The sequence below is a fragment of the Streptomyces sp. EDA2-14 genome (assembly GCF_054963755.1).
The window spans coordinates 169393-284735 of sequence record NZ_JBUEGE010000006.1; the positions used below are offsets into that span (position 1 = coordinate 169393).

A 115343-nucleotide genomic window follows, 5' to 3' on the forward strand; every position below is an offset into this window, starting at 1 on the left:
GGGCTTGGCGTCATCGTCCCGGTCCTGTCCCCGGATCCATCGCGCGTGCATGTGAGCGGCAGCTTCCGTGAGGCGCCAGGTCTGGTCGCACTGGCGCTGGGCGAGCGGATGGAGACCGCGGAGGCGCTGGTGCACGAATACGGTCACCAGAAGCTCAACGCCGTCCTGCCGCTCGACCCATTGCTCGCCGACGACTCCGGCGAGGCCGTCCATTACTCGCCTTGGCGGGACGACGCCAGGCCGCTGAGCGGACTGTTGCACGCCGTCTACAGCTTCGTGAGCGTCGCCGACTTCTACCGGGCGGTCCTGGACAGCCCGGACGCCGGCGGTCTGGACCCGCACAGCGTCGTGAACCGCGGCTACGGGATCGTCCGCCAGGTCCGTGACGGGCTGGGCGAACTGCGAGCCGCCCCCCTGACACCTTTGGGTGCCGCGTTCGTCGACGCGGTCACCGATCGGATCGAGGTATGCGACCGGGCCCTGCCCTTACCCCCGCCGGACGAACGCCGTCGCATCGACGCCGAGCGCGCCGCGCACCGCGCCCGCTGGGACGAACGTCACCCGGCTTCGGCCCCGGCACCCGCGCCGGCGCCTGTGGCCCGACCTGCCCGCAGCAATGCCGCCACCCTCGCCACCTTGGACGCCTTGGGCCTTCCTGACGACTGGGACCTCGGGGCGATCGTCCGCCGCTGGTATCCGGGGGACTCCCTGCTCGTGGCCATACGTCACCTGCATCAGCTACGCGCAGGGGCGGTCGTCGGCATGTTGCCGGACACCGTCCCCGGCGATGGCCTGGTCCCGGACCTCGCTGCGGCACATCTCGCCTACGTGTCCGAGGACTACAGCACCGCCGCCGTGCGCTACGCGGCCTGTGTCGGTCACGATCCGCAGAGTCCGTACTTCTGGCAGTGTTATGCGTTCGCGCTCCGCCATCTCGGCCGCCGGGACGAAGCGCTCTACATCCTCACGCACACCGAAACCCTCATGGCTCGGCGGTCCCCGCTCTCCGTCGACCAGGACGTGCGCACGACCACAAGCGCCCTGGCATGGGGCCTGCGCCTGCCGGACGAAACCGAGCCCGGCCCCGCCTCGATACGTCCGGTGAACCTGCCGGCGACGGAAGCGGTAGAACGAGAACTGCGGGCCAGCCGGTACTGGGATCTGGCGGAGGCCACGCGCGGTGGAGCCCAACTCCCCACGCTGATCGCCGTGGCGAACGGGCTGAAACCGGCGATGGATCTGTGGGTCCCGCGCGACGGCTGGCACGCCCTGCGCGCGCTCACCGAAACACTCGGTCTCCGCTACCACGTGGACGCCTGCTTCGACAGGTTCTCGCCCCAGGTCTCCCAGGTGCCCCCCGATCGCCTCACGACCACCCGGGCCGCGTTCGTGCCCGACCTGAGTCAAGGCGCCGAGGCCCATGTCTTTCTCGCCCGTGACCAGGCCGCTCTGGACCGGGTAGTCGGTTCCGGCTGGTATCCGCTGATCGTCGACGGCAAGGTCGTCGACAAACACTGGGCGGACCACGACACCTTCGGTGAGGCCCTCGGCTACCCCGCGTGCTGCCAGGACTTCTTTCGGCAGCGCAACAACTGGAACGACGACAACACCTACTACGCGGCACTACGCAATACCCAGGGCAAGCCGTCCCCCCTCAGCAACCCCTACCTCAGGCACACCCTGTACGGCCTAGTCCCGTACATACCCTGCTCCTACTCCTGCCCCGCCACCATGAAGTCCGCCGAACGCCTCCTCGGGGTCATCCGCAGCGAACTCCCTTACTACGCCGAAGCGATCGAACAGGTTCTTGCCAAGCCGCTGCTGTGCGTCTCCGAGCTTCGCATGTACGGCTTCGACGGAGAGAGCGTCCACCACGACGACGACACAGTCACCATCACCTACTCCGGTGCCGAGTCCCTCCATCCGATCGAGGACACCGATCCGCTGTGGACCCTGCTCCGCTCGGGCGATCGCTGCACCGTCGACGGGAACATCGTCCACGTCAGCCGTACGGATTCCTATATCGCGGGCTACGAGGCGCGGGGGGATCGGCACGGTCCGGAGTGCCCGTTCGTCATCTCCTTCGTTTAACGGCAGCGCTGGGCCCGTCCGCACGCAAGGAGCTGCCCAAGCGGGGGCGGGACGCCCGTTGCCGGTCGGCGTACCCGGCCTGCTCGCCGTCGGCGGACAGACGGTCACCGATCCCGACGTCCGCCAGGCCCTCGGCAGCGGCGGATCTGAACTCTCACCGACTACGGGCCAGAGCCGCAGGCAGCAGGCAGCAGGGAGAGTTGCACGATGGCCCACCCCTTGGTCAGGGAGGGGCCACCCCCATCCATCAGGCGTGCGCCCCGGGCAGACACCCGCGCACACCCACACCCCGATCGGCTACATCACCACAAAGGTCACTATCAGCCTTCTTGGCCGCATACTCCGGATCGCGGGAGACCTTCCAGGTCTTCAGCCGTTGGAAGGAGACGCCTTCTGCGGAACCCGACCTACGCCCACCCTCTGGCGATCTGTTGTGTCATCCATTCCCACTCGGCGCGCTCGAGGACGTGCTACCCGTCGACGTCGGCAATGCCTGAAACGCAGGCGACTCTGCGCCTGCCGAGAATGTCGCCCATGCAGATCAGGAGCGTCTTCGACGGTGCGGCAGGACGAGCACTCGTGCTGCTTCGTCTCGCGTACCTGACCATCACCAACACATTCGCCGCACTGCGGTTGCTGCCGATGAGCGACCGCACCAAGGACGCGGAGATCCTCGCCCTTCGCCACGAGATAGCCGTTCTCGAGCGGCAACTCGGTTCGGACCAGGTGAAACTCACTCCGCAAGACCGGGCGTTCCGCGCCGCCCTGCTGGCGCCACTGCCCCGTCAGTTCCTGCACCGGCTACGACTACTGGCCCAGCCCGACACCGTGCTGCGCCGGCACCGCGACCTGATGAAGCGGCGCATGCCCGCCCCTGCCGGACGAAGAAGCCCGGTCGACCGCCCACAATCCGCTCAATTCGCGCGCTGATTCTCCGACTGGTCCGGGAGAACCCATCCTGGGGCTACCGCAGGGTGCACGGCGAGCTCACCACCCCGGGCATCCAGATCGCCGCCTCCACCGTCTGGGAGATCCTCACCTCCCAGGGCATCGACCCCGCGCCCGACCGGGCCGCCACCACCCGGGCCGGCCTCCTGCGCTCCCAGGCCGACGCTCTCCTGGCCTGCGACTTCATCGAGACCGTCACCCTGACCGGCCAGCGCCAATTCATCCCTGGCCGTCATCGAGCACGCCACCCGCCGCATCCGCGTCCTCGGCACCACAGCCCACCCCACTGCGGCCTGGGTCACCCAGGCCGCCGGCATCCAACTGGTGCGCACCGGCATACGGATCCCGCGCATGAACGCCATCATCGAGCGCTGGGTCCAGACCTGCCGCCACGAACTCCTGGACCGCACCCTCCTCTGGAACGAGCGCCATCTACGCCACGCGCTCCACCAATTCGAACCACACTACAACGCCCACCGGCCCCACCCAGGGACAGATCAGACAGCACCCCTCCGCGCTGCCCCCGAACCACTCTCCAACGCACAGACCACCCAACTGAAAGTACGCCGGAGAGACCGCCTCGGCGGAACCCTCCGCGAGTACCAGCATGCCGCGTGAAGTGCACGGAGGATGGAGTTTTCGGAAGGCGCAGACCCGTTAACGATCAGTTCGAGCCAATTCCACCCAGCCGTCGACCAGTTCACTTTACTGACCTTTGACATTGCCTTGGGGCCCCTTTTACGCTCAATCGGGCGGTACGGATCTTGGTCGTCGTACCGCTGTCCCCACCACATTTGCGGAGGTCGACATGGAGAAGCTCGTCAAGAAGATGGCCCAGGACGCCAACTGGCAGGGCTGGGTCGCCGCCAACTCGGCGACCGCCGCCAAGGACGGCTGCATCAGCGCCGCCCCCAAGGCGGGCTGCATCAGTGCCGCCCCGAAGACCGGCTGCATCTCCTGAAGCAGAACGCACCCGGTCGCACGATCAAGGACTGCGGCTGAGCACCGACCCGGGCGACAGCGGCGGTCCAGGGCGGGCCGCGGCCGGACCGACAGGACCGGCCGCGGCCCGCCCCCTCCCCCACGCTCCCGATCCTTCGAGGACGACCATGGACGGCCAGCCGACTGCCGACGTCATAGAGCAGGTCAAGGACATACCGATCTACCGCGACTCCGTCGCGCGTGGCCACTTCCCCGTGCTGGAGAAGCCCGAGATCGCCCGCGGATTCCCGGACAATTGGATGACGCCGCGGCTGGAGGCCGCCCTCGCGGCCGGCGCGGCGGAGTACGTCCTGTCCACCGGCACCAACCATGCGCGGATGCAGCTCATCCGCCCCCCGTACTTCCTGCTCCGCTCCTACTACCGACTGTGGAGCGAGCACCCCGACATCGCGCACACCTGGCGGGACGGCTGCCGACGCGCCTCCCTCACCACCGTCCTGGCGACCGAACACGTGGCCCGTGTGAATGCGAAGAAGCGCGACGGCGGGCGGGACGCAAACGCCAGCGACAGCTCCAGCTCCAGCTCCAGCTCCAGCTCCAGCTCCAGCTCCAGCTCCAGCGGCGACGCAAGCACCCCGGGCGCCGAACCCTCTCTCGAGGAACGGCGGTTGGACGAGCGCACCGTCTATCTCAACCTGCGTCTCGACCCCGCCCTGTGGGAGCGTGCCGATGTCGAGCGCATGCTCGGCGAGCTGCGCGCGATCGCCGCCTCGCACCCCGAGGGCCGCTACCACCTGGACTGCTCCGGCTACCACCTGGCACACCTCGTGCGCCACGCCGAGGACACCGGACTGTGGGAGAACCCGGAGTCGTTCCCGCGCCCGGCGAGCATCATCACCGCGTACGAGTACACGCCGCGCAACGTACGCCACTTCCTGGAGAGCCGGTTCGACTGCCCGGTCGTCGACCTCTTCGGCAGCACCGAGCTCGGCTACCTCTTCTACAGCGACCGCACCGGTAGTTACCGCCCGTACCTGGAGGGGATGAGCGTCGAGCTCCTCCCCGTCGCCCCGGGCAGCACCCTCTACTCCCTCATCGTCACCAGCGTCCGCAACCCGCACATGCCGCTGGTCCGCTATCGCTCCGGCGACTGCGCCCGTACGCGGGACGGCTCGCCGGACCCCGAGAAGATCGTCTCGTTCTGCGGCCGGGAGAAGGAGCTCCTCGACGGGCCGGACGGGCCCGTCGCGGCGGGCGACCTGGACGAGCGGGTCGCCACCGCCGCACCCCGCGTCTTCGTGCACCAACTGCTGCTGCCGGAGGCCGAAACGGAGGGGCGCGGGTCACAGTCTGCCGTGCTCCGCTGCACCACCTTCGACGGCAAGCCGCTCGGCACGGAGGAGTCCGAAGCACTGGGGAGCTCCGTCTCCGCGCTGACCGGGCGCGCCTGCCGCGTCGAACACCGGGACCACATCCCCATCGGCGCCTCAGGCAAGTACGCCTGGCTGGCGAGGAGTTGATGGGAGCCGCCCCCAGAAGGAGCGAAGGCCGGGACACCCCGGGGCAGCACCGAGGGAAGCATCCGAGGGGAACGACGTGAACGACCAGAACCACATGGACAACCAGCAGGACCCGCACGCGGCGCACGAAGCGCCCACCACGACCGTCACCGACGAGGACCTGCGCGAACTGCTCGGCCACGGCCTGCACGGCGAGGTGGTCGCGTACTTCGTGAAGGAGACCGGCGAGGAACACGCCTACGTGGAGCGGCAGGTGACCGAGTGCCTCCGCTACCTCTACCTCGTGTCGAAGTACCGCGAGCGGCTCAGCGGCCTCTTCCTCCCCGTCGAGCAGGCCATCGACGAGATCTGGCACTACCTGATCCTGCAGACCCGCGAATACGTCGCCCTGTGCGAGGAGCGCCTGCCGGGCCGGTACTTCATCCACCACCGCAGCATCGCCTACGAGGACTACCAGGCCGAGCCGGGCCGCGAGCAGGCCGCCGAGGAGGCGCTGCGCTGGATCCCGCTGTACTGCCGGGAGTTCGGGCCCTTCGACGAGGGTGCGCTGCCGCACTGGACCATCGTGCGCTACCTGCACCAGCACATGGACATGCCGCTGGACGAGATCTCGGCGCTCGAACCGATGGAGCCGAACGCGCCCGCCGAGCCGATCGGCGCGGCGTGACCTCTGCGGCACGCCTCTCGCAGGCCGGACGACCGACGCCCGAACCCGAACACCCCGCACAGCGGCGTGTGTTGACCGTCCTCGTCCTCTGCCAGGCACTGAGCGGGGCGGGCCTCGCCGCCGGCATCACCGTCGGGGCGTTGCTCGCCGAGCAGATGCTGGGCTCCACGAGCCTTGCCGGGCTGCCCAGCGCACTGTTCACCGGGGGCGCCGCGCTCGGTTCGTTGGGCATCGGGCGGCTCTGCCAGCGGTGGGGCCGCCGCGCCGGGCTCGCCCTGGGGTACGGGACGGGCGCGGTCGGCAGCCTCGGCGTCGTGCTCGCCGCGGTCGCGGACAGCGTGCCGCTGCTGTTCGTCTCCCTGCTGGTGTACGGCTCGGGCACGGCCGCCAATCTTCTCGCCCGGTACGCCGGGGCCGACCTCGCCTCGCCCGCGCGGCGTGGCCGGGCAGTCAGCACCGTCCTGTTCGCGACGACGTTCGGGGCGGTCATCGGCCCCAACCTCGTCCATGTGACAGGCAATTGGGCACACGTCTGGGGCATACCGCGCCTCGCGGGCCCCTTCCTCCTCGCCACGGCCGCGTACGGTGCGGCCTCCCTGGCCCTGGCCGTCCTCCTGCGCCCGGACCCGCTGCTGCTCGCGCGCGAGCGAGCCGCCGAGGAGGAGGCGACGGCGGAGCCGGGGGCGGCCGCCGGGACCGCGGGACGTAAGGACACCCGCGGCCTGGCCACCGGCACCGCCGTCATGATCCTCACCCAGCTCGTGATGATCGCTGTCATGACGATGACGCCGGTCCACATGCAGGCCCACGGGCACGGCACCCAGGCAACGGGCCTGGTCATCGCCCTGCACGTGGGCGCCATGTATCTGCCGTCGCCGCTCACGGGGCTGCTTGTCGACCGCATCGGACGGCTGTGGCTGGCCGCGGCCTCCGGGACGACGCTGCTCGCGGCGGGGACGCTCGCCGCTCTGGCGCCGCCGCACTCCGTCGCCGCGCTCGCCACGGCCCTGGTTCTGCTGGGCCTCGGCTGGAACTTCGGCCTCGTCAGCGGCACCGCCCTCATCACGGACGCGCTCCCCGTGGCCACCCGGGCCCGCACCCAAGGCCTCGTCGACGTCGGCATCTCCCTCGCGGGCGCCACGGGCGGGGCAGCCTCAGGCGCGGTGGTGGCCGGCGCCGGCTTCCCCGCGCTGGGCCTCGCCGGCGGCCTCCTGGCCGTACTCCTCACCCCGCTGGCCCTGCTGCGGCTCCGCGCGGGGAGCCGCAGCGGCCAGGAAGACGCCGGAACGGACAGGCTTTCCACGTCCGCTGCGACAGAGGGCAGTTCGGGTACCGGTGCGGCGGCGGAGCCCTCAGGTCACTAGGCCTGCAGTCTCTGCACATTGGTGACGGCCAGGGGCTTGCAGGCAGTGCCGGCTGCGGGCCTGCGTCAGACCGCGGCCGCGAAGTCGGCCGGGTCGTTGGCGTATACGGAGTGGTCGGTCTCCAGCTCGACGAGGTGGGTACCGGGGCGGCGGGTGACCATCTACCCTGCCCGCTCCGCCTGCAGCCACGCCACGCTTGGCGCCACGCACCAGCAGCGCCGGGCAGGTGGAGCCGGTGTGGGATTCATAAAGTCATCGCTGCAGTTGGGATGGGGAGCAACACCAAGGCTGATGGTTGAGACGCTGCAGTGGTGATCGTCTCGATGTTGTACCGGTCACCCGCACGTTGCCATCCGTGCCGGGCGTTCCGCTGCGCCGCAGCACAGCCAAGGACGCCGAACTGCTGGTGCTGAAGCATGCGAATGCTGTGCTGCGCAGGCAACTTGAGGGCCCGGTCCGCTATGAGCCCGCGGACCGGGTCTGGTTCGCGAAACGGTGGGACTACTCTCACCGTCGTCGACGGTCCGGTCGCCCGCCGACGGCAGCGGCGCTCAAGAAGCTGGTGCTGCGCCTGGCGCAGGAGAACCCACGGTGGGGTCATCAACGGATCCAGGGACAACCGGCCCGGCTGAGGCATTCGATCGCGCCGTCCACGGTCTGGCAGATCCTGCACGCGGCCGACGTGGATCTGGCCCCACGTTGCGACGGTCCAAGTTGGCGGGAGTTCCTCACCGCCCAGGCCGATGGAGTCCTCGCGGCGGACTTCTTCCACATCGACACGATCACCGGAAAGCGGCTGCACGCGCCGGCGTTCCTGGAACATGACACCCGCAGGCTCCACATCACCGGCATCACCGCGCACCCCACCGCACAGTGGGCGACCCAGCAGGCCCGAAACCTCACCGCCGACCTCGGCACGCGCGTCGAGTCGCTCCGATTCCTCCGTCGTGACCGCGACAGCAAGTACACCGACGCCTTCGACGCCATCTTCGAGGCTGAAGGCATCGATGTGCAGTTCAGTGCACCGCGGGCGCCGCGCATGAACGCCCACTGCGAGCGCGTCATCGGCACGATACGACGAGAGGCGCTCGACCACGTTCTGGTGATGAACGCGGCCCACGCCCGACGCGTCCTCGCCGAATTCCAGAAGCACTACAACTCCCACCGGCCACACAGGTCGCGAGGCCAACAGCCACCTGAAACCCCACAAGCTCCGCCCGTCGTGCCCGTGGACAGGCCGTGCAAGCTCCTGCGCACACGTATCCTCAGCGGCGTCATCAACCAGTATCGGTACGCGGCTTGACCTGCGGCGATGACTTTTCGAGCCCCACAGGGGCCATCCGGGCCTGTCTCAACCGGGGTGTCAATACGTAGCACCCACGGTGAATGAACTGACCCGGTCGGGACTTGGTGCATGCAGCCGCCAGGTCCCGACCGGGACGTCCTGCCCCTTCTCCCGCGCAGCACGCCGGCGCCGACGACCTCGCCGGGCAGCTGCGGACTCTGCCCCCGCCCCTCGACGCCCAGGTGGCCGCCGTACGAGAGCTTGTCCGTGCCCCATGATGCAGGCGCGGACTACTGGGGCGGCGGCGTGGGCGGCTCCTCCCCGGCCAGCTCCGCGAAGTAGCGACGCAGGCATTCGCGGACCTGGGCGAAGTGGACGTCGACGTCGGCCTGTCGGACGAGCCGCGGGGGCTCGTCAGGCCCGAACCGCATCCAGCTCTCGACCGGGTCGAACGAGAGGCGGTTGAGGCCGGTCATGAGTTCCGGGAGACGATTCTGATCCGCGGTCTTCTCGGCCAACTCTTCTATTGCTCCCTCTACCAGGTATGCGTAGTAGGAGGGCTCCTGCGGAGCGATTGAGGCACTCGTCGCGTGGCCGTTGTCCCACTGAACGGGTGGAAGCTGGGCGTGGGGCAAGGCGGCCAGGAACCGGTGATAGGCCTGCTCCCTGCGCATGGGTCGCGCCCGCCCCTGATCCTGGCCTGTCTGCAGCTCGATCAGCGTGGCGACCTGTTCGGACAGCTGCCGCACGGCGTCCGCGAGTTCGTCGATCTGCAACTGGGCGTCCCGGGCTCCGCCCGACTGGGTCTGCCGGCTGCGGGCGTCGCTGGCTCGGTGCCAGGCATCCATCCAGGGTTTCGGGTCCTGGTCGCAGGCACGCACCACGGACTCCAGCGTGCTCTGCTGCGGAAACCGAGCGCTGCCTTTCGCCATGGAGCGGACGGTGTTCTCCGACACCCCCGCCAGCCCGCCCAGCTTCTCGGGCGACATGCGGGTCTGCTCCAGCAGCATCCGCAGTTGGGCCAATAGCTGCTCGCCGGTGGTTACGGCCGCTGGGTCCGCCACTCCATCTCCCTCAACATCCGCCAATCTTGCGCCGATCCTAGAAGCCCGCCCCACTGTGAGCAGGGGCTTTCTCCTGACCAGGCCAACCTCCCGCAGGACAGATCACTCTGCGCCTTTTGAGAGCCTGCGGTCGCTGAGCTGTGCGCACCGATCACATCTCCCTCCTAGGAGGCGCGCACTATGCTGCACAGCCTGTCTGTGGAAGTCGTTCATGGCCTGGTCGCCGAACTCCCCTCTGCCGTCCTGGTCGCACTCGGCACAACGCTCGCGCACCGGTTGCGAGCCCGGCGCGCCAAGGACCCGCTGCGTAAGGGGAAGACCACCGACGCGCAGTTCGAGGAGTAACGTCGGCTTCTTCTGAGTGCGGTGGCCGTACGACCGAAGTAGTCCCGCACGCCGCCTCGCGTCAGTTCAGTGAATCTGGCGTGGGTGCGGGTCCTTTGAAGTGCAGTTCGCGGGCAGGTGGGCGTCGGGTTACTCGTAGACCGTTGCCGCTGTGAGAGCTCGGGCGAAGTACGTCCAGTCGCCTTCGACTGGCAGTTCTTTGCCGAAGTTCCGGTACCAGTTCTCCGAGCCCTCAACCCACGCGGCCATGGCTTCCAGGAAACGGTCGAGCGTCGGGTTCTCCCACTCGTGACCTCGCTGTTGGAAGTCGCGGTGGAGATCGCGCAGAAAGACGACCAGATCATTCCGGTCGCGGAGTTCGTCGTCAGGTGACAGCAGCATGGCAGCACGGTATCCCCGCCAAGTGCCGGCGAGTCCTTGGGAACTCGTATGGCGGACCGGCCGTGACCCCGCGGGATGGTGCCAGCTCTGATCAGGCCGTGAGGGTGTATCGGTTCTGGTCGGGTACTGCGTAGAGACGCTGGTGCTCGTGGCGCGCATGTAAGTGCCAATAGTCCTCGAAGTCGCCGTTCGTGATCAGCGTGAGGAGTTGGAGGACGGCTTCGGCGCCGGTGATGTCTAGGCGGTCGGCGACCAGGTGCCGGCAGGCGCCCTCGACGGCACAGATGGCGATCGGGCAGCCAGCCGCGAAGGCGGTGTCGTAGCGGAGTTGGTCGAGGTGGCCGGTGAGGTAGCGGGTGCAGGTGGTGACGGCGTCGCGGCGGGCGGCGGGAAGCTGTTCGGCTGCGGCCTCGGCCGTCATCTCGCTGGCCGTGCGGTCGGCGTGTCCGGCGAGGATCGCGGTGAGTTTGTCCGCGGTCCAGATCTCGGCCTCGCGGGCGCCGGGCGGATGGAAGGCGTGCGCGGCCGTCCAGCAGTACTCCGCGACGTTGCCCCTGTCGAAAACTCACCCGTCCTGGTCGGAGCCGGTGTGCGGAATCTGAAGCACGGCAGTTGTGGCTGATGGCGCCGGGGCTCTCGCCCGACTGACGAAAGCCCCGGCATAGTGATCCACCATGCTGCTCCGACTGACCCACCTTGGTGTAGTGAACACGTTTGCGACGCTGCGCCTGCTGGTAGCGCACTGTCATGGCCGTAAGTCCCCTGAGAGGGGGACCAACTCCTCAGGATCTGAGCAGTGGCCAACCGGCACGCTTAAGAGCCCCAGGTGTATCCAGGAGACGCCATGATCGAGGCCAAGGGTTCGAGCGGACAGGGCAGGTTCGACGGTCGGAACATCACCATCTCGCGTAACGGTCTGATGGCGAAGCTGTCGGCTGGTTCCGCGTCGAAGACCGTGCCGGTCAATCAGGTCACGGCTGTCGAATACACCCGCCCGACCCGTGCGACCGTCGGCACGATCCGGTTCGTGCACGCAGGAATGGAAGCGGCTAAGGCTCCGGTGGGTCCCCAGAAACTTCTGGCAGGCGGCGGCGACGCCGACGGGGTCCCCTTCTCGCGTAAGCATGCCGAGCAGTTCGAACAGCTCAAGGCCGCCATCGAAGCAGCCATCTGACTGCCCCTACGCCGCCCCGTACTCGTGTGCGCACCGCCGCGCCAGTGAATGAGCGGCGAATCTCCGAGCACCAGGGCCTCGGCATCGTCCAGCCCTGCCCGGCGCAGGAACTCGATCAGGTCGTAGTCGTCGTGGGCCAGGCCGAGGATCGCGCGGCCGACCGTGACCACGCCCTGTTCTGCGCCCGTCGGCGCAGTTCTGCCTTTTCCGTTGGGGTGAGGCATTTTTCGGCCAACAACCTTGACGGGTGCAGCAGTCGGCGTCGCAGGGCGGTGCGGCCCGGGTGCTTCGCGAGCTGTTCGTAGGCCGCGGTCCACGCCTGCTGCGTCCGTACGAAGCCATCGGTGACGGTGTTCCGCCCGCCATCAGGGCATGAGTTCGATTTCATGGGCAAGCTCGACACGCTCCGAAAGTGGCCGAGAATCGTTCTCTTGGTGGGCATGCGGGCTGTTTTTTACCGCCCGAGCCTCCCCGGCGCCTGGGGCCCTACGCCCGCCGGCCGGCAGTGGGTGCCCGCTGCGGCATAGGAGGAGCTGCTCCGCGCATCGTGCAGTCGACCGTTGAGAGGGTCGACACGGCGCCTCACCTGCGCGCTCATGTAAGCGGAGGCAGCAACTCAGCCCACAACTCTCGGCATTCGCAGGTAAATCCATGTCCGAATAGAAGAGATCGGATTTGCTAACCGGCGATCTCGTGCTTCTCTGGCAACAGCGAAAAGCCCGCCGACGCGAACGGCCTGGACAGCTACGCATCGCGTCGACGGGCGACGACGACCACCCCGGAAAAGGTGATGCATCGTGTGCTCCGACAGTACCTCGCGGCAGGGGGAGAAGTGCGAGCCCAGGCCCCGATGGGGCTTGGCACTGGCCGCAGCTTCGGCAACGGCGAACATCTTGCGGCTTTTGCGTGACTATGTCGTCCATCACTGACGCGTATCGATTCCAGCCAATGGCTTGACGGGCCCTTACCGAGCTTCAGCGGCAGCACCCCACCAAGTAACGGGGTCGGCGCAGAGACGGCGCAGGTAGCACCTTCCTGGGAGCGCACCACACCCGCGAACCTCACCGAATCGCTCCCACCCGCGTTCAACGTCTCGATGCGGCCCGCAATGGCCACCACCGAAAAGCCGCATACCGCCCACCCAAAATCGGAACTGGGGTCAAAATTTCACATGGCCCCATAACCCGAATTCCGGTCAAGGGGCCGTCGCTCCCGACCCCACTCCTACTGGGAGCGGGTACGACCAGCGCGAAGAGCGCAAGCACATACCCGGAAAGCCACCAATAGGACAGGGAGCCGGGGGGCAACAAACCGGGCGCGGATGTGAACGCGAGCGCAAGGAATCGAGTATGTGCGCATCGGCCCGGGTGGGAGCAAACAGGCAAGGGGGCAGTGGGATCAACAGGTGAAGGGCCGTTCGAAAACGGCCCTTCACCTGTGACGTTCGATCGTTCGAACTTGTCGGGACGACAGGATTTGAACCTGCGCCCCCTTGCCCCCCCCAGTCAAGTGCGGGCGCTCCCAGGGGAGTTCTTGAACGCCCCATTGCGCCGTTGCGAGATACTCGTGGCGCCTGAGTGATAGTTCACGGAACCACGTGCCCGGCGTTCATAGTTCGACGCTTTCGACGGAGGTTGCTGGATAATTCCTACGGTACGCGCCTTTAACGAGCCGTCAATCCTCGTCTCACTCCGGAGGCGCCATGAACTGTCAACCGACACCGCCTCCGTTAGGCGCCGTTGCCCCACGCCAGGCGCTGTTGCCTGACGCTGCCAGCAGTAGAAGGCTCTTGAGTCCCGTCCGGCCTCCACTGGCTACACCGTCCACGCAAGCTTCGTGTCCGCCGCTGTCGCTCAACCCTGCAGCGGCCCCATTCCTGGTACGTCGGAACGACTCTCTTGGCGGAGCCCTCCACGAGTACCAACCTGTCGCTTGAGCTGCCCGGATGGAGTTTTCGGCAGACGCAGAGTTCGCCGCCGCCGTCCCCTGGGTCCCCGCCGTCAGCACCCCCGCCCGCCCAGGATGATTTTCCAGACGCGTGTTGCGACCTGCAGATTGAGCCGGGTGTCCACATCTGCCAGGTCGCGGTCGCTGATCTCACGAATGCGCTGCAATCGGTAGCGCAGGGTGCTGCGGTGGACCGTCAGCGCGGCGGCCGCATCGTCGTAGTTGCCTCCGCAGTCGAAGTAGCGCGAGAGCGTTTCCACCAACTCCGTATCGTGCCTTGCGTCGTAGTCGATCAGCTGGCCGAGCCACTCGCGCACGAAACCTTCGAGCTCCCGGAGATCGTTTCCGGGCCCCAGGATCCGGTACAGCCCGAGGTCGTCGAAGAACGTCGTCCCGCTGCACCGACGGGAGTTCTGTCGCACCTCCAAGGCCCGCAGTGCCTCCTGATAGCAGCGAGGAATGCCGTCCGGGGAGTCGCAGCGGGTGCTCACCCCGATCGCTCCGTTGGGTGTCCCCAGCTCGTGGGCCAGCGCCGCGTGCACGGCACGGTCGGGCCTTGCTTGGGTCAGCAGGACCACCCGGCCACCGCGACGGGTGATCAGCGGACGGGCCACCGTGGTGGCCGTGGCTTGCTCGACGGCACGTGTGAAGGAGTCGTCCTCGGCGTTGCCCAGCCAGTGCACCACGACCACGTAGTGGGTGCGTCGCAGGTCGTGGCCGACCGCATCGGCTCGGGCGTAGGCGCTCGTCTCGTCAGTACCTTCCAACAGGTCGTCGATCAGCTGGCGGCGCAGCCGCAGTTCGACCTCGGCGAGTTCGCGCAGATGCATGAGCTCGTGGGCGAGCGACTGCCGGGCGTGCTCCAAGGCGAACATGGTGTCCTCGTCGGCCGTCGCCCCGGGGTCCTCGAGGGCGAGTACGCCGAGGAGTTCGCCGCGCGGCCGGACCAGGGCGATCAGCCGGTCCTTGACCCGGACCGGGCCCGCCTCGCGCGTGACCTGACGCAGTTCCTCTTCCTGGTAGGTCGAGGACCGCACCGGATAGGGGTTGGGCTGATCGGGACCTGCCCAGGACCTCAGGTTGCCGAACCGGTCCTCGATGAGCGCCGACAACCCGGTGAGCTCGTACAGCGCTTGAGTGATGGCGTCCTCGCCGCCGCCCCGGGCAGTGACACGGGCGAGGGCCTCGTGCACAGTGTTCTGCCGGTGCAGCTGGGAGCGCAGTGCATCCAATTCCCTTAGTGCCGTGGCCCGTTCGGCGCGGAGTCGGCTCAGTTCCGCGGCGTTGCCGTGCTGTTCGGGGCGCGAGGCCGCCAGTGACATGGCCGCCGAGGTGAACTCCATGAGGGTCGAGAGCAGGAAATGCCCCCGCCCATCGGGCTCGGAGTGGGAGGAGACCACAATGTAGCCGAGCAGACCGTCGGCCCCGCGCAGGCCGAACGCCCAGGTCCAGGACCGCTCCGGAAGGGATACGGAGCCGTCGGCCTCGCCCAACTCTTCCATCCGTGCGGCGTCGACCGTTGGCGCTCCCGCGTCGTGACCGGGGACGCGGGACAGACCATCGCTCGTCGCGAGGTAGCCGGCCTCGGCACGGTAGGGGCCAAGGGCACTGACGTGCCGCATGGCCAACCGCACGATCTCACTTCGCTCCGCGCAGGTGAACAGGGTGTGGGACAGCGCCAGCAGTCCGTGTGGGTCCAGCGCCGCGGGCGGACGGAGAGCTTGCTGTCCGGTGCCCGCAGTGCTGCTCGGGTGGCGGGTCACTTCCTGGTCGGAGACGTCAGCGGCCAGCCTCCGCGACGGATGGAAGGCCATGGATCACTCCGTTCTCCTCCGGTCATCGGGGGGCGGCGATCGAGCGAGGCGGGGGATCCACGCCTGGGCGAGCGACGAGTACCCAGGGCAGGCGAGTTCACCCGATGTGTCCGAATTTGAGCCTTGTTCTCGTAGACCAACCGACTGCATCGATTTTCGACCTGCCGGGTGCAGGCGGAGCGCATTGCTCACTGCCACTCTGAGCTTGTCAAAGGTCGTCGGGCGCACCGGTGGCCGTGACAGGAAGGACTGGCTGATGAACGAGGAGGTCCGCAGGACCATTGCCTCGTACAGGGGTGTGCCGGGGCCGCGCCGCACGGCGCGGCGAGCGGCACCCTGATCGGTGGATCTTCGGACTGCCGAGCTGGCCGGCACCGGTCGTGTCGGGACTGCTCCTCGCTTCATACCGGCTGGTTCTTGAAGCCCTCGTCGGCGCTCTGCTCGGCCTACTGGTGCACGCGGCCCGGCGTGCATAGAAGAGCAGCCACCCCCGCAGAGCGATCCGTCATCACCTGAGTGCGTGCGGAAGACCGGGCGCCACTCCGAGGAGGAGCTGGGGCGCCCGTCGCGAAAAGGAGTTCCTCATGGCCAAGGCAGTAGGCATCGACCTGGGCACCACCAACTCGGTGATCGCCGTCTGGGAGGGCGGCGAGCCAACGGTCGTACCCAACAACGAGGGCAACCGCACGACACCGTCCGCGGTGGCCTTCACCGACACAGGTGAGCGCCTGGTGGGCCAGCTGGCGCGCCGCCAGGCCATTCTCAACCCCAAGGGCACCATCTACTCGGCCAAGCGGTTCATCGGCCGGCACTTCGACGAGATCTCCGAAGAGGCCAGGGCCGTCGCGTACGACGTGGTCGAGGGCGAGGGCGGGGAGGCCCGCTTCAAGGTGGGCGACAAGCTCTACGCACCCGAGGAGATCAGCGCGCAGGTGCTGCGCAAGCTCGCCGACGACGCCTCCAAGCAGCTGGGAGAGAAGGTCACGGAGGCGGTCATCACGGTGCCCGCCTACTTCAACGACGCCCAGCGCACCGCCACCAAGGACGCCGGACGGATCGCGGGCCTGGAAGTGCTCCGGATCATCAACGAGCCGACCGCGGCCGCCCTCGCCTACGGCATGGACAAGAAGGAGCACGAGACGGTGCTCGTCTTCGACCTGGGCGGCGGCACCTTCGACGTCAGCATCCTCGACGTCGGCGACGGCGTGGTGGAGGTACGGTCCACGGCGGGCGACAGCCATCTGGGCGGCGACGACTTCGACCGCCGCCTTGTCGACCATCTCGCCGACGGCTTCCAGAAGGACAACGGCATCGACCTGCGCCAGGACCCGCAGGCGCTGCAACGACTGTTCGAGGCGGCCGAGAAGGCCAAGACCGAACTCAGCTCGGTGACCCAGACGCAGGTCAGCCTGCCGTTCATCACGGCCGACGCCTCCGGGCCCAAGCATCTGACCACGACGATCATGCGGTCCACGTTCGAGCAGATCACCGGCGACCTGGTGGAGCGCTGTCTCGGACCGGTGCGGCAGGCCATGGGCGACGCCAAGGTCAGCGACAGCGACATCGACGAAGTCATCCTCGTCGGCGGCTCCACCCGCATCCCCGCCGTCCAGGCCCTGGTGCGCAGGCTGACCGGCGGCAAGGACCCCAACATGAGCGTCAACCCCGACGAGGTCGTGGCGATGGGCGCCGCGATCCAGGCCGGGGTCCTCAAGGGCGAGGTCAAGGACGTCCTGCTGCTCGATGTCACTCCGCTGTCGCTGGGCGTGGAGACACGGGGCGGCGTGATGACGAAGATCATCGAGCGGAACACCACCATCCCGGTGCGCCGCTCCGAGACCTTCTCCACCGCCGAGGACAACCAGCCCGCCGTCGACGTCGTCGTCCTGCAGGGCGAGCGTGAGAGGGCCGCCGACAACCGGGTCCTGGGCCGCTTCCAGCTCACCGACATCCGCCCCGCGCCGCGCGGAGAGCCGCAGATCGAGGTCATCTTCGACATCGACGCCAACGGCATCCTCAACGTCACCGCGCGGGACAAGGACACCGGCAAGGAGCAGGGCATCACCATCAGTGAGAGCTCCAACCTCGACCGCGGCAAGGTCGAGAGCATGGTCGAGGAGGCCGAACGCAACCGGGACCAGGACCAGGCCCTGCGCGAGGCGGTCGACGCCCGCAACGAACTGGACACCATCGCCTACCAGGTCGAAAAGCGCCTCGGTGAGCTCGGCGACGCGGCGCCCGCACACGAGAAGGCCCGCGCCGAGATGCTGATATCCGAGGCCCGCGACGCCGTGAAGAACGAGGCCGGGACCGACAAGGTCAGGCCGCTGACGTCCGAGCTCCAGCAGATCCTCGCGGGACTCGCGGCGCACCAGGCAGAAGCCGCCGCGGGCGGTCCGGCGGGCGGCGGCTCGTCGGACGGATCCGGTTCCGGTGGGGCCGCGCCGGGCAGCGCCGCAGGCGACGACGATGTGATCGACGCCGACTTCGACAAGGGTTGAGGTGCCGGCCATGCCCACCCCACCCCGGGGCCGAGAGCCCGACCCGCCGCCGGAAGGCGCCGTCCAGCCGCCGCGCGAGGAACTCACGCAGCCTGGATCGCCGACGGAGGAGACCGAGCCGGGGCCCGATGCCGCAACCGGCACCGCCGCCCCCGACGACGAGTACGCGGCCGCGCTGGACGAGTACGCGACCGCGCTGCGAGAGGCCGAGGACCGCTGGCGCCGCGCCCTGGCCGACCTCGACAACCTGCGCAAACGCCACGCCAAGGAGCTGGAGCGGGAGACCGCGGGCGAACGCGCCCGTACGGCCGCGGCCTTCCTGCCCGTCATCGACAACCTGGAACTTGCCCTGAGTCACGCGACCGCCGACCCCGGTGCGATCGTCGAAGGTGTTCAGGCCGTGCGTGACCAGGCCGTGAACGTCCTGGAGCGGCTGGGCTACCCGCGCCACGCGGAGCGGGGTGTGTCGTTCGACCCGGCCCGGCACGAGGTCGTCGGCGTGGTCCAGGATCCAGACGCCGAGCCGAACACCGTGGTCCAGGTGCTGCGACCCGGTTACGGCGAGGCCGAGCGGCAGCTGCGGCCTGCCGCCGTGACCGTCGCCAAGCGGGAGTGACCGGCCATGGCACGCGATTTCTACGAGGTGCTCGGCGTTCCGCGCACCGCCGACGGGGACGAGATCCAGCGGGCCTACCGCACCCTGGCCCGCAGGTACCACCCCGACGTCAACAAGGACCCCGAGGCAGAGGAGCGGTTCAAGGAGGTCAATGAGGCCTTCAGCGTCCTGTCCGATCCGAAGCAGCGAGCCAAGTACGACCGCTTCGGCGAGGACTTCCGGCAGATCCCGGACGACTGGGAGGAGCGCGTCGCCGCCGGCGCCGGAGCCGGAGCGGGCGGCGGATCCCGGTGGACCACCGGCGGCGGCCCCCGGGTCCGGTACTCCACGGCGGGCTTCGGCGGCGAGGAGGTCGACGTCGAAGATCTGTTCGGCTCGCTGTTCGGGGGCGCCGGGCGGATGCGCGTACCCGGCGCCGACCAGGAGGCGGAGCTGCCGCTCACCGTCGAGGAGGCCTACCGGGGCGGCCTCCGTACGGTCACCCTGGCCGGGCCGACCGGACAGCGGCGCTACCAGGTCGACGTGCCGCCCGGCACCATCGATGGGCAGCGCATCCGGCTGGCCGGGGAGGGCGGGCGCGGGAGCGGCGACGACGCTCCCGCCGGGGACCTGTTCCTGCGCGTGCGGATCCAGCCGCACCGTGAGTTCCGCCTCGACGGCCGGGACGTCCACGTGAAGCTTCCGGTCACGCCGTGGGAGGCGGCGCTCGGTGCGACCGTGCCGGTGCCCACGCCGAGCGGTGCCACGGCGAAGGTGACCGTGCCCGCCGGGTCCTCCAGCGGACGGCGTCTGCGGCTGCGCGGTGAGGGCATGCCAGGCCCGCACGGCGCGAACGGAGACCTGTACGCGGAGCTGCGGATCATGGTGCCGCCCAGGCTGAGCGACCGGGAGCGCGAGCTGCTGGAGGAACTTGCCGCCGTCTCCACGTTCGATCCCAGGAGGACCTGATGACCGACCGACCGGCCGAGGCCCGCCCGTCCCCCGCACGCACGACCGAGGTGAGCGTGCAGTACGCGATCGTGCCCGTCTCCAGGCTCTCCCTGGAGACCGTGGCCCGCCGATCAGGCCTCCATCCCGACCTGATCCGTCGGTTCGTCGCCCTCGGACTCGTGGACGCCGGCCAGGACGCCTCCGGGCATCTGGTGTTCGCCTCCACGGCCCCGGCCGCCCTGGCCCGTGTCCAGCGGCTGCGCGCCGGGCTGTGCCTCAACTACGCATCTATCGGTCTGGTGCTCGACCTGCTCGATCGCATCAGCTTGCTCGAAGCCGCACTACGGCGTGCAGGCATGAGGAGTGATCTACCGCCATGGACATGAACAAACTGACCCAGAAGTCCCAGGAAGCCCTGCAGGAGGCCCAGAGCGCCGCCGGCCGCCTGGGGCACACCGAGGTCGACGGCGAACATCTCCTGCTCGCCCTTCTCGACCAGCAGGAGGGCCTGATCCCGCGGCTGCTGCAGCAGGCGGGCGCAGAGCCCGAGAAGTTGCGCGCGGCCGTACGCGAGGACCTCTCCCGACGGCCCAAGGTGACCGGCCCGGGCGCGACGCCGGGTCAGGTCTACGTCACCCAGCGCCTGGCCCGGCTGCTCGATGCGGCCGAGCGGGAGGCCAAGCGCCTCAAGGACGAGTACGTGTCCGTGGAACACCTGCTGCTGGCGCTGGCCGAGGAGGGCTCGGCGACCACCGCGGGGCGGCTGCTGAAGGAGCACGGCGTGACCCGGGATTCCTTCCTCGGCGCGCTCACCCAGGTCCGCGGCAACCAGCGCGTCACCTCCGCCAACCCCGAAGTGGCGTACGAGGCGCTGGAGAAGTACGGCCGCGATCTCGTCGCCGAGGCCCGGGCCGGGCGGCTCGACCCCGTCATCGGCCGGGACGCCGAAATCCGCCGCGTCACCCAGATCCTCAGCCGCAAGTCCAAGAACAACCCCGTCCTCATCGGCGACCCCGGCGTCGGCAAGACCGCCATCGTCGAGGGACTCGCCCAGCGCGTCGTCCGCGGCGACGTGCCCGAAGGACTCCGCGACAAAACCGTGTTCGCCCTCGACATGGGTTCGCTGGTCGCCGGCGCCAAGTACCGCGGCGAGTTCGAGGAACGCCTCAAGGCCGTGCTGTCCGAGGTCAAGGCCGCCGAGGGACGCATCCTGCTCTTCGTCGACGAGTTGCACACGGTCGTCGGCGCGGGCGCCGCCGAGGGCGCCATGGACGCGGGCAACATGCTCAAGCCCATGCTGGCGCGCGGCGAACTGCACATGATCGGCGCGACCACCCTGGACGAGTACCGGCAGCACATCGAGAAGGACGCCGCTCTCGAACGCCGTTTCCAGCAGGTCCTGGTCGACGAGCCGAGTGTGGAGGACACCATCTCCATCCTGCGCGGACTGCGTGAACGCCTGGAGGTCTTCCACGGTGTGAAGATCCAGGACACCTCGCTGGTCGCGGCGGCGACGCTCTCCCACCGCTACATCACCGACCGGTTCCTGCCCGACAAGGCCATCGACCTCGTCGACGAGGCCTGTGCCCGGCTGCGTACCGAGATCGACTCCATGCCGGCCGAACTCGACGAGATCACCCGCCGGGTGACCCGCCTGGAGATCGAGGAGGCGGCCCTGTCCAAGGAGACCGACCCCACCAGCAAAACCCGCCTGGAGGGGCTGCGCAAGGAACTGGCCGACCTGCGCGGCGAGGCCGACGCCAAACACGCCCAGTGGGACGCCGAACGACAGGCGATCCGCCGCGTGCAGGAACTGCGCCAGGAACTGGAGCAGGTCCGCCACGAGGCGGAGGAGGCCGAACGCGCCTACGACCTCAACCGCGCCGCCGAACTCCGCTACGGCCGCGTCCAGGAACTGGAGCGCCGACTGGCGGCCGAGGAGGAGCAACTGGCCTCCAAGCAAGGGCAGAACCGGCTGCTGCGCGAGGTCGTCACCGAGGAGGAGATCGCCGAGATCGTCGCCGCCTGGACCGGCATCCCCGTCGCCCGCCTCCAGGAGGGCGAACGCGAGAAACTGCTGCGCCTCGACGAGATCCTCCGCGAGCGCGTCATCGGCCAGGACGAGGCCGTCAAGCTCGTCGCCGACGCCATCATCCGCGCCCGCTCCGGCATCCGCGACCCTCGCCGCCCCATCGGCTCGTTCATCTTCCTCGGCCCCACCGGCGTCGGGAAGACCGAACTGGCCAAGACCCTCGCCCGGGCCCTGTTCGACTCCGAGGAGAACATGGTCCGCCTCGACATGAGCGAGTACCAGGAACGGCACACCGTCAGCCGGCTCATGGGGGCGCCGCCCGGATACGTCGGTTACGAGGAGGGCGGCCAGCTCACCGAGGCCGTACGCCGCAAGCCGTACTCGGTCGTGCTGTTCGACGAGATCGAGAAGGCGCACACCGATGTCTTCAACACCCTGCTGCAGATCCTCGACGACGGCCGCATCACCGACGCCCAGGGCCGCACCGTCGACTTCCGCAACGCCGTGATCATCATGACGTCCAACATCGGCTCCGAACACCTCCTCGACGGCGTCACCGCCGACGGTGAGATCGTGCCGGACGCCCGGGCCCTGGTGATGGGTGAGCTGCGCGGGCACTTCCGCCCGGAGTTCCTCAACCGCGTCGACGACATCGTGCTGTTCAAGCCGCTCGGTGAGCGGCAGATCGAGCGAATCGTGGAGCTGCAGTTCGACGAACTGCGCCGCCGCCTCGCCGAACGCCGCATCACCATCGAACTCACCGACACTGCACGGGAGTTGATCGCCCACCAGGGCTACGACCCGGTGTACGGGGCGCGGCCGCTGCGGCGTTACATCTCCCACGAGGTCGAGACGCTGGTCGGGCGCGCCCTGCTGCGCGGCGACGTCCAGGACGGCGCGACGGTACGCGTCGACGCCGAGCACGGAGAACTGGTGGTCACCTACGACCAGCAGCACGACAACCGGGAGGCGAGGGCGGCGTGAGCACCACCCGGACGGCGACGGTGACCTGCCCCGACTGCGGGCATGTCAACCGGATCCCCGTGGCCGCCGAGGGACGACCCCGGTGCGGCCGATGCAAGCACCCCCTGCCCTGGCTCGTGGACGCGGGCGACGACGACTTCGCCGAGGTCGTCGAGCGGGCCACCGTACCCGTCGTCGTCGACCTCTGGGCCACGTGGTGCGGCCCCTGCCGCATGGTCAGCCCCGCCCTCGAACAGGTCGCCCGCGACCTCGCCGGACGGATCAAGCTCGCCAAGGTCGACGTCGACAAGAACCCACGGCTCAGCCGACGCTTCGAAGTGCAGGCCGTGCCGACCCTCCTCGTCCTGGACAAGGGCGAGACGATCGCCCGGCAGGCCGGCGCGGCACCCGCGGCCGCTCTGCGCTCGTGGGTCGAGCGGGCGATGGAGGACCGGCAGACCACCGCAGGAGAGTGAACACAACGACGAGGTGACCTGGGCCCCGGCCCATTCCCGGAAGGAGACCCCTCATGGCCACGCTTCCCGACCCCCACCTGGCGATGGTGCGCCCAGTGGCCCCGCGCACCCCCGAAGGCTGCGAGGAGTGCCTCAAGGGTGTTCCCCGTGGGTGCACCTGCGCCTCTGTCTGACCTGCGGGCACGTCGGCTGCTGCGACTCCTCTCCCCTCAAGCACGCCAGACGGCACGCGGCGACCATTCGGTCACCCCGTCGTGCAGTCCTTCGAGCCGGGAGAGGACTGGCGCTGGTGCTTCGTTCACGAGGCCCTGGTCTGATGAGCACGACGGAGCACGAGCACGATGCGGTCGATGAGACACCTGACCGGTACGGAGCGTTCCCGCGCCTCACGCCGGAGCAGCGCGAGTACCTGACCGCGTACGGCGAACGCCGCAGGACCGCCGAGGGCGAGGTGCTGTGCCGGGAGGGCCAGCCGATCCGCGAGTTCCTCGCGATCCTCAGCGGGACCGTCGAGATCCTCCACGACCACGGCGGGCCCGACGAGCGGACGGTGGCCGTGCACGGACCAGGCAGGTTCCTCGGTGAACTCGGGCTGCTTGAGGGACAGGCGGCGTTCGACACCGCCGTGATGCGCCAGGCGGGCGAGATCGTGGCCGTACCGGTGGAGCGGCAACGCACTCTGGTCGGCCGCGACCCTGTCCTCGGCGACCTGATCCTCCGCGCCTATCTGCACCGCCGATACCTACTCATCGGCCTGGGCGCCGGCTTCCGGATCCTGGGATCGTGCTACTCGCCGGACACGTTGCGGCTGCGGGAGTTCGCCGCACGCAACCGGTTGCCCCACCGCTGGGTGGATCTGGAGAAGGACAAGGAGGCCGAGGCACTGCTGCGCCGGTTCGCCATCCGTACTGGGGAGACACCGGTGGTCCTCTGGGAGGGCGACAAGGTGCTGCGCAATCCGAGCAACGCCGAACTCTGCGCCTGCCGAGAATGTCGTCCATACAGATCAGGAGCGTCTTCGACGGTGCGGCAGGATGAGCACTCGTGCTGCTTCGTCTCGCGTACCTGACCGCCACCAACATATTCGCCGCACTGCGGTTGCTGCCGATGAGCGACCGCGCCAAGGATGTGGAGATCCTCGCGCTTCGCCACGAGATCACCGTCCTCGAGCGGCAGCTCGGTTCTGACCGGGTGAAATTCACTCCGCAAGACCGGGCGTTCCTCGCCGCCCTGCTGGCGCCACTGCCCCGTCAGGTCCTGCACCGGCTACGACTACTGGTCCAGCCCGACACCGTGCTGCGCTGGCACCGCGACCTGATGAAGCGGCGCCACGCCCGAACGTGTCGACCAAAGAGACCGGGCCGACCGCCCACAGTCCGCTCAATTCGCGCGCTGATTCTCCGCCTGGTCCGGGAGAACCCAACCTGGGGCTACCGCAGGGTGCACGGTGAGCTCACCACCCTCGGCATCAAGATCGCCGCCTCCACCGTCTGGGAAATCCTCACGGCCGAGGGCATCGACCCCGCGCCCGACCGGGCCGCCACCACCTGGGCCGACTTCCTGCACTCCCAAGCCGAAGTACTCCTGGCCTGCGACTTCATCGAGACCATCAGCCTTACTGGCAAACGCCAGTACATCCTCGCGGTCATCGACCACATCACCCGGCGTGTCCGGATCCTCGGCACCACCGCTCATCCCACCGCGGCCTGGGCCACCCAGGCCGCTCGGAATCTGGTGATGGACCTGGCGGACGCCGAAGCCACCGTCGGCTATCTGATCCGGGACCGGGACGCAAAGTACCCAGCCCTCTTCGACGAGATCCTGAGCGCCACCGGCATCCAGGTCGTCCTCACCGGCATCCGGATCCCGCGCATGAACGCCATCACGGAACGCTGGGTCCAAACCTGCCGCCACGAACTGCTGGACCGCACCCTCATCTGGAATGAGAACCACCTGCGCCGTGCGCTCCGCCAGTTCGAACTGCATTACAACACCCACCGGCCCCACCAAGCGATGGATCAGGCAGCACCCCTGCGCGCCGTTCCCGAACCACTCACCACCGACCAAGTCTCCCGCCTGAAGGTACGCCGGAAAGACCGCCTTGGTGGAGTCATCCACGAATACCAACATGCCGCTTGAACTGCGAGGATGGAGTTTTCGGCAGGCGCAGAGTTCACGGGTGCGCTCGTACTGCTCCCAGGATGCGCGCTGCCACTGTTCCGCCGCCACCGCACCGGGTTCCCCTGAACTAGCCCGGGTACGCACGCATCAGTCTCGCGTTTCTGTCTCCAACTCAGCGCGAAGGCATGTCGGTTGTACGCCGGGGGGGAGTAGCGTCGAGGGGCGGGTTTGTACTGGTCGGCGGCCCGCGACCAGGGGATGAGCCTGGCAAGCGGGTCGCCTGCGCGGGGAAGGAGCGGCGTGCTCCCCTTCAACGCCGCCTCCTCGCACGGTTCCGCCCTCGCCGGCGCCGGGGCGTGCGGGAGTTGGCCCCAGGTTGGAACTGAACGGGAGGGCGAAGGGTCCGGGCCGCCAATGTCCGTGAGGCGGCTCGGACCGCCCGAGAATGGTCCAGTTGGCCCGGGGACTGGGGGCGTTGTGACGGAACACGGTCCGCCGTGAAGGGAGTGTCCGTCTTCGACCAGCCTAGCGGTGCGCACGCAGGGTGAACCCCTGCGATTCAAGCTACTTGCACGGCTGTCAGCGCAGGTTCCGGAGGCCTGGAAGCTGAACAAGTTCCTCTTCGGCTTGTTGTGCTGCTTTCCGTAAGCTGGGCGGCTTCACCTTGGCCCGGGCAACTAGGTTGATGAGGTCGCGGCACTGCGCCTCTGCTGCGTGAAGGTACGAGTCCACTGCACGCTCCGGGTGCCAAAACTCTTCTCTGACGATATGGCCTCCGGGCTGGTATTCGTTGACGCGCGCCGTCAGGGGAACGCTCTCGTCCACCGATCCCATGAGATTGAACAGATCCCACCGGCTCGGGGGATTGTTTTCCCAGTCGGGTACCGGCAGCCGCAGCGACATAGCTTCCTCATCGATATCGGTCCGCACCTCGTCGACCTCGGTCCAAAAGCGCTCGACCTCGTAACGGGCACGCCCCGCACGGAGGATCGTGTCATTTACCGGTATGCCGACAGCGATCAAGGGGGACGTCACGTGCTCACCGTCGGCGTTGTAAAAGATCTTCACTCGGAGCAGGTACACCAGATCCCCTCGCTGGCCCTCCGCGCGCAGATCTGCTCCCAGACGGGTGATGAACCGGTCAGTGTCTGACGCCGGAACCACCTGATCAAGGTCTACCTCAACCGTTGTCCCGGCCGCTTCGTAGGAGAGAGGAAGCTCCACGTCGTAGTCTCCACTGACCGGCATCCCAGCCCCGACAGTGAAGCGAGCACGAAGCCACTCTTGATGGAAACGCCCAGCCTGGACTACCTCCACGGCCATTCTCGTCAACACCGCAGGCTGGCTGCCCACGTTTCGGAGCTTGATGTCGAGCGTCGGCGACCCTGGGTCCTGCCAATGCTCGGCTGGCGATACCTGAACTGATACATCAACGAGTTCCACCGCCGAGTCCTGCCGATGCCGAGCACGGAGCGTCGCCCAGGCCCCGATCGCGGCCGCCACTAACGCACCCACCACCCCAATGACTGCTGAAAGCATCTCCTGATGTTAGGCCCCCCATGTACACAGAGGCAGGTGTGTTCGGGCAGGAGGGGCGAACTCCCGTGTGACGCCTATTCCTCACAGAGCGTCACAGATCATGGGATGTGAAACAGCTTCTGACCTTGTTCCTTAACGTTCGGTGATACTCGCGGGACGTTTGATGGCCTTCCCGACGTCGTAACGGGTGGTGGGCTGCCGGTTTCTGGAGCCGGGTGGGCGTCCGGGGCCGGGACGGCTGGGTTTCGGTCCATGGGCCGGGTGAGCGAGATGGGGGCGGATGTGCCGGAACCCTCGGCGGACGCGGGTCGGCGTGAGAGTCACGCCGGGCTTGGTGCTCTTCTCCCAGGGCTTGCGCTGGTCGGCGGCTATCGGTGTGGCGAGGCGGAGTTGGGTGTGGGCGGCGATGACCAGCCATGTTCAGCGGTCGGCTGCCTGCGGGTCACGTAACCGCGGCCGTGTCCAGCCGAGGGACTGCTTGAACAGGCGGAAGGTGTGCTCCAGGTCGAATCTGCGCAGGTAGCAGGACCAGGCGAAGTCGACGTCGTCCGGGCTGGCGCCGATCGCCGAGGACCACAGCCAGACCGGCGGGGCGTCGCGGTCGCCGGGCAGGTGGTCGACGTTGAGGCGGATCAACGTGCCTTCGATGAGGGGGAGTTCGCTGTCGTGGTCGATCCACGCGGACCGCTGCTGCAGCCGGGGGTGGAGCCGGTCCCAAGAGCGGGCCTCGGCCTTGCCGTAGCGGGCGGTGTCGTTCACCGTGACCACAGACGGCTCCGGCCACGACTCGGGGCGGGCCAGGCCGAATTCCTTGCCGTGCCGGGGCGGCCGACCGCCCTCGGGAACGTAGACGCGCGGCGGTTTCGGCAGCCGCAGAACTCGGTCCGAGCGCAGGCGCCCGACGAGTTCGACCGGCAGGTCGCGCAACACCCAGGCCAGCCGCATCACGTCGTAGCCCGCATCCATCACGACCAGGACGTCCCGGTCCCCGTCCTGCCACTGACCTGCCGTCATTAGCCGCACGACCACGGCCCGCAGCTGGTCGGCAGTGACCGCCGCGGCGTCGTCGACCGGGCCCAGCCGGACCACGTCCAGGACCTGCGTCCACGAGGTGCGGTCCGGCGTCAGCGCGACGACGAACGAATACGGCCAGCCCGGAATGATCTGCGCGGATTCACGGGAGCGGCCGTGGACGTGGCAGAACAGGCGCTCCGGCGAGCAGGCCGCGTCCGAGCGCAGCCACGGGGAGACGTCCACGGCGAGCACGATCCTGCCGTCGAAGCGCGGTATCGGCAGGGAAACCAGCAGGTCACGCAGGGCGTTTGTGTCGAGTCGGCCATGGTTCAGGGCACCGTACAGCGAGCCGTAGCCGCGCTGGTGCTCGGCCAGCAGCGACAGCTCAACGGGAGTCCGAGTCGGACCGTCCGTACACAGCAATGCGTCGGTCAGCTCGAAGAACGCGTCCGCCCGCGCGGACAGACACCCGTAGAAGGCCGTCCGGAAGCGGGACAACTCCTGGAGCGCCTCCCGCCCCTCGATCTGCGGCAACACACTCACCCCACGCCCTTCCGGCTGAACTCCCGTACGCAGTAACAGTGTTCAGCATCGCGAGAAGGACCGCCTCACACCCTGTCATCACTCCAAAGAGTGACGGCTTGGCCGGGACAGAGGTTAAGGAACAAGCTCAGGTACTTCGCGGACGAAGGAGAGTGGCTCCGCCGAGGGGAGCCCTGCGGAGCCACTCTCCTGATCCGCAGCCCACCACTGCCGGAGGCCGCAGAACCCGGGATCGCCGCCCGGGGTCTGGGGGCGACTAGGTGCACGGCCAGTACGGCTGGCCCACGATCCCGCTCGCGCGCAACCCTCGCACTGGATGTGTGTCCGGTGCAGGCGTATGACCGGATCGCCACTCGCCCGGTCTGGCGGCCGCATCTTCAAGAGGAACTGGGCTCAGCCTCGTTGCTGTCTCATGGCCGCGATGATCTGGTCGACGGGTTCCCCGTTCCGCAGTCGGCGCCGTGCGCTCGTTCCGTGGATCGGTAGGTCGAGGTCGGGCAGATCGAAGCCTTCCTGGCGCAGCCGTGCGGTCGCGTGGGCCGAGCGAGGTCCGATGGCTTCGGCCCATCGGCGGAGCTCGGCGAACCGCTCGAACTGCGCCAACCACTGGGTGGCGAGAGCCTCGGCCTCGTTCTTTTTGCAGCGGCGGCCCTGCAGGTAGGCGATCGTGCGTCCTCGCTCGATCTGCGGCTTCACCGGTGGCTTCGGGGCGGGTCCGAACAGGCCCGGCAGGCCTTCGGCCCGGGCGAGTTCGCGCGCCGTGGCCCGATGCGTCGCCCGGCGCGGCATCCACATGGGAGTGGTAGGGGTCGCGCCTGCCGTTCGTGGAGCAGAGGACGTGCGGAGCCACGCCAGGATGGCGTCGGAGTCGGGGTCGTGGGGCTTGTGCATGAGACCTCCCGCCCGTTTCCGGGCATGAAAAAGGGCCTCGACCAATCCGGTCGGGGCCCAGGCCAGCCCTTACTCAGAAGGTGAGGGCGTATCAGGAGCGAGGGTGGTGCTCGTCGTGCGCAGATCCCGTCGACCGTCGGTTGCGGCTGTTCCTGCGTGGAGGCACTGACAGCCGCCTCAACCGCGGGCAGAACGCGAGAGAGGCCGCCACCGGGTGGTGACGGCCTCTCCAAGCAAACGAGTTGTGCCCGCGCAGCATAGCTGGCGGGTGCGCCACACGGGAGGGCTTCTGGCGAACTCCCTGTTCAGGGGGTATCGGTGGCGTCCTCGGGGTCGGCGTCGTCGGACAGCACTGTTCCTGGGTTGAACGTCATCGGTCGGGTCGGCAGGGACAGGTCCTGTCGTGCTTCGCCGCTCAGGTTCGTGGCGGTCGCCCGGCATTGCGCGATGACGTTCTCTTCCAGATCCTGGGTGCTGGTGAGGGTGATGGAGTCGAGTCTCACGGACTCGTGCGGGCGCAGATCAACGGGCACGAACCGGATCACGGTCGCCTCTGCCCCGTGCTCGACCTCCGGGGTCGCGAAGGGCAGCTGGATCCTGTCCGGCCTGACGACGGGCGTCCAACCCACCAGGGTGCTCGACACATCAAGTGGGGACTGGGTCCCGTACTCCGTGGGCGGCTTGGGCCAATCGATCTCATGGTCGTCGTCCGTGGCGTGCGCACGGATGCCCGGGGGAAGAGTCAGGACGACTTCTACCTTCGTCAGGTTCTCCTCGCCGGGGTTTGTCAGCTGCAGCTGGACCGGCAGACCTGTCGTGCCCACGGCCTGGACGATTGCCTCCTGCAGTGCCTGATCGAAGACCTCCAGATACTGTTCGACCTCTGCCCTGAAGTCCTGCGGGGAGCGGCGATCCCTCACCATGCTGCTGAGCCTGGCGAGGCCCGGCACAACGGCCGCCGAGCGAGGCTCCTCGACGAGTTGGTTGAGGAGGTCCTCGCGCTGACGCTCCAGGGCTTCTCGGCGCTTCTCGGTGGTGTCGGGAAGCAGGGCGACGCCGCCCGCGGCGAGATTCACCCGCACGTCGATCCGTTGGGCAGCGCGCCGTGCGCGCTCGGTGAGCGCTGCGATCTCAGCCGGGCGAGCGGGCTCGGTCTTGCCGGCGTACCGGTGGAAGATCGTCCCGGCGTAGTAGGACTTGAAGGTCTTGTGCAGTGCGTGGACGGGGTCGCCCCACTGCGGAGGAAGGACGTCGACGAGCATGACGTGCCTCTTGCCCTCATCGCTGTCGACGGGGACATAAGTGAACTGGTAGCGGTCGAAGGGGCCGAGGTACCGGGCGAGCCAGGGATCGACCTTCTCGATGTCGTACGGGGTCACGCCGTGCACGGCGCCTTCCTCCACGCCGACCAGGAGGTAGGCGTGTCCCTCCGCCCATCGCTGAGCCACGTCCGGTATGCGGTTGGCGAACCCGAGGATCGCCTTGGCCACCGCGAACGCCCCCTCGGCCTGGGCGAGATCGTGATGCGACTTCCACTCCAGCCAGCGGCTCTCGTCGGCGCTGGAGGCCCCCAGCACCGCTTCGATCAGCCGTTGCTGCCTTCTCAGTCCGACGACCTGCCGGTCCGGGTCGAAATTCAAAGTCATGTGCGCTCCGCGGCGGCTCGTCATCAGATGCGCTCAATCATGACCCGCAGCACTGACAACACCGATCACCCAGCGTCTCCACCGAGGCTTTCCGGCACGCGTGGAGACAGCGAGCAGCTGCGGCACGGTGCGGCCGGTCAGGCACCGACCTCCCGCAGGGCCTTGCAGGCAGCTTGGGCAACCAGGGGTCGTTGAAGATGGCCCCCACAACGGCCTCGGCGGACGGTCGCGGCTCGGGGAATACGGCCGAGGGCTGGATCCGGCTGCGCAGGGCCGCGAGCCTGCCCGCGCAGGTGTCGGCGAACTCCTCGGCGAGGGCGTCGTCGACGCCCGTGAGTACCTGCGAGACTTCGGCCGCGGCCGTGCCGAGCGCCTTAAGGACCTGGTCCATCTGCTCCGGGCAGCGAGCGGCCGACGGTGAAGGGCGCACTCGGCTTTTGACGACCGCGCAGCCGGGCTCGTCCAAATGCGGGAAGTTCCGGACGCAGCCCGACTCCCGGAGGGGAAGCGGGCGTTGTTGAGGGCATGGATCTCGATGTCCTCAATGTCGATGACGCCACGGTGACCATCAAGGTGCTGTCGGTGGGCAGCAAGAGGATGCCCCGGGCCGTCTTCAACCAGCTGCCGCAGCGCAGCCCTTTGGACAGCGACTGCCTGGTGGAGGGGCGACTGTGGGGCGTGGTCGTGGACCCGAAGTGCTGCCACAGCATGCGCGTCCACGGTCGTCGCCCGCACCGACACGTCGTGCACGAGCTCGACGGCGCGCTGGCGGTCTGGACGGCCCCGCACAGCCTCAAGGAAGCGCCGGCCGAGCTGGTGCCCGGAAGCTCGTACACCCCCGGCGCCCGAGTCGGCGAGGCGTTCGTCAACGCATGCGTGCTGGAGACCCACCGGGGCAGTACCGAGTTCTTCGAGGGCAAGATCTTCGACCGCATCCGCGATGATGAGATCGTCACGACGATCGAAGACACCAAGGTGTACCTGCTGCGCTCCCGCGCAGTGGACGACCTCCGTGTTGCGCGGGCGAACGACCGTCACGCTCAGGAACGCGCACAGACCCTCGAAGAACGCGCACGGGGCGTCGAAGGGGGCTGGTCCGGTTGGGGCCAAAGCCTGGAAGACAGCAAGACGAAGGCGCGCGCAGCACTGGAGGCTGCGGAGCAGCGCCTGGAGAGCCGGTGTCCGCAGCGCAGCGCCATGGACTTGTACGCCGCTTTGGTCGCCGACGTTCTTCAGACCAAGAGGAGACGGGTCAACTACGCGGCGTCCCTGGAGACCACCGCTGTGCTTCCTCAGCTGTTCGTCGGGGCCTGACCGCTTCTTCAGCGTCCAGTTCCTCCTCCACGCCGCCGAGGTCGACGGCGATCCGCAGGTCGACGACTTCGGGCCGCTGTATGCAGCGGTGGCGCGCGTGAACGCGCGTGCCTGGAGCACGACATCTACGGGTCGCTGAACCTGAAGACGGTGGCGCTCCTGCAAACACTGGCGAAGCTGCGTTCCCTGGCACTCCGCCGAGGCCTACCTGATGCTCCACGGCCAGCGCCTCGACTACCAGCCCAAGGCGGCGGCCGAGCTCGTGCGCGACGCCGCGTCGGACCGCCTCGGCGTCGCCGGAATCGCGCGTCAGCTCCGCGACTGGACAGTCACCTGATCCTCGGCTACTTCCGTGACATCGCGGCTTTCTTGGCCTCGGCGAACTCTTCGTCGCTGAGCACTCCTGCTTCGTGCACCCACCTGCGACGGGGGATCGGTCGAGCCGCGACGATGAGGCCCCACCCACTGCGGGTGCCCGCATGCACCAACACCCGCGCAAACGACAGTGACGCCCGCCGGCCCACGAAGTGTCAGCCGCGGCCAACCCAGGCGCCGTTCCGTAATGGGGTCGGCGCAGAGACAGCACAAGCGACACCTCACCGGGAGCGCACCACACCCGCGAACCCCGCCGAACCGCTCCCACCCGCGTTCAACATCTCGATGCAGCCCGCAACGGCCGCCACCGAAAAGCCGCATACCACCCACCCGAATTCGGAACTGGGGTCAAAATTTCGCATGCCCCCATAACCAAACTTCCAGCCAAGGGGACACCGCTCCCGACCCCACTCCCACTGGGAGCGGCCCCCACCAGCACGAAGAGCGCAAGCGCATACCCGGAAAGCCACCCATAGGACGGGGAGCCGGCAGTAACAAACCGGGCACGGATGTGAACGTGAGCGCAAGGAATCGAATATGTGCGCATCGGGTCGAGTGGGAGCAAACAGGCAAGGGGGCAGTGGGAGCCCGCTCCCACTCGCCGTGCTCCCAGTGGGAGCGTGGGAGCAACAGAAAAAGGGCCGTTCGAAAACGGCCCTTCACCTGCGACGTTCGATCGTTCGAACTTGTCGGGACGACAGGATTTGAACCTGCGACCCCTTGACCCCCAGTCAAGTGCGCTACCAAGCTGCGCCACGTCCCGGTACCCGTTGACCTGGGGTTTCCCCCTGGCCGAACGCGCACAGAAACCATACCGCACTCGGAGCGGTGGTCGTGCATCCCTTTCGGTGGGCCGGGGGATCCGGCGCGCCGGCGGAGCGGGGGTTGACCTCAAGCAAGGTTGAGGTTGCACGCTTCCCTGCATGACGACCACAGCGGATGACATCGCCAGCAGTGCCACAGAAGCCACCGAAGCCGTCGGCGCCACCGGAGCCGTCGGCCGCCACGGCTATCGCTACGAAGACCTGTCGCGGCTCATGAGTCTCATGACCGGGGACGAGAAGCATGGGCCCGCCGCCACCTCCACCCTCGACGTGCTGTGGGTGCTGTACGACCGTGTGCTGCGCGTCGGGCCGGAGAGTGTCGAGGACGCCGGGCGGGATCGGTTTCTGTTGTCCAAGGGGCACGGACCCATGGCGTACTACGCCGTGCTCGTCGCCAAGGAGTTCGTGCCCGAGGCCTGGCTGAGCGGGTTCGGGGCGTACGAGTCGCGGCTCGGGCATCATCCCGACCGGATGCTCGTGCCCGGCGTGGAGATCGGCAGCGGGTCGTTGGGGCACGGGCTGCCCATCGCGGTCGGGACGGCCCTCGGACTGCGGGCCCGAGGGATGGACGAGCCCGCCGTCTGGACGCTCGTCGGTGACGCCGAGCTCGACGAGGGCAGCAATCACGAGGCCATCGCCTACGCCGGGGCCGTCGGGCTCGAGCGGCTGCACACCGTCGTCGTCGACAACCTCTCCGCCACCTACGGCCGGGCCGGGGGTATCGCCGCACGGTTCGAGGTCGCCGGCTGGTCCACGGTGACCGTCGACGGGCGCGATCACGAGGCCCTGTACCAGGCTTTCACCGCGCCCCATCCGGGTCGGCCGCACGTCGTCGTCGCCCGCGTCGAGCCCAAGATCGCGTGAGCCCCGCTCCTCCCTCATCGCTCGCGAGCTCTCCGCCCCCTCCCCCCCCCAGCGCCTCTTCCCCGCGCCTCTCCACCTAAGGAACAGTCATGGACTCCATGCGTGATCGCTTCGCCCCCGTTCTCTCCGAGATCCTCGACGAGGATCCCCGTGTCGCCGTCGTACTAGCCGAGATCGGCGCCGCGCCGTTCGCCGGGGCCGCCCGGCGGCATCCGGAACGCGTGATCAATGTAGGGATCCGGGAGCAGTTGCTCATCGGGGCCGGGGCCGGGCTTGCGCTCGCCGGGATGCGGCCCGTCGTGCACACCTTTGCGAGCTTTCTCGTCGAACGGCCCTTTGAACAGGTGAAGTTGGACTTCGGGCATCAGGGCGTCGGCGGCGTGCTCGTGAGCGCCGGGGCGTCGTACGACGTGTCCTCCGGTGGCTTTACGCACATGGCTCCCGGTGACGTGGCGCTGCTCGACACCCTCGACGGGTGGCGGGTGCACGTGCCGGGGCATCCCGACGAGGCCGAGGCGCTGCTGTGGCACGCCGTGGGGGCCGGGGGCGGTGCGGTGAGTGGGTCACGGGAGTACGTGCGGCTGTCCGTGCACAGCAACCGGGACGCGCTGCCCGTGGACGGGGAGCGGTTCCTGACCGTGCGGGAGGGGCGGCAAGGTGTCGTCGTCGCCGTCGGGCCCATGCTGGACAACGTGCTCGCCGCCACCGAAGGGCTTGATGTCAGTGTCCTTTACGCGACCACCGTTCGGCCCTTTGATGCCGGTGCGCTGCGCCGGGCCGTGGGGGCGAGCGGCAGCGCCGATGTCGTGGTCGTCGAGCCGTATCTCGCCGGGACCTCCACCGGCGCCGCCAACGACGCGCTCGCCGATCTGCCGCACCGGGTGCTCGGGCTCGGGGTCGGGCGGCGTGAGCTGCGGCGTTACGGGAGCGTCGAGGAGCACGTCGCCGGGCACGGGCTCGACGCGGGGGCGCTGCGCGAGCGGATCAGTGGGTTTCTGCTCTCCCGCAGCGGCGGTCCGACCCTGGCTCCGGCGTAGGGGCAGCGTGAGCGGTGGTGGTGGTGTTGGTGGTGTTGGTGGCCGTGTCGCGTTCGCCCTGGCCCCGGCCTCGGATCGTCAAGGAACGGGGTCATGGTCGCCGCCGCCGGCACCGTGATCGCTCCACCAGCACCGTGATCGCCCGCCCGCGCGCGGCATCCGGTGTGGGCGTGGTCTCAACCCGCACGTGGCAGGCCCAACTCCGGGTGGGCGTCGAGGAGTCGGGTGGGGGCCGCCTGGCGCCAGGAGTCGGCGAGGATGTCGCGCAGCTCGGCCTCGTCCTCGAGCGCCGCGAGGCGGACCCGTACCCACGCGAAGGACGCCTCGTGGTCGGCGATCCAGAACTTCTTCGGCTCGGCCAGCACGAGCTCGTCGCGCTCTTCCTTGGGGCAGCGCACCGCTATCGAGGTCTCTTCCTCCGGCAGCGTGGCGTACATCTTCCCCGCCACCCGGAACGTGGGCATGCTCCAGGCGACCTTCTCGGTCGTGTCCGGCAGGGACAGGGCTACGGTGCGTACATCCTCGGCGTCCAGCATGCAACGAACCGTAGCCAACACCACTGACAATGGCCGGGATCGAAAGGATCGACCAGGCCCCCTCGCCCAGGGCCCCACTCGCCCAGGGCCCCACTCGCCCGAGCCCCACCACCCGGCCCCTGTCACCCGCTCACGGCACCCGCTTGTCCAGCCACGCCACCAGGTCCGCCTGCACCTCGTCGCGGTTCGTCTCGTTGAGGATTTCGTGGCGGGCGCCCTCGTAGCCCTTCCAGGTGAGGTCGGTGACGCCGACGTAGCGGAGGTCCTCCAGGAGTTCGTGGACCAGGGTCATGCGCTGGTTGCACGGGTCCTCCGTGCCGACCGCGACGTGGATCGGCAGGTCGGTGGGGATGCGGGCGAGGTTCGCCGGGTCGTTGATGCGGCGCACCGCGCGGACCCAGTCCAGGGAAAGGCCCGCCGAGAAGTCGAAGCCGCAACGCTCGTCGGCGACGTACTTGTCGACCTCCGCCTCGTCCCGCGAGAGCCACTCGAAGCCGGTGCGGTGCTCGTACGGGTCGTTGAAGGAGGAGAAGAGGTTGCCCACGTAGGACGAGGCGGCGGCGCGGCCGCCCTTCGCGACCTCGGCCTCCAGTGCCGCGATGTCGCCCTCGTTGTCGGCGCCGGGCAGGGAGCGGAACGTGCCGGAGAGGATCACGCCCACCAGGTCGTCCGCGTACCGCTGCGCGTAGTCGCGCGCGAGCAGCGAACCGAGGCTGTGGCCGAGCAGCACGAACGGGACGTTCGGGTACAGGGCGCGGGCCTGGTCGCCGATCGCCTTGAGGTCCTCGACGATCGACACCCAGGCGTCGATGGCCTCCGGGTCGCCGTCGTCGGTGACCCCGTAGCCGCCCGTGGACTGGGCGGTGGCGCCGTGGCCGCGGTGGTCGGAGGCGATGACGGCGTAGCCGTGGGAGGTGAGGTGGCGGGCGAACCGGTCGTAGCGCTGGCCGTGCTCGGCCGCCCCGTGGGCGATCTGCACGAAGGCGCGGGGCCTGCCGCCGGCGGGCAGCCAGGTGTACGTGGCCACGGCGGCGCCGTCGCCGGTACTGAGCGCGCTCGTCGTGTACGTCGGGTCTGTGGCGGTCATCTGGCGGCTTCCTCTCGGACGGTCCGTACGGCCCTGTGGGCGGGGCGGGTGCGGTGCGGATGCAGTTCGGATGCGTGCTGGACCTGCATCTCCCCCGCACCGTAGGCCCTCATTCCTGTGGATCACCGACCGGCGCGAGCCGATCGAGCCGCTTGCAGAACAGCGTCGTGGCGCGCAGCACCCCCGCCGGGTCGGCGGCGTAGTCCGGGATGACGCCGATCTCGCCCCAGCCCGCCTTGCGGTAGAAGTCCTCGGCCGGGCTTCCGGTCTCCGTGTCGAGGATGAGGAGCGTCACGCCCGCCTCGGCCGCGGCGCGCTCCGCGGTCGCCAGCAGGGTGCGGCCGAGGCCGGTGCCGCGGGTGCTGCCGCGCACCATCAGCTTCGCCACTTCGGCTCGGTGGCGGCCGGTGGGCTTCTCGTTGAAGGCGAGCGAGACCGTTCCGACGCAGCGGGCACCGGCCGCCGCGTCCGTGTCGGTCGCCACCCATACGGCCATGCTTCCGCGTTCCACGGACGGCCCTACGTAGTCGCGCCACCAGGACGCCGCTTCGCGGGGCGTGAGTCCGTGCAGGAAGCCGAGCGAGCTTCCTCCATGGACGACGTCGGCAAGGAGGTGCCCCAACTCGTCTACGTAGGCGGGGAATTCCGCAGGCGCAAGATGCGTGCAGGTGATCGTCACGGGAGGACCACCACCAGCGCGTACCGGACGGGGTCGGGGCCCGGGCAGTGGAAGTGGGTCGGGCCCCAGAGGCGGAAGCGCAGGCAGTCGCCCGTCTCCAGGTGGTGTGTTTCGCCCTGGACCGTGAGGTCGAGGAGTCCGTCGAGCACCCAGATGTGCTGTTCGAGGCCGGGCACGGGCGGGCGGTCGTACGCGATGTCGGCGTAGGGCTCCAGGGTGCCCTCGACCAGTTCTCCGCGCAGTCCGGCCTGCGGCGGGGAGACGGACCGGCGCGCGAAGCCGGTCGAGTCGTCGCGCCAGACGGGCTGGTCCGCGGCCCGTACGACCTGGGCGGGCGCCGTCTCCACCTCGCTCAGGAGCTGCGACATGGTGCGGCCATGGACGGCGCAGAGGCGGTTGAGGAGGGCGGCGGTCGGGCTGATCTCGGCGCGTTCGGCGCGCGACAGGGTGGACCGGCTCACGCCGCTGCGGTCCGCCAACTCACCCAGGGACCAGCCCCGTTCGGCCCGGAGTTCGGCGAGGCGGGCGCCGAGTCGGGCGTCCACGGGATCCGGAGACGGGTCCGGGACCGGGGCTGGGGCCGGGGACGAGCCCGGGGCCGGGGCGCGGGTGCCGGCCCCGCTTCGCAGCACATCACTGTCGCGTCTCATATTCGGCACGCTATCCCAGATATGAAACGGCCGTATTACGCGGACGGACTCCCTAGGCCCGCCACCAGCTCAGCCCGCCACCACCTCAGTCCGGCACCAGCTCAGCCCGGCACCACCTCAGCCCGCCGCCGCCTCCCCCAGCGCCCCCAGCACCGGCCTGATCAGCGGATGCGCCTCCGCCCCGTGCCGCACCGCCGCGAACACCTTCCGCGCCGGGGCCGCCCCGTCGATCGGGCGGACCACGACCCGGTTCAGGTCCACGCCGTGCAGGGCCGAGCGCGGGACGAGGGCCACGCCCGCGCCCGCGGAGGCGAGGGCGACGACGGCGCGGAAGTCGTCCGACGAGTGCTCGAACTGCGGGGAGAAACCGGCGTGTTCGCAGGCGAGGACGACCACGTCGTGGCAGGGGTTGCCGGGGTACGGGCCGATCCAGGTGTCCTTGGCCAGGTCGGCCACCGGTACCCGCTCCGCGTCCGCGAGGCGGTGCGTCACAGGGAGGACCGCGTCGAACGGCTCCGCGTACAGCGGCACGCGCGTGATCCGGTCGTCGTCGGCGCCCGGCGCGCCCCGGTACTCGACGGCGACCGCCACGTCGATCCGGCGGTCGAGCAGCATCGGCAGGCTGGCGTCGCCCTCGGCGTCCTGGACGCGGACGCGGATGCCGGGCGCCGCCTTCGCCAAATGCGCGAGCGCCGGTCCCACGACGAGGCCGATGCCCGTCGCGAAGGAGGCGAGCGTCACCGTGCCCGCCTCGCCGGTGCTGTACGCGGCCAGCTCGGCCTCGGCCTTCTCCAGCTGGGCCAGGACCGCGTTGGTGTGCGTGAGCAGGATCTCGCCGGCCGCCGTCAGGCGCACCCCGCGCGCGCCGCGCTCGACCAGCTTGTGCCCCGTCTCCTGCTCCAGGGCCGTGAGCTGCTGCGACACCGCCGAGGGGGTCAGATAGAGGGCGGCGGCCGCAGCCGTGACGGTGCGGTGGTCGGCCACCGCCCGGAGGATGTGCAGCCGCCGCGCTTCGATCATGGGGCGATTCTCCCAAACGGGTCGGACACTCTCACCCACCGCACCCGGCGCACCGGACCCGCGCGGGGCCGGGTCGCCGGATCCGTACGAACGTCAGCCGAGCTCGGCGCGCGCCGCCACGAACGCGTCCACGGCCCGGTTCACGTCCTCCGTGGAGTGCGCCGCCGACAGCTGGACGCGGATGCGGGCCTGGCCCTGCGGGACCACGGGGTACGAGAAGCCGATCACGTAGACGCCGCGCTCCAGGAGAAGCTCGGCCATGCGGCCCGCGACGGAGGCGTCGCCGATCATCACCGGGGCGATCGCGTGGTCGCCGGGCAGGATGTCGAAGCCTTCCTCGGCCATCCGCGTACGGAACAGCTTGGTGTTCGCCGCGAGGCGCTCGCGCAGGTCGCCCGCCGACTCCAGGAGGTCCAGGACCGTCAGGGACGCGGCGGCGATCACCGGAGCGAGGCTGTTCGAGAACAGGTACGGGCGCGAACGCTGGCGCAGCAGCGCGACGATCTCCGCGCGCGCCGCGACGTAGCCACCGGACGCCCCGCCGAGCGCCTTGCCGAGGGTGCCGGTGATGATGTCGACGCGGTCCATGACGCCGTGCAGCTCGGGGGTGCCGCGGCCGCCGGGGCCGACGAAGCCGACCGCGTGCGAGTCGTCGACCATGACCATGGCGCCGTGGCGCTCGGCGAGGTCGCAGATCTCCGCGAGCGGTGCCACGTAGCCGTCCATGGAGAAGACGCCGTCGGTGACGACCAGCTTCCTGCGGGCGTCGGACGCCGCCTTCAGCTGGGCTTCCAGGTCGGCCATGTCGCGGTTGGCGTAGCGGAAGCGCCTCGCCTTGGACAGCCGGATGCCGTCGATGATCGACGCGTGGTTGAGGGCGTCGGAGATCACCGCGTCCTCGGGGCCGAGGAGCGTCTCGAAGACGCCGCCGTTGGCGTCGAAGCAGGAGGAGTAGAGGATCGTGTCCTCCTGGCCGAGGAAGGACGACAGGCGCGCCTCCAGTTCCTTGTGGACCTCCTGCGTGCCGCAGATGAAGCGGACGGACGCCATGCCGTAGCCCCAGCGGTCGAGCGCCGCGTGGCCCGCGGCGATCACGTCGGGGTGGTCGGCGAGGCCGAGGTAATTGTTGGCGCAGAAGTTCAGCACCTCGCCGGGGCGGCCGCCCGCCGTGACATCGACGGTGGCGGACTGCGGGGTGCCGATGACCCGCTCGGGCTTGTGCAGGCCCGCGGCGACGATCTCGTCGAGGGTGGCCTGGAGGTCTTCGCGTACGTTGTCGAACATGCCGGGAATCCTTAAATCCTTGTGCGCCGGGGAGAGTTCAGGAGGTCCAGTCGAGGATGACCTTGCCGCCGCGGCCGCTCGCCGCGTCGTCGAAGGCCGCGTCGAAGTCGGTGTACGCGTAGCGGCCGGTGATCACCGGGGCGAGGTCGAGGCCGCCCTCCAGGAGCACCGACATGGCGTACCAGGTCTCGAACATCTCGCGGCCGTAGATGCCCTTGATGGTGATCATCGAGGTGACGATGCGGGCCCAGTCGACGGCGAACTCCTCGGACGGCAGGCCGAGCATGGCGATCTTGCCGCCGTGGGTCATGTTGGCGAGCATGTCGCGCATCGCGACGGGGTTGCCGGACATCTCCAAGCCGACGTCGAAGCCCTCGCGCAGGCCGAGTTCGCGCTGGCCGTCGGCGATGGTGGAGGACGCCACGTTCAGGGCGAGGCTCGCGCCGACCTTGCGGGCGAGCTCCAGGCGCTCGTCGCTGACGTCGGTCACGACGACGTTGCGGGCGCCCGCGTGCTTGGCGACGGCCGCCGCCATCAGACCGATCGGACCGGCCCCCGTGATCAGCACGTCCTCGCCGACGAGCGGGAAGGACAGGGCGGTGTGCACGGCGTTGCCGAACGGGTCGAAGATCGCGGCCACGTCGAGGTCTACGGGGACGCGGTGCACCCACACGTTGGACGCGGGCAGCGCCACGTACTCGGCGAACGCGCCGTCGCGGCCGACGCCGAGGCCGACCGTCGAGCGGCACAAGTGGCGGCGCCCGGCCAGGCAGTTGCGGCACTTGCCGCACACGAGGTGGCCCTCGCCGCTGACCGTGTCGCCCACGGAGATGTCGGCGACGTCGCGGCCCGTCTCGACGACCTCGCCGACGAACTCGTGGCCCACGACCAGCGGCGCGCTGATGGTCGACTGTGCCCAGCCGTCCCAGCTGCGGATGTGTAGATCGGTACCGCAGATACCGGTGCGCAGCACCTTGATCAGTACGTCACCGGGACCGACGCCCGGCTCGGGGACGTCCGTCAGCCACAGTCCCGGTTCGGCCTTCTCCTTGACCAGCGCCTTCAACGGTTGGGCTCCTGTCGTCGCGCACGCGGGCAGGGCGAACCGGCCCGCGTGGGAGGGAAGAGTGGGTGGTGCGGGTACTGCCGGCGATGCGGCCCGTGCGAGTAACGCGTCGTTTGCGGCAGTCGTCCGGACCGGTCCTGTATGCGGCCCGCCGCCACCGCAGACTCTTCCCTACGCGGGCCGTTCGGTCCATCGAGGTTTTCTTAAGCGCCGCCCCAGGTTTCCTACAGGCCGTCGTTCCTCACGACACCGGCGGCGCGCCATGGCGCCTGCCGACCTCCAGCGCCTCCTCGCGCACCGCGGCGTCGTCGAGTCGGTCGGCGCGGACGACGACGTCCGCCCCGGCCGGAGTCGCCAGGGACCGGCTGAAGACGATCACCGCCCACGCGTCGTCCGGCCCGATCTCGGTCACCTCCCACTCGCTCGTCAGCACCTTCAGTACGCCGCGGCCGCGCCATTGGTAGACGGAACCGGGACGCCCGGTGAGACGGGTGTCGACGCCGAGGATGCGGCGCTGCCGCCCGCTTCTGGTGCGGTAGCTCACCGCGTCGCTCATCTCCTGCGTGTCTGAACCGCCGCTCGACAACGGGGCGTAGGTGAACGTCGCGCCGGTCCGCCGCTCGCCCTGCCACATGGGGAACGAGGAGCAGACGATGTGCCAGGTGCCGGCCAGCCGGTCCGGCGTGATGTCGAGTGGGTCCATGCGGGGACCCTACGACGGCCGTCCACGCACGTGGTCGCCCTCGTTCAACCGGCGTGACGGGCGGCGGACCTGGTCGGAGTCCCCTCCGGGGTGAACGAGTCGCGGAAGGTGAAGGCGTGCGGCGCGGAGCCGTGGCCGTGGAGGTGCTCCAGCCTGGACACCCCGTCCTGCCAGGTGGGTGTCACGCCGTCGGGGACCCACCAGAACACGTAGTTCGGGTGTCCCGTCCTCTCGAACCAGTCGTATCGCCGGTTCAGCGCCTCACGGTGCAGACCGGTGTAGACGGCGTCGAAGGCGGGGCGCAGGCCGGTCCAGAGCGAGAGGGTCGCGGCCAGGGCGACGGTGTCCACCGTGCGGCCCTTGCCGTACCAGGCCGGCACGTCGAACTCTCCCCATGCACCCCAGTCCGCCCCGAAGAGCTCACCCCGGTCGACGTACTCCGGTTCCGCATGCCCCAGGTATCCGGGGTGCTGAACGAACTTCTGGTAGACGGCCCCGCCGATGTCGTAGAACTCGCGCGTGAGGGATGAGGTGTCGGCGAGCGGGGACTTCAGGACGCCGAACGTGTACAGAGCAAGCTGAGGCATGCGTCTCTCCCTGGTTGGGGGTTCCCTGGTGGGTGGTTCCTGGTGCGGACCGGCCTGAAGGAACTCGTGCACGGCCGTGGGCGATCGCCGAAGACCAGGTGAAGATAGCCGCCCCCGCGGCCCCTGTCGACGTTGCGTTTTCCCTGCCCAAGTGCCCTCTGGCAGCGGCCATTTCCTCCACCGCGGACCCGCCCCGCGGACTCGCCCCACGAATCCGCTCAACGAACAGGGTGTCCGAATAACGGACGCTCGACGCAGGCCGCACCACTTGGTCGCATACTGTCGCCGCAATTCCACCCGTCTCAGACAGCGAACAGGCACGACCATGACACGGACATCCGTCACGGACCGGCCGCAGGCCCGATCCGGCGTCGGCGCCACGCCGCACGACGTCGAGTCCACCGACGCCGGCACACAGCTCGGCCACGGCCTCAAGCAGCGGCACCTCTCGATGATCGCCCTCGGCGGTGTCATCGGCGCGGGCCTCTTCGTAGGGTCGGGCGCCGGGATCGCCGCCGCGGGGCCCGCGGTCGTCCTGCTCTTCGCGGGCGCCGGATTCGTGGTCATGCTGCTGATGCGGATGCTCGGCGAGATGTCCGCCGCGCGCCCGGCCACCGGATCGTTCTCCGTGCACGCCGAGCGCGAGCTGGGCGCCTGGGCGGGGGCCACCTCCGGCTGGATGTACTGGGTGATGCTCACCTGCGGCGTGGCCGCGGAGGCGACGGCGGCCGGGCAGATCATGCACGGCTGGGTGCCGTTTCTGCCCGCCTACGGGTGGGTCGCCGTCTTCATGGTGTTCTTCTGCCTGAGCAACCTGGCCGCCGTGCGCAACTTCGGCGAGTTCGAATTCTTCTTCTCCGCCCTGAAGGTCACCGCGATCTGCGCGTTCCTCGTGCTGGGCGTGCTCGGCATGTGCGGCGTCTTCGGTGACGCCCCCGGCGCCTCGAACCTCACCGGCCAGGGCGGCTTCTTCCCCACCGGCACCTCCGGTCTGATCGCCGGACTGCTCACCGCCGTGTTCGCGTACGGGGGCCTGGAGACGGTGTCCATCGCCGCCGCCGAGTCCGACAAGCCGCGCGAGAACGTGGCGCGCGCCGTGCGCACCGCCGTGTGGCGCATCGCGCTCTTCTACGTCGGGTCGATGGCGCTGGTCGTCGCCCTGGTGCCGTGGAACGACCCGAACGTCGCCGCCGACGGCCCGTACGTCACCGTTCTCGACGAGTTCGGCATCCCGGCCGCCGGCACCATCATGCAGGCCGTCATCCTGGTCGCCCTGCTGTCGGCGATGAACGCCAACATCTACGGCTCGTCCCGCATGGCGTACTCGCTGGTCTCGCGCGGCCTCGGCCCGCGCTTCCTCGGCCGGGTGCACCGCCGCGTGCCGGTGGCCGCGGTGCTCGCGTCCTGCCTCTTCGGCTTCTTCGCGGTGTTCGCCGGCGTCTGGTGGCCCGACACGGTCTTCACCTGGCTGATGAACACGACCGGTGTCGCCATCCTCGTCGGCTGGGTCTTCATCTGCCTCGCGCAGCTGAAGATGCGCCGCCGTCTGGAGCGCGAGTCGCCCGAGCTGCTCACCGTGAGGATGTGGGGGTTCCCGTACCTGACGTGGCTCGCCCTGGCGGCCATCGCGGGCGTCTTCGTGGTCATGGCGAGCACCGCCGACGGACGCGACCAGCTGTTCGTCTCCGCGATCCTCGTGGTCGCGCTGGCCGCGGGCGGCTACGCCAAGCAGCGCCGGGACGCACGTGCGGTGCGGGCCTAGCCGAGCAGGTCACCCCGCCCCCGTACGAGTTCCATCAGTTCGCCCGCCATCGACTTGATCGTCGCGAGCCCCGCCTGTCCCCACGGGCGGGGCTCGGTCGCGACGGCACACACGGTGCCGAGGGCGAGGCCCGTGCGCTCGTCGATCAACGGCGCGCCCAGGTAGGAGCGGATGCCGATCTCGTCGACGACAGGGTTGCCCGCGAAGCGCGGGTAGTCGCACACGTCCTCAAGGACGAGCGCCTTGCGCCGCACGACCACATGGGGGCAGTAGCCGTGATCGCGCGCCATGTAGCGCGACACTTCTCCTTCGGTAGAGGCCGACTTGGCGGCCGACGCGGCCGCCGCGACCAGTTCGCCGCCCCGGTGGTCGCCCTGCGGGGTGTGCAGTCCGGCGAAGAACTGCCGGTTCTCGTCGATGAAGTTGACCATCGCGTACGGCGCGCCGGTCACCTCGGCGAGCCGGTCCGCGAAGCGGTCGAACACCGGCTCGGCGCGCTGCCCGAGGTCCAGTCTGCGCAACCGGCCGGCCCGCTCGGCCCCCTCCTCGTCCCGCGGGGTGAGCAGCAGCCGCCTGGTCCCGTCGTACGTCACGTGTGGGCTCCGAAACCGGTGGTCGCGGGGGCGTGCGCCAGCAGATGCCGTACGAGGGTGAGCAGCGTCTGGATGCCGGAGCTGGAGATACGGGCGTCGCAGCGCACGACGGGCACCGCGGGGTCCAGGTCGATCGCGGCGCGCACCTCCTCGGGCTCGTAGCGGTAGGCGCCGTCGAACTCGTTGACCGCCACGACGAACCCCATGCCGCGCTCCTCGAAGAAGTCGACCGCGGCGAAGCAGTCCTCCAGGCGGCGCGTGTCGGCGAGGATGACCGCGCCGAGGGCCCCCTCGGACAGTTCGTCCCACATGAACCAGAAGCGCTCCTGGCCCGGTGTGCCGAACAGATAGAGCACGTGCTCGGGGTCCAGGGTGATCCGCCCGAAGTCCATCGCGACGGTCGTCTCGACCTTGTTCTCGATGCCGTCGAGATCGTCCGTGGCGGCGCTGACCGTGGTGAGCAGCTCTTCCGTACTGAGCGGAGCGATCTCGCTGACGGCCCCCACGAAGGTCGTCTTGCCGACCCCGAACCCACCCGCGACCAAGATCTTCAGTGCGGTGGGGAACGGGTCAGAGCTGTCGTCGTAGTCCATCGAGCACTGCCTCCAGTAGGGACCGGTCAGTGGGGTTTTCGTGGAACGTGGGGGGCTTCGTCGTGACGGCTTGGCAGTCCACGAGGTCGGAGAGAAGCACCTTGGTCACGGCCGCCGGAAGCTTCAGGTGGCCGGCGATCTCCGCGACCGAGGTGGGCTGCGCGCACAGGTCGAGCGCCTGGCTGTGCTCGGGCCCCAGATAGCCGAGGGGGGTCGCCCCGGTGGCCATGACATGGGTGAGCAGATCCATCGACGTGCTCGGCCGGGTGCGTCCGTTGCTGATCGTGTACGGACGCACGAGCCGGCCCGCGGCGCCGTCGAGCCATGGCCCGTCCTGCGGGGCCGCCACCGTCAATTCCTCATCGCCGTGGGCTCGGCGGAGAGCTGCCGGGGTGCGGTCACCAGGTAGGGCCGCACGCTCTTGACGAGCATGGCCATCTCGTAGCCGAGCACTGCCGCGTCCGCGTCGCGCCCGGCGAGCACCGCCAGACAGGTGCCGGAACCCGCGGTCGACACGAACAGCAGCGCCGAGTCGAGCTCCACCACCACCTGTCGTACGTCGCCGCCGTCGGCGAACCGGACGCCCGCGCTGCGGCCCAGCGAGTAGAGGCCCGAGGCGAGGGCCGCCATGTGGTCGGCGCTGTCGGCGTCGAGACCGTGCACGGACTTGACGAGTCCGTCGGAGGACAGGAGCACGGCACTGTTGGTGTGGGGAACACGCTGGACGAGGCCGCTCATCAGCCAGTCGAGATCGGACACATGACCCGTCGGCACATCGCTCGCCATGGGGGATCGACTCCTTGGTGGACTGGTGGGGGTGGTGCTGCGGGTGGGGAACAGAGCCCCGGCGGGGGCGGACGTGTGGACGTTGTCAGGGTCGTCATGCGGGGCCGCCGCCCTGCTCGTCGCGGTCGGGCTCCCGCCGCGGGGGCGGGCCCTCGTCGCCGGGCGCGCGGGGTTCGGCCGACTCGGCGAGCGTGATGCCGCGCTGGAAGGCGGCCATCAGACCGGGGTCGTGGACGGACGGGGGCCCGTCGTCCTGGCGGGGCACGGGGCCGCCGCGCAGTTGCGGGGCGATGTGCTCCTGAGCCTTGCGGCGCGGCAGTTGGGGCCGCCCCATGGTGCCGCGCACGGGCCCCTCGGGCCGGGCGGGCGGGCGCTCGGCATGGGCCGCGGCCTCGCGGGCCTCCGGGCGGATGCCGGGGACGGCGTCGGCGGGGGTGGGGCGGGTGTCACCTGCGACGCGCTGCGGGAGGGCGGCGCCGGGGCCTGCGGAGCGGGAGGTGCCGGTGGGCCGATCTGTGGCGGGCGGGGCGGGCGGGGCGGTCGGTGTGCCGTTGGGGGGCGGGGCAGTTGGCGTGCCCCTCGCGGGCGTTCCACCGGGCGCCTGCCGGGGAACCACCCCGGCGGCTCCGTTGAGCGTCACGGGCGGGGCGGGTGAAGGGGGCGTCGGGGAGGGCGTGTTGGGCGGTGCGGGCCGCGATCCGTTGGTGCCGGGGCCGGACGGCGGCGGGCCCGGCCGGTGGCCGTTGGCCGACACCGGCTGCTCGCTGCCGAGCACACTGTTCGCGGTCGCCGCCGCGGCGGCCTTGCGCACGTGCGGGATGCGCACGCCCGCGCCGTCCGTGTCGCCGTCCCCGCCGAGCAGATCCTGGGGCAGGACGAGGACCGCCTGCACTCCCCCGTAGATGTTGGTCTGCAGTCGCACCGTGATGCCGTGCCGCCGGGCGAGCTGCGAGACCACGAACAGGCCGATGCGTCCGTCCGCGAGGAGGCTGGCCACGTTGACCTGGTCGGGGTCGCTGAGCAGCTGGTTCATCTTGTTCTGCTCGGTGACCGGCATGCCGAGGCCGCGGTCCTCGACCTCGACGGCGACGCCGGAGGTCACCTGGTTGGCGCGGAGCAGGACTTGGGTGTGCGGGGCGGAGAACACCGTGGCGTTCTCGACGAGTTCGGCCAGCAGGTGGATGCAGTCGGCGACGGCGTGCCCGCGCAGGGTGCCGTCGATCGGCGGCACGAGCTTGACACGCGAGTACTGCTCGACCTCGGCGATCGCGGAGCGCATCACCTCGGTCATGGACACGGGGTGGCTCCACTGGCGGCGCGAGACGGCGCCGCCGAGCACGGCGAGGTTCTCGGCGTGCCGCCGGGTGCGGGTGGCGAGGTGGTCGACGTGGAAGAGGCCCTTGAGCAGGTCGGGGTCCTCGACCTGGTTCTCCAGCTCGTCCAGGAGGTTGATCTCCCGGTGGACGAGCGACTGCAGGCGCCGGGCGAGGTTCACGAACACCTCGACCTTCTGCCGGCTGCCGGTCTGGCTGGACAGCTGGGTGGCCTGGACGACGGCGGTGACCGCGACGTCCTGGGTGCGGGCCAGGTCGGCGGCGAGGCGGTCGAAGTCGTCGCCGCCGGGCGCGCCGATGGCGGGTGCGCGGCGCGGCGGCGGTGCCTCGCCCTTGCGCAACTGCTCGACGAGCGAGCGCAGTTCGACCTGTCCGTGCGCGGTGACCTGACGCAGCGCGAGCAACCGGTCGCGTACGACCCTGGCGGTGCGTCGGGCCGCGATGGCGGCGATCACGATGCCCGCGACCGTCACCAGGCAGGCCCCGCCGAGCACGGCCCACAGGGTGAGGCTGGGCCGCACCCCCGTGTGCTGGAGCACGAACAGCACGGCCGCGCTCGCGCCGAGGGCCACAGCGAGCGGCGGCAGGACGGCGATGCGCAGGAGTTGGGAGCGTATGTGGGTCTCGGTCGGCTGCGGCGCGGCCCGCCCGGCCGGCCTGCCGTGCCGACCGCCTTCGCGGCGGTCTGCGCGGGCGGCCGGTTGACGGAGCTGGGACATACGACGACCTCAGTGGGGGATGGCTCGGCGGATGAGGAGACAGCGGGCAGCACGACCGGGCGTCGCACGGCGAGTACACACGGTAGTCACCGACGACACATGTGCGAGGGGCAGTTGACAAACTCCGACGCCCTAGGTCCCGCTCTGGTATGAGCCTTCGCACCCACGACCGAATAGGTGTCCGCGATACCTCCGCACACCCGTTCGCAGGGACGATTCGGCGGCCCAGTGCGCCCAGTGCGCCTGGTCCCCGGCCGGGCGGAAGCGGCTCTTGAGGTGGATGGGCTGTCAGAGTGGCGACCTGGCGTCGGCGCAGTTCGCGCAGCCTCGGGTCGGCCGCCGCCAGCACGCAGTCGAAGTCGTCGCTCGTCCGGCCGCCGCGCCCGCGTTTTGCTTTTTCAGCAAAGAAGTTTGCCCCTGCGCGCGCGTGGAGCGACCTTGGCGTCGACGGGACATCGACGAGAGGCAGGACCGAGCGCCATGGACAACGACACCGCACAGCGCGGCACCACCGAGCAGGCCGCCACCCGGAACGACACCACGCAGAGCGGCACCGCCCGGGAGTGGGACGACCGGTACCGCAGCCGCGAGCAGCTCTTCAGCGGGAACCCGAACGGGGTGCTCGTCGACGAGGCCGCGGGCCTTGCACCCGGCCAGGCGCTCGACGTCGGCTGCGGCGAGGGCGGCGACGCCCTGTGGCTGGCCCGGCGCGGCTGGCAGGTCACCGCGGTGGACGTCTCCGAGGTCGCCCTGCGCCGCGCCGCCTCCGCCGGCTCCGACGTCGAGGGCCGGGTCTCCTGGGCGCGCGCCGACCTGGCCGTCACCCCGCCCCCGGCGGGCGCCTTCGACCTGGTCACCCTCCAGTACTTTCCGCTGCTGCGCACCGCGGGCCCTGCGGCGCTGCGCGGGATCGTCGACGCGGTCGCCCCCGGCGGCACGCTGCTCTTCGTCACGCACGCGCTGGCGGACCTGACGGAGCACGCCGAGGCGACCGCCGAATTCGACCCCGCCGACTACTACTGGGCCGACGACATCGCCGCGCTCCTGGACTCCTCCGAGTGGAAGATCCAGGTCAACGAGACCCGCACCCGCACCGCCCCTGCCCCGCCCGGCACCCACCACCACCGGGACACGGTCCTGCGGGCGCAGCGCACGGCGTAACCGGAGACCGAGGCGGAGCCGGGAACCGGGGCACAACCGGAAACCGGGCCGGAGCCGGAGCCGACGCCCCGGCGCCGGTCTGCCACCAGCGACCGCCCGCGCGCCTACCCGGCGATCACGATCTCCTGGTCCTCGGCCCCCGACGCGGGCCCGGCCACCGGCCATCCGCCCTCCGGGACCGCGGCGACGGGCCGCCACCACTGCTCCGTGGGCAGCGTCTCGGCGTCCGGCTCGAAGGGCTCGCCGGGGCGCGGCAGCGCGAGGCGCGCGGCGGCGCGGCGGGCCGCGGTGACGCTCCCCTCGCCGGGCTCGGTCCAGGCGTGCGGCGCCAGGTTGAACGTCCCCCAGTGGATCGGCAGCATCGGCCCGGACGCGGGCCCGCCCTGGAGGTCGAGGTGGGCGCGCATGCCCTCCTCGGGGGTCATGTGGATGTCGGGCCAGTACTCCGAGTAGGCGCCGATCTGGATCATCGTCACGTCGAACGGTCCGTGCTCGGAGCCGATGTCCTTGAAGCCGGAGAAGTACCCGGTGTCGCCGCTGTGGAAGACGCTGTGCTCGGGCCCGGAGGCCACCCAGGACGCCCACAGGGTGTGCTGCGCGTTGCGCAGGCCGCGGCCGCAGAAGTGGCGGGCGGGCGTGGCCGTCAGCGTCACTCCGCCGACCTTCGTCGACTCGTGCCAGTCCAGCTCGCGCAGCCGGTCCGCGGGCACGCCCCAGTGCTCCAGGTGCGCGCCGACGCCGAGCGGCACCGCGAAGACGGTGTCCGTGTGGGCGAGCGCCTTGATGGTGGGCATGTCCAGGTGGTCGTAGTGGTCGTGGGAGATGACCACCACGTCGACCGGGCCGAGCGCGGCGAGCGGCAGCGGCACCGGGTGCAGCCGTTTGGGCCCGACGAAGGGGAACGGCGAACAGCGCTCGCCCCACACCGGGTCGAACAGCACCCGCACCCCGTCGATCTCGGCGAGCACGCTGGAGTGCCCCATCCATGTGACGCGCAGGCCGCTCGCCGCCGGCTTCGCCAGGTCGGCGAGGGTCGTCGCGTGCACGGGCACGGTGCCCGTGGGGGCGCGGCGGACGCGCTCCTCCTTGCGGAAGTAGACCTTGGCGAACTCGAGCATCGAGCCGTCCGGCCTGGTCCGCGCGCCCTCCGGGTTCTGGAAGGAACCATCGGCAAAGTTCGGGGACCGGCGGATCCGGTCCAGACGCGCCCCCGTGGGCTCGGCGCCAAAGGCGTCGGGCTGGAGCGAACGCAGCCCGGAAGTCAGAGAACGTGACACGGCGCCTCCCATTGATCGATCAGGTTTCCATTATGTGCGGCACCTCTGACAACGCACCCGGCCCCTCCTGTGTGCCCGACCTCGCGAGCCCGTGACCGGCGTCTCTCTGCGCCCTCCCCGCGCCCCGCCCCGCACGCCTACCCGCACACCTCCCGCAACCTGACCCACGATTCAGTAACCGTTCGATTGACAGCACTCTCGCCGACTCCAGATACTGACTGACGATTCAGTAAAGCCATCTGGAGGCACCGTGTCGGAACTCCCCACCGAACTGGTCCCGCTCACTCCCGAACAGCACGCCGTCGTCGAGCTCGCCCGGACGTTCGCGGCCGAGGAGATCCGGCCCCGCGCGCGTGCCGTGGACGAGGCCGACGTCGAGACACCGTGGGACCTGTGGCGCAAGGCCGCCAAGGTCGGCATCACCGGATTCATGCTCCCCGAGGAGTTCGGCGGAGGCGGCTTCACCGACGTGTTCACGCAGGTCCTCGTGCAGGAGGAGCTGTGCGTCGGCGACCTGGGTATCGGCAACCTGCTCTGCTCGAACGGGTTCTTCGCCGACCCGGTGCTCGCCCTGGGCACCGCGGAGCAGCAGCGCGCCTGGCTCACGCCGCTCGCAGGCCCCGACACCCCGATGACGTCGCTCGCCACCACCGAACCCGGCGCGGGCTCGGACGCCGCGTCGATCACCACGGCGGCCCGCCGCACCGAGGGCGGCTACCTGCTCAACGGCCAGAAGGCGTGGATCTCGAACGCGGGCGAGGCCGACCGCTACGTGGTGTTCGCCAAGACCGACCCGACCCGGCGCTCGCGCGGGGTGAGCGCCTTCCTGCTGCACAAGGACACCGAGGGCGTCACCTTCGGCGCGCCGATGCGCAAGATGGGCCAGCGCGCCATCGTCTGCCGGGAGATCTTCTTCGCCGACGCGTTCGTCCCCGAGGAGAACCGGCTCGGTGACGAGGGCCAGGGCTTCGTCGGCCTGATGCGCACCTTCGACATCTCGCGGGTCGTCCTGGGCGCCGCCGCCACCGGTGTCGCCCGCGCCGCCTACGAGTACGCACGCGACTACGCGCGCACGCGCGTGCAGTTCGGCAAGCCCGTCATCGAGCATCAGGCCGTCGCGTTCCGCCTCGCCGACATGCGCACCCGTATCGAGCAGTCGCGCCTGATGACGTGGCGCGCGGCCCGCCGCCTGGACGCGGGCCTGTCCGCCACCACGGAGGCGGCCATGGCGAAGCTCACCGCTTCGGAGACGGCCGCGTACTGCACCTGGGCCGCCGTGCAGACGCTGGGCGGCTGGGGCTACTCGCGCGAGTTCCCGGTCGAACAGTGGATGCGGGACGCCAAGTTGGAGGAGATCGAGGAGGGCACGTCCGACATCATGCGCCTGATCATTGCGAGGTCGCTGTGACGTCCGCCCACGATTCCGCCGCGGCCACGCGTCACCGTCCCGACGTTCCACCGGTCCTCACCGGAGGCGAGGCCCTCGTCCGCGCGCTCGCCGCCCACGGCGTCACCCGGGCCTTCGGCATCCCCGGCACCCACAACCTGGAGATCTACCGCCACCTGACGGCCTACGGCGTCGCACACATCGCGCCCCGCCACGAACAGGGCGCCGGATACGCGACGGACGCCTACGCGCGCGTGACGGGCACGCCCGGCGTCGCGATCACCACCACGGGGCCCGCGCTGATGAACATCGCGGCGGCCGTGGGCCAGGCGTACTCGGACAGCGTGCCGCTGCTCGTGGTCTCGCCGGGGATGCCACTGCGCCACCCGCGCCAGTCGACGGGCCTGCTGCACGAAATGCGCAGCCAGACCGAGGCGTTGCGCAACGTGGCCGCGTTCAGCCACCGGGTTTCGTCGGTCGCGGAGATCGGGGCCGCGGTGGCGCGGGCGTTCACGCTGTTCCGCAGCGAGCGGCCGCGCCCGGCGCACATCGAGATACCTCTTGACCTCCTGGAGGCGGTGGAGCCCGCGGGGCCGGCCCGGACCGCTCCCCCGGCCGCGCCGCGCGTCCCGGATGCCGCGCACATCGCCGAGGCCGCCGCCCTCCTCGCGCGCGCGGAGCGCCCGGCCCTGGTCCTCGGCGGCGGCGCCCGCGGGGCGGCGGGCCAATGCCTGGCCCTGGCCGAGCGGTTGGCCGCCCCGGTGGTCACCACGGCGAACGGCAAGGCGATCGTCGACGAGGAGCACCCGCTCTCCCTCGGCGTATCCCTGCACAGCCCGGCGGTCCAGAAGTGGCTCACGAGCCGCGACGTGGTCCTGGCGGTCGGCACGGAGCTGGCGGAGGCCGACATCTGGACCGCCGAACCCCTTCCCCTGCAAGGCCAGTTGATCCGGGTGGACCTCGATCCCGCGCAGATGTACGCGGGCAGCCCGGCGGACGTCCCCCTGGTCGGCGACGCCGCCGTCGCCCTCGACGCGCTCACCCGAACCCTCGCCGCATCGCACATCCGGCCCGCGGCGGACCCCGCCCCCGCCCACACCGAAACCGCCGCCCTGAAGGCGACCCGGGACGACGAGTCCCGCCCCCGCGACGCCCACTGGCTGCCCTACCTGGAGGCGATCCGCGGCGTCCTCGCCCCGGACGCCGTCGTCACCTCCGACAGCGCCCAGTGCTGCTACTACGGCGCACTGCCGCACCTCACCCTGGGCCCGCGCGCCCGCTACCTGCACCCCACCGGCTTCGGCACCCTCGGCTACGCCCTGCCCGCCGCGGTCGGCGCGAAGGCCGCCGCCCCGGAGCGTCAGGTGGTGGCGCTCAGCGGTGACGGTGGCCTGCAGTTCTCGATCCAGGAGCTGGCCACGGCCGCCGAGCTCCAACTACCGCTCGCTGTCGTCGTGTTCGACAACTCCGGCTACGGCGAGATCCGCGACGAGATGAAGGCCCGCGGCGACGCACCGCTCGCGGTCGACCACGCGCGCGTGGACCTGCCCGCGCTCGCCCGCGCCTACGGAGGACACGGCGCGACGGCCCACTCACCCGAGGAGTTCGCGAAGCTGCTGAGCACCGCCCTGACCACTCCCGCCCCCACCCTGATCGTCGTCCCCGAGGAGTCCGCATGACCACCGCGCCCACGCCCGCCACCACCCCCACTCCCCCGACGACGACGCCGACGACGACGAATCCGACGGCTCCCCTCACCCAGCTCACCTGGACCGACCACGTCACCGGCCGCCGCGGCTACTTGGTGATCGACCGCCTGGTGCGCGGCGTCTCCAGCGGTGGCCTGCGCATGCGCGCCGGCTGCACCCTCGAAGAGGTCGCGGGTCTCGCGCGCGGCATGTCGATGAAGGAGGCGCTGCACTACAACCCGGAGGGGCGGTACATCCCGCTGGGCGGCGCCAAGGGCGGCATCGACTGCGACCCGCAGGACCCGGAGGCGTACGGCATCCTCGTGCGCTACCTGAAGGCGATGCGTCCGTACATCGAGTCCTTCTGGACGACGGGCGAGGACCTGGGGCTCACTCAGGACCTCGTCGACAAGGCGGCGGCCGAGGCGGGGCTCGTCTCGTCGATCCAGGCCGTCTATCCGCTCCTGGACGACGAGGAGACGGCCCGTCGGCGCCTCGCGGACGCGTTCGCGGTGGACGTCGACGGCATCGGTCTGGACGAGCTGGTGGGCGGCTGCGGTGTCGCCGAGGCCGTCCTCGTCGCGCTCGACCGCGCCGGGGTCGCCCACGAGGGCACCCGTGTCTCCCTCCAGGGGCTGGGCACCATGGGCGGCGCCACGGCCCGCTTCCTCGCGCGCGCGGGGCTCACGATCGTTGCGGTGGCCGACCTGGAGGGCACCGTCGCCAACGACGCGGGACTCGACGTGGAGGCACTGCTCGCGGCGCGCGACGCCTACGGCACCGTCGACCGCGAGCGGCTGCGCCCCGAGGACCGCCAACTGCCGGGCGACGCCTGGCTGTCGGCGGACGCGGACGTACTGGTCCCGGCCGCGGTCTCGTACGCGATCGACGCGGCGAACCAGGAGCGGATCACCGCTCGCTGGGTCGTCGAGGCGGCGAACATGCCGGTGCTCGCGGACGCCGAGGAGCTGCTGACGCGGCGCGGCGTCACGGTCCTGCCGGACGTGGTGGTCAACTCCGGTACGAACGCCTGGTGGTGGTGGACCCTGTTCGGCGACATCGGCGCCGACGCGGACGAGGCCTTCGCCTACACGCGGCGCTCCATGCGCTCCCTGATCGACCAGATGCTCGCGCGCGCGGAGGGCGACGGGACGACCCCGCGGGCGGCCGCGCACGCCATCGTCGCCGACCGCCTTCCGATCCTCGCGGAGAGGTTCGGGTGGTACAGGTGACGACGTCAACGAACCTGGAGGCGCTGTACGACCCGGCGTCCGTCGCGGTCGTCGGCGCGTCCGCCAACCCGGAGAAGTGGGGCTACTGGCTCGCGACGGGCGCCCTGACCGGCCGCTCCCGCCGTGCGGTGCATCTGGTCAACCACAAGGGCGGCCGGCTCCAGGGCGAACCGTTCCGCCCCGCCCTGTCCGCACTCGCCGCGCCGCCCGAGCACGTGGTGGTCGCGGTCCCGCCCCGCCAGGTGCGCCCGGTGGTCCAGGAGGGTCTGGCGGCGGGCGCCCGCTGCTTCACGGTGATCACGTCGGGCGCCGCCGAGGAACGCTCCCTCGCGGACCTGGTCACCTCGCACGGCGCCCGGCTGCTCGGCCCCAACTGCATGGGCATCGTCGACACGACGAGCCAACTCCGGCTCAGCTGGGGCGACTTCCCGGCCGGTGGCCTCGGCCTCGTCTCGCAGAGCGGCAACCTCGCCCTGGAGATCGGCCGCCACCTCCAGCGCGCGGGCGCGGGCTTCTCGCGCTTCGTCTCGCTCGGCAACCAATGCGACATCGACGCCGCCGACGCGCTCGAGTCCCTGATCGCCCACGAGCCGACGAGGGCGATCGCGGCGTACGTGGAGGACTTCCGGGACGGCCGCCGCCTCGCGGACGTCCTGGCGGCCGCGCACGCCGCGGGAAAGCCGGTCCTGCTCCTGACGGTGGGCCGCAGCGCGGCGTCGGGCCGCGCGGCCGCCTCCCACACCGGCGCCCTGGTCAGCCCGCACGCCACGGTCGCCGCCGTCTGCCGCGACGCGGGCGCCCTCCTCCTGGACTCGGCGGGCGAACTCGTCGACACCGCACTCCACTTGATGTCCCCCACCCTCCCTCTCGTACGTTCCCGCCCCACGCCTCCCCGCCACGAAACCACCCCCGCCCCACACCCCACCCAACCCAGCGCCACCCCCACCCCACCGCACCGGATCGCCGTGATCGGGGACAGCGGCGGGCAGGGCGCGCTGGCCGCCGACTCGTTCGCCGCCCACGGCTTCGACGTGCCCCCGCTCTCCCCGGCCACCGTCGAGGCGCTCACCACGCACCTGCCGTCCGGCGCGGGCCGGGCCAACCCGGTCGACCTGGCCGGGGCGGGCGAGCGGGACCTGGCCGCCTACGCGCGTGTGGCGGCCACCCTGCTGGACAGCGGCGACGCGGACACGGTCGTGCTCACCGGCTACTTCGGCGACTACGCGAGCGCGAACCCCGCCCAGGCGGGGCGCGAGTGCGAGATCGCGCATGCGCTGGCCGATGCCGCGGGCGCAGCGGGCCGGGCCCTGGTCGTGCACACGATGGCCCGCGACACCCCGGCCCTCGCCGTCCTCAGGGAGCGCGGCGTCCCGGTCCATGAGCGGGTCGAGCACGCGGCGTCGGCCGTCGCGGGCGCCGTGCGCCTTGCCGCCGCCGCGCCGTGCCTGCCGCAGGGGCGGGGCGGTCCCCCGGCGGCGTACGAGGTCGAGGACGGCGGCTACGAGCGGGTGCGGGAGCTTCTCGCGTCCTACGGAGTCGCGTTCCCCACCGCCGAGTTCGTGGCGGACGCGGACGCGGCCGTGGAGGCGGCCCACCGCACGGGCTATCCCCTGGTGCTCAAGGCGATGGGGCTCGCCCACAAGACCGAGGCCGGTGGCGTGGCGCTGCACATCGCGGACGAGGCCGCCCTGCGGACCGCCTTCGCGCGGATGCGGGAGGCAACGGGGGCCGAGCGGTATGCGGTCGAGGCGATGGCCACGCCTCCGTACGCGCGCGAACTCATCGTCGGTGTGCGGAGGGACGCGGCGTTCGGGCCGGTCGTCATGGTCGGGGCCGGCGGTGTCACCGCCGAGTTGCACGCCGACACGGCACTGGCCCTGGCACCGCTCACCCCGGCACGCGCGCGTGCCCTACTGCTCGGGCTGCGGCACGCACCGCTCCTGACCGGGTGGCGCGGCGCACCGGCCGTCCATCTGGAAGCGGCGGTCGCCGCGGTGTGCGCGGTGGCGCAGGCCGCGGCGGACCACCCGGAACTGTCCGATCTGGAGGTCAATCCGCTGTTGGTGCACCCCGGCGGCGCGATCGCGCTGGACGCGCACGCGGTCCGGTCCTCGTAAGGCCGGGTGCGCGAGCGGGTCGACTGTCAGACCTGCCTGCCATGCTCCGGGCATGGAGATGAGCCTGCAGTTGACGATCGACTGTGCCGATCCGCAGAGCATGGTGGCCTTCTGGTCGGAGGCGCTGGGCTACGTGCCCGAGCCTCCGCCGGAGGGCCACTCCACATGGCGTGCCCACTGGGCGGCGATGGGGGTTCCCGAGGAGGAGTTGCCCGCCGGCGCCGGGGACATACCGGAGTCGATCGTCGATCCCGCGGGGCGTGGACCGCGGGTGTGGTTCCAGCAGGTTCCCGAGCCGAAGGCCGCCAAGAACCGCTGGCACTTCGACCTGAAGGTCGGCGGCGGCCGCGACGTCCCGCTGGACGTCCGCACACAGCGGGTCAAGGCCACGGTGGACCGGCTGGTCGGGGCCGGTGCCACCGTGCTGCGGATCAAGGACGAGCCCGGCACGGGGTTCTACGCCGCCGCCATGCGGGATCCTGAGGGCAATGAGTTCGACGTGGTGTGAGGACGGCCTACCCGGTCCCGCCGGCACGCGCCCGCCGCCGCGCGGGCGCCCCGCACGCGTAGAACACCAAGCCGATCACGACGAACAGCAGCAGCGGCAGCGCCTGGCTGAGCGTGTACGGCAGGCGCTGGCCCGCGAAGGACTCGGGCAAGGAGTCCGCCGGGTCGCCCGCCGTGCCGAACCAGCCCACCCCGAACCCGGGCCAGATCAGCACGACCACGGTGAACGCCACGAAGCCGGTGGCGAGCGCCGTCACGATCCAGGCGCCCACCCGGCCGCCCGGCACGGCGTAAGGGCGTTCCTGGTCGGGGTACTTGCGGCGCAGCACCGCGAGGCTGGGGAACGTGATGACGTAGGAGATGAACGTCGTGCTGATGGTCAGGCCGAGGCCCGCCGCGAAGTACTTCTCGCCGTCGCCGCCGGTGAGGTTGAGGGCGACGACGAACAGGATCGAACCGAGCACCGCGGACAGGATGTTCACCCGCACCGGAGTGCCGTGCTTCTCGGAGATGCGGCCCAGCCAGGCCGGGCCCGCGCCGTCCGCGCACGCCACGGCCTGCGCGCGGTGGGCGCCCATCGCCCAGGTCACACCAGAGGTGAGCAGGCCGATGATGAGGCCCGCGGCGGCGACTCCACCGAACACGGAGCCGAGCCCGGTGAGCGTCACCGTGCCGTCGGCCGCGATGGAGCCGCCGTAGACGGTGAAGACGGCCTTGCAGGCGTCGATGAAGCCGCCCAGGCTGCCGATCTCCTGGCTGGGCAGGACGAACAGGATGCCGAGGATGGGGCCTCCGTACAGGAGCACGGCGGCGAGGCCGGAGCGCAGGATCGACAGCGGGATGTCGCGGCGCGGGTTCTTCATCTCCTCGGCGGCGGAGCTGGGCAGTTCGAAGCCCACGTAGTTGAAGATGAGCACCGGGACGAGGGCCACGAAGCCCGCGTAGGTGGGCGTGAACTCGCCCGCCGGAAGGGCGTGCACGCCGTGTTCGGCGGCGTAGACGACGACGGAGACGAGGAAGAAGCCGAGCAGCACGACGCGCGCGACGGCGCCCGCGATGGGCACCCACTTGCCGATGCGCACGGACTGTACGACGGCGAGCGCACCGCCCCAGATGAAGACGAATCCGGCGACGTACTTCCACACGCCCGGCAGCGGCGTGAAGAACTCCTCCCAGGTGGTCAGCGCGATGATGCACAGGCTTCCGCCGACCCAGACCGGGTTGGAGATCCAGTACAGGAGCTGGTTGACGCCCGCGACGAGCCGCCCGAAGGCGAGGCGCGTCCACACGTAGGGGCCGCCCTGGACGGGAAAGGCGGAGCCGAGTTCGGCGACGAGCAGTCCGTAGGGGAGGAAGAAGACGACGGCCAGGATGACCATCCAGGTCAGTCCCTGCGGGCCCTGGGCCGCGACGGAGCCGATGGTGTCCAGGCCGACGAGCGTGCAGATGAGGAAGAACAGCACGTCCAGCCGGCGCAGATCCTTGCGCAGCCGTGAGCGCTGCTCGCCCCACCCTTCGGAGAGGTCGGGCTCGTCCCCGGTGGGCGGGGTCGGCGAGAGGGATGGCGCTTGGGTCACGATTGCTCCTGGCGAGGACGGCACGAAAACAACAGAGACAGCACTGACATCGACCGCGAGGCCTGCTGGGGCCGCGCTTACCCCCTGCCGACCTACTTATTGACTGAATAGACAGTCAGTAGTGGAACGTGACGCGACTGTGACCCGTGCGACGGGAAGCCGTCAAGAGGTGTGCGCCGGAACGAATCGGGCCACGGGAACAACTAGGCTTGCGGCGTGACCAGAGTCCGGTTGAGCGTGCCCGAGCGGCGCGAAGAGCTGCTGCGAGCCGCCATCGAGCAGATCGAGGTGCGCGGGGTCGCCGCCGTGCGCATCGCCGACGTGGCATCGGCGCTCGGCGTGAGCAACGCGCTGGTGCTGTACCACTTCTCGACGAAGGAGAAGCTCGTCGCGGCCGCGTTCGCGCACGCGGCCGAGGGCGACCTGGCGCATCTGCGCAAGCTGCTCGGCCGCCGCACGACGGCCCTGAAGCGGCTGCGCGCCGCGGTGCGCTGGTACGCGCCGACGGGGCAGGCCAAGGGCTGGCGGCTGTGGATCGAGGGCTGGGCCGCGGCGCTGCGCGAGCCCGCGCTGCGGGAGGTCACGCGGGACCTCGACCGGCAGTGGAAGGCGGCGCTCGCGGAGGTGATCGCCGAGGGCGTGGCGGCCGGCGAGTTCGGCTGCCCGGACCCGATGGGGGCGGCGCTGCGGCTGACGGCGCTGCTGGACGGGCTCGCCGTGCAGATGACGGCGTACGAGGGCGAGCGGGGCACGGTGTCGCGCACCCGCATGCAGGAGTGGGTGGACGAGGCACTCGCCCGCGAACTGGGCCTGGATCGGGCGGAGTTGACGGGGGCGGGGCGCTGACGGGAGACCGTCAGCGCCGCCGTACCGCCGCGAGGAAAGGCGTCAGGACGCGGACTGCAGGTGCGCCTTGACGGTGTGCGGGTCGACGAAGCCCTTGGCCTGCACGCGGTCGCCGGAGGACTCGCCGCGCAGCCGGCGCCCGATCCAGGGCACCAGGAACTCGCGGGCCCAGTGGATGTCGTCGCGCCGCACCTCGAACGTGCCGCGCGGCGGCAGCATCGGCCACGCCTGCTCGGGGTCGGCCGGCACCTCGATGCCGAGCGCCTGCCCTGCGCGCAGCGCCACCCGCGTGTGCCCCTCGGGCGAGAGGTGCAGGCGGTCCTCGTCCCAGGCCCGGCGGTCCTGGATGGACTTCAGGGACCACAGGTCGAGCATCGCGCAGCCGTACCGGTCGGCGATGGCCCGCACGTGCATGTTGTAGGTGGCGATCTTGCCGCGCAGGTGCTTGAGCACCGCCACGTCACGGGTGTCGAAGCCGGTGGCCAGCATCACGGTCCCGGCCGAGTCGGCGAGGGTGGCGACGGCCTTCTCGAAGCGCTCGGCCACGTCGTCCGGGTCGGTGCCGGGGCGGATGATGTCGTTGCCGCCGGCGACCAGGGTCACGAGGTCGGGGGCGAGCTCGACCGCCTTGGGCACCTGGTCGGCGACGATCTGGTCGAGGAGCTTGCCCCGCACGGCCAGGTTCGCGTACTGGAAGGTGTCCTCGGGCACGCGGTCGTCCAGGAGGACGGCGAGCCGGTCGGCCCAGCCCGCGAAGTTCCCGTCGGGGCCGGGGTCGCCGACGCCCTCGGTGAAGCTGTCGCCGACGGCCGCGTAGGACCGGATCGTGCCGTTGAGTGATTCCGTGAGTGCTCTCGATTCGTGTGCCACCCACGTATTTTCGCTCGCGAAAAGTGACCTACGCCATCGTAGGTAGGGGTTGACGCGTGGTGAGATACCCCACTCGCGATCCGGGGAATAAGTGCGCGCACGCGATTCGGCGCCCGGAGGGAATTCCCTCCGGGCGCCGAACGGAGCGGGCCGACGAGCCGCTACGACAGGTCTCAGGCGGTGACGCCGTGCTCGCTCAGGTAGGCGATCGGGTCGATGTCCGAGCCGTAGTCCGCGGTCGTGCGGACCTCGAAGTGCAGGTGCGGTCCGGTCACGTTGCCGGTCGCGCCGGACTTGGCGATCTCCTGGCCGGCCGTCACGGTCTGGCCCTGGGAGACGCCGATCGAGGACAGGTGGCCGTACTGGGAGAAGTGGCCGTCGGCGTGCTTGACGACGACCTCGTTGCCGTACGCGCCACCGGAGCCGGTCGACACGACGGTGCCGTCGGCGATCGACTTCACGGAGGTTCCGGTGGAGACCGAGAAGTCGGCGCCGGTGTGGCTGCCGCTGGACCACATGGAGCCGGAGTTGCCGTAGCCGTGACCCTGGGCGCCGTCGACCGGCGCCACGTAGTCGCCGGAGGCGGTGGTCTTGGCCTCGGCCTGCGTGGCGGTGGCCTTGCCCTCGGAGTCGGCCTGAGCCTCGCCGCCGAGGGTGAGCTTCATGCCGATCTCGATGCGGTCCGCGTCGGAGCCGACGACGCCCTTGTTGTCCTCGTACAGCTTCTTCCAGCCGCCGTCGACGTCCTGCGCCTTGGCGATCTTCGAGAGCGTGTCACCGGACTTCACGGTGTACGTGGTGGTGTCGGCGGTGGCGCCGGAGGTCGCGGCCGAGGCACTGCCGGCCCCCATGAGCGGGAGCGCGATCGCGGCCCCGCCCGCGGTGGCGACGGCGGCGACGCGGGCGATGCGGCGGGAGGTCGAAAGACGGTGCTTTCCCTTGGCGGGCATGGGTGTTTCCTCTCCGTCGCCTACGAGGTGAGCTGTCGGGTTCGGGCTGGAGATGCCCGGCCTCGCCCGCGGTGCGGACTCGGCTTCACCCCTAGCCGCTTCGGGAAATCCCTCCACGGCGTCGTGCGTGTGGGTCCCCCGCTCCTGCCGTGACGGGTTGTCGAAAGGGAATCCGGGCGGCGGCAGGACTAGGCGTTCCGACCGGAGTGATTGGTGACCGTAGGCGAACCGCAATGTCGACGACAACTGCCGAATTCACTTGCGGTCGCAATTCCTTGGGTTTCCGGGGCTTCCCTGTGTCACCCTGCGTCGACATTCTCCGCTTTACCAACGCCATACCTTCGGGAATTACTGGGGAGGCAATCCGGGCCGACTGCCACGCAGCGTCACGAACATGAGGCCGGTCACGCACACGCCCACAAGCCCCTCCGATCCGGGCACAGTTGCTACATATCCGGGCGAATCGGACAGATGGTTGCCTCTGGAACCGATGTCGTATCGTCAGGAGCGCGCCCGCCGGCGACTCAACGCCGGTGCACCGATTGGGAGGAGCCCCTGTGACGCAGCACGCACCGTCCACCGAGCCCGAGCTGACCGGAGTGCGCAACTTCCGCGACGTGGGCGGCCTGCCCACCGTGGACGGCCGACGCGTGCGCCAGGGCGTGCTCTTCCGCAGCGGCCACCTCGCCCACGCCACGGCCGAGGACGCGACCTTCCTGTCCTCCCTCGGCCTGCACACGGTCTTCGACTTCCGCAACGCGGCCGACCGGAAGCTGGAGGGCCCGGACGTCGACCTCCCCGGCGTGCGCAATCTGAACCTGCCGCTCAACGACCCGGCCGACGGCGCCGAGTTCTGGGCCATGGTCCGCGACGGCGACATCCAGCAGCTGCGCACGATCCTGTCGGAGGGACGCGCGGCGGAGCGGCTCGTCGAGTCCTACCGGACCATGATCAAGGAGCGCACCGGCGAGCACAGCCGCATCCTGCACTCGCTCGCCGAGGACAGCCTGCCCGCACTGATGCACTGCGCGGCGGGCAAGGACCGGGCGGGCCTGTCGATCGCGGTGACGCTGCTCGCGGTGGGCGTGGAGCGCGACGCCATCGAGGCGGACTACCTCAAGTCGAACGAGAAGCACCGCCGCTACAAGGTGCACCGCACCGCCGCGTCGAAGGACGCCTACTCCGACGAGGTCATGGAGCTGCTCAGCCCGCTCTTCGACGCCCGCGTCGAGTACCTGAACGCGGGCCTGGAGACCATCGAGGAGCAGTGGGGCAGCACGGACCGCTACCTCGAAGAGGGCCTGAAGGTGACGTCCGCGACGCGCGAGCGGCTGCGCGAGCGCCTGCTGGACTGAGCGCCGCTCCCGCCGGGCAGCCGCGTCAGCGGCTGCCGCCCAGCGTGAACAGCAGATAGATGAACGCGGCCAGAGCGTGCCCCGCGAAGACGTACACGAGGACCCGCACCAGGATGCCGCGCGGCAGCTTGTCCTCGATGTCGCGGCGGTCGGGGCGCGCGGTCGGCCCGGTGGTGTCACCCATGGCGGTTCTCCTTTACCGGTCCCGATGCCGGGCCGAGGCACAGCGCGGCCGTCGGGCTCTGCAGCAGGGTGTGGACGAAGAGGAAGTCGACGCCGCCCTGGTCGACGGCGGCGATCCGGTGCGGGGTGAGCGAGTCGAAGTGCGAGCTGTCCCCCGGATCGAGCCGGTAGGACGTGTCCCCGAGCCGCAGCCGGAGCCGCCCCGACAGCACGTACAGCCACTCCTCGCCGGGGTGCACGCGCACGACGTCGCCCTGCGAGCCGTACGGCGCGTGGACCCGCAGCGCCTGCATGCCCCGGCCGTGCGAGCCGGCCTGCTGGTACGTCCAGCCGCCGGCCTCGGTGGGCTCCAGGGTGCCGCCGCGGACGACCGCGTCCCGGTCGGCGGGGGCCTCGCCGAGCAGCTCGGAGACCGTCGTACCGTAGATGCGGGCGAGGGAGAGCAGCATCGGCAGCGAGGGCTGGCGCTGTCCGGTCTCCAGGCGGGAGAGGTGCGCCGGGGACAGACCGGCGGATGCGGCGGCGGCCTCCAGGGTGAGGGCGGCGCGGCGGCGCAGTTCGCGGAGCTGGGGCGCGACGGCGGGCAGTTCCGGGGATTCCGGGACCACCGCACCGTCCGCCTCGTCCGGTGGGACGGCAGGGCTCATACCGTCGATTGAGCCAGAGCCCTGCCCGAGCGGCAAATTTATTGCCTCAGAGGCAAAAGACCCGATCGGTGAAGGTCAGCGGTTCGCCACCGCCTGCTTGATCAGTGTCTTGCCGAAGTCCCACATCAGTCCTCCCCCGCTGTGCGCGTCGTCCATGACCGCGGTGAACGCCGCGACGAACCGCTCGACGTCGGCCTCGTCCACCACGAGTGGCGGGATCAGCTTGATGACTTCGAGGTGGTCGCCGGAGACCTGGGTGAGGATCCGGTGCTTCTGGAGCAGCGGCACCACGACCATCTGCGCGAACAGGCCCTTGCGCGCGGCCTGCAGCATGGTCCAGCGGCTGCGCAGCTTCAGCGACGTGGGCCGCCCGAACTCGATGCCGATCATCAGGCCGCGCCCGCGCACGTCGCTCAACAGCTCGTAGCGGTCGATGAGTTCGGTGAGCCGGGACTTCAGCAACTCGCCCATGGCCCGCGCGCCCGCGACGGTCTCTTCCTCCTCCATGACCGACAGGACCGCGAGGCCGGCCGCCATCGCCTGCGCGTTGGCGCCGAAGCTCGCCGAGTGGACGAGGACCCGGTCCATCGACGAGTAGACCTTCTTGAAGATCCAGTCCTTGCCGAGCGTCGCGCCGACCGGCACGTACCCGCCGGAGAGCGCCTTGGCGACGCACACCAGGTCGGGTTCGACGCCGTCCTCGTGCTGGTAGGCGTAGAAGTCGCCGGTGCGGCCGAGGCCGGTCTGCACCTCGTCGGCGATCAGCAGCGCCTTGTGCTTGCGGAGCAGCTCCTGCGCGGCCCGCAGGTAGCCGGGCGGCGCCTCGTGCACGCCCTTGCCCTGGATCGGTTCGACGATGAGCCCGGCGACGTCCCCCTTCTTCAACTCCCTTGCCAGCGCGTCGAGATCGCCGAGCGGGACGGGGGTGTCGGGCAGCAGCGGGGCGAAGCCGTCGCGGAAGCCGTCCTCGCCGTTGACCGAGAGGGAGCCGGTGGTCAGTCCGTGGAAGGCGTGCGCGCAGTACAGGATCCGCGGCCTGCCGGTCGCGTACCGGGCGAACTTCAGGGCCGTCTCGACGGCCTCCGTGCCGCTGTTGCCGAAGAACACCCGGTCCAGGTGCGGGCTGTGCGCCACCAGCTTCTCGGCGAGCAGGCCCGGCAGCGGCTGGCAGTCGAAGCGGGTCAGGTCGGCGAGCGAGGCGTCGAGCACGTCGTGCAGCGCCTTGCGGACGACGGGGTGGTGCCGGCCGAGGCCCATGACGCCGAATCCGGCGAGCATGTCCAGGTAGTCGTTTCCGTCCGCGTCCCAGAAGTGCGCGCCCTCGGCCCGCTCGTAGACCTTGTCGAAGCCGATGGTGTGCAGCATCTTCGGCAGCTGGTGGTTGAGGTACTTGGCGTGCAGCTCGTACCGTTCGGCGCCGCGCTCGGCGAGCAGCGTGCCGAGGTCGAACTCCTTGCTCATGCGTTGATCTCCTTGCCGGACTCGACGGGGCCCGCTTCTTCGGACCGCGCCGCCTTGAAGCCGAGGCTCGCCGCGATCCGCCCCGCGATCTCCACGGGCGTCAGGCCGATGTCGGCGAGCACCTCGCCCCGCTTGGCATGCGCCAGGAACTGCTCGGGGATGCCGAAGCGCCGTACGGGGACGTCGACCTCGGCCTCGCCGAGGGCGAGCGCGACGGCCGAGCCGACGCCGGCCGCCTTGCTGTTGTCCTCGACGACGGCGACCAGTTCGTGCGCGGCGGCCAGCGGCGCGAGATCGGGGTCGACGGGCTTGACCCAGCGCGGGTCGACCACCGTGCAGTCGATGCCGCGCTCCTCAAGCAGCTCGGCCGCCTGGAGGCACACCGGCGCCATGACACCGACCGCGACGAGCAGCACGCGCGGGTGCGCGGCGCGGTGCAGCACGTCGATGCCGCCGATGCGGTCGACGGCGGCGATCGGCTCGCCCACCGACTCCTTGGGGAAGCGCAGCATGGTCGGCGCGTCGTCCACGGCGACGGCCTCCCGCAGCTGGGCCCGGAGCTGGTCGGCGTCGCGCGGCGCGGCGATCCGCAGGCCCGGCACGACCTGGAGCACGGACATGTCCCACATCCCGTTGTGGGAGGGCCCGTCGGCGCCGGTGACGCCGGCCCGGTCGAGCACGAAGGTGACCCCGCACTTGTGCAGCGCGACGTCCATGAGCAGCTGGTCGAAGGCCCGGTTGAGGAAGGTGGCGTACACCGCGACGACCGGGTGCAGCCCGCCGGTGGCGAGTCCGGCGGCCGACACGGCGGCGTGCTGCTCGGCGATCCCGACGTCCCACACCCGGTCGGGGAACTCCTCGGCGAACTTGGTGAGGCCCACCGGGTGCAGCATCGCGGCGGTGATCGCGACGACGTCCTCCCGCGCCCGCCCGATCGCCACGATCTCGTCGCCGAACACGGAGGTCCACGAGGGGCCGTTGGACGGGGCGAGCGGCTCGCAGGTGAGCGGGTCCATCACGCCGACGGTGTGGAAGCGGTCGGCCTCGTCGGCGAGCGCGGGCTCGTAGCCGCGGCCCTTCTCGGTCAGGCAGTGCACGAGCACCGGACCGTGGAAGCGCTTGGCGCGCCGCAGCGCCGACTCCACCGCGCCCGTGTCGTGGCCGTCGATGGGACCGACGTACTTCAGGCCCAGGTCCTCGAACATGCCCTGCGGCGCGAACGCGTCCTTGAAGCCTTTCTTGGCGCCGTGCAGCGACTCGTACACGGTGTGCCCGACGACGGGCGTGCGCAGCAGCACGTCCTTGCCCCAGGCCAGCACCTTCTCGTACGAGTCCGTGGTGCGCAGGGTCGCCAGGTGGTTGGCGAGGCCGCCGATGGTGGGCGCGTAACTGCGCTCGTTGTCGTTGACGACGATGATCAGCGGCCGGTCCTTGGCGGCCGCGATGTTGTTCAGCGCCTCCCAGGCCATCCCGCCGGTCAGCGCGCCGTCGCCGATGACGGCGACGGTGTGCCCGCGCTCGCCCTGTACCTGGCGGGCCTTGGCGAGGCCGTCGGCCCAGCCGAGTGCGGTGGAGGCGTGCGAGTTCTCCACGATGTCGTGCTCGGACTCCTCGCGCGAGGGATAGCCGGAGAGGCCGCCCTTGCCGCGCAGTTTGGAGAAGTCCTGGCGGCCCGTCAGAAGCTTGTGCACGTAGCTCTGGTGCCCGGTGTCCCACACGATGCGGTCGACCGGTGATTCGAAGACCCGGTGCAGCGCGATGGACAGTTCCACCACGCCCAGGTTCGGTCCGAGGTGTCCCCCCGTCCTCGCGACCGCGTGGATCAGGAACTCCCTGACCTCATGGGCCAGTTCGGCGATCTCCTCCTCGCTCAGTGCCTTCAGGTCGCGCGGCCCCCGGATCGTTTCCAGAATCGTCACGCTCGAGCCCCCTTCCCGTCCGTACGTAAGAACTCAAGCGACGGTGACGTCGGGCGCTCCCGACGCGACGCCGTCCTTCTCCATCTGTTCGGCGATCTTCATCGCCTCCTCGATCAGCGTCTCGACGATCTTCGACTCGGGGACGGTCTTGATGACCTCGCCCTTGACGAAGATCTGGCCCTTGCCGTTGCCGGACGCGACACCGAGGTCGGCCTCGCGGGCCTCTCCTGGGCCGTTGACCACGCAGCCCATGACGGCCACCCGCAGCGGCACCTCCATGCCGTCGAGCCCGGCGCTCACCTCGTCGGCGAGCTTGTAGACGTCGACCTGCGCGCGCCCGCAGGAGGGGCACGACACGATCTCCAGGCGGCGCTGCCGCAGGCCCAGCGACTCCAGGATCTGGATGCCGACCTTGCACTCCTCGGCGGGCGGCGCGGACAGCGAGACCCGGATGGTGTCGCCGATGCCCTCGCTCAGCAGCGCCCCGAAGGCCACCGCCGACTTGATGGTCCCCTGGAAGGCGGGCCCGGCCTCCGTGACGCCCAGGTGCAGCGGATAGTCGCAGGCGGCGGCGAGCTGCCGGTAGGCGTTGACCATCACCACGGGGTCGTTGTGCTTCACCGAGATCTTGATGTCGCGGAAGCCGTGCTCCTCGAAGAGGGACGCCTCCCACAGCGCCGACTCGACGAGCGCCTCCGGGGTCGCCCTCCCGTACTTCTCCAGCAGCCGCTTGTCGAGCGAACCGGCGTTGACGCCGATCCGGATCGGGGTGCCCGCCTCCGACGCGGCGTGCGCGATCTGCTTCACCTTGTCGTCGAACTGCTTGATGTTGCCCGGGTTCACGCGGACCGCCGCGCATCCGGCGTCGATGGCGGCGAACACGTACTTCGGCTGGAAGTGGATGTCCGCGATCACGGGGATCTGCGACTTGCGGGCGATGGTCGCGAGCGCGTCCGCGTCGTCCTGCGTGGGGCACGCCACCCGCACGATCTGGCAGCCCGAGGCCGTCAGTTCGGCGATCTGCTGCAGCGTGGCCCCGATGTCCGAGGTCCGTGTCGTCGTCATCGACTGCACGGACACCGGCGCGCCGCCTCCCACGGCCACCGGTCCGACCTGGATCTGACGGCTGACGCGCCGTTCAGCGATGGGTCGGACCGGCAGCTCGGGGAGGCCCAGTGAGACAGGCTCTCCGGCATTCACGACGCCGTCACCCACGGTTCCCGGCAACGGTCTCGGACATGGCGCGGATCGACTCCTTGAGCGAGCCCATGGTGGCGAGCACGGCCGTCGGCTCGTAGCCGCAGTGCGCCATGCAGTTGTCGCAGCGCGGGTCCTTGCCGCGCCCGTAGGCGTCCCAGTCGGTCTTCTCGATGAGCTCCTTGTACGTGGGCACGTAGCCGTCGGCCATCAGGTAGCAGGGCTTCTGCCAGCCGAACAGCGAGTAGTTCGGGATCGCCCACGCGGTGCACGGGAAGTCGACCTTGCCCTCGAGGAAGTCGAGGAACAGCGGCGAGTGGTTGAGCCGCCAGCGCCGCCGGTTGCCGCCCGTGAACGCCTTCTTGAACAGCTCGCGGGTCTGCGTGACGCCCAGGAAGTGGTCCTGGTCGGGCGCCTTCTCGTAGGCGTACGCGGGCGAGATCATCATCTCGTCGACCTGGAGGTCGTCGTTGAGGTAGTTGAGCACCTCGATGATGTTCTGCGGGGTGTCCGTGTTGAAGAAGGTCGAGTTCGTGGTGACCCGGAAGCCGCGCCGCTTGGCCTCCTTGATCGCCTCGACCGCCTCGTCGAAGACACCTTCCTTGGCGACGGACTCGTCGTGCCGCTCGCGCATGCCGTCGATGTGCACGGTGAAGGCGAAGAACGGCGAGGGCGTGAACTTGTCCATCTTCTTGCGCAGCAGCATGGCGTTGGTGCACAGGAAGACGTACTTCTTCTTGGCCACCAACTGGCGCACGATCTCGTCGATCTGAGGGTGCATCAGCGGCTCGCCACCGGCGATGGACACCATCGGCGCGCCCGACTCCAGGACAGCGCCGACGGCCTGGGCGACCGGCATGCGCTGCTTGAGCACCCCGGCCGGGTGCTGGATCTTTCCGCAGCCCTCGCACTTCAGATTGCAGGCGAAGAGCGGTTCGAGTTCGACGATGAGCGGAAACTTGTCCCGCCGGCGGATCTTCTGTTCAGCGAGATATGTCGCAACCTTGATGGACTGGCGAAGCGGCATGGCCATCTGGCTCACCTCCGAGGGAGCAGCAAAGAACGGTGCCATTCAAAAAAAGCGGGCAGGACGGCACGAAGGACACGGAAAGCCGATAGTCCACCGCGAAGCGTGCCGATCCGGACGAGTTCATGTTCAGGAGCGTCCACGACCACCCGGACGGCGGCAACCGGACGCCTCCCGGCGCCACCGGCGGCCCGCAGGGTCGCGGCCGACTCCATGTCGACGGCGATCGCGCCGGTCGCCAGCAGGTCGCCGCGCTCGTGACCGCGCACCACGTGGTCCGAGCCGGTCAGCGGCCCGGTGTGCACGGTCCTGCCGGGCACGGCCCGTACCAGCTCCTTGACCAGGAGGTCCGTGCCCGCGCACGGCGTGCTGCCGTGCGCGTCACGGGTCTCCTCGGCCACGACCAGGTCGCCGGGGTGCATGCCGGGCGCGAGCCCGGCACAGAACCCGGTGGCGAGCACGGCGGCGTCGCGCAGCGCGGCCCCGCCGAGCGCGTCGGTGACGGCGCGCTCGGCGGCCTTCGGCCCCATGCCCGTGCGCAGCACGGTCACGGGGCCCGTGGCCCCGACCCGGCTGCCGCTGCGCAGCGCGAGGTGCTCGATGCCGAGCGCGCAGGCGACCAGCAGCGGCGCGGACTCCGGTGGCCGGGCCACCGGCGATGCGGTCATCAGCTCCCCTTGGCGGCGGCGCCCTGGTCGCCGAACGGCTCGCCGTTGACGTACCGGCCGAGCGCGGTCAGCGGGAACACCTGCCGGTAGAGGTGGTAGTTGATCGAGAAGTCCCAGGGGAAGCCGGTCCCGGTGAAGTACGGCTCGTCCCAGGTGCCGTCCTCGGTCTGGGTCTCGGCGAGGAAGGAGACGCCGCGCTCGACGGCCTTGGACTCCCGCTCCCCCGCCGCGAGCAGCGCGAGCAGCGCCCACCCGGTCTGCGAGGCGGTGGAGACGCCGTGCCCCTTCCAGTCCTCGTAGCGGTACGAGCGCAGGTCCTCGCCCCAGCCGCCGTCCTCGTTCTGCACGGACTCCAGCCAGGCCACGGCCCGGCGGATCGCGGGGTGCGAGGCGGGCAGCCCGGCCGCGGTCAGGGCGGGCACCACGGAACCGGTGCCGTAGACGTAGTTGACGCCCCAGCGGCCGAACCAGGCGCCGTTGTCCTCCTGCTCGGCGAGCAGCCACTCGATGCCGCGGCGGGTGCGCGGGTCGTGGGAGAGGCCCTCCACGGCGAGCATCTCCACGACGTGCCCGGTGACGTCGGCGGACGGCGGGTCGATGACCTCACCGAAGTCGCAGAACGGCAGCCGGTTGGGGAACGGGCTGGTGTTGTCGACGTCGAAGGCGCCCCACGCGCCGTTCTTCGACTGCATGCCGAGGTTCCAGCGCACGCCGCGCTCGATGGCCTTCTCCAGGCGCGCCCGGTCGGGGTGGGCGACGCGGCGCAGCGCGAGCGCGACCTCGGCGGTGTCGTCGATGTCGGGGTAGTTGTCGTTGTGGAACTCGAAGGCCCAGCCGCCCGGTTCGAGCGCGGGCCGGCGCACCGACCAGTCGCCGGGCCGGTCGATCTGCTCGGTGAGCATCCACTCGGCGGCCCTGACCAGCGCCGGGTGGTCGGCGGGCAGGCCCGCGTCCGCCAGCGCGATGGTCGCCAGGCACGTGTCCCACACGGGCGACTGGCAGGCCTCGATCATCCGGGCGCCGTCCTCGCGCCACACGGCGAACCGGTCCAGGGACTCCAACCCGGCCTTGAGGACGGGATGTTCGAGGTCGTAGCCGAGGAGATGGAGCGCGATGACGGAGTAGACGGCGGGCGGCTGGATACCGCCCCAGCAGCCGTCGTTCTCCTGCCGCTCGATGATCCAGCGGGCCGCGGAGTTGATCGCGGCCTTGCGCAGCGGCTTCAGGGCCACCTTGTGGTAGCCGTGCATGATCTTGTCGAGCCGCTGGAACGCGCCGTCCCAACTCGCCATCGGGGCGAAGGGCTTGGCGGGGTTCGGGTCGCGGGCGTCGGTGTGCAGCTCGTCCAGCGGGAACGGCGCGGGGCGCACCGGGCGCTTCGCGGACACGATGGTGAGCGGCACGATCGTCTGCCGGGCCCAGCAGCCGAAGTCGTAGATGTTGAGCGGCATCCACTTGGGGAAGTAGATGAGCTCCGGGGGCAGTTCGGGGAGGTCGTCCCACTTCCACCAGCCGAACAGGGCCAGCCAGATCCGGGTGAAGACGCGGCTCGCGGCGATGCCGCCGCGCTCGCGGATCCACGCGGAGGCCTTCGCCATGTGCGCGTCGTCCGGGGCGTCGCCGGCCAGGCGCAGCGCGACGTACGCCTCGATGGTGGTGGACAGCTCGCCGGGTCCGCCGTAGAAGGTGGCCCAGGTGCCGTCCTCGCGCTGCTCGCCGCGGATGAACAGGGCGGCGGCGTCGGTGGTGGCCTTGTCCCTGATGCCGAGGAACTGGCGCAGGAGCAGGTCCTCGGCGTCCATCGTCACGTTGGTGTCGAGGTCGCCCTTCCACCAGCCGCGGTCGTCCTGCCGCTCCAGCAGGAAGTCCGTGGCGCGCTGTATGGCTCGGCCGGCGGCGGCTTGTGTCCCGGCCGCCCCGGGGGTCGTGTCGGTCAGTTGGGCAGTGGTGGCCGAGGTCGCCTGCGGGGCCGTGGCCCCGGTGCTTCCGTCGGTCGTCGCTGTCATGGCTATCCCTTCATGCAGTGGTTCTGATGCTGGGTAACCGTCGGCCGGAGCCCTGGCGGGACACCGGCCGGCGACTGCGAGTCATATGCGGCCGATAGTGATCATCTCTTTCGGACGACGACGAAGTCGGCGAGCGCCACGAACTGGGCGCGCACCGTGGCTGACATCTGGACGGAGTCCAGGGCTTCGAGGGCGACGGCGTACTGGCGCCGCGCCTCCTCGGCGGTCCACTCGCGCCCGCCGGCCTCCTCGATGAGGGCGGCGCGGGCGGCGAAGTCCGCCTCGGTGAAGGTGTCGAAGTCGACGTCCTTGGCGTCCGCGGCGAGCAGTTCGCCGAGCCGCTCGGAGGCCGGGCCTCCGGCGCCGAGGGCGGCGACGACCGGGAGGGACTTCTTGCGCTGGCGCAGGTCGCTCCAGGTCTGCTTGCCGGTCGACTCGGGGTCGCCCCAGATGCCGAGCAGGTCGTCGACGGCCTGGAAGGCGAGGCCGAGGTGGTAGCCGTACTTCTCCAGGGCGTCGGCGGTCGCGTCGTCGGCGCCGCCGAGGACGGCGCCGATGGAGGAGGCGCAGGCGAGCAGGGCGCCCGTCTTGTTGCCCTCCATCTCCAGGCACTCCACGACGCTGACGCGCTCGCGGTGCTCGAAGCCGATGTCCTGTGCCTGCCCGTCGATCAGCGCGCGGCTGGCGGTGGTCAGGCGGCGCGTGGCGCGGCCCGCGTCGACGGACGCGATCTCCAGGAGGACCTCGTTGGCCAGGGCGAACAGGGCGTCGCCGACGAGGATCGCCTGCGCGGGGCCGTGCACCTTCCACACCGTGTCGCGGTGGCGGCGCTGCTCGTCGCCGTCCATCAGGTCGTCGTGCAGCAGCGAGAAGTTGTGGACGAGCTCGACGGCGACGGCGCCGGGCACGCCGACCTCCGGGGCGGCGCCCGCGGCCTGCGCGGACAGCACGGCGAGCGCGGGGCGCACGGCCTTGCCGCCGTCGCCGTCGGCCGGGTTGCCCGCCGCGTCGATCCAGCCGAAGTGGTAGGCGGCGACGGTGTCCATGGGGGGTGCCAGGCGGTCCACCGCCGCCTTGAGCACGGGCGTGGCCAGGGTTCGGCCGCGCTCCAGAAGCGCGGTCACGTCCACCGCGTCGGCAGCCTCTTGGGCCGAGGGCACAGGTGGCACAGTCTCTCCTTGTGTAACCGGATTCACCGTTGTCGGCTTTCCCACCGAGGGAAGGTCGCGGGTCACGTCCACCGTGGGAAGTTCGTGGGTCACGCCGCCTCCCGGAACAGATGGCCGCGGGGGCGGCCGAGCGCGGCAAGCGCCGCGTCGGCGGCGCTGGTGCCGCTGCGGACAGCGCCTTCCATGGTCGCGGGCCACCCGGTGGCGGTCCACGCGCCGGCCAGGTATAGGCCGGGGGCATTGGTGCGGGCCGTGGGCCGCAGTGCGCCGACGCCGGGGGTCGGCGCGAAGGTCGCCGTCCGCTCACGGGTGACGAAGAAGTCGTGGACCGTCGCGCCGCGCGCGGCGGGCAGCAGCCGCTCCAGCTCCGGCAGATAGCGCTCACGGAGGGCGGCGACGGGCGCGTCGATGTCGTCCTGCGCGGCCGACTGGGAGACGGCGAGGTACTGGGCGTCCGGCAGCGTGCGGGCGAGGCCCGAGGCGTCGGTGCGGTCGAAGACCCACTGGACGGGCGAGCCGAGCGCGGTGAAGAAGGGCTGCTTGAGGACCTTGCGGCCGTAGACGACGTGCAGGTTGAGGATGGGCGCGGTGCCGATGTCGAGCAGCCGTCCCGCGTCGTCGAGGGCGCCGCCGGGCAGCAGGTCGTGCGCCTCGCGCTGCGGCACGGCGAGCACGACGGCGTCGGCGGTGAGCACCTGCCCGGCCGCGTCCGGGCCCTCGGGAACCTCGACGGCCCAACGCCCGTTCTCCGTACGGGAGATGGAGGTGACGCGTGTACGGAGTTCGGTACGTACGCCCGCGGAGTCGAGCGCCTTGCGGGCGAGGGTGTCGTGGAGTTCACCGAGGGGCACCTTGGCCCACCCGATGTCGGCGGCGCCCGGTTCGGACAGCAGCCCGGTCTTGAACACCATGGCGGCGAGGCCCAGCGAGGAGTCCCCCGCCACCGCGTTCAGCGTCGCGACGCCGACGAGGTCCCACAGCGCCTCGACGGCCCGCTGCGACTGGCCGTGCTCGGCCAGCCAGGAGCCGAAGTCCCGCTTGTCGAGCGCCGGGTCGGCGGGGTCGAGGCCCTTGAGCGCGAGCGCGGCGCGGCCGACGTTGGCCCGCTCGGCGAGGCTCAGGTGCGGGTACGTGGCGAGGCTCTTGGCCAGGTGCAGCGGCACGGGCAGCGCGGTGCGCCGCAGCCGGCCGAGGCGGTTGCGCTCGGCGTCCAGGACGGGGACGTCGAGACGTTCCTGCAGGGGCGCGAGTGACGTGGCGTCGACGCGGTCGAGGAACCACCGGTAGGCGGAGCAGCAGCGCAGGTACACGTGCTGGCCGTTGTCGACGGTGAGGTCGCCGCGCTTGAAGGAGAACGCGAGGCCGCCGAGCCGGGGCCGCCCCTCGAGGAGGGTGACATCCATGCCGCCGTCGGCGAGGGCGAGCGCCGACGTGATCCCCGCGAGCCCACCGCCGACGACCACCGCGGTGGGCCGCGCGCGGTCCGCGGCGGCGTCCGCCTCCCGGCCGTCGGCCGCCGTGCTCCCGTCGCTCATGCGCCCTCCCCCGGGGTGGTGCCTTCGGTGGTGCGTACGGCCCGCGCGGGGCCGGGGTCGACGGGTGTGGCGAACACGCGACCGACCGTTGCATGCAGGGACGCGGCGCCCCCGCGGAGGGTTGCCCGCCGCTTGGTGTCCGCCGTGTCGGCCCGGCCCGCGATGTCCATCAGGCGCGCCTCCTGGTGGTGCCGCGGGCGGCGCCGCGCACGACGGTGCGGGTGTCCATGCCGGACAGGCCGCGCACTGCGACGTAGGCCTTCTCGCGGCCGGGCAGGGAGACGCGGCCGCGCAGCACGGCCTCGGGGTCGCGCTCGATGCGGTCGAGCAGACGGCGGTAGATGCCGGCCATGGCGGCGACGCAGGCGCCGGAGCGCCGGTCGAGCATGGGCAGCAGCCGGTAGCCCTCGGCGAAGAGGGCGCGGGCGCGGCGCACTTCGAAGTGGACGAGCCCGGCGAAGTCCGAGCCCGCCGGGGGCACGGGGCCGTGGAACCCGGCGGAGCAGCCGAACTTGGCGAGGTCGTCGGCGGGCAGGTAGGTGCGCCCGTCGGCGGCGTCCTCGCGAACGTCCCGCAGGATGTTGGTGAGCTGCAGCGCGAGCCCGAGCGTGTCCGCCAGCTCCGGCGCCCGGTCGACGCCGCGCGCCCCCGGCTCGGTGCCGAACACGCCGAGCGAGACCCGGCCGATGGCGCCCGCGACGCACCGGCAGTAGACCTTCAGGTCGTCCCAGGTCTCGTAGGTCTCGCCGCGCAGGTCCATCAGGACGCCGTCGATCAGCTCGTCGAGGGCGTCCAGCGGGATCGGGAAGCGGCTCGCGGCGTGGTCGAGGGCGACGGCCACCGGGTCGGTGTCGTCCTCCTCGACCTTGCCGTCGCGCACCCGGCCGAGCAGTGCCCGCGTCTCGTCGAGCCGGTGCGCCTTGATCTCGGGCTCCAGGCCGCCGTCGCCGATGTCGTCGACGCGGCGCGAGAACGCGTAGAGCGCCGACATGGCGCGCCGCTTCGCGGTCGGCAGCAGCCGGATCCCGTAGGCGAAGTTGCGGGCCTGCTGCCCGGTGACGGTCTCGCAGTAGCTGTATGCGGCGAGCACCGGCGCCGACACGGTCTGGTCTGACTCCACGGTTCTGCTCACCCCTCTCCTCGCAGAGTCGCTCCCACCTCGCGCAGCAATCGCGCCTTGGTGGGTTTGGGTGGTCCCGGAAGCACGTCGTACGAAGCGGCGGTGATCGCGTGGACCGCCGCTTTCCCCCCTGCGACGAACCCTGCCAGCAGCAGCTTCAGCCTGCCGTGGACGCTACCCACCAGGGGGGTGCCTTCATTCAGCAGCTTCAGGGCGCGTTCGGCCTCGTACGCGACCAGCGCGCGCACCGATGCGCCCGCGCTCGGGGCGGCGAGGTCGGTCTCCTCGACGTGGAACTTCTTCAGGTCTTCGGCGGGCAGGTAGACCCGGTCGCGCCCCAGGTCCTCGGCCACGTCCTGGAGGTGCTCGACGATCTGCAGGCCGGTGCAGACCGCGTCCGAGCGGCGGATGCGCTCGGGGGTCGCGGTGTCGGTGATCGCGAGGACGAGGCGGCCCACGGGGTTGGCGGACAGCTCGCAGTAGGCGAGCAGGTCGTCGTAGGTCTCGTAGCGCGTGACCAGCTGGTCCTGGCGGTTCGCGGCGATCAGGCCGAGGAACGGCTCGGGGGTCAGCGAGCGGCGCCGCACGGTGGGCCGCAGGGCCGTCAGGAGCGGGTGGCGCGGCTCGCCGTCGAAGACCCGGCGCAGGTCCTCCTCGAAGGCGTCGAGCATCGCGAGCCGGTCGTCCGCCCGATCGGGTGATACGCCGAGGAACCGGGCGTCCGCGCCGCCGGGGGCGAGGTCGCCGTCGCCGATGTCGTCGACCAGGCGCGCGAAGCCGTAGACGGCCATCAGGTCGTCGCGCCAGGCGCGCGGCAGGAAGAAGGGGGCCACCGGGAAGTTCTCCTCGGCGGCCTTGTCGAGTGTGGCGCTCACCGGGCTCGCGGTTCCGGGGCTCTCGGGGCGCACTCGGGGGCGCGGGCTCACCGGGTGCGGCCCACTTCCCCGAGGACGGCGAAAGCCCCGCGGAGCTGGAGAGTTTCCATAGCCATTGCCGTCACAACTCCCGTTCTACACTGCGGACCCAATACATCTCATTTCGGACACGCCGCCCGGCCGCCCGCACGGCCGCCCAACCCCGCAGGGGTCGGGATGTCGCGCCTTATCGCCCCACATGACGCGATTGGGGCCGGTACAGCTTACGTTGTACAACGCCCGCCCTCGCGTCGGGGTGTTCTGCGCATCACAACAACACACCGATTGGCGCCAAGATTCCTACAGGGCAAGGAAGTTGACCCGCCCTTGACCGTGATCGTGAATTAATTGGCCTATACAGGCATATTAGAGGCCCCACCGGACGGAAGCCGGTGGGGCCTCATATGACGTGGCTCAGGGGCAGGCGGTTACTTGCCCGTGAACTTCTCGTACTCCTTGAGTACCTCGGCGGTCGGACCGTCCATACGCAGTTCCCCGCGCTCCAGCCACAGGACGCGCTCGCAGGTGTCGCGGATGGACTTGTTGTTGTGGCTCACCAGGAAGACCGTGCCGGCCTCCTTGCGCAGCTCACGGATACGGGCCTCGGAGCGCTTCTGGAACTTGCGGTCGCCCGTGGCGAGCGCCTCGTCGATCATCAGCACGTCGTGGTCCTTGGCGGCCGCGATGGAGAACCGCAGGCGCGCGGCCATGCCGGACGAGTACGTCCGCATCGGCAGCGTGATGAAGTCGCCCTTCTCGTTGATCCCGGAGAAGTCGACGATCTCCTGGTAGCGCGACTTGATCTCCTCGCGGGACATGCCCATGGCGAGACCGCCGAGGATGACGTTGCGCTCGCCCGTGAGGTCGTTCATCAGCGCCGCGTTCACGCCGAGCAGCGAGGGCTGGCCGTTCGTGTAGACCTTGCCCTTCTCGGCGGGCAGCAGGCCTGCGATGGCCCGCAGCAGCGTCGACTTGCCCGAGCCGTTCGACCCGATGAGGCCGATGGCCTCGCCGCGGTACGAGGTGAAGGAGACGCCCTTGACGGCGTGCACCTTGCGCACGCCGCGCTCGTCGCCGCGCTTGACGATCCGGCTCAGCGCCGAGGTGGCGCTGCCCTTGCCGGTCTTCGCGCCGTTGACGCGGTACACGATGTGCAGCTCGTCGGCGATGACCGTGGGGACGTGCGCGTCGGTGGGGTTCTCGAGATCAGCCACGGCCGTACCGCTCCTCTGCCTTCCAGAAGTAGATGAAGCCCACGGCGCCGATCAGGACGGCCCAGCCGGCCGCGAAGGCCCACACGTGCGGCGGGAGGAATTCGGAGCCGTAGCCGTGTCCGCCCATGAAGGCGTAGCGGATCAGGTCCATGTAGATCGAGGCCGGGTTCCACTGCAGCACGTCCGTGAGCCAGCCGGGGGCGTTCTTGTCCGCGAGCATCGCGGGGATGCTGAACATGACGCCGGAGGCGTACATCCACGTGCGCATGACGAACGGCATCAGCTGCGCCAGGTCGGGCGTCTTGCTGCCCGCCCTGGCGAAGATCAGCGCGAGGCCCATGTTGAAGCCGAACTGGAGGACCAGGGCGGGGATCACCAGGAGCCAGCTGAACGCCGGGAGGACGCCGAACCCGAGCATGACGATGATCAGCACGATCATCGAGAACAGCAGCTGCTGAAGCTGCTGGAGGGCGAACGAGATCGGCAGCGAGGCCCGCGGGAAGTGCAGCGCCCTGACCAGGCCGAGGTTGCCGGAGATAGCCCGGACCCCCGCCATCACCGAGCTCTGCGTGAACGTGAACACGAACACGCCCGTCACCAGGAACGGCACGTAGATGTCGTGCGGGATGCCCTTACGGGCTCCCAGCAGCAGGCCGAAGATGAAGAAGTAGACCGCCGCGTTCAGCAGCGGCGTCGCCACCTGCCACAGCTGGCCGAGCTTGGCCTGGCTGTACTGGGCGGTCAGCTTCGCCTGCGAGAACGCGAGGATGAAGTGGCGCCGGCCCCACAGCTGCCGTACGTACTCGACCAGCCCCGGGCGGGCCCCGCTGACGGTCAAGCCGTACTTGGCGGCGAGCTCGCGCCGGGAGAGCCCGTCGTCGGGCGACGGGGTCGCGCTCACCGCGACTCCGGCGTCATGCGTTGTCTCACTCACAAGAGGAACTTTCGTCTTCAAATGCACGGCCTGCCGTCAGGCACGAGCTTGTCAGATGACAGGGGGTCGGCCCAGTCTGGTCAGCCGCCAAACCGTACGCCACTTCATGGGGCGCCGGGGCCCGCAAGGCGTCGTCCAGCCTTCCTTGAAACCGCCGAGCCAGGCCCGCAGCGCCGGGCCCGAGGGCCGGCGGGCCAGGGTGAGCAGCAGCCACACGCCCAGGTACACGGGCACCAGGAGTGCGGGCAGGTTGCGGCGGGCCAGCCAGACCCGGTTGCGGGCCACCATGCGGTGGTAGACCGCGTGCCGGGAGGGGGCCGTGGTGGGGTGGTGCAGCACCATGTCGGCGCGGTAGTCGATCATCCAGCCCGCGTCGAGGGCACGCCAGGCGAGGTCGGTCTCCTCGTGGGCGTAGAAGAACTCGGCGGGCAGCGGCCCGGCCTCGGCGATGACGCGCGTCCGCACGGCGTTGGCGCCGCCGAGGAACGTGGTCACGCGCGAGGAGCGCATCGGGTCGGCGGCGCGCAGCCGCGGCACGTGCCGGCGCTGGGTCTCGCCGGTGTCCGGGTCCGCGATGCGGAAGCTGACGATGCCGAGCCGCGGGTCGTCGGCGAAGGCCGCGCGGCACTTCTCGGCGGTGTCCGTCAGCGGCAGCAGCCCGTCGTCGTCCAGGAACATCAGGACGTCGACGTCGGAACCGGACGGACCGAACGCCTCGATGCCGACGTTGCGGCCGCCGGGGATGCCGAGGTTCTCGGGCAGCTCGACGGTGCGGACGCCCTCGGGGACGTCCGGGACCGGGGAGCCGTTGCCGACCACGACCACCTCGACCGGGTCGCCGTCCTGCTTGGCGACCGAGTCGAGGAGGGCGCGCAGCTCGGCCGGCCGGTTGCCCATGGTGATGACGACCGCGCCGACCTTGAGCCGCTGTGTGCCGCCGCTCACTTGAGCCTGCTCGAAGCGAGGATCGACACGAGGTGGAGCAGGGTCTGGAGGACCGCGATGCCCGCCAGGACGGCCACGCCCAGACGCGAGAAGAACAGGTCGCCCCTGATCTGGTCCACGACCGACAGGACCAGGATGAGCAGCGTCGCCTCGATGCCCAGGATGAGCCGGTGGAACTTCAGCATGGCCGCCGCCCTGCGGGCCATGGCCATGCCGGAGGAGCGCATCTCGGACGCGGACTCCTTGACCTGCTCCTTGCCGCCGGCCGCACGGGCCAGGCCCACGAGGTCCGTCTCGGCCTTGATCAGGATGGCGCCGAGCGCGGCGAGCGTGCCGAGGAAGGCCCACAGCCAGTCGATCCGGCCCGTGCCGAACAGGTCGGCGGCGCGCAGCCCGAAGCCGACCAGGACGGCGGCGTCGGTGAGGTACGCGCCGACGCGGTCCATCCACACGCCGGTCAGCGAGTACTGCCCCCGCCAGCGCGCGATCTCGCCGTCGACGCAGTCGAGCAGCAGGTACAGCTGCACCGCGACGACGCCGAGGACCGCGCCCCAGATGCCCGGCACGAGGAGCGCCGGGGCCGCGAGGACACCGCAGACGGTCATCAGGTAGGTCAGCTGGTTGGGCGAGACCTTGGTGTTCACCAGATGGCGGTCCACGCGCAGCGAGACCTCGCGCATGTAGAGCCGGCCCATCCAGTGCTCACCGCTCCTGCGGTCCTTCACCCCGGCGGGGTGAACGACCGGGCGGAGTTCAGCTACCGATGGCTTTTGCATAGTCGGCGTAGGCGTCCCTGATCTGATCGGTGGAGAGGTCGAGGTGCTCGAGGATCGTGTAGCGGCCCGGACGGGTCTGCGGAGCGAACTCCACGACCTTGACGAACTCGTCCACGGTGAAGCCGATCTCCTCGGGCAGCACCGGCAGTCCGTGCCGGCGCAGCACCTCGGCCATGTACGCGGACTGGTCGCGGGCACCGCGCAGGTGCATCGCGAACGCCGCGCCCAGGCCGCACTGCTCGCCGTGGCTGGCGGCGCGCTTGGGGAAGAGGAGGTCGAAGGCGTGGTTGATCTCGTGGCAGGCGCCGGAGGCGGGCCGCGAGTCGCCGGAGACCGACATGGCGATACCGGTGAGCACCAGGCCCTCGGCGAGCACCTGGAGGAAGTCGTCGTCGCCGACGCCGCCGGGGTGCCGCAGGACCGCCTCGCCCGCCTGGCGGGCCATGGCGGCGGCCAGTCCGTCGATGTCCTCGCCGCGCTCGCGGGCGCCCAGCTCCCAGTCCGCGACCGCGGAGATGTTGGAGAGGGCGTCGCCGATGCCGGAGCGCACGAAGCGCACCGGGGCCTCGCGGATGATGTCGAGGTCGATGACGACGCCGATCGGGTTCGGCACACCGTAGGAGCCGCGGCCCGCGTCGTTGTCGAGGGTCGCGACGGGCGAGCACAGGCCGTCGTGCGACAGGTTCGTCGCGACGGCGACCAGCGGCACGCCGACGCGCGCGGCCGCGAACTTGGCGCAGTCGATGATCTTGCCGCCGCCGAGGCCGACGATCGCGTCGTAGCGGCCCGCCTTCTTCACGTCGTCGGCGAGCTTGATCGCGTCGTCGATGGTGCCGCCGCCGACCTCGAACCACTCGGCGCGGGGCAGCGAGGGCTCCAGGCGGGCCCGCAGGGCGGCGCCCGAACCACCGCTGATCGCGATGGCCAGGCGCCCCGTGGACGACGAGATCCTCTGGTCGGCGAGGACCTTGGCCAGGTCGTCGAGCGCTCCCGGCCGAATGTCGACGACGACCGGCGAGGGGATGAGTCTCGTCAGTACTGGCACGCGATCTCCCGCCCCTTGGCCAGGTCGTCGTGGTTGTCGATCTCGACCCACGGAACGTCGCCGATGGGCGCGACGTCGACCTTGAAGCCGCGGTTCACGAGCTCCTGGTAGCCGTCCTCGTAGTACAGCTGCGGGTCGCGCTCGTAGGTGGCCTTCAGGGCGTCGGCCAGCTCGTCGGCGGCCTCGCCCTCGATGAGGGTGACGCCGATGTACTCGCCGGTGGCCTCGGACGGGTCCATCAGCTTCGTGATCTTCTGGACTCCCTTGTCGGGGTCCACGACGACCTTCATCTCCTCGTCGCCCAGGTCCTTGACCGTGTCGAGCGCGAGGATGATCTTCTTGCCGTCACCGCGGGCGGCGAGCAGCGTCTTCTCGACGGAGACCGGGTGCACGGTGTCGCCGTTGGCGAGGATGACCGAGTGCTTCATGGCGTCACGGCCGCACCACAGGGAGTAGGCGTTGTTCCACTTCTCGGCCACGTCGTTCTCGATGAGCGTGAGCTTCAGCCCGTACTTCGCCTCGAGCGCGGCCTGGCGCTCGTAGACGACCTCCTTGCGGTAGCCGACGATGATGCCGACCTCGGTGAGACCGATCTCCGCGAAGTTCTTCAGCGTGAGGTCGAGTACGGAGAGCTCGTTCTCGGTCCCCTCGCCCACGACGGGCACGAGCGCCTTGGGAAGCGTCTCGGTGTAGGGACGGAGCCGGCTGCCGGCGCCGGCGGCCAGGACGAGGCCGATCATGCGGGTTCTCCTTCATCGTGTACGGCGGGCTCTCCGCGACGAGCGGAGAGGACCCAGAAGCGGATGCTCTCGACGAGCACCACGAGTGCCACGGCCACGGCGAACACCGTGAGCGCAGTGGCGAAATCTGTGGGGGTGAGCAGCGCGGCCAGGACCGTGACCACCAGGGTCCGGCCTTCGTGCCCGCCGATCGTCCGCACCAGCCAGTGCGGGGGCGCCCCGGCGTTGCCGCGAATGCGGTACACCGTGTCGTAGTGATGGTAGGCGACCGCCGACACCAGGCCGAAAGCCGCGGGCAGGGCGCCCTGTACGTCCGCGCGGGCGGCGAGGACGAGGACCGTGAGGTACTCCCCGGCCCGGAAGATCGGGGGGACGAGCCAGTCGAGGGCGCCCTTGAGGGGGCGGGAGACCGCAAGGCCCGACGTGACGCAGTAGACGGCGGCGGCCACGATCGGCCAGGCGCCGCCGAACTCCGTGAGGCCGCTCACGGCGACGACCGCCGCGGCTCCGACGGCGGCGACCACGGGGGCGGCCGTCGTCCTGAGGGGCTTTCCGATCAGTTCGGCGATCGGGCCGGAGTCGGCGAGGTCGCGCAGCGCCTGCGCGGCGCGGTCGGTGCGCCGCGCCTTGCGGGTCAGCGAGCGCAGGACGCGGCCCGCGGTCGTGTAGCAGGCGGCGAGCGCGCAGCCGATGAGCAGCATGTAGAAGGTGATGCGCGGCGTGGTCAGCGCGGTGAACAGGGCGATCAGCGCCCAGCGTTCACCGATCGGCAGCACTATCATCCGGCGCGCCCAGACGGTCCAGCCGACGGAGTCGAGCTTCCCGGACAGGGACGCGGTGGGGCTGGTGTTGGCCTCGGCGTCGTGGTTCGCCTCGTTGAACGAGAAGTCGATCACGTGCCGACCGGTCTGCAGCACCATCGCGCCGAGCGCCAGCGCCCATACGTCGTCGCCGCTCGCGTTGGCGGCGCCGAGCGCGAGGCCCGCGTAGTACGCGTACTCCTTGGCGCGGTCGAACGTGGCGTCCAGCCAGGCGCCCATCGTCGAGTACTGCAGCGAGTAGCGGGCCAACTGCCCGTCGGTGCAGTCCAGGACGAAGGAGGCGAGCAGCAGGACGCCCGCCGCGACGAACCCGACGCGCGTGCCGGTGGCCGCGCAGCCCGCCGCGACGAGCGAGACGAGCAGCGACGCGGTGGTGACCTGGTTCGGGGTCAGGCCCCGGCGCGCGCACCAGCGCGCGATGTACCGGGAGTACGGGCTGATGCAGTAGGTGGTGAAGAAGCCGTCGCGCGCCTTGACCGCCGTGCGCAGGCGGATCGCCTCGTCGTCGACGGAGGCGACGGCCTGCCGGGCCTCGTTGCGGCCCTGCGGGTCGGTGGGGACCGCGGCGACCAGCTCGCCGAGCTCGGGGCGGTGCACGTCGGTGCCGTCCGCCTCCAGGCTCTTGGCCACGACGTCCGGGTCGACGCCGGTGCGCGCGACCGCGCGGGTCAGCGCCTGCCGGGCGGCGGGCTGCGCGGTCATCGCGCCGGGGATCGCCGACGCGGGAAAGCGCGGATCGGTCAGGCCGAGGCGCAGCGCGTGGACATGGCCCACGAAGCCCGCGTCGACGACCGCGACCCGCTGGTCGCCGGGGACGCCGGCGAGCGCCGCTTCGGCGTCCGCGGGGTCCGGGGCGAGCCGCACGTCGAAGCCCAGCTCCCGCAGGTCGCCCTCCAGGGGCGATCCGGGGACCGGCGATCCGGTGACGATGGCGGTCGACAGACGAACTCACTCCTTGGGTGCCGACACAGAGGTGCGCCGGGCTCATGCATGGTGGGACACCCGGCGCGATACGCGGCCGGGCGGCATGTCGGCAGAGGCTATCGGATGGCGCAACCGGGTGTTCGCTGCCCGTTTACCGACCGATTGGCCCCTGTCTCATGCGGTCCGCGCTGGGCCGACCGCGCGCTCATCATTGACGATCAAGTACGCGCGCCACAAACCAGGGGTGGCCTCGCCGCGTAACCGGGGGTAGCCCCCTTCGGTCATAGGGTGGTGCGCCATGACGTGGCTGATCACCGGCGGAGCCGGATACATCGGGGCCCATGTGGCACGGACCATGACGGATGCGGGCGAGCGGGTCGTCGTCCTCGACAACGTGACCTCGGGGGTGCCCTCGCGGCTGCCCGGGTCGATCCCGCTGGTGCGCGGCTCGGCGCTGGACACCGACCTGGTGGCGCGGGTGTGCGCGGAGCACGGGGTCACGGGGGTCGTGCACCTCGCCGCGCACAAGCAGGTCGGCGAGTCCGTGGAGAAGCCCGAGCTGTACTACCGGGACAACGTCGGCGGGCTGGCCGCGCTCCTGGAGACGGTCGCGGCGGCGGGCGTGCGCCGCTTCGTGTTCTCGTCGTCGGCCGCGGTGTACGGCAACCCGGACATCCCCGTGACGGATCTCATCACCGAGGCGACGCCCGCCGAGCCGGTGAACCCGTACGGCGAGACGAAGCTCGCGGGCGAGTGGCTGGTGCGGGCGACCGGTCGGGCGCACGGCATGGCGACGGTCTGCCTGCGCTACTTCAACGTGGCCGGCGCCGCCGAGCCCGAGCTCGCGGACATCGGCGTCTACAACGTGATCCCGATGGTCTTCGACCGGCTCACGCGCGGCGAGGCCCCGCGGATCTTCGGCGACGACTACCCGACCACCGACGGCACCTGCGTACGTGACTACATTCACGTCGCCGACCTCGCCGAGGCGCACCTGGCCGCCGCCCGCCGGATCTCCGCGCCGGGCGCGGGCGGCGACCTCACGCTCAACATCGGCACCGGGCTCGGCGCCTCGGTGCGCGAGCTGATCGACGTGATCGCGGACGTGTCGGGGAACCGCACCCCCGCGATCGTCGAGCCGCGCCGTCCCGGCGACGCCCCGCGCGCGGTCGGCTCCTCCGCGCTCGCCGAGCGGGAGCTCGGCTGGAAGGCGCAGCGCGGCGTGCGCGAGATGGTCGAGTCGGCCTGGGCCGGCTGGTGCCTGCGGCACCCCGAGGCCGCCGGCAAGTGATCGCTCCGGCGCTCTGACCTGCGTACACGCTCCTCAGCGTTTACGCAGGTCAGGGCACATGACAACGGTGTTCACCGCCATGTTTGCAGATACCCCCTACCCGTAGTTCACTGTGATCGTCGCCCCCGACCAGGGCGGCGGGTTCGCCGCATCGAATCGATACGTCGACACATCGATACAGAGGGGGTTTCGATGGGACTCGGGCACGATCACGACCACGGGCACCGTCACGGGCCGACGACCGGGACGGCCGCGGCCGCGCACCGGGGACGGCTGCGCATCGCGCTGACGATCACGCTGACCGTGATGGTGGTGGAGATCGTCGGCGGCATCGTCGCCGACTCGCTCGCCCTCATCGCCGACGCCGCCCACATGGCGACCGACGCGCTCGGCCTCGCGATGGCCCTGATCGCGATCCACTTCGCCAACCGCCCGGCCAGCGACCAGCGCACCTTCGGCTACGCACGGGCCGAGATCCTCGCCGCGCTCGCCAACTGCCTGCTGCTGCTCGGCGTCGGCGGCTACGTCCTGTACGAGGCGATCGAGCGGTTCATCGAGCCGGCCGAGACGGCGGGCGGGCAGACGATCGTCTTCGGCCTGATCGGCCTGGTCGCGAACATGATCTCGCTCTCCCTCCTGGTGAAGGGCCAGCAGGAGAGCCTGAACGTGCGCGGCGCCTTCCTGGAGGTGGCCGCCGACGCGCTCGGCTCGCTCGCGGTGCTCGTCTCGGCCGCGATCATCCTGACCACGGGCTGGCAGCCCGCCGACCCGATCGCCTCGCTCGTCATCGGCCTCATGATCGTGCCGCGCACGGTGAAGCTGCTGCGCGAGACGTTGAACGTGCTGCTCGAATCGGCCCCCAAGGGCGTCGACATGGCCGAGGTCAGGTCGCACATACTGGCGCTGCCCGGCGTCGAGGACGTGCACGACCTGCACGCCTGGACGATCACCTCGGGCATGCCGGTGCTCTCGGCGCACGTCGTCGTCAGCACGGACATGCTCGGCTCGATCGGCCACGAGAAGATGCTGCACGAACTGCAGGGCTGCCTCGGCGACCACTTCGACGTGGAGCACTGCACGTTCCAGCTGGAGCCGACGGGCCACGCGGAGCACGAGGCGCGCCTGTGCCACTGACCGCATCGACGCGTCCCACGGACGGGTGGCATCCGCGTCCCGAGACCGCGGCCGACCGGGCGGCCGTGCACGCCGTCAACGCCGCCGCCTTCCCCACCGCCGCCGAGGCCGACCTCGTCGACGCCCTGCGCGCCGACCCCGGTGCGTGGCTGGAGGGACTGTCGTACGTCGCCGAGGCCCCGGACGGCACCGTCGCCGCGCACGCGCTGATCACCCGCTGCACGGTGGACGGCGCGCCGGCCGCGGCGCTCGCGCCCTGCGCGGTGCTGCCGCGCTACCAGCGCACGGGGGCCGGTTCGGCCGTCGTGCGCGCGGTGCTGGAGGCGGCACGCGCGCGTGGGGAGCGCATCGTGCTGGTGCTCGGGCATCCGGAGTACTACCCGAGGTTCGGTTTCGTGCCCGCCTCGCGGTACGGCATCCGGCCCGGTTTCGACGTGCCGGACGAGGCGATGATGGTGCTCGTTCTGGATGAACAGGACGATTCCGGGCAGCTCCCGCGGGGCACGATCACTTACCCGGCCGCATTCGGCGTCTGACCGGCGCCTACGGTTGTCCCGCCCGGCCGCGGCGCCGGGCGGGACTTGCGGGACGCCGACAGCGCGGGGGCTGTCCGTCCCGTACGGCAGACTTGGTTCGAGGACCGAAACGAAGGATGGGTATGCCGATCACACCTGCCCCCACGGCGAACGTCTCGTCGAGCGGCACCGGAGAAGCGATCTTGCTGGAGCTCGTCGACGAGGACGGCAGGACGATCGGCACCGAGGAGAAGCTCGCGGCGCACCAGCCGCCCGGCCAGTTGCACAGAGCCTTTTCGGTCTTCCTCTTCGACGAGAAGGGGCGGCTGCTGCTCCAGCAGCGGGCGCTCGGCAAGTACCACTCCCCCGGCGTCTGGTCGAACACCTGCTGCGGCCACCCGTACCCCGGCGAGGCGCCGTTCGCGGCGGCCGCCCGGCGCACCTTCGAGGAGCTGGGCGTCTCGCCGTCGCTGATGGCCGAGGCTGGCACGGTGCGCTACAACCACCCGGACCCGGAGTCGGGCCTGGTGGAGCAGGAGTACAACCATCTCTTCGTGGGCCTCGTGCAGGCCACGCTCGCGCCGGACCCGGAGGAGGTCGGGGCGACCGCGTTCGTGACGGCCGACGAGCTGGCCGCGCGGCACGCCGAGGACCCGTTCTCCGCGTGGTTCATGACGGTCCTCGACGCCGCGCGCCCCGCGGTCAAGGAGCTGACGGGCCAGGCGGCGGGCTGGTAGCGGTCTCGGGCTTGAGGGGCAGGGCGGCCCAGATCACCTTGCCCCCGCTCGCCGTGTTGGCGACGTCACAGACGCCGCCGGCCTCCGCGGTGATCTCGCGCACCAGCAGCAGTCCGCGGCCGCCGGTCTGGCCGCTGGTGGCCTCGAGCGCCGTGGGCTTGTAGGGGTGCGAGTCCTCCACGGACACGCGCACCCACTCGGGCCCGACGGCGACCTCCACGGCGAGCATCGGCGAGACGACGGCGGCGTGCTTCACCGCGTTCGTGACGAGTTCGGAGACGATCACGAGCAGCCCGTGCACCAGGTCGTCCGGGGCGGGCACGCCCTGCCGGGTGAGGAGTTCGCGCACCGCGCGCCGGGCCTGCGGAACCGAGGCGTCGACCGCCTGCGTCGTGAATCGCCAGACCCCCTCGTACGGGAGCGGCCCGTCCGCGGGACGTTCAGGGGGCGCTCCCCCGCTGCCCTGAGGACATGGGCGGGATCCCCACCCGTGGTCGCTCATTGTCAGGTCGCCGCCCTTGCGCTCGATTGTCACCACGCTTCGAGTGTTGGGAATCACGTGCTCCCGGCCGCCGGACTGACCAGAAGTCAGCGGGTATCGACGCAATTTGATCGACGCTGGCCGACCAGGCCATCCAAACGATCATTCCCGCCCCCATTGCGCCCGACTTACACCTTCTTCAGCTTGTTCGACGAACCGCCCGACACACCGATCCGGCCAGCAGCCCGGCTAGCATCCGCCCCATGTCCTCCCTGTCCTCGCCGCAGCTCACCCACGCCGTCGCCGACGGCGTCGCCACCGTGGTCATCGACCACCCGGCCAAGCGCAACGCCATGACCGATGCCATGTGGGCGTCCCTGCCCCCGCTCCTGGAGGGGCTCGCGGCCGATCCGGAGGTACGGGTCCTGGTGCTCACGGGGGCCGGCGACACGTTCTGCGCCGGTGCCGACATATCGACTCTGGGCGAGGGCGCGGCACAGGGCCTCGCGGTCGCGGCGGAGGACGCGCTCGCCGCCTTCCCCAAGCCGACGCTCGCCGTGGTGCGCGGGTACTGCGTGGGCGGCGGATGCCAGTTGGCGGCGGCCTGCGATCTGCGCTTCGCCGCCGACGGCGCGCGCTTCGGGGTGACCCCGGCCAAGCTCGGCATCGTCTACCCGGCCTCCTCCACGCGCCGCCTCGCCGCGCTCGTCGGCCCGGCGACCGCCAAGTACCTGCTGTTCTCGGCCGAATTGATCGACAGCGGACGGGCGCTGCGCACCGGGCTCGTCGACGAGGTGCTGCCCGAGGCCGATCTCGGCGAGCGGGTCGCCGGGTTCACCCGCACCCTCGCCGCCCGCTCCCAGCTGACGCAGGCCGCGGCGAAGGAGTTCGTGGCGGGCCGCACGGACCGCGACGCGCACTGGGCCGAGCAGGCGCGCGCGGGCGGCGACACGGCGGAGGGCGTCGCGGCGTTCCTGGAGCGGCGCGCCCCGCGGTTCGAGTGGACCGCGGGCGGCTGAGCCTCAGCCGGCCGGCGGAACCTGGTCACCTCGCCCTCCGGGTACGGGCACTGCCCCTCGTACCGACTGGTCGGTAACGTACGGGCATGACTTCAGACCCCCGCCTGCGCGCAGCCCGCCACTGTCACAACGTGATCAACCCGTTCCACTCGACGCACTACTTCTCGCCCGACCTGGGCAAGGAGCTGGCCGCCGTCGGCGTGAAGGACGCCAGTGCCGCCTACCTCGCGGCGCGGTCCGCGCCCATGGGAGCCGTCGGGGCCGGGACCGTGACCGCCACGTTCTACAACTTCAAGCACGAGCTGGTGGCCCGGCACGTGCCGGCCGTGTGGGAGGCCGCGTCCCCGGAGACCGTGCTCGCCGCACGCGCGCGTGCCGTCGACTCCACGCTGCGCCGCCTGCTCGGCGAGGAGGCGCTCGCCTCCGACGAGATGGCCGAGGCCGCCGAGCTGGCCCTGCGCGCCACCGAGGCCTGCACGCGCCACGCCCGCCCCCTGTACGCCGCCCACGCCGACCTCGACGTCCCCGAGGCGCCGCACATGGCGTACTGGCACGCCGCGACGCTGCTGCGCGAGCACCGCGGCGACGGACACATCGCGGCGCTCCTCGGCGCCGAACTCGACCCGGTGGAGGCCCTCGTGAGCCACGTCGCCACCGGCAAGGGCATGGCCCCGAAGTGGCTGCTGGCCACGCGCGGCTGGGACCGGGCCGAGTACGACGCGGCCGCCGAGCGGCTTCGCGCGCGTGGACTGCTCACCGCCGACGAGGAGTTGACGCTCACCGAGGCGGGCGCGACGCTGCGCGCCGAGATCGAGCACCGCACCGACCGGCTCGACCGCGCCCCCTACGAGCACCTCGGCGAGCCGGGCGTCGCCCGGCTGACCGAGCTGGCGACGAAGTTCGTCGGTGCGGCGCTCGGCAACGGCGCCTTCCCCGCGGATCTGATCGGCAAGGCCGCCTGAGGTCTGAGAAGCGCGACGCGCGGTACTCGTGTGTCCCGGCCGCCCTCATCGCGGCCGGGACACACGAGAGGAGAAAGCCTATGTTCCGCGCCATCGCCGACATTCTGCGCCAGATCGGCGGCGCCATCGCCACCGTCGTGACCTTGCCGTTCCGGGTGCTCGCCCGGCTGTTCGGCGGCGCCTCGCGGTCCGGCCGCGCGCACCGTGCCTGACCTCCCTGATCCCCGAGTGTCGGTGCCACCTGCCACAATTGCGGCGCAACCTCAGTCGACATAGGCGGTACGGGATCGTGGCGACACCCACAGTTGGCACCACTGCTGGATCCGGGCTCGGATCCATCGAGAGCAGGATTGCCGAGGAACTAGGCGTACGGGAGCGGCAGGTGAAGGCCGCGGTCGAGCTGCTCGACGGCGGCTCGACCGTGCCCTTCATCGCCCGCTACCGCAAGGAGGCGACGGAGTCCCTCGACGATGCCCAGCTGCGCACCCTGGAGGAGCGGCTGCGGTACCTGCGCGAGCTGGAGGAGCGGCGCACCGCCGTCCTCGACTCGGTGCGCGAGCAGGGCAAGCTGACCGGGGAGCTGGAGGCGCAGATCCGCGCCGCCGACACCAAGGCGCGCCTGGAGGACATCTACCTGCCCTTCAAGCCGAAGCGGCGCACCAAGGCGCAGATCGCGCGCGAGGCGGGGCTCGAGCCGCTGGCGGAGGGGCTGCTCGGCGACCCGTCGGTGGAGCCGCAGGCTGCCGCCGCCGCGTTCGTGGACGCCGAGAAGGGCGTCGCCGACGCGCAGGCCGCGCTCGACGGGGCCCGCGCGATCCTCACGGAGCGCTTCTCCGAGGACGCCGACCTCATCGGCGAGCTGCGCGAGCGCATGTGGGGGCGCGGCCGGCTCGCGGCGAAGGTCAAGTCCGGCAAGGAGGAGGCGGGCGCCAAGTTCGCCGACTACTTCGACTTCGCGGAGCCCTTCACCGACCTGCCCTCGCACCGTGTCCTCGCGATGCTGCGCGGCGAGAAGGAGGACGTGCTGGAGCTCGTCCTGGAGCCTGAGGAGCCGGCCGCCGAGGCCGACGCCTCGGCCCCCTCCTCGTACGAGCCGATCATCGCCGACCGGTTCGGGGTCGCCAACCAGGGCCGTCCGGGCGACAAGTGGCTTCAGGACACGGTCCGTTGGGCCTGGCGTACGCGCATCCTGGTGCACCTCGGCCTCGACCTGCGCACCCGGCTGCGCACGGCCGCCGAGGACGAGGCGGTCAAGGTCTTCGCGGCGAACCTGCGGGACCTGCTGCTCGCCGCCCCGGCCGGCACGCGCGCGACGCTGGGGCTCGACCCCGGCTTCCGTACGGGCGTGAAGGTCGCCGTCGTGGACGCCACCGGCAAGGTCGTCGCCACCGACGTCATCCACCCGCACGTCCCGGCCAACCGCTGGGACGAGGCGATCGCCAAGCTGGCGAAGCTCTCCAAGGAGCACGCGGTCGACCTGGTCGCGATCGGCAACGGCACGGCGTCCCGCGAGACCGACAAGCTCGCCGGTGAACTCATCTCCAAGCACCCGGAGTTGAAGCTCACCAAGGTGATGGTGAGCGAGGCGGGTGCCTCCGTGTACTCGGCGTCGGCCTTCGCCTCGCAGGAGCTGCCCGACATGGACGTGTCGCTGCGCGGCGCCGTCTCCATCGCGCGCCGCCTCCAGGACCCGCTCGCCGAGCTGGTGAAGATCGACCCGAAGTCGATCGGTGTCGGCCAGTACCAGCACGACCTGTCCGAGGTGAAGCTCTCGCGCTCCCTGGACGCGGTCGTCGAGGACTGTGTGAACGGCGTCGGCGTGGACGTGAACACGGCCTCCGCGCCGCTCCTCGCGCGCGTGTCCGGCATCGGCGCGGGCCTCGCGGAGAACATCGTGACGCACCGCGACTCGAACGGCCCGTTCACCAACCGCAAGGGCCTCAAGGACGTGGCGCGGCTCGGCCCGAAGGCGTACGAGCAGTGCGCGGGCTTCCTGCGGATCCGCGGCGGCGACGACCCGCTGGACGCGTCGTCGGTGCACCCGGAGGCGTACCCGGTGGTGCGCCGGATGGCGAAGTCGACGGGCGGCGAGGTCGCCTCGCTCGTCGGTGACGCGGGGGCGCTGCGCTCGCTGAAGCCGGCCGACTACGTGGACGACACGTTCGGTCTGCCGACAGTCACCGACATCCTGAAGGAGCTGGAGAAGCCGGGGCGCGACCCGCGGCCGGCCTTCAAGACGGCCTCGTTCAAGGAGGGCGTCGAGAAGATCTCCGACCTGGAGCCGGGGATGATCCTGGAGGGCGTCGTCACCAACGTGGCCGCCTTCGGGGCGTTCATCGACATCGGCGTGCACCAGGACGGGCTCGCGCACGTGTCGGCGTTGTCCCGTACGTTCGTCAAGGACCCGCGGGACGTGGTCAAGCCCGGCGACATCGTCAAGGTGAAGGTCCTCGACGTCGACGTGCCGCGCAAGCGGATCTCGCTGACGCTGCGGCTCGACGACGAGAAGGCCTCCGGCGGGAACGGCGGGCGTGGTGAGCGCGGCGCCCGTGGGGATCGCGGCGAGCGCGGCGGGGACCGTGGCGGCGACCGCAAGCCGCCCAGGCAGTCCCGGCAGGGCAGCGGCGCCCGTGGTGGTTCCGGTGGCGGAAAGGGCGGCGGCAAGGGCCGGCCCGCTCCCGCGCCGGCCAACTCCGCGATGGCCGACGCGCTGCGCAAGGCGGGCCTGGCCTAAAGGCCGATGTCAGCGGGGAACCGAGCGCCTGCCGTGAGCGGGCGCCCGGTTCCCCGCAGCCGTTTCACCGCGTTTCAGACCTCGGTCACCTTGCCGTCGGCCACCTCGAGGCGGCGCGTCGTGTGCACCGCGTCCAGCATCCTGCGGTCGTGCGTGACCAGGAGGAGCGTGCCTTCGTAGCTCGCCAGCGCCGACTCCAGCTGCTCGATCGCCGGGAGGTCGAGGTGGTTGGTCGGCTCGTCGAGGACCAGCAGGTTGACGCCTCTGCCCTGGAGGAGGGCGAGGGCGGCGCGGGTGCGCTCGCCCGGTGAGAGCGTCGCCGCCGGGCGCAGCACGTGGTCCGCCTTCAGGCCGAACTTGGCGAGCAGCGTGCGGACGTCGGCGGGTTCCATGGCGGGGACGGCCGCCCCGAACGCCTCCAGGAGCGCTTCCGGTCCGTGGAACAGGGCGCGGGCCTGGTCGACCTCGCCGACCACCACGCCCGAGCCGAGCGTCGCGTGGCCGGAGTCCAGGGGGATGCGGCCGAGCAGCGCGGCGAGCAGGGTCGACTTTCCCGAGCCGTTCGCCCCGGTGATCGCCACCCGGTCCGCCCAGTCGATCTGCACCGTGGCCGGGCCGAAGTAGAATTCCCCGCGCTGGAGTCGGGCGTCGCGCAGGGCGGCCACGACCGCGCCGGACCGGGGCGCCGACGCGATCTCCATGCGCAGCTCCCACTCCTTGCGGGGCTCGTCCACCACGTCGAGGCGCTCGATCATCTTCTGCGTCTGCCGGGCCTTCGCGGCCTGCTTCTCGCTCGCCTCGCTGCGGAACTTGCGGCCGATCTTGTCGTTGTCGGTGGCCTTGCGCCGCGCGTTCTTGACGCCCTTGTCCATCCAGGTGCGCTGCGTCTGGGCGCGGCCCTCCAGGGCCGACTTCTTGTCGGCGTACTCCTCGTACTCCTCGCGCGCGTGGCGGCGCGCGACCTCGCGTTCCTCCAGGTAGGCGGCGTAGCCGCCGCCGTAGAGGTTGATCTGCTGCTGGGCGAGGTCGAGTTCGAGGACCTTGGTGACGGTGCGGGTGAGGAACTCGCGGTCGTGGCTGACGACGACGGTGCCGGCGCGCAGGCCCCGTACGAAGGTCTCCAGGCGCTCCAGGCCGTCCAGGTCGAGGTCGTTGGTCGGCTCGTCGAGGAGGAACACGTCGTAGCGGGACAGGAGGAGGGAGGCCAGGCCCGCGCGGGCCGCCTGGCCGCCCGACAGGGACGTCATCGCCTGGTCGAGGCCGACGGTCAGGCCGAGTTGATCCGCGACGTCCTCCGCGCGCTCGTCCAGGTCGGCGCCGCCCAGGTTCAGCCAGCGCTCCAGGGTCGTGGAGTACGCGTCGTCGGCGCCGGGCGCCCCGTCCACCAGGCCCTGGGTGGCCTCGTCCATGGCGCGCTGGGCCTCGGTGACGCCGGTGCGGCGGGCCAGGAACTCGCGGATCGTCTCGCCGGGGCGGCGGTCCGGCTCCTGCGGGAGATGGCCGACGGTGGCGGTCGGCGGGGAGAGCCGTGCCTCTCCGTCCTCGGGGGTGGTGAGGCCCGCGAGGAGGCGCAGGAGCGTGGACTTTCCGGCTCCGTTGGCTCCGACGAGTCCGATGACGTCGCCGGGGGCGACGACGAGGTCGAGACCGGTGAAGAGGGTGCGGTCGCCGTGACCCGCGGCGAGGTTCTTGGCTACGAGCGTTGCAGTCATCAGGCCGTTGATCCTAGCCGGGGTCCCCGCACCGTGCCGTGGTCGGCGCCCGTCGATCCGTTGCGCGGCACCGGGGTGCCGCCTTGCCCACCCTGCCGCCCAAGGCGGCAGATTGCCCAAGGCGACGGCGGCACCGGACGGTCAACGTTCCATGCGGGTGGTCAAAACGCTGCCTGTTGTGCGGGCTACCAGGAAGGATGGGCCCTTCATGGTCTTGGGGGGTAGGGGGATGCGGTGGCGGCCAGCTTCCAGGAGGTCGTCGAAGACCTCGTGGGTGTGGGCGCGGTAGAGGCGGTCGAGGCGGTACGACGTGATGCGGACGTGGCACGTGGAAGTGACCTCCACGCCCGCCTCGCCGTCCGCCGCGACCAGCCGGGTCAGCCGGCGCCGGTCCGGTGGGCTGGGGTCCAGGGCGCTCTCGATCTGGGCGACGAGGAGCGGGATGATCGGCGCGAAACCGTCCACGTACTCGACGTCGGCGCCGGCCCGCACGAACTCCCGCCGCACCGCGTCCCGTTCCGCCTCCTCCACCGCACGGCCGAAGGCCACCACCGCATACGTACGCAACTCCTCGGGCGGCACCCCGGTCGCGTCGTGCGTGATGTCCGCGCCGACGCCGATGGTGCGCAGCGCCGCCGCGAGCCGGGCGAGGAGAGCGACGCGGGCGCCGATCAGGAGCACCTTGCGGCGCGGCGGCACCTGCGGCCCCTCCCCGTCCAGCAGGTGGCCGAGCACTTCCCGGTACTCGGCGGCGCGGAAGCGGAACGGGCCGATGCCGTGGTAGCCGTCTCGCTCCAGGTCGACCCGGTCGTCGGTCTGCCAGGCGAAGTCCCGCCAGACATAGGCACCCTCCCCCACCCGCTCGATGAACGCCGTCACCGCCCCGCACTCGATGCCCTCGCACTCCGGGCACCCGTAGATCACACAGCGGCCGTCGGGAAGCGGCGGCTCCGCCTCCAGGAGCAGGCGCCGCACGTGGTGCGCGAAGATCGCGGGCGGGATGTCGGCGGCGAGCGGTGAGACGGCGTCCAGGTCGGAGAGCTGGAAGAGCAGCGGGCGGCCGTCGACGATGAAGTCCACGAAGTCCCGGTGGACCTGGAAGTCACCGTCCGCGAGTACCGCACCGGCGCGCGTGGCCGGTGCCAGGCCGAAGGTCGCGTAGTCGTCGGCAGACATGATGCGAGTATTCCCACCCCGCACCCTCCGTGAGCCCGGCATGCCGCATTCCGTTAGCGTCCAGGGATGATCAGTGACAGCGGCAGTGAAGTGATCGTGGTCGGCGGCGGTGTCATCGGCATGACGACCGCCCTGGAACTCGCGCGGCGCGGGCGCCCGGTGCGCGTGTGGTCGCGGGACGTCGCCGAGCGGACGACGTCGGCGGTCGCGGGCGGCCTGTGGTGGCCGTACCGGATCGATCCGGTCGAGAAGGTGGGCAGGTGGTCGCTGCGCTCGCTGAGGCGGTACGAGGAGTGGGCGGCGCGCCCGGAGGAGACCGGGGTGCGCATGGTCGACGGCGTGCACGGCGACTCGCGGCTCGACGGGCTCGGCGCGTGGGCCGGTGAGGTGGCGGGCCTGCGCGACACCCCGCAGGGCCTTGCGGCGCGCCTCCCGCTGATCGACATGCCGGCTCATCTGGGGTGGCTGCGCGGCGAGTTGGACGCGGCCGGCATCACGGTGGAGGCGCGTGCCGTGACCTCCTTCGACGAAGCTCTGGACGCCGCGCCGACCGTCGTGAACTGCACGGGACTCGCGGCGCGCGAACTCGTACCGGACGACTCCGTGCGCCCGGTGCGCGGTCAGCTGGTGATCGTGGAGAACCCCGGCGTCGACACGTGGTTCACCACCGTCGAGCCCTCGTCCGCCGCCACGACGTACTTCCTGCCGCAGCCGGGCCGGCTGCTGCTCGGCGGCACCGCGCAGGACGACGCCTGGTCCCTCGAACCGGACCCGGCGACCGCAGAGGACATCGTGCGGCGCTGCGCCGAGGTGCGCCCGGAGATCGCGGGCGCGCGGATCATCGACCACCGGGTGGGCCTGCGTCCGGCGCGCCCCGCGGTGCGGATCGAGCGGGAGGTCGGGGACTCCGGCCGGGTGCTGGTGCACAACTACGGGCACGGCGGCGCGGGGGTGACCGTGGCGTGGGGCTGCGCGGAGGAGGCGGCCGGGCTGGTCGAGGCGGGGTGAGCGGACACGGGTGGGGGCGTGGCCCCTGTCGGACCACGCCCCCATCCCGTACGTACGCCGGACTCAGTCCTCGTGATGCTTGCCGATCGGGTCTCCCTCGGTCTCCAGGCTGCTGCCCGGGCCGATGCGGATCTCGAACTCGCCGCCGTACTGCTCGTGTCCGGCGACGACCGCCTGCTCGACGACCTCGATGCCCATCTCGCCACGGACCATGAGCGGGTCGGCGCGCAGATCGCGCAGGAGCGCCCAGCACATGCCGATCATGACGATGACGAACGGTGCCGCCACGAGGATCGTCAGGTTCTGCAGACCGGTGAGCGCGTCCCCGGAACCGTTGCCGATCATCAGCATGATCGCGCCGACCGCACCGGTCACGACGCCCCAGAAGACGACGACGAACTTGCCCGGTTCGAGCGCGCCCTTCTGCGAGAGGGTGCCCATGACGATCGAGGCGGCGTCCGCTCCTGACACGAAGAAGATGCCGACGAGGATCATCACGAGCAGGCTCGTCACGGAGGCGATCGGGTATTCCTGCAGCACACCGAAGAGCTGGGTCTCCGGGGTGTCGGCACCCTTGAGGGCGCCGTCCTGCTTGAGGCTGATCGCCGAACCGCCGAAGACCGCGAACCAGATCAGGCTGACGGTCGAGGGCACGAGGATGACGCCGCCGACGAACTGACGGATCGTGCGCCCCTTGCTGATGCGCGCGATGAACATGCCGACGAACGGCGACCAGGAGATCCACCAGGCCCAGTAGAAGACCGTCCAACTGCTCAGCCAGTCCGCGACGCCCTTGCCGCTCGACGCCTCGGTGCGCCCGATGAGCTGCGGGAAGTTGTCGAGGTACGCGCCGAGCGAGGTCGGCAGGAGGTCCAGGTTCATCACCGTCGGGCCCGCGATGAACACGAAGAGCACCAGGAGCAGCGCGAGCACCATGTTGATGTTCGACAGCCACTGGACGCCCTTCTCCACGCCGGAGACGGCGGAGAAGACGAACGCGACGGTCAGCACCGCGATGATCGAGACGAGCAGCCCGGTGCTGACGTCGTCCATCCAGTCGGCCGCCTTGAACCCGGCCCCGATCTGCAGGGCCCCGAGTCCGAGGGAGGCGGCGGAGCCGAACAGCGTCGCGAAGATCGCGAGGATGTCGATGACCCGGCCCCAGGCGCCGTGCGCGTGCTTCTCGCCGATCAGGGGCACGAAGACGGACGAGATGGTCTGGCGCCTGCGGCGCCGGAACGTGCTGTAGGCGATGGCGAGGCCGACGACCGCGTAGATCGCCCACGGGTGCAGCGTCCAGTGGAACAGCGTGGTGGCCATGGCGGTCTCGGTGGCCTGCGCGGCGTCGGCGGGGTCGGTGCCCGGCGGCGGCGTCGTGAAGTGCGCGAGGGGCTCGCTCACTCCGTAGAACATGAGGCCGATGCCCATGCCCGCGCTGAACATCATCGCGATCCAGGAGATCGTGCGGAACTCCGGCTCCTCACCCTCCTTGCCGAGGGGGATCTTCCCGTAGCGGCTCATGGCGAGCCAGAGCGCGAAGACCACGAAGCCGGTCGCGGCGAGGACGAACGCCCAGCCGCCGTTGTGCATCAGGCCGCCGAGGAGCGAATTGGAGACGCTCTCGAGATTGTCTGTGGCGACGGCGCCCCAGACCACGAAGGCCAGAGTGAGTACGGCGGTGACGCCGAACACGATCCGGTCCGTGGCGGGGCTCCGCTCGCCGGTCGCTCCCTCCTCGGGGGTGGGAGCATCGCTGATTGGTTTCTGAGGGCTTGTCACCCACTACGACCTACCACACACGACACTCCCGTAACCCGATCAGCAGCCTGTGTCGGGCCTTCCTTCCGTCAAGTGGTAGGTCGCGCGGGCGTCCAGGAGCAGGGCGACCAGGGCGCGTTCGGACTGCCGTAGCGGCACATAGGCGCCCTTGCCGGATTTCTGCACGGTGATCCCGTGCAGCGCCAACTCGTCCTTGTACTCGCCGTATTGGGTCTCGTTCAGCCGGTATCCGCACGGCGGGTCCTTGATGACCTCGGCGGCCTCGGCGGGATCGTTGTCCGCGCCACCCACATAGATCGGCCCGCGGTCCTTGAAGCCCTTGGCGCGGGCGGCGTCCGTGGCGGCCTCGATGGCGCCGAGATTCTCGGAGGTGTACCGGAACAGACCGCCGAGCGCCGCCAGTTGGGAGTCGCGGCGCCGCTGGTTGACGAGCGCCGGGTCGGCCTCCTCCGCGGGGGTGCCGGGGTCGACGCGGCTCTCGATGAGCAGCCCGACGGAATTCTTGACGCCGGAGACGTTGCGCAGAATCCTCTCCTGCCCGTCCCCCGCGGTCTGCTTGATCGGCTCGCCGGTCTCCGGGTCGGTCCAGATGCCGTACGTGCCCGTGGAGTACCCGGCGTCGCCCGCGGCGGGCCGCACGTGGTCGAGGGAGAGCGATTCGGCCTGGTCGTGCACGGCCCCGTCGGTGTTGAGGTTGCGCGGCCAGAGGTCGAAGAGGTCCTTGTCGTAGTACTTGGGGGTGGCCCCGTACTCGTGCAGGTCGTAGATGACGTCGGGCTGCCGGTCGCGGATGACGGCGGCCATCGCCCGCGCCTCGGCGGTCTTGAGGGCGATGTGGTCGCGGTTGATGTCGATGCCGTCGGAGTTGCCGCGGGTGTCGGCGGCGTTGCCGTCGGGGTTGGCGGTGGGCACGACCAGGAGCGTCGTGCGGGCCAGGAAGCGCTGCGTCGCCCTGTCCTTGGCGTACGCGAGATCGCGGATCTTCGTCAGGCAGGCCTCGCGGCCCGAGGGTTCATTGCCGTGCTGGGAGCAGATCAGCAGCACGGTGTTGGCGGTGCGGTGCTCGCCGATGCGGACGAGGTTCAGCGGGCGGCCCTGTTTCGTCTCGCCGATGCGGGAGACGGAGACCCGGTCGGACGCCTTGTCGACGGTGGCGAGGAGCTGCTTCTCCTCCGGCTGGGTGGTCCAGCGGGCGCCGTCGGTCTCCTCGAAGCCGGTGCGCGGCGGGGCGGTGGCGCCGCTCGCGCCGGCGGCGGGGGCCGTCAGCACGAGCGGTGCGGCGAGCGCGGCGCCGGCGGTGGCCAGGGCGAGGGCGCGGGGACGTGCTCTCATCGGGTGCTGCCTCCCGGTACTGGGCGGTCGAGACGGTACGGGCGTACGCCGTCGGCCGCGGTCGATTGGGGGGTGGCGGTGGTGGAGCCGGTGGTGGCGGCCGTGAAGGCGGCGGCGCCGCCGACGACGGGAACGCGGGCCGCGGTGCGGGCCAGGTCGAGGGAGAGGGTCGGCCTGGTGGACGGAGGGTCGATGAGGTCCTTGTCGGTGCCGGCCACGATCACGGCGAGCCGGTGCCCCTTGGGGATCACGTGGTCGCTGGCGGCGAGCCGGATCGTGAGCGTATAGGGCTTGCCCGGCGTGAGTGCGCTGCCGTGCTCCGGGTTCGTGGAGGTGCCCAGGTCGGCCCATCCGCGGCTGAAGACCGTCGAGTTGACGTAGGTGGGCGCCGTCCTGGTGGTCAGGTAGCAGGAGCTGTCGCCGGTGGTGCTCGGCCCCCAGCAGCTGCGGTCGGTGCCGGTGGTGATGCCCTCGCCCGCGCCGCCGTAGTCACGGATCGTGGCGGGTCCGAGGTCGACGAGGACGGCGCTCAGGTGTGCGGTGGACGTCGACGGGGTCGCGGTGACCGTCACCGCCGAGGAGCCGGACAGGCGGAGGTCCTTGGTCAGCGGGCGGCTGAGGAACCCGGCCTTCTCGGGCGTCGACTGCTGGATGCGGTCGGCCCAGTCGAGTTCACCGAGCGCCGGATCGTCGGTGAAGGTCTCGCTGCCGGAGCCGGTCTTGAGACCCAGCGCGCCGACGCCCGCCTTGTCGCCCTTGGCGGGGCGCAGCGCGGTGGTCGCGGTGGTGCGCGGCGGCCACACCTTGTCGGTGGTCCAGCGGTCGGGGGCGCGCTCGATGTCGGCCATCGGCTCGCGGTCGATCCCGTTGTCGTAGCCGAGGAGTTCGTGGTCGAACCAGCGGTGCAGGGTGTCGACCCAGGCGCCGCGGCGGAAGTCGAAGGGGTCGACGTGTCCGGTCTGGGCCAGCCAGATCTTGCGGTCGACGCCGTTCTTCGCGAGGGCGTCCCACCACTGGCCGAAGTGCTTGGCGCGGACGTTCAGGTCCTGCATGCCGTGCACGACGAAGACGCTGGCGCGCACCTTGTCGGCGTCCTTGACGTAGTCGCGCTCCTGCCACAGGCCGGTCCAGTCGCCGGTCCTGGGCGCTTCGTCGACAAGTCGCTTCTGTACGGCGGCGCAGCGTTCGCGCGCGGCCGGGCTCTCGACGTAGTCGGACAGCCACTCGGGGCCCGAGTCGTAGAGCGGGGCGCCCTGCTGGAAGTAGTAGTCGTACCAGGAGGAGATCCCGCCGATCGGCACGATGGTCTCCAGGCCCTCGACACCGGTCGCGGCGACGCCGTTGGCGACGGTGCCGTCGTAGCTCTTGCCGATCATGCCGGTGCGGCCGTTGGTCCAGCCGGCTTTCGCGCGTTCGGATCCGGCGCGGGTGGTGTAGCCCTTGGCGCGGCCGTTCAGCCAGTCGACGACGGCCTTGGCGGACTGGATGTCGGAACGGCCGCCGACATCGACGCAGCCGTCGGAGCGGTTAGTGCCGGCGAGGTCGACGCCGACGAACGCGTAACCGCGGGGCACGAAGTAGTTGTCGTAGAAGAGCGGCATCTGTACGACGTTGCCGTCTGCGTCGTATGTCTTCTTCTGGCTCTCGTTGCCGCGCCCGCAGCAGGAGTAGTACGGGCTGGCGTCCATGATCACGGGGATCTTGCGGCCCTGCGCGGCGGGTTCGCGGGGGCGGACGATGTCGACGGCGACCCGGTCGCTCTTGCCGTCGTCGTCCCCGTCGATCCGGGTGTCGACCCAGACGGATTCGCGGACGGCGTCGGCGTAGGAGTAGACGGGCTTGGACTCGGCCGGCCTGGCGGGGGCGGCCGACGCGGTGGCGCCCGATGCGACGAGGGCGGACAGCAGTGCGGTGACGGTCGCGACCGCGAGAAGTCTCCAGCGGTGCGGGCGGCGATGGCTGCGTCTGGCAGGTATCGGCATGGCGCGGAACGTAACACCGGTCAACTCCCGTACGACAGAGGGCCGCACGTACGGAGGAGGGGCCCGAGCCGGGGCATGGTGCGGAATGGACTGGCACAGTCGTCGCATACAGGGCCGGAGAGCGGGCACACGGTGTCGTAGGCCCCGCCGTGTCTCCCCCGTCGCGGCGGGGCTCTTCAGTCGTTGCGCGCCTTCGCGGCGACGGCCTCGTCGAATTCCGTGCGGCTGATCATGCCGAGCGTGAGCTTGCGACGGAGCTCGTCCAGAGTGCTGTTGTCGCTGATCCTCCTGGCCGCCTCGGCGCTGCGGCGCCCCTGCGCACCGGCTCGGCGACGTGCCTCGCGCTTGCGCGCGTCCAGGATCTCGTCCGCCTGACGGGCCAACATCGCGGCGCCGGTCATGAAGAAGTTGGCCATCTCGAAATCCTCCCCCAGCGCCCCTGCCGGTCGAGAGACACATGTCGGCCAGATGGCGATCGTGTGGCTGGTGGGGCCATGGACATGGCCGGGACGCGAGGTGCTGAATAGGGTCGCTGTGTCGGCCACGGATGTGATCCGTTCGCGGTCGGCAACGGCTCGGCGTCCCCTACGACTTGGAGTTTCCGTGTACCGCAGACTCATCGCCCCCGGCGCACTCGCGGCCTCTCTGCTGCTGGCGATCCCGGCATCGGCCGCAGACTTCCAACCGGGGGCGTCGGGCATCGGCGATCCCTATTACCCGACGTACGGGAACGGCGGCTACGACGTCTCCCATTACGACCTGCGCCTCAAGTACCAGCCGAAGACGGACCTCCTGGAGGGTACGGCGACGATCCTCGCCTCCTCGACGCAGGACCTCTCCCGGTTCGACCTCGACTTCGGGCTCACCGCGAGCGAGGTCAGGGTGAACGGCAAGAAGGCGACGTTCGCGAAGTCGGGCGAGCAGGAGCTTCAGGTGACTCCGGCGGCCGGGCTGCCGAAGGGCACCCCGTTCACGGTCGTCGTGAAGTACGCGGGCAAGCCGTCCGACGTGAAGCTGTGGGGCTTCACGTCCTGGCAGCGCACCCCGGACGGCGGGATCGCGGCCAACGAGCCGGAGGCGGCCGCCTGGTGGTTCCCCTCCAACGACCACCCGCTCGACAAGGCCACGTACGACGTGTCGGTGGCGGTCCCGGACGGGACGCAGGCGATCTCCAACGGGACCTTGCAGTCGCAGAGTTCGAAGCTCGGCTGGACCCGCTTCAACTGGCGCTCCGCGCATCCGCAGGCCACGTACCTGTCGACCTTGGCGGTCGGCAAGTTCGACATCACCACCGACAAGACCGCGGACGGCCTGCCCGTCATCAACGCCTACAGCAAGGACCTCGGCGCGAACGAGGGCGCGGCGAAGGCGAGCGTGGAGCGGACCACCGAGGTCGCCGAGTGGCTGGAGTCGGTCTACGGGAAGTACCCGTTCGAGGCGCTCGGCGGATACGTGCCGAACGTGCCGTCCAGCTTCGCGCTGGAGACCCAGACCCGGCCGTTCTACTCGCCGAAGCAGTTCGCCAACGGGTCCAACGTGTCGGTCGTCGTCCATGAGCTGGCGCACCAGTGGTACGGCGACAGCGTCTCCGTGCGCGGCTGGAAGGACATCTGGATCAACGAGGGCTTCGCCCGGTACGCGCAGTGGCTGTGGTCGGAGAAGGAGGGCGAGGGCACGGCGCAGGAGCTCGCCGACTACACGTACGCGCAGCATCCGGCGGACGACGCGTTCTGGACGGTCAAGCCGGGCGACCCCGGTCCGGAGAACCAGTTCGACGCGGCCGTCTACGACCGGGGCGCGCTGGCGATCCAGGCGCTGCGCAACAAGGTCGGCGAGAAGGACTTCTTCGCGATCCTGAAGGGGTGGCCGCAGCAGCACGCGTACGGCAACGCGACTGTCTCCGACTTCCAGGCGTACGCGGAGAAGGTGTCCGGGGAGCGGCTGGGCGGGCTGTTCGACACGTGGTTGTACCAGCCGTCGAAGCCGACTGCTGCGCGGGCTTCGGGCGGTGTGGTCCAGCCGAAGTCGTGGAAGCGGATCGCTGCGACGAATGGGGTGCACGGGGAGCGTTGAATCGCCGCGGCGGGGGTGCGGTCTCGGGGCTCTGCCCCGGACCCCGCTCCTCAATCGCCGGAGGGGCTTGAAATGCGCGATGAGCTTGCTCTGGATGCTCTCGCCCGCCGCGCCATCGGCAGGAACCGAAAGCGCTCCGGGAGCCGCGGGGCCGCCCGTCTCACCAGGACCGCGAAGCGGCGCAGGCGGCGTTCCTGGCGGGGGGTCCAGGGGAGGCCGATGGCTTGTCTCGCCTCGGGTGGGAGAAGGCCGATCGACAGGAAGCTCATCGTGCGCGTCAGGGCAGGGCGAATCAGGGGCCACAGGAGCTTGAGGATCGGGTGGTGACCCGGTGGGGGCGGGAGGGGGCGGGTGCGGGAGGTCAGTTCGTCGACCACCGGGTTCCGCTCGATCTCCTCCGCCAGCATCTTGCGGTAGTACGGCCAGAACTCCTCGGGCGTCTGCGGCATGTCCCGGTCGTGGATGCCGAGGATGCGGCCGACCATCAGCCACTCCGCGTAGAACCGCTCGTCCTCTTCTGGCGTGAACGGCGCGGCGAAGTAGCGGCGCGCGTAGCGGGAGACGGGGTAGCCCGTGGCATGCACCCACGCGTAGTACGTCGGGGTGAGGGCGTGGTAGCGGCGGCCGTGCGGGTCGGTGCCCTGGATCGTGCGGTGGAGGCGGCGCAGTCTGCGGCCCTCGTCGGCCGCGGCCTCGCCTCCGTAGACCCAGAGCATCACCGAGGTCAGCGAGCGTTCACCGCGGCCCCAGGGGTCGGTGCGGAACACCGAGTGGTCGTCGACGCCCGCGCCGACGGCGGGGTGCGCGACCTGGAGCACGAACGCGGCGGGCAGCGCGAGCAGGGCGCGGATGTCGCCCGCCGTCTCCCAGAGGATGCCGCCGGGCGGGGGTGGTGGCGGGTCCTGGTCCTGGGCGTGCTGCTTCATACCGGCTGGTGCTCCTTGACGCTGGTACTCCCTGTGGCCGCTGCTCACCGGGGCCGCTGATCGTTGTGCGTTCCCGCGATCAAGTATGCGCGTCCCGGCCGGTCTGCCGGAGATCGTCGTCGGCGCAGCGCTTGGCCAGGTCGGAGGCCAGTTCGGAGACGCGGGTGCACAGCTCCGTGGTGGCGGCCGTGGTCGGTGCGGGGCGGCACGGGACCACGTGGGCCGGGAGGGGGCACGGTGCGGGCGGCGGCTTCGGCGGGGGTGGCGCGGTGCTGGGGCGGCGCCGGCGGGCCGAGGAGAACAACGCCGTCGCCACGGCCCCGGCGAGTGCGGCCAACTGCCCGATCCTGACATGCACGTCCCACGGAACCAGTGCCATGCCTGGGTCCTACCCGCACGGCACGGGGCCCCAACGCAGCGTTTGCGTCGGGGCCCCGTGGCCGGAAGGGGTCGGAAGGCGCGGCTCAGTCGCCGTCGGCCACCTTCGTCAGCTCTTCCGTGGCGATGCGGTCGACGTTGCGCCGCACGCGGAACCAGCCGATGAAGAGCAGCACCGCGACGATCGGGATGAGCATCAGCGTCTTGCGGCCGGTCTCCGTGTCGTTCCACATGAGGACGAGCACGGACAGCAGGAAGACGATCGTGACGATCTCCGTGACCGGGGAGAACGGCAGCCGGAACTTCGGGCGCTCGACCAGGCCCTGCTTGGCCCGGCGGACGAACGCCAGGTGCGCGACCATGATCATGACCCAGGTGCCGATGATGCCGATCGAGGAGATCTCGATGACGATCTCGAACGCGTCGGCGGGCAGCAGGTAGTTCAGGCCGACGCCGAGCACGCCGACGCCCGCTGTGAGCAGGATGCCGCCGAAGGGGACCTGGCTCTTGTTCATCTTCGCGGTGAACTTCGGGGCGGAGCCCGACATGGCCATGGAGCGCAGGATGCGGCCCGTGGAGTAGAGGCCCGAGTTCAGCGAGGACATCGCCGCGGTCAGCACGACGAGGTTCACGATGTCGCCGACACCGCCGACGCCCAGCTTGGAGAACAGCGTCACGAACGGGCTCTCGCCCGAGGTGTACGTCGTGGACGGCAGCAGCAGCGCGAGCAGCAGCACCGAGCCGCAGTAGAACAGGCCGACGCGCCACATGATCGAGTTCACCGCGCGCGGGACGACCTTCTGCGGCTCGGCGGTCTCGCCCGCCGCGACGCCGACCAGTTCGAGGGCGGCGTACGCGAAGACGACGCCCTGCATCACAAGGACCACGGCCATGGTGCCGCTGGGCATCCAGCCGCCGTTGTCCGTGATCATGTGCAGGCCCGGTGTGTGGCCGTCGACCGGGTGCTGCGTGGCCACCAGGAAGATGCCCACGAAGAGGAAGGCCACCAGGGTGGCCACCTTGATGATCGAGAACCAGAACTCCATCTCGCCGAAGTACTTCACCGAGACGAGGTTCACGGACAGCACCACCGCGAGCGCGATCAGCGCGAGCACCCACTGCGGAATGCTCGTGAAGGCGCTCCAGTACTGCGTGTACAGCGCGACGGCGGTGATGTCGGCGATACCCGTCATCGACCAGTTCAGGAAGTACATCCAGCCGGCGACATACGCGCCCTTCTCACCGAGGAACTCCCGCGCGTACGACACGAAGGAACCGGATGAGGGCCGGTAGACGACCATTTCACCGAGGGCGCGCACGACGAAGTACGCGAAGATCCCGCAGATCAGATAGGCGAAGACGAGGGCGGGGCCCGCGTCGTGCAGCCGCCCGCCGGCGCCGAGGAAGAGTCCGGTGCCGATCGCGCCACCGATGGCGATCATGTTGATGTGGCGGCTCTTGAGGGCCTTGCTGTAGCCGGCGTCGCCCGCGTCGGCGGGCACCTGGGACGCATCTGTGCGCGATGCGTCCATGGCCGTGTTGACGGCGTCCTTGCTCACGAGAGGGTGTCCACTCTGTGGTGCCCGGCGACGTGGGGGCCGCCGGGGTCCGGAACGTACATCGGCCCGCATCGCCCCTGACGGCGTGCGGACCGTGGTGCACCTTCCCCGAAGATCCCCACGGATGTGGTGATCGAGGTCACATAGCGGCGCTTCTCACATGGCGACACGCCTCTGGACAGGGAACCCGATGAGGCGTATCAGGCGTCCGGGTCTCTCCTCGGGGTTTCACAGTTCTGGTGTCTCAGCAATACTGTTGAACCCGATCGGTACGAGTACGCGAGGCGGAGATGACGACGGACACCGACACGGCGGCGCAGGACCCCACGCTGACCGTCGACGAACTGGCGGCCCGTGCGGGCGTCACGGTGCGCACGATCCGCTTCTACAGCACGCGGGGCCTGCTGCCGCCGCCGGTGATCGGGCCGCGCCGGGTCGGGCACTACGGGGCGGACCACGTCGCGCGGCTCGCACTGATCGAGGAGTTGCAGCACCAGGGCATGACGCTGGCCGCGATCGAGCGCTATCTGGAGCAGCTGCCGGCCGATCTGAGCGCGCACGATCTGGCCATCCACCGTGCGGTGGTGGCGAGTTGGGCCCCCGACACGGTCGAGACGCTGTCCCGGAGCGAGCTGGACGACCGGGCGGGCCGGGAGCTGGCCGAGGAGGACCTGGCGCGGCTCGCGGCAATGGACGTGCTGACGCGGGAGGGCGACGACACCTACCGCTGCGACACGGGTCAGCTGCGGCTCGGCGTCCAACTCCTCGACGTACCCCTCTCGTTGGACGCCATCCTGGCCTCGCGCGAGGTGCTGGTGGAGCATTCGCGGGGCGCGGCGCAGGAGCTGGCGCGGCTGTTCCGCTCCGAGGTGTCGCAAAGGGCCGAGCAGGACGTGAAGTCGCTGTCGGCCCATATGCAACCGCTGGTGGTACAGGCGCTGTTGACGGCCTTCCAGCGCTCGCTGAAGGAGGAGCTGCGGGAGGCGTTCCGCACGACGGACCGCCTCCCGTAGCCACCACCCCGAAGGGCGTCAGTCCTTGAAGGTCTCGCCCTTCTCCGCCTTCTGAACCAGCAGCGCGGGCGGCAGGAACCGGTCGCCGTACGCCTCGGCCAGCTCGCGCGAGCGGGCCACGAATCCGGGCAGGCCGCCCTCGTAGCCGTTGATGTACTGGAGCACGCCGCCGGTCCAGCCGGGGAAGCCGATGCCGAAGATGGAGCCGATGTTGGCGTCGGCGACGGACGTGAGGACGCCCTCCTCGATCAGGCGCACGGTGTCGAGCGCCTCCGAGAAGAGCATCCGCTCCTTCATGTCCTCGAACGGGATCTCCGTGCCCGGCTTCGTGAAGTGCTCACGCAGGCCCGGCCAGAGACCGGCGCGCTTGCCGTCCTCGCCGTACTCGTAGAAGCCCGCTCCCCCGCTGCGGCCCGGCCGCCCGAACTCGTCGACCATGCGGTCGATGACGCTCTCGGCGGGGTGCTCCTCCCAGGTGCCTCCGGCCTCGACGATCGCGGCCTTCGTCTCCTCGCGGATCTTGCGGGGCAGCGTGAGGGTCAGCTCGTCCATCAGGGAGAGCACCTTGGCCGGGTAACCGGCCTGCCCGGCGGCCTGCTCCACCGACGCGGGCTCGACGCCCTCGCCGACCATGGCGACGCCCTCGTTGATGAAGTGCCCGATGACGCGCGAGGTGAAGAAGCCGCGCGAGTCGTTGACCACGATGGGCGTCTTGTTGATCTGCCGGACGAGGTCGAAGGCGCGGGCGAGGGCCTCGTCGCCGGTGCGCCCGCCCTTGATGATCTCCACCAGCGGCATCTTGTCGACGGGCGAGAAGAAGTGCAGGCCGATGAAGTCGTCCTGCCGCTCGACGCCCTCGGCGAGGGTGGTGATCGGCAGGGTGGAGGTGTTGGAGCAGAGCAGGGCGTCGGGGGCGACGATGTCCTGGATCTCCTGGAACACCTTGTGCTTGAGCGACGGGTCCTCGAAGACGGCCTCGATGACGGCGTCGCAGCCGGCCACGGCCTGCGGGTCGGAGGCCGGGGTGATGCGGGCGAGCAGCGCGTCCGCCTTCTCCTGCGTCGTCCGGCCGCGCTTGACGGCCTTGGCGCACAGCTTCTCGGAGTACGCCTTGCCCTTGGCGGCGGCCTCGTCGGAGACGTCCTTGAGGACGACCTCGATGCCGGCGCGGGCGCAGGAGTAGGCGATGCCGGCGCCCATCATGCCGGCGCCGAGCACGGCGACCTTGTTGACCTTGCGGGGCTCGATGCCCTTGGGGCGGTTGGCGCCCGAGTTCACGGCCTGGAGGTCGAAGAAGAACGCCTGGATCATGTTCTTCGCCGTCTGGCCCGTGACCAGCTCGGTGAAGTAGCGGGCCTCGATCGCGAGCGCGTTCTCGAAGTCGACCTGGGAGCCCTCGACGGCCGCCGCGAGGATGTTGCGCGGCGCCGGGTACGGCGCGCCGTTCAGCTGCTTCTTCAGGTTGGCCGGGAAGGCGGGGAGGTTCGCCGCGAGCTTGGGGCTGGCCGGGGTGCCGCCGGGGATGCGGTAGCCGGGCTTGTCCCAGGGCTGCTGCGACTCGGGGTTGGCGTCGATGAAGGCCTTCGCCTTCTCGATCATCTCCTCGCGGGTGGCGGCCACCTCGTGGATCAGGCCGTTCTCCAGGGCGCGCTTCGGGGCGTACTGGGTGCCCTGGAGCAGCACCTTGAGGAGCGCGTCGGCGATGCCCATCAGGCGGACGGTGCGGGTGACGCCGCCGCCCGCGGGGAGCAGGCCGAGCGTGACCTCGGGCAGGCCGATCTTGGAGCCGGGCGCGTCGAGGGCGACGCGGTGGTGGCTGGCCAGCGCGATCTCGTAGCCGCCGCCCAGGGCCGCGCCGTTGATGGCCGCGACGACGGGCTTGCCGAGCGTCTCGATGCGGCGCAGGGAGTTCTTGATGCCGATGCCGGTCTCGAAGACGGACTGGGCGTCCTCGGGGCCCGCCTTCATCATGTCCTTGAGGTCACCGCCCGCGAAGAAGGTCTTCTTGGCGGAGGTGTAGATGAACCCGCGGATCGAGTCGGGCGTCGCGGCCAGCTCGGCCTCGGCGCGGTCGGCGATCGCGGCGATGGAGTCCTTGAACGCCTGGTTCATGGTGTTCGCGGACTGGTTGGGGTCGTCGAGGACGAGGGTGACGATGCCGGTGTCGTCCTGTTCCCAGCGGATGGTCGTGCTCTGCGTCATGGCTTTCGTCTCCGTGAAGTCTCGTGCGGGGGAAGGGATGGGGCGTCCGGGCCGCTCAGTCGGAGATGCGTTCCACGATCGTGGCGATGCCCATGCCGCCGCCCACGCACAGCGTGGCCAGGCCGTACCGCTTGTCCTGACGCTCCAGTTCGTCGACGAGGGTGCCGAGGATCATCGCGCCGGTCGCGCCCAGCGGGTGGCCGAGGGCGATCGCGCCGCCGTTGACGTTGACCTTGTCCAGGGACAGGCCCATGTCCTTCACGAAGCGCAGCACGACCGCGGCGAACGCCTCGTTGATCTCGACGAGGTCGATGTCGTCGATGGTCAGACCGGCCTTGGCGAGCGCCTTGCGGGAGGCGGGCGCGGGGCCGGTGAGCATGATGGTCGGCTCGGAGCCGGAGACCGCGACGGAGACGATGCGGGCGCGCGGCGTCAGGTCGTAGCGCTGACCGACCTCGCGGGAGCCGATGGCGACGAGCGAGGCGCCGTCGACAATGCCGGAGGAGTTGCCCGCGTGGTGCACGTGGTCGATCTGCTCGACCCAGTGGTACTTCTGCAGCGCGACCGCGTCGAAGCCGCCCAGGTCGCCGATGTCCTTGAAGGACGGCTTCAGCTTGCCGAGCGAGTCCGCCGTGGTGCCGGGCCGCAGGTGCTCGTCGTGGTCGAGGACGGTGAGTCCACTGCGGTCCTTGACCGGCACGATCGAGCGCGTGAACCGGCCGTCCTTCACCGCGGCGGCGGCCCGCTCCTGCGACAGCGCGGCGTACTCGTCGACGTCGCGCCGCGAGAAGCCCTCGATCGTGGCGATGAGGTCGGCGCCGATGCCCTGCGGCACGAACCCGGTCTCGTACGAGGTCATCGGGTCCATGGCCCAGGCGCCGCCGTCCGAGCCCATCGGCACGCGCGACATCGACTCGACGCCGCCGGCGAGGACGAGGTCCTCCCAGCCCGAACGGACCTTCATCGCCGCCAGGTTGACGGCCTCGAGGCCCGAGGCACAGAAGCGGTTCTCCTGCACGCCGGCCACCGTGTCGGGCAGGCCGGCCGCGATGGCGGCGATGCGCGCGATGTCGGAGCCCTGGTCGCCGATGGGGCCGACGACGCCGAGGACGATGTCGTCGATGGCGGCCGGGTCCAGGTCGGGGAAGCGAGCCCTGATCTCGTGGATCAGGCCGACGACCAGGTCGATCGGCTTGGTGCCGTGCAGGGAGCCGTTGGCCTTGCCGCGGCCGCGCGGGGTGCGGATCGCGTCGTATACGTACGCGTCTGTGGTCACGGGAGGTGCCTTTCGAAGCAGCGGAACAGGTGAGGTGCAGCGGTTGAGGGGTCAGGCGAGCAGCGAACGGCCGATGATCTCCTTCATGATCTCGGTCGTGCCGCCGTAAATGGTCTGGATGCGCCCGTCGGTGAACGCCTTCGCGACGCGGTACTCGGTCATGTACCCGTACCCGCCGTGCAGTTGGAGGCAGCGGTCGGCGACCCGCTTCTGCAGTTCGGTCGCCCACCACTTCGCCATCGAGGCGTGCACGGCGTCGAGGGTGCCGTCCGAGTGGTCCTCGATGCAGCGGTCGAGGAACGTGCGGGTGACGGCGCACTCGGTGGCCATCTCCGCGATCTCGAAGCGGATGTGCTGCTTCGTGGCGAGCGGTCGGCCGAAGGCCTCGCGCTCCTTCACGTACTGGGTGGTGATCCCCAGGAGGTGCTCGGAGGCGGCGATCGCGGCGACGGCGATGCCCATGCGCTCCTGCGCGAGGTTCGTCATCAGGTGGATGAACGCGCCGTTGAGCTCGCCGAGCAGGTTCTCCTTGGGGACGCGGACGTCGTTGAAGAACAGCTCGGCGGTGTCCTGGGCCTTCTGGCCGATCTTGTCGAGGTTGCGGCCGCGCTCGAAGCCCTCCATGCCGCGCTCGACGACGAGCAGCGAGAGGCCGTGCGAGCCGCCCTCGGGGGTGGTCTTGGCGACGACGATGACGAGGTCGGCGAGGATCCCGTTGGAGATGAAGGTCTTCGAGCCGTTGAGCAGCCAGTGGTCGCCCTTGTCCTCGGCGGTGGTGCGGATGCCCTGGAGGTCGGATCCGGCGCCGGGTTCGGTCATGGCGATGGCCGTGATGATCGAGCCCTCGCAGAAGCCGGGCAGCCAGCGCCGCTTCTGCTCGTCGGTGCCGAGCGAGGTGAGGTAGGGGCCGATGATGTCGTTGTGCAGGCCGACGGCGAGACCGGCGGCGCCCGCGCGCGTGAACTCCTCGGCGAGGACGGCGGGGTAGCGGAAGTCGGCGTTGCCGCCGCCCCCGAACTCCTCGGGCACGGCGAGCCCGAGCAGGCCCTGGCGCCCGGCGGCGAGCCAGGCCTCGCGGGAGACGACGCCGTCCTTCTCCCACTGCTCGTAGTGCGGCGTCACCTCCTTGGCGAGGAAGGTGCGCACGGTCTCGCGGAACGCCTCGTGCTCGGCGCTGAACAGGCGTCGTTCCATGCTCGCGATCAACTGCCTTTCGTGGTGTGCTCGTTCAGGGCCGGTACGTCCCAGTCGCGGGCGACGTCTGCGGTGTCGGCGCCGGGCTGGGCGGGGCCCGAGTGGACGCTGGTGGGGGTGGCGGAGAAGCGGGGCGCGGGCGCCGGCTGGGTGATGCCGTCGTGCTCGACGAAGGTGCCGCGGGCGGCGAGGTGCGGGTGGTGCGGGGCCTCGCCGAGGGAGAGCACGGGCGCCACGCAGGCGTCCGAGTCCTCGAAGACGGCCGCCCACTCGTCGCGCGTGCGCTCCTTGAAGCGGGCGGCGACGGCCGCGCGCAGCTCGCCCCAGCGCCCGATGTCGTTCCGCGCGTCGGCGACCTCGCCGAGTTCGAGGAGCTCGGCGAACTCGGCGTAGAACTGCTGCTCGAGGGCGCCGACGGCGACGTACTTGCCGTCGGCCGTCTCGTACGTGCCGTAGAACGGGGTGCCGCCGTCCAGGAGGTTGGCGCCGCGCCGGTCCTGCCAGCCGCCGGCCGCGAGCATGCCATGGATCATCGCGCCGAGGTGCGCGGTGCCGTCGACGATCGCGGCGTCGACGACCTGCCCTTCGCCGGTGTCGCGGGCGTGGTGCAGGGCGGCGAGGATGCCGACGACGAGGTACAGCGAGCCGCCCGCGTAGTCGCCGAGCAGGTTCGCCGGGGCCACCGGCGGGCGGTCCGGGTCGCCGGTCATGCCGAGGGCGCCGGTCAGCGCGATGTAGCCGATGTCGTGGCCCGCGCGCTGGGCGAGCGGCCCCTCCTGACCCCAGCCGGTCATCCGGCCGTAGACCAGCTTCGGGTTGCGGGCCCGGCACGCCTCGGGCCCGACCCCGAGCCGCTCGGCGACGCCCGGCCGGTTCCCCTCGATCAGCACGTCGGCGCGCGCGGCGAGCCCCAGCACCCGCTCGACGCCGTCGGCCGTCTTCAGGTCGACGACCACGGAGCGCTTGTTGCGGTTCGTGACGTCGTACTCGGGGTTGATGCCGAGCTTGCTGCCGCCGGGCCGGTCGACGCGTACGACGTCGGCCCCGAGGTCGGCCAGGAGCATCGCGGCGAAGGGGCCGGGACCGATCCCGGCCAGCTCCACCACGCGCACCCCGGTGAGCGGCCCACCGCGCGGACCACCGCTTTCCGTGCCTGACACTGCCATCCCGCCACGCCCCCAGCTTGTGACACTACTGATGTAACACCAGTGATGCTATGAACCCGCCCCGCTCAGCACAACCCCCCAGCAAGCAAGCGCTTAGCCAATTTTGCGCCTCCGGGAGTGCCCGGTACCGGCCGTTCCGCCCCGGGCGCCCCAAGTGGCGACCCCCCTTCCGGTGACCACCCGAACGAAAGGGGTATTCGGTGACTTCTCACGGAAGGCGACCGAATCGTGGAGAGGGAGACGACGTGGCGCACAGCAGGCAGAAGACGGCACTGACGGTGCTCGCGGGGGCCACGGCCCTGGTGCTCGCGGGCTGCGGGAGCGACAAGGAGACCTCGGACGAACCCTTCGCCGGCAAGAGCGCGGACCGGATCGCGGCCGACGCGGTGAAGGCGACGCGGCAGGCCGACTCGATGCACGTGAAGGGCACCACACAGCAGAAGACGGGCGGGAAGGTCACCGTCGACCTCACCGTGGACCAGCGCAAGAACTGCGAGGGCACCGTCAAGATGGCCGGGACCACGGCCGACGTGCGCCATCTCGACGGCACGCTCTACCTGCGGGGCGACGAGCAGTACTGGCGGTCGACGCTGAAGGAGCAGCCGGGGGCCGCGAAGATGGTGCCGAAGCTCAAGGACAAGTGGGTGAAGACACCGGCGGACGACGCGATGACACAGGGCCTGTGCGACAAGCAGGGTCTTGTCGCGTCGATGGACGAGGACAAGTCCGAGCGCCAGGGCATGAAGCGGGCGGGGACGACGAGCGTCAACGGCACGAAGGCGGTCCGGCTCACGAAGAAGGGTTCCGGGGGCGAGACGCTCTCGCTCTACGTCGCCGCCGAGGGCAAGCCGTACA

The 115343-nt window shown here is 70.5% G+C and carries 98 protein-coding genes, 1 tRNA gene, 5 pseudogenes and 1 riboswitch (2 of these 105 only partly in view); of the genes and pseudogenes, 43 read left to right on the forward strand and 61 right to left on the reverse strand.

Annotated features, from left to right (window positions below; all coding sequences use genetic code 11):
- The 7 genes and pseudogenes from ACY34M_RS18550 to ACY34M_RS18580 form a co-directional block, all read left to right on the forward strand.
- On the forward strand, positions 1-2091 hold the 3' portion of the coding sequence (locus ACY34M_RS18550) for an aKG-HExxH-type peptide beta-hydroxylase (RefSeq protein WP_462720310.1). Its footprint begins 723 nt before the window's first position; only the last 2091 of its 2814 coding nucleotides appear in the window; its start codon lies beyond the left edge, outside the window; it ends in the stop codon at positions 2089-2091.
- A 579-nt stretch (positions 2092-2670) separates the two neighbouring features.
- Positions 2671-3657, forward strand: a pseudogene (locus tag ACY34M_RS18555) (integrase core domain-containing protein).
- Between the two features lie 190 nt (positions 3658-3847).
- The gene (locus tag ACY34M_RS18560; protein WP_266717401.1) at positions 3848-4000 is read left to right on the forward strand and encodes a hypothetical protein; all 153 of its coding nucleotides are present in this window, start codon (positions 3848-3850) and stop codon (positions 3998-4000) included.
- 148 nt (positions 4001-4148) lie between these two features.
- Positions 4149-5501 carry a hypothetical protein gene (locus tag ACY34M_RS18565; RefSeq protein ID WP_462720311.1) on the forward strand — a complete coding sequence of 451 codons (1353 nt, stop codon included), beginning with the start codon at positions 4149-4151 and terminating at the stop codon, positions 5499-5501.
- Positions 5502-5595: 94 nt separating this feature from the next.
- On the forward strand, positions 5596-6168 hold the full coding sequence (locus ACY34M_RS18570; RefSeq protein WP_462720435.1) for a glycine-rich domain-containing protein: 573 nt from the start codon (positions 5596-5598) through the stop codon (positions 6166-6168).
- Complete coding sequence (locus ACY34M_RS18575; protein ID WP_462720312.1) at positions 6165-7532, forward strand: MFS transporter; 1368 nt, start codon at positions 6165-6167, stop codon at positions 7530-7532. The genes ACY34M_RS18570 and ACY34M_RS18575 overlap by 4 nt, the downstream gene beginning before the upstream one ends.
- Positions 7533-7887: 355 nt before the next feature.
- On the forward strand, positions 7888-8835 hold the full coding sequence (locus tag ACY34M_RS18580; protein WP_462720313.1) for an integrase core domain-containing protein: 948 nt from the start codon (positions 7888-7890) through the stop codon (positions 8833-8835).
- Positions 8836-9107: 272 nt separating this feature from the next.
- Here ACY34M_RS18580 and ACY34M_RS18585 read toward each other — a convergent pair whose 3' ends face one another.
- Positions 9108-9881, reverse strand: a complete 774-nt coding sequence (locus tag ACY34M_RS18585) for a helix-turn-helix domain-containing protein (RefSeq protein ID WP_462720314.1) — start codon at positions 9879-9881, stop codon at positions 9108-9110.
- Between the two features lie 198 nt (positions 9882-10079).
- Between ACY34M_RS18585 and ACY34M_RS18590 the strand changes: the two genes are divergently transcribed.
- A complete protein-coding gene (locus ACY34M_RS18590; protein ID WP_462720315.1) occupies positions 10080-10226 on the forward strand; it encodes a hypothetical protein in 147 nt (48 codons plus the stop codon).
- Positions 10227-10355: 129 nt separating this feature from the next.
- Here ACY34M_RS18590 and ACY34M_RS18595 read toward each other — a convergent pair whose 3' ends face one another.
- Positions 10356-10607: a DUF7660 family protein gene (locus ACY34M_RS18595; RefSeq protein ID WP_462720316.1), complete on the reverse strand. Its 252-nt coding sequence runs from the start codon at positions 10605-10607 to the stop codon at positions 10356-10358.
- Positions 10608-10698: 91 nt separating this feature from the next.
- Positions 10699-11160: pseudogene (locus tag ACY34M_RS18600) on the reverse strand (ISKra4 family transposase); the annotation flags it as partial.
- 291 nt (positions 11161-11451) lie between these two features.
- Between ACY34M_RS18600 and ACY34M_RS18605 the strand changes: the two are divergent.
- Positions 11452-11781: a DUF4429 domain-containing protein gene (locus ACY34M_RS18605; protein ID WP_462720317.1), complete on the forward strand. Its 330-nt coding sequence runs from the start codon at positions 11452-11454 to the stop codon at positions 11779-11781.
- A gap of 2000 nt (positions 11782-13781) precedes the next feature.
- Here ACY34M_RS18605 and ACY34M_RS18610 read toward each other — a convergent pair.
- Complete coding sequence (locus tag ACY34M_RS18610) at positions 13782-15542, reverse strand: PucR family transcriptional regulator (RefSeq protein WP_462720318.1); 1761 nt, start codon at positions 15540-15542, stop codon at positions 13782-13784.
- A 584-nt stretch (positions 15543-16126) separates the two neighbouring features.
- Here ACY34M_RS18610 and dnaK point away from each other — a divergent pair.
- The 9 genes and pseudogenes from dnaK to ACY34M_RS18655 all read left to right on the forward strand — a co-directional run bounded on the left by dnaK (position 16127) and on the right by ACY34M_RS18655 (position 25199).
- On the forward strand, positions 16127-18043 hold the full coding sequence (dnaK, locus tag ACY34M_RS18615) for a molecular chaperone DnaK (RefSeq protein ID WP_462720319.1): 1917 nt from the start codon (positions 16127-16129) through the stop codon (positions 18041-18043).
- Between the two features lie 10 nt (positions 18044-18053).
- Positions 18054-18659: a nucleotide exchange factor GrpE gene (locus ACY34M_RS18620; RefSeq protein ID WP_462720320.1), complete on the forward strand. Its 606-nt coding sequence runs from the start codon at positions 18054-18056 to the stop codon at positions 18657-18659.
- 6 nt (positions 18660-18665) lie between these two features.
- Entirely contained in the window at positions 18666-19607 is a 942-nt protein-coding gene (locus tag ACY34M_RS18625) for a DnaJ C-terminal domain-containing protein (RefSeq protein ID WP_462720321.1), read from the forward strand.
- Positions 19607-19975: a chaperone modulator CbpM gene (locus tag ACY34M_RS18630; RefSeq protein WP_462720322.1), complete on the forward strand. Its 369-nt coding sequence runs from the start codon at positions 19607-19609 to the stop codon at positions 19973-19975. Before ACY34M_RS18625 ends, ACY34M_RS18630 begins: the two co-directional genes overlap by 1 nt.
- Positions 19966-22605: an ATP-dependent chaperone ClpB gene (clpB, locus tag ACY34M_RS18635; protein WP_462720323.1), complete on the forward strand. Its 2640-nt coding sequence runs from the start codon at positions 19966-19968 to the stop codon at positions 22603-22605. The genes ACY34M_RS18630 and clpB overlap by 10 nt, the downstream gene beginning before the upstream one ends.
- The gene (gene trxA / locus ACY34M_RS18640) at positions 22602-23060 is read left to right on the forward strand and encodes a thioredoxin (RefSeq protein WP_462720324.1); all 459 of its coding nucleotides are present in this window, start codon (positions 22602-22604) and stop codon (positions 23058-23060) included. The genes clpB and trxA overlap by 4 nt, the downstream gene beginning before the upstream one ends.
- Before the next feature lie 53 nt (positions 23061-23113).
- Positions 23114-23377 (forward strand): annotated as a pseudogene (locus tag ACY34M_RS18645) (UBP-type zinc finger domain-containing protein).
- Complete coding sequence (locus ACY34M_RS18650) at positions 23377-24129, forward strand: Crp/Fnr family transcriptional regulator (RefSeq protein ID WP_462720325.1); 753 nt, start codon at positions 23377-23379, stop codon at positions 24127-24129. Before ACY34M_RS18645 ends, ACY34M_RS18650 begins: the two are co-directional and overlap by 1 nt.
- Positions 24105-25199, forward strand: a complete 1095-nt coding sequence (locus ACY34M_RS18655; protein WP_462720326.1) for an integrase core domain-containing protein — start codon at positions 24105-24107, stop codon at positions 25197-25199. The genes ACY34M_RS18650 and ACY34M_RS18655 overlap by 25 nt, the downstream gene beginning before the upstream one ends.
- 561 nt (positions 25200-25760) lie before the next feature.
- Here ACY34M_RS18655 and ACY34M_RS18660 read toward each other — a convergent pair.
- From ACY34M_RS18660 to ACY34M_RS18675, 4 genes and pseudogenes are all read right to left on the reverse strand, one after another.
- The gene (locus tag ACY34M_RS18660) at positions 25761-26720 is read right to left on the reverse strand and encodes a hypothetical protein (RefSeq protein WP_462720327.1); all 960 of its coding nucleotides are present in this window, start codon (positions 26718-26720) and stop codon (positions 25761-25763) included.
- 132 nt (positions 26721-26852) lie between these two features.
- A pseudogene (locus ACY34M_RS18665) lies at positions 26853-28277 on the reverse strand (NF041680 family putative transposase).
- A gap of 393 nt (positions 28278-28670) precedes the next feature.
- Complete coding sequence (locus ACY34M_RS18670; protein ID WP_462720328.1) at positions 28671-29168, reverse strand: hypothetical protein; 498 nt, start codon at positions 29166-29168, stop codon at positions 28671-28673.
- 305 nt (positions 29169-29473) lie between these two features.
- Positions 29474-30838, reverse strand: a complete 1365-nt coding sequence (locus ACY34M_RS18675) for an AlbA family DNA-binding domain-containing protein (RefSeq protein WP_462720329.1) — start codon at positions 30836-30838, stop codon at positions 29474-29476.
- Positions 30839-31339: 501 nt separating this feature from the next.
- On the opposite strand from ACY34M_RS18675, the gene ACY34M_RS18680 reads away from it, so the two are divergent.
- A complete protein-coding gene (locus ACY34M_RS18680) occupies positions 31340-32128 on the forward strand; it encodes a hypothetical protein (protein WP_462720445.1) in 789 nt (262 codons plus the stop codon).
- Positions 32097-32465, forward strand: a pseudogene (locus ACY34M_RS18685) (fic family toxin-antitoxin system, toxin component). The gene ACY34M_RS18680 and the pseudogene ACY34M_RS18685 overlap by 32 nt, the downstream one beginning before the upstream one ends.
- A 727-nt stretch (positions 32466-33192) precedes the next feature.
- On the opposite strand, the gene ACY34M_RS18690 reads toward ACY34M_RS18685, so the two are convergent.
- Positions 33193-33266: transfer RNA gene (locus tag ACY34M_RS18690), tRNA-Pro, on the reverse strand.
- A 274-nt stretch (positions 33267-33540) separates the two neighbouring features.
- Here ACY34M_RS18690 and ACY34M_RS18695 point away from each other — a divergent pair.
- Positions 33541-34191: a transketolase gene (locus ACY34M_RS18695; protein WP_462720436.1), complete on the forward strand. Its 651-nt coding sequence runs from the start codon at positions 33541-33543 to the stop codon at positions 34189-34191.
- 89 nt (positions 34192-34280) lie between these two features.
- On the forward strand, positions 34281-35228 hold the full coding sequence (locus tag ACY34M_RS18700) for a transketolase family protein (protein WP_462720330.1): 948 nt from the start codon (positions 34281-34283) through the stop codon (positions 35226-35228).
- Between the two features lie 176 nt (positions 35229-35404).
- Here ACY34M_RS18700 and ACY34M_RS18705 read toward each other — a convergent pair whose 3' ends face one another.
- From ACY34M_RS18705 to ACY34M_RS18745, 9 genes are all read right to left on the reverse strand, one after another.
- Positions 35405-35764 (reverse strand): MmcQ/YjbR family DNA-binding protein, encoded by a 360-nt coding sequence (locus ACY34M_RS18705; RefSeq protein WP_462720331.1) that lies wholly within the window; start codon positions 35762-35764, stop codon positions 35405-35407.
- Positions 35765-35894: 130 nt separating this feature from the next.
- On the reverse strand, positions 35895-36851 hold the full coding sequence (locus ACY34M_RS18710; protein WP_462720332.1) for an alpha/beta fold hydrolase: 957 nt from the start codon (positions 36849-36851) through the stop codon (positions 35895-35897).
- Positions 36852-36960: 109 nt separating this feature from the next.
- Complete coding sequence (locus ACY34M_RS18715; protein ID WP_462720437.1) at positions 36961-37524, reverse strand: GNAT family N-acetyltransferase; 564 nt, start codon at positions 37522-37524, stop codon at positions 36961-36963.
- Between the two features lie 2 nt (positions 37525-37526).
- Positions 37527-38180, reverse strand: a complete 654-nt coding sequence (locus ACY34M_RS18720; RefSeq protein ID WP_462720333.1) for a helix-turn-helix domain-containing protein — start codon at positions 38178-38180, stop codon at positions 37527-37529.
- A 117-nt stretch (positions 38181-38297) separates the two neighbouring features.
- Complete coding sequence (locus ACY34M_RS18725) at positions 38298-39200, reverse strand: LysR family transcriptional regulator (protein ID WP_462720334.1); 903 nt, start codon at positions 39198-39200, stop codon at positions 38298-38300.
- 93 nt (positions 39201-39293) lie between these two features.
- Positions 39294-40484 carry a glycine C-acetyltransferase gene (locus tag ACY34M_RS18730; protein WP_462720335.1) on the reverse strand — a complete coding sequence of 397 codons (1191 nt, stop codon included), beginning with the start codon at positions 40482-40484 and terminating at the stop codon, positions 39294-39296.
- A 37-nt stretch (positions 40485-40521) separates the two neighbouring features.
- Positions 40522-41550: an L-threonine 3-dehydrogenase gene (gene tdh, locus ACY34M_RS18735; protein ID WP_462720336.1), complete on the reverse strand. Its 1029-nt coding sequence runs from the start codon at positions 41548-41550 to the stop codon at positions 40522-40524.
- A gap of 241 nt (positions 41551-41791) precedes the next feature.
- Positions 41792-42253: a hypothetical protein gene (locus tag ACY34M_RS18740; protein ID WP_462720337.1), complete on the reverse strand. Its 462-nt coding sequence runs from the start codon at positions 42251-42253 to the stop codon at positions 41792-41794.
- 44 nt (positions 42254-42297) lie between these two features.
- On the reverse strand, positions 42298-42840 hold the full coding sequence (locus ACY34M_RS18745; RefSeq protein WP_462720338.1) for a DUF3291 domain-containing protein: 543 nt from the start codon (positions 42838-42840) through the stop codon (positions 42298-42300).
- A 325-nt stretch (positions 42841-43165) separates the two neighbouring features.
- Here ACY34M_RS18745 and ACY34M_RS18750 point away from each other — a divergent pair, with 325 nt between their 5' ends.
- Positions 43166-44602, forward strand: coding sequence for an amino acid permease (locus tag ACY34M_RS18750; protein WP_462720339.1), 1437 nt, complete (start codon positions 43166-43168; stop codon positions 44600-44602).
- Here the strand turns inward: ACY34M_RS18750 and ACY34M_RS18755 are convergent.
- The 5 genes from ACY34M_RS18755 to ACY34M_RS18775 all read right to left on the reverse strand — a co-directional run bounded on the left by ACY34M_RS18755 (position 44599) and on the right by ACY34M_RS18775 (position 48627).
- On the reverse strand, positions 44599-45195 hold the full coding sequence (locus tag ACY34M_RS18755) for a GAF domain-containing protein (protein WP_462720340.1): 597 nt from the start codon (positions 45193-45195) through the stop codon (positions 44599-44601). The genes ACY34M_RS18750 and ACY34M_RS18755 overlap by 4 nt on opposite strands.
- Positions 45192-45788, reverse strand: a complete 597-nt coding sequence (locus tag ACY34M_RS18760; RefSeq protein WP_462720341.1) for a GTP-binding protein — start codon at positions 45786-45788, stop codon at positions 45192-45194. The genes ACY34M_RS18755 and ACY34M_RS18760 overlap by 4 nt, the downstream gene beginning before the upstream one ends.
- Positions 45766-46137 carry a DUF742 domain-containing protein gene (locus ACY34M_RS18765; RefSeq protein ID WP_462720342.1) on the reverse strand — a complete coding sequence of 124 codons (372 nt, stop codon included), beginning with the start codon at positions 46135-46137 and terminating at the stop codon, positions 45766-45768. Before ACY34M_RS18765 ends, ACY34M_RS18760 begins: the two co-directional genes overlap by 23 nt.
- A gap of 2 nt (positions 46138-46139) precedes the next feature.
- Complete coding sequence (locus tag ACY34M_RS18770; RefSeq protein ID WP_462720343.1) at positions 46140-46574, reverse strand: roadblock/LC7 domain-containing protein; 435 nt, start codon at positions 46572-46574, stop codon at positions 46140-46142.
- A gap of 94 nt (positions 46575-46668) precedes the next feature.
- Positions 46669-48627, reverse strand: a complete 1959-nt coding sequence (locus ACY34M_RS18775) for a sensor histidine kinase (RefSeq protein WP_462720344.1) — start codon at positions 48625-48627, stop codon at positions 46669-46671.
- Positions 48628-49107: 480 nt separating this feature from the next.
- Here ACY34M_RS18775 and ACY34M_RS18780 point away from each other — a divergent pair, with 480 nt between their 5' ends.
- Positions 49108-49788: a class I SAM-dependent methyltransferase gene (locus tag ACY34M_RS18780; protein ID WP_462720345.1), complete on the forward strand. Its 681-nt coding sequence runs from the start codon at positions 49108-49110 to the stop codon at positions 49786-49788.
- Positions 49789-49892: 104 nt separating this feature from the next.
- On the opposite strand, the gene ACY34M_RS18785 is transcribed toward ACY34M_RS18780, so the two are convergent.
- Positions 49893-51077 carry an MBL fold metallo-hydrolase gene (locus ACY34M_RS18785; RefSeq protein WP_462720346.1) on the reverse strand — a complete coding sequence of 395 codons (1185 nt, stop codon included), beginning with the start codon at positions 51075-51077 and terminating at the stop codon, positions 49893-49895.
- A gap of 238 nt (positions 51078-51315) precedes the next feature.
- On the opposite strand from ACY34M_RS18785, the gene ACY34M_RS18790 reads away from it, so the two are divergent.
- Genes ACY34M_RS18790 through ACY34M_RS18810 form a run of 5 tightly spaced genes read left to right on the forward strand, consistent with a single transcriptional unit; the run spans position 51316 to position 57997 of the window.
- Positions 51316-52473, forward strand: coding sequence for an acyl-CoA dehydrogenase family protein (locus ACY34M_RS18790; RefSeq protein ID WP_462720347.1), 1158 nt, complete (start codon positions 51316-51318; stop codon positions 52471-52473).
- Positions 52470-54131, forward strand: coding sequence for a 5-guanidino-2-oxopentanoate decarboxylase (locus tag ACY34M_RS18795; RefSeq protein WP_462720348.1), 1662 nt, complete (start codon positions 52470-52472; stop codon positions 54129-54131). The genes ACY34M_RS18790 and ACY34M_RS18795 overlap by 4 nt, the downstream gene beginning before the upstream one ends.
- On the forward strand, positions 54128-55372 hold the full coding sequence (locus ACY34M_RS18800; RefSeq protein WP_462720349.1) for a Glu/Leu/Phe/Val dehydrogenase dimerization domain-containing protein: 1245 nt from the start codon (positions 54128-54130) through the stop codon (positions 55370-55372). Before ACY34M_RS18795 ends, ACY34M_RS18800 begins: the two co-directional genes overlap by 4 nt.
- Positions 55369-57489, forward strand: coding sequence for an acetate--CoA ligase family protein (locus tag ACY34M_RS18805; RefSeq protein ID WP_462720350.1), 2121 nt, complete (start codon positions 55369-55371; stop codon positions 57487-57489). The genes ACY34M_RS18800 and ACY34M_RS18805 overlap by 4 nt, the downstream gene beginning before the upstream one ends.
- Before the next feature lie 52 nt (positions 57490-57541).
- Entirely contained in the window at positions 57542-57997 is a 456-nt protein-coding gene (locus ACY34M_RS18810) for a VOC family protein (protein WP_462720351.1), read from the forward strand.
- Between the two features lie 7 nt (positions 57998-58004).
- Here ACY34M_RS18810 and ACY34M_RS18815 read toward each other — a convergent pair whose 3' ends face one another.
- On the reverse strand, positions 58005-59573 hold the full coding sequence (locus tag ACY34M_RS18815) for an APC family permease (protein WP_462720352.1): 1569 nt from the start codon (positions 59571-59573) through the stop codon (positions 58005-58007).
- A gap of 216 nt (positions 59574-59789) precedes the next feature.
- On the opposite strand from ACY34M_RS18815, the gene ACY34M_RS18820 reads away from it, so the two are divergent.
- Positions 59790-60419 (forward strand): TetR/AcrR family transcriptional regulator, encoded by a 630-nt coding sequence (locus ACY34M_RS18820; RefSeq protein ID WP_462720353.1) that lies wholly within the window; start codon positions 59790-59792, stop codon positions 60417-60419.
- 42 nt (positions 60420-60461) lie between these two features.
- On the opposite strand, the gene ACY34M_RS18825 is transcribed toward ACY34M_RS18820, so the two are convergent.
- Both ACY34M_RS18825 and ACY34M_RS18830 read right to left on the reverse strand, forming a co-directional pair.
- On the reverse strand, positions 60462-61289 hold the full coding sequence (locus ACY34M_RS18825; RefSeq protein WP_462720354.1) for an SGNH/GDSL hydrolase family protein: 828 nt from the start codon (positions 61287-61289) through the stop codon (positions 60462-60464).
- A 173-nt stretch (positions 61290-61462) separates the two neighbouring features.
- Complete coding sequence (locus ACY34M_RS18830; protein WP_462720355.1) at positions 61463-62239, reverse strand: M23 family metallopeptidase; 777 nt, start codon at positions 62237-62239, stop codon at positions 61463-61465.
- Between the two features lie 2 nt (positions 62240-62241).
- Positions 62242-62412: riboswitch (cyclic di-AMP (ydaO/yuaA leader) on the reverse strand.
- A gap of 384 nt (positions 62413-62796) precedes the next feature.
- Here ACY34M_RS18830 and ACY34M_RS18835 point away from each other — a divergent pair.
- Positions 62797-63594, forward strand: a complete 798-nt coding sequence (locus ACY34M_RS18835) for a tyrosine-protein phosphatase (protein WP_462720356.1) — start codon at positions 62797-62799, stop codon at positions 63592-63594.
- A 25-nt stretch (positions 63595-63619) separates the two neighbouring features.
- Here the strand turns inward: ACY34M_RS18835 and ACY34M_RS18840 are convergent, their stop codons facing one another.
- The 20 genes from ACY34M_RS18840 to ACY34M_RS18935 all read right to left on the reverse strand — a co-directional run bounded on the left by ACY34M_RS18840 (position 63620) and on the right by ACY34M_RS18935 (position 84857).
- Positions 63620-63778 carry a DUF6126 family protein gene (locus ACY34M_RS18840; RefSeq protein ID WP_462720357.1) on the reverse strand — a complete coding sequence of 53 codons (159 nt, stop codon included), beginning with the start codon at positions 63776-63778 and terminating at the stop codon, positions 63620-63622.
- On the reverse strand, positions 63771-64424 hold the full coding sequence (locus tag ACY34M_RS18845) for a helix-turn-helix domain-containing protein (protein ID WP_462720358.1): 654 nt from the start codon (positions 64422-64424) through the stop codon (positions 63771-63773). The genes ACY34M_RS18840 and ACY34M_RS18845 overlap by 8 nt, the downstream gene beginning before the upstream one ends.
- 75 nt (positions 64425-64499) lie before the next feature.
- Positions 64500-65885, reverse strand: coding sequence for an aspartate aminotransferase family protein (locus tag ACY34M_RS18850; protein ID WP_462720359.1), 1386 nt, complete (start codon positions 65883-65885; stop codon positions 64500-64502).
- Positions 65882-67804: a 1-deoxy-D-xylulose-5-phosphate synthase gene (dxs, locus tag ACY34M_RS18855; RefSeq protein WP_462720360.1), complete on the reverse strand. Its 1923-nt coding sequence runs from the start codon at positions 67802-67804 to the stop codon at positions 65882-65884. The genes ACY34M_RS18850 and dxs overlap by 4 nt, the downstream gene beginning before the upstream one ends.
- A 33-nt stretch (positions 67805-67837) precedes the next feature.
- The gene (gene ispG, locus ACY34M_RS18860) at positions 67838-69004 is read right to left on the reverse strand and encodes a flavodoxin-dependent (E)-4-hydroxy-3-methylbut-2-enyl-diphosphate synthase (protein WP_462720361.1); all 1167 of its coding nucleotides are present in this window, start codon (positions 69002-69004) and stop codon (positions 67838-67840) included.
- Positions 69005-69011: 7 nt separating this feature from the next.
- The gene (gene hpnH, locus ACY34M_RS18865) at positions 69012-70034 is read right to left on the reverse strand and encodes an adenosyl-hopene transferase HpnH (RefSeq protein ID WP_462720362.1); all 1023 of its coding nucleotides are present in this window, start codon (positions 70032-70034) and stop codon (positions 69012-69014) included.
- A gap of 5 nt (positions 70035-70039) precedes the next feature.
- Complete coding sequence (locus tag ACY34M_RS18870; protein WP_462720363.1) at positions 70040-70696, reverse strand: phosphorylase family protein; 657 nt, start codon at positions 70694-70696, stop codon at positions 70040-70042.
- The gene (gene shc, locus ACY34M_RS18875) at positions 70696-72702 is read right to left on the reverse strand and encodes a squalene--hopene cyclase (protein ID WP_462720364.1); all 2007 of its coding nucleotides are present in this window, start codon (positions 72700-72702) and stop codon (positions 70696-70698) included. The genes ACY34M_RS18870 and shc overlap by 1 nt, the downstream gene beginning before the upstream one ends.
- A 101-nt stretch (positions 72703-72803) precedes the next feature.
- Positions 72804-73916 carry a polyprenyl synthetase family protein gene (locus ACY34M_RS18880; RefSeq protein WP_462720438.1) on the reverse strand — a complete coding sequence of 371 codons (1113 nt, stop codon included), beginning with the start codon at positions 73914-73916 and terminating at the stop codon, positions 72804-72806.
- Between the two features lie 44 nt (positions 73917-73960).
- Positions 73961-75406 (reverse strand): hydroxysqualene dehydroxylase HpnE, encoded by a 1446-nt coding sequence (gene hpnE, locus ACY34M_RS18885; protein WP_462720365.1) that lies wholly within the window; start codon positions 75404-75406, stop codon positions 73961-73963.
- Positions 75403-75576: a DUF6380 family protein gene (locus ACY34M_RS18890; protein WP_462720366.1), complete on the reverse strand. Its 174-nt coding sequence runs from the start codon at positions 75574-75576 to the stop codon at positions 75403-75405. The genes hpnE and ACY34M_RS18890 overlap by 4 nt, the downstream gene beginning before the upstream one ends.
- Positions 75576-76538, reverse strand: coding sequence for a presqualene diphosphate synthase HpnD (gene hpnD, locus ACY34M_RS18895; protein ID WP_462720367.1), 963 nt, complete (start codon positions 76536-76538; stop codon positions 75576-75578). Before hpnD ends, ACY34M_RS18890 begins: the two co-directional genes overlap by 1 nt.
- The gene (gene hpnC / locus ACY34M_RS18900) at positions 76535-77434 is read right to left on the reverse strand and encodes a squalene synthase HpnC (RefSeq protein WP_462720439.1); all 900 of its coding nucleotides are present in this window, start codon (positions 77432-77434) and stop codon (positions 76535-76537) included. Before hpnC ends, hpnD begins: the two co-directional genes overlap by 4 nt.
- 434 nt (positions 77435-77868) lie before the next feature.
- Positions 77869-78654: an ABC transporter ATP-binding protein gene (locus ACY34M_RS18905; RefSeq protein ID WP_462720368.1), complete on the reverse strand. Its 786-nt coding sequence runs from the start codon at positions 78652-78654 to the stop codon at positions 77869-77871.
- Complete coding sequence (locus ACY34M_RS18910) at positions 78647-79588, reverse strand: ABC transporter permease (RefSeq protein ID WP_462720369.1); 942 nt, start codon at positions 79586-79588, stop codon at positions 78647-78649. The genes ACY34M_RS18905 and ACY34M_RS18910 overlap by 8 nt, the downstream gene beginning before the upstream one ends.
- Before the next feature lie 51 nt (positions 79589-79639).
- Positions 79640-80485, reverse strand: coding sequence for a glycosyltransferase family 2 protein (locus tag ACY34M_RS18915; protein ID WP_462720440.1), 846 nt, complete (start codon positions 80483-80485; stop codon positions 79640-79642).
- 44 nt (positions 80486-80529) lie between these two features.
- Complete coding sequence (locus ACY34M_RS18920; RefSeq protein WP_462720370.1) at positions 80530-81309, reverse strand: CDP-alcohol phosphatidyltransferase family protein; 780 nt, start codon at positions 81307-81309, stop codon at positions 80530-80532.
- Positions 81287-82354, reverse strand: coding sequence for an iron-containing alcohol dehydrogenase family protein (locus tag ACY34M_RS18925; protein WP_462720371.1), 1068 nt, complete (start codon positions 82352-82354; stop codon positions 81287-81289). The genes ACY34M_RS18920 and ACY34M_RS18925 overlap by 23 nt, the downstream gene beginning before the upstream one ends.
- Positions 82342-83094 (reverse strand): phosphocholine cytidylyltransferase family protein, encoded by a 753-nt coding sequence (locus tag ACY34M_RS18930; protein WP_462720372.1) that lies wholly within the window; start codon positions 83092-83094, stop codon positions 82342-82344. Before ACY34M_RS18930 ends, ACY34M_RS18925 begins: the two co-directional genes overlap by 13 nt.
- On the reverse strand, positions 83091-84857 hold the full coding sequence (locus ACY34M_RS18935; protein ID WP_462720441.1) for a DUF5941 domain-containing protein: 1767 nt from the start codon (positions 84855-84857) through the stop codon (positions 83091-83093). The genes ACY34M_RS18930 and ACY34M_RS18935 overlap by 4 nt, the downstream gene beginning before the upstream one ends.
- A 280-nt stretch (positions 84858-85137) precedes the next feature.
- Here ACY34M_RS18935 and galE point away from each other — a divergent pair, with 280 nt between their 5' ends.
- From galE to idi, 4 genes are all read left to right on the forward strand, one after another.
- Positions 85138-86130: a UDP-glucose 4-epimerase GalE gene (gene galE, locus ACY34M_RS18940; RefSeq protein ID WP_462720373.1), complete on the forward strand. Its 993-nt coding sequence runs from the start codon at positions 85138-85140 to the stop codon at positions 86128-86130.
- A 192-nt stretch (positions 86131-86322) separates the two neighbouring features.
- Positions 86323-87264 carry a cation diffusion facilitator family transporter gene (locus ACY34M_RS18945; RefSeq protein WP_462720374.1) on the forward strand — a complete coding sequence of 314 codons (942 nt, stop codon included), beginning with the start codon at positions 86323-86325 and terminating at the stop codon, positions 87262-87264.
- Positions 87255-87800, forward strand: a complete 546-nt coding sequence (locus ACY34M_RS18950; RefSeq protein ID WP_462720375.1) for a GNAT family N-acetyltransferase — start codon at positions 87255-87257, stop codon at positions 87798-87800. Before ACY34M_RS18945 ends, ACY34M_RS18950 begins: the two co-directional genes overlap by 10 nt.
- 122 nt (positions 87801-87922) lie before the next feature.
- Positions 87923-88516 carry an isopentenyl-diphosphate Delta-isomerase gene (idi, locus tag ACY34M_RS18955; protein ID WP_462720376.1) on the forward strand — a complete coding sequence of 198 codons (594 nt, stop codon included), beginning with the start codon at positions 87923-87925 and terminating at the stop codon, positions 88514-88516.
- Here the strand turns inward: idi and ACY34M_RS18960 are convergent.
- Positions 88482-89018, reverse strand: a complete 537-nt coding sequence (locus ACY34M_RS18960) for an ATP-binding protein (protein WP_462720442.1) — start codon at positions 89016-89018, stop codon at positions 88482-88484. The two genes, idi and ACY34M_RS18960, sit on opposite strands and share 35 nt — an antisense overlap.
- Positions 89019-89260: 242 nt before the next feature.
- On the opposite strand from ACY34M_RS18960, the gene ACY34M_RS18965 reads away from it, so the two are divergent.
- From ACY34M_RS18965 to ACY34M_RS18980, 4 genes are all read left to right on the forward strand, one after another.
- Entirely contained in the window at positions 89261-90016 is a 756-nt protein-coding gene (locus tag ACY34M_RS18965) for an enoyl-CoA hydratase/isomerase family protein (protein WP_462720377.1), read from the forward strand.
- Between the two features lie 86 nt (positions 90017-90102).
- Positions 90103-90978, forward strand: coding sequence for an SCO6745 family protein (locus ACY34M_RS18970; RefSeq protein ID WP_462720378.1), 876 nt, complete (start codon positions 90103-90105; stop codon positions 90976-90978).
- Positions 90979-91058: 80 nt separating this feature from the next.
- Positions 91059-91190 carry an LPFR motif small protein gene (locus tag ACY34M_RS18975; RefSeq protein ID WP_462720379.1) on the forward strand — a complete coding sequence of 44 codons (132 nt, stop codon included), beginning with the start codon at positions 91059-91061 and terminating at the stop codon, positions 91188-91190.
- 77 nt (positions 91191-91267) lie between these two features.
- Positions 91268-93712, forward strand: coding sequence for a Tex family protein (locus tag ACY34M_RS18980; protein ID WP_462720380.1), 2445 nt, complete (start codon positions 91268-91270; stop codon positions 93710-93712).
- Between the two features lie 74 nt (positions 93713-93786).
- Here ACY34M_RS18980 and ACY34M_RS18985 read toward each other — a convergent pair whose 3' ends face one another.
- Together ACY34M_RS18985 and ACY34M_RS18990 are read right to left on the reverse strand one after the other, a co-directional pair.
- Positions 93787-95424 (reverse strand): ABC-F family ATP-binding cassette domain-containing protein, encoded by a 1638-nt coding sequence (locus ACY34M_RS18985; RefSeq protein WP_462720381.1) that lies wholly within the window; start codon positions 95422-95424, stop codon positions 93787-93789.
- A 141-nt stretch (positions 95425-95565) separates the two neighbouring features.
- A complete protein-coding gene (locus ACY34M_RS18990; protein WP_462720382.1) occupies positions 95566-96600 on the reverse strand; it encodes an oxidoreductase in 1035 nt (344 codons plus the stop codon).
- Positions 96601-96666: 66 nt separating this feature from the next.
- On the opposite strand from ACY34M_RS18990, the gene ACY34M_RS18995 reads away from it, so the two are divergent.
- On the forward strand, positions 96667-97608 hold the full coding sequence (locus ACY34M_RS18995; RefSeq protein WP_462720383.1) for an NAD(P)/FAD-dependent oxidoreductase: 942 nt from the start codon (positions 96667-96669) through the stop codon (positions 97606-97608).
- 63 nt (positions 97609-97671) lie between these two features.
- On the opposite strand, the gene ACY34M_RS19000 is transcribed toward ACY34M_RS18995, so the two are convergent.
- The 4 genes from ACY34M_RS19000 to ACY34M_RS19015 all read right to left on the reverse strand — a co-directional run bounded on the left by ACY34M_RS19000 (position 97672) and on the right by ACY34M_RS19015 (position 103117).
- Positions 97672-99300: a BCCT family transporter gene (locus ACY34M_RS19000; RefSeq protein ID WP_462720384.1), complete on the reverse strand. Its 1629-nt coding sequence runs from the start codon at positions 99298-99300 to the stop codon at positions 97672-97674.
- A gap of 126 nt (positions 99301-99426) precedes the next feature.
- Positions 99427-100719, reverse strand: coding sequence for a M14 family metallopeptidase (locus ACY34M_RS19005; protein ID WP_462720385.1), 1293 nt, complete (start codon positions 100717-100719; stop codon positions 99427-99429).
- Complete coding sequence (locus tag ACY34M_RS19010; protein WP_462720386.1) at positions 100716-102701, reverse strand: Xaa-Pro dipeptidyl-peptidase; 1986 nt, start codon at positions 102699-102701, stop codon at positions 100716-100718. The genes ACY34M_RS19005 and ACY34M_RS19010 overlap by 4 nt, the downstream gene beginning before the upstream one ends.
- A gap of 176 nt (positions 102702-102877) precedes the next feature.
- Positions 102878-103117 carry a hypothetical protein gene (locus ACY34M_RS19015; RefSeq protein ID WP_462720387.1) on the reverse strand — a complete coding sequence of 80 codons (240 nt, stop codon included), beginning with the start codon at positions 103115-103117 and terminating at the stop codon, positions 102878-102880.
- Positions 103118-103304: 187 nt separating this feature from the next.
- Here ACY34M_RS19015 and ACY34M_RS19020 point away from each other — a divergent pair, with 187 nt between their 5' ends.
- Positions 103305-104774: a M1 family metallopeptidase gene (locus ACY34M_RS19020; RefSeq protein WP_462720388.1), complete on the forward strand. Its 1470-nt coding sequence runs from the start codon at positions 103305-103307 to the stop codon at positions 104772-104774.
- 50 nt (positions 104775-104824) lie between these two features.
- On the opposite strand, the gene ACY34M_RS19025 is transcribed toward ACY34M_RS19020, so the two are convergent.
- The 3 genes from ACY34M_RS19025 to ACY34M_RS19035 all read right to left on the reverse strand — a co-directional run bounded on the left by ACY34M_RS19025 (position 104825) and on the right by ACY34M_RS19035 (position 107637).
- A complete protein-coding gene (locus ACY34M_RS19025; RefSeq protein WP_462720389.1) occupies positions 104825-105700 on the reverse strand; it encodes an oxygenase MpaB family protein in 876 nt (291 codons plus the stop codon).
- 79 nt (positions 105701-105779) lie between these two features.
- A complete protein-coding gene (locus ACY34M_RS19030) occupies positions 105780-106079 on the reverse strand; it encodes a hypothetical protein (protein ID WP_462720390.1) in 300 nt (99 codons plus the stop codon).
- 85 nt (positions 106080-106164) lie between these two features.
- Positions 106165-107637: an amino acid permease gene (locus ACY34M_RS19035; RefSeq protein ID WP_462720391.1), complete on the reverse strand. Its 1473-nt coding sequence runs from the start codon at positions 107635-107637 to the stop codon at positions 106165-106167.
- 290 nt (positions 107638-107927) lie between these two features.
- Between ACY34M_RS19035 and ACY34M_RS19040 the strand changes: the two genes are divergently transcribed.
- The gene (locus tag ACY34M_RS19040) at positions 107928-108650 is read left to right on the forward strand and encodes a MerR family transcriptional regulator (protein ID WP_462720392.1); all 723 of its coding nucleotides are present in this window, start codon (positions 107928-107930) and stop codon (positions 108648-108650) included.
- Between the two features lie 18 nt (positions 108651-108668).
- On the opposite strand, the gene ACY34M_RS19045 is transcribed toward ACY34M_RS19040, so the two are convergent.
- Genes ACY34M_RS19045 through ACY34M_RS19060 form a run of 4 tightly spaced genes read right to left on the reverse strand, consistent with a single transcriptional unit; the run spans position 108669 to position 114488 of the window.
- Positions 108669-110852: a 3-hydroxyacyl-CoA dehydrogenase NAD-binding domain-containing protein gene (locus ACY34M_RS19045; RefSeq protein WP_462720393.1), complete on the reverse strand. Its 2184-nt coding sequence runs from the start codon at positions 110850-110852 to the stop codon at positions 108669-108671.
- Between the two features lie 55 nt (positions 110853-110907).
- Positions 110908-112128, reverse strand: coding sequence for an acetyl-CoA C-acetyltransferase (locus tag ACY34M_RS19050; protein WP_462720394.1), 1221 nt, complete (start codon positions 112126-112128; stop codon positions 110908-110910).
- Between the two features lie 51 nt (positions 112129-112179).
- On the reverse strand, positions 112180-113322 hold the full coding sequence (locus ACY34M_RS19055; RefSeq protein WP_462720395.1) for an acyl-CoA dehydrogenase family protein: 1143 nt from the start codon (positions 113320-113322) through the stop codon (positions 112180-112182).
- 8 nt (positions 113323-113330) lie between these two features.
- Positions 113331-114488, reverse strand: coding sequence for a CaiB/BaiF CoA transferase family protein (locus ACY34M_RS19060; RefSeq protein ID WP_462720396.1), 1158 nt, complete (start codon positions 114486-114488; stop codon positions 113331-113333).
- A 245-nt stretch (positions 114489-114733) separates the two neighbouring features.
- Here ACY34M_RS19060 and ACY34M_RS19065 point away from each other — a divergent pair, with 245 nt between their 5' ends.
- Positions 114734-115343: the 5' portion of a hypothetical protein gene (locus ACY34M_RS19065; RefSeq protein ID WP_462720397.1), read on the forward strand. It continues 143 nt past the right edge of the window; only the first 610 of its 753 coding nucleotides appear in the window; the start codon lies at positions 114734-114736; its stop codon lies off the right edge, out of view.

Bases quoted from the DNA above. Each gene is read 5' to 3' on its own strand.
- ACY34M_RS18985 (WP_462720381.1), bottom strand. From the start codon at position 95,424: ATGACTGCAACGCTCGTAGCCAAGAACCTCGCCGCGGGTCACGGCGAC.
- ACY34M_RS18780 (WP_462720345.1), top strand. From the start codon at position 49,108: ATGGACAACGACACCGCACAGCGCGGCACCACCGAGCAGGCCGCCACC.
- ACY34M_RS19025 (WP_462720389.1), bottom strand. From the start codon at position 105,700: ATGAAGCAGCACGCCCAGGACCAGGACCCGCCACCACCCCCGCCCGGC.
- ACY34M_RS18850 (WP_462720359.1), bottom strand. From the start codon at position 65,885: ATGAGCAAGGAGTTCGACCTCGGCACGCTGCTCGCCGAGCGCGGCGCC.
- ACY34M_RS18565 (WP_462720311.1), top strand. From the start codon at position 4,149: ATGGACGGCCAGCCGACTGCCGACGTCATAGAGCAGGTCAAGGACATA.
- ACY34M_RS18700 (WP_462720330.1), top strand. From the start codon at position 34,281: ATGGACTCCATGCGTGATCGCTTCGCCCCCGTTCTCTCCGAGATCCTC.
- ACY34M_RS19045 (WP_462720393.1), bottom strand. From the start codon at position 110,852: ATGACGCAGAGCACGACCATCCGCTGGGAACAGGACGACACCGGCATC.
- ACY34M_RS19015 (WP_462720387.1), bottom strand. From the start codon at position 103,117: ATGGCCAACTTCTTCATGACCGGCGCCGCGATGTTGGCCCGTCAGGCG.
- ACY34M_RS19040 (WP_462720392.1), top strand. From the start codon at position 107,928: ATGACGACGGACACCGACACGGCGGCGCAGGACCCCACGCTGACCGTC.
- hpnH (WP_462720362.1), bottom strand. From the start codon at position 70,034: ATGGCCATGCCGCTTCGCCAGTCCATCAAGGTTGCGACATATCTCGCT.
- idi (WP_462720376.1), top strand. From the start codon at position 87,923: ATGCCGATCACACCTGCCCCCACGGCGAACGTCTCGTCGAGCGGCACC.
- ACY34M_RS18710 (WP_462720332.1), bottom strand. From the start codon at position 36,851: ATGACCGCCACAGACCCGACGTACACGACGAGCGCGCTCAGTACCGGC.
- ACY34M_RS18740 (WP_462720337.1), bottom strand. From the start codon at position 42,253: ATGGACCCACTCGACATCACGCCGGACCGGCTGGCCGGCACCTGGCAC.
- ACY34M_RS18670 (WP_462720328.1), bottom strand. From the start codon at position 29,168: ATGCACAAGCCCCACGACCCCGACTCCGACGCCATCCTGGCGTGGCTC.
- ACY34M_RS18680 (WP_462720445.1), top strand. From the start codon at position 31,340: ATGGATCTCGATGTCCTCAATGTCGATGACGCCACGGTGACCATCAAG.
- ACY34M_RS18705 (WP_462720331.1), bottom strand. From the start codon at position 35,764: ATGCTGGACGCCGAGGATGTACGCACCGTAGCCCTGTCCCTGCCGGAC.
- ACY34M_RS18970 (WP_462720378.1), top strand. From the start codon at position 90,103: ATGACTTCAGACCCCCGCCTGCGCGCAGCCCGCCACTGTCACAACGTG.
- ACY34M_RS18675 (WP_462720329.1), bottom strand. From the start codon at position 30,838: ATGACGAGCCGCCGCGGAGCGCACATGACTTTGAATTTCGACCCGGAC.
- ACY34M_RS18605 (WP_462720317.1), top strand. From the start codon at position 11,452: ATGATCGAGGCCAAGGGTTCGAGCGGACAGGGCAGGTTCGACGGTCGG.
- clpB (WP_462720323.1), top strand. From the start codon at position 19,966: ATGGACATGAACAAACTGACCCAGAAGTCCCAGGAAGCCCTGCAGGAG.
- ACY34M_RS18870 (WP_462720363.1), bottom strand. From the start codon at position 70,696: ATGACCGCATCGCCGGTGGCCCGGCCACCGGAGTCCGCGCCGCTGCTG.
- ACY34M_RS18920 (WP_462720370.1), bottom strand. From the start codon at position 81,309: ATGCAAAAGCCATCGGTAGCTGAACTCCGCCCGGTCGTTCACCCCGCC.
- ACY34M_RS18990 (WP_462720382.1), bottom strand. From the start codon at position 96,600: ATGTCTGCCGACGACTACGCGACCTTCGGCCTGGCACCGGCCACGCGC.
- ACY34M_RS18745 (WP_462720338.1), bottom strand. From the start codon at position 42,840: ATGCCTCAGCTTGCTCTGTACACGTTCGGCGTCCTGAAGTCCCCGCTC.
- ACY34M_RS18695 (WP_462720436.1), top strand. From the start codon at position 33,541: ATGAGTCTCATGACCGGGGACGAGAAGCATGGGCCCGCCGCCACCTCC.
- ACY34M_RS18915 (WP_462720440.1), bottom strand. From the start codon at position 80,485: ATGGGCAACCGGCCGGCCGAGCTGCGCGCCCTCCTCGACTCGGTCGCC.
- ACY34M_RS18945 (WP_462720374.1), top strand. From the start codon at position 86,323: ATGGGACTCGGGCACGATCACGACCACGGGCACCGTCACGGGCCGACG.
- ACY34M_RS18620 (WP_462720320.1), top strand. From the start codon at position 18,054: ATGCCCACCCCACCCCGGGGCCGAGAGCCCGACCCGCCGCCGGAAGGC.
- ACY34M_RS18760 (WP_462720341.1), bottom strand. From the start codon at position 45,788: ATGGACTACGACGACAGCTCTGACCCGTTCCCCACCGCACTGAAGATC.
- ACY34M_RS19030 (WP_462720390.1), bottom strand. From the start codon at position 106,079: ATGGCACTGGTTCCGTGGGACGTGCATGTCAGGATCGGGCAGTTGGCC.
- ACY34M_RS18810 (WP_462720351.1), top strand. From the start codon at position 57,542: ATGGAGATGAGCCTGCAGTTGACGATCGACTGTGCCGATCCGCAGAGC.
- ACY34M_RS18770 (WP_462720343.1), bottom strand. From the start codon at position 46,574: ATGGCGAGCGATGTGCCGACGGGTCATGTGTCCGATCTCGACTGGCTG.
- ACY34M_RS18775 (WP_462720344.1), bottom strand. From the start codon at position 48,627: ATGTCCCAGCTCCGTCAACCGGCCGCCCGCGCAGACCGCCGCGAAGGC.
- ACY34M_RS19060 (WP_462720396.1), bottom strand. From the start codon at position 114,488: ATGGCAGTGTCAGGCACGGAAAGCGGTGGTCCGCGCGGTGGGCCGCTC.
- ACY34M_RS18800 (WP_462720349.1), top strand. From the start codon at position 54,128: ATGACCACCGCGCCCACGCCCGCCACCACCCCCACTCCCCCGACGACG.
- ACY34M_RS18610 (WP_462720318.1), bottom strand. From the start codon at position 15,542: ATGGCCTTCCATCCGTCGCGGAGGCTGGCCGCTGACGTCTCCGACCAG.
- ACY34M_RS18595 (WP_462720316.1), bottom strand. From the start codon at position 10,607: ATGCTGCTGTCACCTGACGACGAACTCCGCGACCGGAATGATCTGGTC.
- ACY34M_RS18960 (WP_462720442.1), bottom strand. From the start codon at position 89,018: ATGAGCGACCACGGGTGGGGATCCCGCCCATGTCCTCAGGGCAGCGGG.
- ACY34M_RS18830 (WP_462720355.1), bottom strand. From the start codon at position 62,239: ATGCCCGCCAAGGGAAAGCACCGTCTTTCGACCTCCCGCCGCATCGCC.
- ACY34M_RS18785 (WP_462720346.1), bottom strand. From the start codon at position 51,077: ATGGGAGGCGCCGTGTCACGTTCTCTGACTTCCGGGCTGCGTTCGCTC.
- ACY34M_RS18630 (WP_462720322.1), top strand. From the start codon at position 19,607: ATGACCGACCGACCGGCCGAGGCCCGCCCGTCCCCCGCACGCACGACC.
- ACY34M_RS18650 (WP_462720325.1), top strand. From the start codon at position 23,377: ATGAGCACGACGGAGCACGAGCACGATGCGGTCGATGAGACACCTGAC.
- ACY34M_RS18975 (WP_462720379.1), top strand. From the start codon at position 91,059: ATGTTCCGCGCCATCGCCGACATTCTGCGCCAGATCGGCGGCGCCATC.
- ACY34M_RS18930 (WP_462720372.1), bottom strand. From the start codon at position 83,094: ATGATCGGCCTCGTCCTGGCCGCCGGCGCCGGCAGCCGGCTCCGTCCC.
- ACY34M_RS19010 (WP_462720386.1), bottom strand. From the start codon at position 102,701: ATGCCGATACCTGCCAGACGCAGCCATCGCCGCCCGCACCGCTGGAGA.
- ACY34M_RS18890 (WP_462720366.1), bottom strand. From the start codon at position 75,576: ATGGACATCGCGGGCCGGGCCGACACGGCGGACACCAAGCGGCGGGCA.
- ACY34M_RS19005 (WP_462720385.1), bottom strand. From the start codon at position 100,719: ATGAGAGCACGTCCCCGCGCCCTCGCCCTGGCCACCGCCGGCGCCGCG.
- ACY34M_RS19055 (WP_462720395.1), bottom strand. From the start codon at position 113,322: ATGGAACGACGCCTGTTCAGCGCCGAGCACGAGGCGTTCCGCGAGACC.
- ACY34M_RS18965 (WP_462720377.1), top strand. From the start codon at position 89,261: ATGTCCTCCCTGTCCTCGCCGCAGCTCACCCACGCCGTCGCCGACGGC.
- shc (WP_462720364.1), bottom strand. From the start codon at position 72,702: ATGACAGCGACGACCGACGGAAGCACCGGGGCCACGGCCCCGCAGGCG.
- hpnE (WP_462720365.1), bottom strand. From the start codon at position 75,406: ATGAGCGACGGGAGCACGGCGGCCGACGGCCGGGAGGCGGACGCCGCC.
- ACY34M_RS18570 (WP_462720435.1), top strand. From the start codon at position 5,596: ATGGACAACCAGCAGGACCCGCACGCGGCGCACGAAGCGCCCACCACG.
- ACY34M_RS18750 (WP_462720339.1), top strand. From the start codon at position 43,166: ATGACACGGACATCCGTCACGGACCGGCCGCAGGCCCGATCCGGCGTC.
- ACY34M_RS18625 (WP_462720321.1), top strand. From the start codon at position 18,666: ATGGCACGCGATTTCTACGAGGTGCTCGGCGTTCCGCGCACCGCCGAC.
- ACY34M_RS18660 (WP_462720327.1), bottom strand. From the start codon at position 26,720: ATGCTTTCAGCAGTCATTGGGGTGGTGGGTGCGTTAGTGGCGGCCGCG.
- ACY34M_RS18730 (WP_462720335.1), bottom strand. From the start codon at position 40,484: ATGTTCGACAACGTACGCGAAGACCTCCAGGCCACCCTCGACGAGATC.
- galE (WP_462720373.1), top strand. From the start codon at position 85,138: ATGACGTGGCTGATCACCGGCGGAGCCGGATACATCGGGGCCCATGTG.
- dnaK (WP_462720319.1), top strand. From the start codon at position 16,127: ATGGCCAAGGCAGTAGGCATCGACCTGGGCACCACCAACTCGGTGATC.
- ACY34M_RS18560 (WP_266717401.1), top strand. From the start codon at position 3,848: ATGGAGAAGCTCGTCAAGAAGATGGCCCAGGACGCCAACTGGCAGGGC.
- ACY34M_RS18995 (WP_462720383.1), top strand. From the start codon at position 96,667: ATGATCAGTGACAGCGGCAGTGAAGTGATCGTGGTCGGCGGCGGTGTC.
- ACY34M_RS18725 (WP_462720334.1), bottom strand. From the start codon at position 39,200: ATGATCGAAGCGCGGCGGCTGCACATCCTCCGGGCGGTGGCCGACCAC.
- ACY34M_RS18845 (WP_462720358.1), bottom strand. From the start codon at position 64,424: ATGAGCCCTGCCGTCCCACCGGACGAGGCGGACGGTGCGGTGGTCCCG.
- ACY34M_RS18840 (WP_462720357.1), bottom strand. From the start codon at position 63,778: ATGGGTGACACCACCGGGCCGACCGCGCGCCCCGACCGCCGCGACATC.
- ACY34M_RS18720 (WP_462720333.1), bottom strand. From the start codon at position 38,180: ATGAGACGCGACAGTGATGTGCTGCGAAGCGGGGCCGGCACCCGCGCC.